Genomic DNA, 115,343 nt, shown 5'->3' with positions numbered 1-115,343 from the left:
CGGACGGATCGCGCCCCGAGCGCCGGGTAAGCGCGACCTGGCGGCTGGGCCTCGACGCGCGCGACGGAGAGCCCCGGTTGCAGGGACAATCGATGACGGCCACGCGCCTGCCGCCGCCGACCCGCTCGGTAGCGCCAGTGCGCCCGTCGGCGGACGCGCTTCGCTGGGCGTTGAGCGGTAGCCTGGCCGGCGCCGCTCGCTCTACCCACACGCCACGAAGCGCGGCCGCTGAGGGATCGGCGCACGGCGCGCCGTCGGTCGCCGGCTCTGGCCAGCCCTGGAGCTGCCGTGGCGCGAGCTGTCGTCGATGAGTCGGCTGCGGAGTGGCCACCCGGAGGCCCTGACGACCCCGGCTAGGGCGCGCTAGCGCACCATGCGCAGCGTCCTGGCGCTCCTGCTGGTCGTTCACGGCGCGACCCACCTACTGGGCGCCGCCAAGGGCTTCGGCATCGCGGAGCTCGCGGCGCTCAAGCTGCCGATCGGCCCCACCGGCGGCGTCTGCTGGCTCCTCGCGGCCCTTGGGTTCTTGACCTCTGCCGTGATGCTCCAGGCAACGCCCTCACGCTGGTGGATGCTCGCGCTGCCGACGCTGCTGCTCTCGCAGGGCCTGATCGTCCTCGCCTGGTCGGACGCCAAGTTCGGGACCCTCGCCAACGTCATCGTGGCCGTCCCGCTAGCCTTCGCGATCCTCGAGGCCGCGCCGCGCAGCTTCGGCTCACTCTACGCGCTCGCGAGCGCCCGCCACCTCGCGCAGCTTCCCACCTCCGCGGCCCTCGTGAGCGAGGCCGAGCTCGAGGCGCTGCCGCCCCTGCTCCAGACCTATCTGCGACGCGCGCGCGTGCTGGGCAAGCCCCGCGTCTTGGGCTTCCGTGCGCGCTTCCATGGACGCTTCCGTCAGGGCCTCGACGGTCGCTGGATGGCCTTCACCTCCGAGCAGCGCAACTTCATCGCCCCCTCCGCGCGCCTCTTTGTCATGCGGGCCTCCCTCTTCGGCGTTCCCGTCGACGCCTACCACGAGTTCGTCGGCGCCGAGGCCCGCTTCCGCGTGCGCGTGTTCTCGCTCGTCGACGTCGTCGACGGTCGTGGCCCCGCAATGAACCAGAGCGAGACGGTCACGATCTTCAACGAGCTATGCATGCTGGCGCCGGCAGCGCTGGTCGAGGTCCCCGCGCGCTGGACCACGATCGATGCGCACTCGGTCCGGGGCCGCTTCGACCGCGGCGACCAGGCGGTCGCGGCGGTCCTGACCTTTGACGAGCAAGGCGATTTGATTAACTTCGTCTCCGAGGATCGGTTCTACTCCGCGGACGGCAAGAGCTTCAGCAGGCTCCCGTGGTCCACCCCGCTGCGCGACCACCGCGACTTCGCCGGCGTCCGGATCCCCGCGCGAGGCGACGCGGTCTGGAAGACCCCCGCGGGCGATTTCGTCTACGGGGAGTTCCACCTCGACGAGCTCGAGTACTTCTCAGCAGCCCAAGGCTTGAGGGCCTCCCCTGGCGGGTGAGACGCTCAGGCGCGCCCCACGCGGGCCAGGCTCGCTGGCCCTCGACCAGCGCAAGCAGCCAGCCATGCTGTCATGCGCCGCGACTGGAACGGGCGCCGCGCCTTGCCTGGTGGCGAGAGCGATCGACCGGCGGCCGCTAACGCTCGCGGGCTCTCGGCTTTCTTGGATGGATGACGGCACTGGAACACCTCGGGCGGCAAGCGCCCGCCTTCCGGCGCGCTTGCGCGCCCACCTTCCGATCAGGGGAAAATCCTCTAGCCATGGCGCCTGAGCGGCTCGAAGCGAACGCCACCGCTGCCCTCGTCAGCCGCGCGCAGAGCGGCGATCGCGAGGCCTTCGCCCGGCTGGCCCGCGCGTACCTGCGTGCGGCCTACGCGGTGGCCCTCGCCGTGGTCGGGCGACCTGCAGACGCGGAGGATATCGCGCAGGACGCGCTGCTCTCGGCCTTCACCAAGCTGGACACCTGTCGGGAGCCGGCGAAGTTTCGCGCTTGGCTCCTCGGCGTGGTGCGACACCGGGCGCTCAACTGGCTCGACAGTCGGCGCTTGCGAGACGTGCCGCGACACGAGGTCGTAGCGATACCCGGCGCCGTCGACCCTCCCGCCACGGATCCGGGCATGCGCGAGCGGGTGGCGGCTGCGCTCACCCTGCTGACGCCAACCCGGCGCGAGGTTGTGCTGCTACACGATCTCGACGACTGGACGCACGCCGAGATCGGCGCCGCCCTGGGCATGTCGGAGGTCATGTCGCGCCAGCATCTGTTCCAGGCACGGCGTCAACTTCGGGCAGAGCTGCGCGCCGATGCCTTGTTGGAGGAGCGCTCATGACCGACCCACGCTTCGACTTCTCCTCGATCGACCCCTCGCGCGATCGCACGCGGTGGGAGCAGCGGATTGCCGAGCTCGCGACCCAGGCGGCAGCCGCGGCGCAGGCACGTCGGACAGTCTCGGCCCAGCTGGCCACCTGGCTGAAACCAGCGCTGGCGCTCGCGGCTGGGATCGCGCTCGCGCTCTGGCTGGCGGCGCCTCCGTCGCTCACCTCGCGACCGAGCCGCGAGCTCGCGCAGGGGCAAGACCCGGCCTTTGCCCTCCAGTATTGGGCGCTCGGCGACAACAACCACACGGCCTGGAAACAACTCGAGGCGCTGGGAGTAGACCATGAGCAATGGTGATCCATCGATGAGGGGCATACGCGCCAGGACAGCCGTTTTGCTGCTCGCTGTGTTTGCCGCTGGCGGCCTTTCCGGAGCGGCCGTCGATCGCTGGCTGGGCCATTGCCCGAGGCCACCCGCGGGTCCCGCGCCCTTCGGCCCCGCCGGCCCGCGCGGGCTCAACCTCTCGCCGGAGCAGGGGGAGAAGGCCCGGGCGATTGGCGACCGTCATCGGCCGGAGCTCGAGGCCATTCGCCAGGAGGTGATGCCTCGGGTGCTCGACATTCATGACCGCATGCAGCGTGAGCTGCGCGCGATCCTGACGCCCTCGCAACGCAACGTCCTCGACCGCGCGGTCAAGAGGCGGGGCCATCAGCCGCCTCCCGATATCCTCGGCCACGGGCGACCGGGCGGGCCCCCACCCCCCGAGGCCGTGCAAGCCTGCGCGGGCTCGAAGACCAGCGCGCGCTGCCGCATCGACCACCGCGGCGGTGCGCTGACTGGGATTTGTCGAGCAGGGCCCGGAGGCAGCGGCCCGCTCGCCTGCGTTCCGCTGGAAGGTTCGCGGCCCCTGAACGTGCCCCCGCGCTCGCCTGCGACGGGCCGATGATTCGACTAACGCCGCCGGCCGCTCCGCTTTCTAGGCACTGCAGACGAGGGAACGCCGGCGCCATCGTTTCCCGTCGCAGGAGCGGCCGCAAACCGACCGCCACGGCAAACCGGAGGCCCGTCCTCAACCCGGGATGCTTGCTGCGGCGGCTAGCGCAGCCGCTCGCAGGAAGGAGAGCCCATGGATCATCCTGAACGCAAAAGACGCTTCGGCCGCTCCGCCACGAGCGGCGCTGCGGCTCTGCTCGCGCTCTGTAGCTGCGGGGGAAGCACTCGACCCGAGGGCTGGACCAGCGCAACGCACGGCAAGGATACGCCGCCAAACTACGCGCTGCTCTTTTCGACCAGCGAGGTGCATGCGATCGAGATCGTCATCAAGGACTCGGACTTCCGGGCGATGCAGGACGATCTCGCCGGCCTCTTCGGCGACCGCGGCGGCGTCCCGCCCGGCGGCAGAGAGCCTCCTCCTCAGGCTCCTCAGGCTCCTCAGGCTCCTCAGGCTCCTCAGGCTCCTCAGGCGCTCGAAGCGTGCGCCGGGCTGGCCGAGGATCAGGCCTGCGCGGTGACGGTGCCGCAGGCGCTGCAGGGGACCTGCCGGCGGCTCAACGCCGATCTGCTCTGTCTGCCCGCGGGCGACCTCCCCGGCGCGGGGGAAAGACCAGCGGGTGGCGCCCTGAGCTTGACGTCACAGGACCCGATCTATGTGCCCGTCGAGGTGCGTCATGGCGGCCACCAATGGTCCTCCGTCGGCATGCGCTACAAGGGCAACTCCTCCCTGGCGTCGAGTTATGCGCAAGGCAACGGCAAGCTCCCCTTTCGCCTACACTTCGACAAGTACGCCTCCGAGCACCCCGAGCTCGAGGATCAGCGTTTCTACGGTTTCAAGGAGCTGACCTTTGCCTCGAACTATGCCGACGACGCCCAGCTTCGTGAGGCCTTCGCCAGCGAGCTGCTCCGCGACCGTGGCCTGCCGGCGGCGCGCTGCGCCTTCTATCGGATCTCGGTCGATGTCGGCGCGGGTCCGGAGTACTGGGGCTTGTACACCGCGATCGAGGACCCCTCAGACCGAGCGATGCTCGATTCGCAGCTGGGGAGCCACGACGGCAACCTCTACAAGCCGGACGGGTCCGGCGCCGACTGGACTCGCTTCGATCAGGCAGGCTTCGTGAAGAAGAACCACGAAGCCAGCGAAGACTGGTCGGATGTAGAGGCCGCGGTGTCCGCGCTACTCGCCGATCAGCGCGACGCTCCGGCCTGGCGCGCGGCGCTCGAGGCGACCTTCGACGTCGACGCCTTCCTGCGCTGGCTCGCCGTCAACACCGCGATGCAGAACTGGGACAGCTATGGCCAGATGGCGCATAACTACTATCTCTACGGCGATCCCGCCAAGAGCGGCGCGCTGCGCTGGATTCCCTGGGATCACAACGAGGCGCTGAGGGTCAGGGGCAACGCCATCGCTGACGGCGGCGCGGGCGCTGCCGGCCCCTTGCCACCAACGGCCGAGACGAACGCCTATGCCGAGATGTTTCACACCAGCGCGGGATCGAGCTGGCCACTGATCAGCCGCACCTTGGCCGATCCAACCTACCTGCAGCGCTACCGTGACCTGCTGCTCGAGGCGCTTGGTGGGCTCTTCGAGCCCGAGAGCGCCGTCGCGCGCCTGCGCGAGCTTCACAGTCTGATTGAGCCCCATGTCGTCGGCGACCAGGGAGAGCAGGCCAGCCATTCGACCATCGCCTCCGCGCGAGCCTTCCGGCAGTCGATCGACGGCGAGCAGGGTCTGGTAGCCCACCTCGCGACGCGCCGTGCCCGCGTGAGCGAGGCGCTAGCGGCGCCCCAGCCAGCGCCATGACGACGCCTCGCTCGCCCAACGACGCGCTTCACAGCCTGCGGCCTGAGCTGCTGCCCGCGCCACCCCTGCAGCAGCGACCCGAGCTCGCCCTGCTCCTTGGCTACGCCCGGGTCGGCGCGGAGCTGGCGGCCTCGCGCGCGCTGCAACGACGCGTGGATACCAAGTTCCTCTTCGGGCGCCGCAAGCTGCACGCGGTGCTGAGCGATCTCTCGTCCTCCTTCGAGTTGCTCGCGCCGCCTCGGGCCCCCTGGGGCGCCTACGCGTCGCTCTACTTCGACACGCGCGACCTGATGCTCTTTCACGACCACCGTCGCGGGCGGCGCCGCCGCTTCAAGGTTCGTCTGCGTCACTACCACGATCGCGCGCTCACCTTCCTCGAGGTGAAGCGGACGCAACGGCCCGGCCATACCGACAAGCTGCGCCGCCAGGTCGACTACGGTACGGCGCAGATCGACGGCGCCGCTCGGCGCTTCGTCGACGAGGCCATCGCGCCTTCGCGGGTCGCGCTCGAGCCCACACTCCTGGTCGAGTACCGGCGCATCACCTTGATCGGCCGCGCGGCAGTGGAGCGCGTGACCTTCGACCTCGACCTGAGGGTCTGCTGGCAGGGAGAGGTCTGCTCCTTCGGCGAGGCCGTGATCGCGGAGGTGAAGCAGCCGCGCTTCTGCACGAGCTCGTTGGCCATGCAGGCCCTGCGCGCCCGTGGCGCCGGCCAGGCGCGCGCGAGCAAGTACTGCCTGGGCATCATGGCGCTGAATCACGGCGTACGTGCCCATCGCCTCAAACCGCGACTGCGCGCCCTGCAGGAGGTCATCGATGGCTGAGCTCTTCGGCATGGAACACATCTTCGACGCGACGGACTTCAGCAGGCTCGTCGTCCGGATGGCGTTCAACCTCTTCTTCGTTTGGCTCGTGATCAGGCTCGTGTACCTTCGCTTGCACGCCCGGCGAGACTTCGCGTTCTCGTGCGTCATGCTCAACATCATCACCTTCGCGATCTGCGTGCTGCTGCGCAAGGTCCCCGTCGATCTGGGGTTCGCCCTCGGCTTGTTCGCCGTCTTCGGGGTGCTGCGCTACCGCACCGAAGCGATCGCCGTGCGCGACCTGACCTACCTCTTCATCGTGCTCGGCCTCGCGATTCTCAACGCGGTCGCCAACAAGAAGGTCAGCGTCGCCGAGCTGGCGTTCATCAACAGCGCTATCGTCGGCCTGACAGCCGTCCTCGAGTACCTGCCCTTCTCGACCAAGGCGGACAGCCGGCTCGTCGTCTTCGACAAGCTCGAGCTGCTGCAACCGGGCCGCGAGGACGAGCTTCGCGCGGATCTGCGCGATCGTCTCGGCATCGACCTGCTCGACTACCGCGTCAACAGCATCGACCTGCTTCGCGATACCGCCGAGCTCCTGGTCACCGGGGGTTGCCACGAGCGGCGTAGAGCAGGCTCCAGCCGCCCCGGAGGCCAATCAGCAGCCACGCGTGACGCAGGAAGGGCCAAGCCCTGATGGAAGCGAGGTCATGCCGGCGCTGCTGGCTCGCCGCAGGGCTGCTCGCCCTGCTCAGCCCGGGCCTCGCCGCCGCTGAGACGACGCACTCCGTCGAAAGCTGGTTAGAGGCCGGCCTCGGTCACGCGCTGCCTGGCCGCTTCAGTCTCGCGCTCTCGACCCAGCTCAGACTGGACGAGCACCTGAGCCGCGCGAAGAGCCTGCTGCCGCAGGTGGAGCTCGGCCACCGCCCGGCCGACTGGCTGAGCTTCTCCGGTGGTTATCGCTTCATCTACGAACGCGACAAGCGTGGCGCCTTCGAGTTCGGCCACCGGCTCTTCGTCGACGGCCAGCTATCGGCGAAGGCGGCCAAGCTCCGCCTCAAGTACCGCCTGCGCTTCCAAGACGAGTGGGAGTGGAATCGCGACGGCGAGCTGCAGAACCGGCCCACCCTCCGCAACCTGGTGGGTGCGAAGTATAGGCTCACCAAGCGCCTTCGGCCGACGCTCTCGGCAGAGCACTTCCTCGCCTTGAACCTGCTCGCCAGCACGCCGACCCGAAAGTGGCGCCTCACCCTCGGGCCGCAGCTCGAGGTCTGGAAGATCGAGCTCGAGCTCTATTACCGGCTCGAAGTCGAGTCGGAAGCGGCCACGACCAAGCTGACGCATATCATCGGTCTTGGCGGCTTCCTCACGCCCTGGAGCGATTGAGCGCCACCGCAGGGTGGCAACCCCTCGCGCTAAGGAGCCGACCCTGAGCCGGCCGGAAACACCTTGACACAGCGTAGGCTCTCACTCCCACTTGGTCCGGCGGTTGCCATGAAGCGAATGATCCGAGCGAGCTAGGCCGGACTGGAGCGACTCGATATGCCCCGACACGCGGATGGGCCGAAGGGGGCGAATCAGCCGAAGGGGCAGTTGGCAGCCTCAAGGCAATCCGCGCCCGAGGCAAGGCCGCCCGAGCCGGCGACGGGCGCCAGCGCTCTCTCTGCAGTGGAACCAGCCGCAGTGGAAGCAGGCGCAGCCGAGCTGCGGAGGCCCGTCTCGAGGCCCAGCGCCGGGATCCCCATCGTCGGTATCGGCGCCTCGGCGGGAGGCCTGGCGGCCTTCGAGTCCTTCTTTTCCGCCATACCCACCAACGCCGAACCGGGGATGGCCTTCGTGCTGGTGCAGCACCTCGCCCCCGACCACAAGAGCATTCTCACCGAGATCATTCGGCGTTACACCCGCATGCAGGTCTTCGAGGTCGAGGACGGCATGGCCGTGCGGCCGAACTGCGCCTATATCATCCCGCCAGGCCGCGACATGGCATTTCTGAACGGCACGCTGCAGCTGCTGGCGCCCACCGCGCCGCGCGGCCAGCGCATGCCCATCGACTTCTTCTTTCGGTCGCTCGCGCGGGACCAGCGCGAGCGAGCCATCGGCGTGGTGCTCTCGGGCACGGGCAGCGACGGCACGCTGGGGGTGCGTGCGATCAAGGGCGAAGGCGGCATGGTGATGGCCCAGGCGCCCGCCTCCACCGATCACGATGGCATGCCGCGCAGCGCCATCGCCACCGGCCTCGTCGATTACGAGCTGCCACCGGGCGCGATGCCCGCTCAGCTCATCGCCTACACGACCCATGCCTTCGGCAAGCTGCCGCGGACCGAGCTTCGACCGGCTGGGAGCGAGAGCGCGCAGAAGAAGGTCCTCGGGTTGCTTCGCGCGCGGACCGGCCACGACTTCTCGCAGTACAAGCCCTCCACCGTCCACCGCCGCATCGAACGGCGGATGGCCGTGCACCAGATCGAGACCATGCAGGCCTACGTCCAGTTCGTGCAGCAGACGCCCCAGGAACTGGACGCGCTATTTCGTGACCTGCTGATCGGCGTAACGAGCTTCTTCCGTGACCCCGAGGCGTTCAAGGCCCTCGAAGAACAGGTCATCCCCAGGCTCTTCGCCAGAAAGAGCGCCGACGCCGCGATCCGGATCTGGGTGCCGGGCTGCTCCACCGGCGAGGAGGCCTATTCGCTGGCGATCCTGCTGGCCGAACGCCAAGAGACGCTGCGACAGCGCTTCAAGGTGCAGGTCTTTGCCACCGACATCGACAGCCAGGCGATCGCGGCGGCCCGGGCGGGAAGCTACCCCGCCTCCATCGCTGCCGACCTCAGCCCCGAGCGCCTGGCCCGCTTCTTCACGATCGACGCCGGCGAGAGCAGCTGCCGTATTCACAAGAGCATCCGCGACATGCTGGTCTTCTCCGAGCAGAACGTGATCAGGGACCCGCCCTTCTCCAAGCTCGATCTCATCAGTTGTCGCAACCTGCTCATCTACCTGGACGGCGACTTGCAGAAGAAGCTCATCCCGCTCTTCCACTACGCCTTGCTCCCGGGCGGCTTTCTCTTGCTGGGGACCTCGGAGACGGTGGGCGACTTCCCGGAGCTCTTCGCGGCGCTGGACCGCAAGCAGAAGCTCTACCAACGCAAGGAGGACCGTCTGGGCGGCCAACGCGCCGCGCTCGGCCGCTTCCTGCCACCCGTGGCGGCGAGCGACACGGCCCTCGCGAGGGTGCGAGAGAAGGCGAGCTCCGGCAGGATGCCGCCCTTGCGCGAACTGGCCGAGCAGGCGCTCTTGCTCCAGCTCGTCCAGGCCGCGGCCCTCGTCACCGCCCAGGGCGACATTCTCTACCTCCACGGGCGCACGGGCATGTACCTGGAACCCGCACCGGGCGAGAGCGGCCCCAACAACATCCTGACGATGGCCCGCCAGGGGCTGCGCCGCGCCCTGACCAACGCCCTGCACCGCGCCGCCGCCACCGCTGAAGCCGTCCGCTGCCCAGCACTGCGCGTCAAGACCAACGGCGACTTCACCGCGGTCAACCTCAGCGTTCGTCCGCTCGCGGTCGGCCCTGCCTCCTCGCCCGAGTCGCCGCTCTATCTCGTCATCCTCGAGCAGACCGCGCTCGTGGAGCTGGCCAACGCTGCAGCCCCAGCGACCCCTGAGGATCGGCCAGCCTCCACTGCGCAGGCGGACGCCCACATCGCGGCGCTCAAGCAGGAGCTGCGGGCCAAGGAAGAGTATCTCCAGACGACCAACGAAGAGCTCGAGACCTCCAACGAGGAACTCAAGTCGTCCAACGAGGAGCTACAGTCGGTGAACGAGGAGCTGCAGTCCACCAACGAGGAGCTCGAGACCTCCAAGGAGGAGCTGCAATCGATCAATGAGGAGCTCGTCACGGTCAACGCCGAGCTGCAAATGAAAGTGGCTGACCTGTCGCGCGCCAATAACGACATGAACAACCTACTTGCCGGCACCGGCATCGCGACCATCTTCGTCGACCACCAGCTGCGTATCCTGCGCTTCACCCCCACTGCCACCCGGATCGTCAACCTGATCCAAGGCGATCTCGGCAGGCCCCTGGCCCACCTTGTCTCCAACCTGCCGGGCTACCGCAGCCTGACGGCCGACACCCAGTCGGTGCTCGACACCCTGATCCCCAGGGAGGCGGAGGTCGCGACGGCCGAGGGCCGCTGGTACAGCATGCGCATCCAGCCCTATCGCACCCTGGATAACGTGATCGAGGGCGCGGTGGTCACCTTTGTTGACATCACGGCGGCCCGCGAGCTGAGCGCGGCGCTGCGGGCGAGCGAGCAGCGCCTGCGGGTCGCGCTGGGCACTGCGTCGGTGGCGCTCTCCAACCAGGACTCGGATCTGCGCTACACTTGGAGCTTCAATCCCATCGACGGCGGCGACCCTGACGAGCTCCTCGGCAAGACCGACGCGGAGCTCAGGCCAGCGCGGGAGGCCGCCGTTCTGGTCGCCATCAAGCGGCGGGTGCTGGAGAGCGGAAGAGGTGAGCGGCATCAGGTCTGGTCCAGTATTGCCGGCAGCGCCTGCCTGCAGGACCTGACGGTAGAGCCGCTGCGCGATGGTGCTGGGGTCGTGGTCGGCATCACCTGCGCATCGCTGGACCTCGCCGGACACGCGGTACCGGGGCGCCGTGCTGAAGGCGCGACCGGCGCGGAAGCGTCCGCGTCTGAGGGGGAAGATCATGACCACCGGCGATGAGCGACCCCAAGACGCGGGGGAGCTGCGGCAGCGGGCCGAAGCCCTGGCCCGGGAGCGGGCGGCCCGGCTCGCGGGAGCCCCCGACGCGCTCTCGCCCGAGGAGCTCCAGCGAACGCTCCACGAGCTGAGGGTCCACCAGATCGAGCTCGAGCTGCAGAACGAGGAGCTGCGCCGGGCTCAAGCGGAGCTCGAGGCTGCGCGCGCCCGCTACTTCGACCTCTACGATCTCGCCCCGGTGGGCTACTGCACGGTCAGCGCGACTGGCTTGATGCTCGAGTCCAACCTCGCCACGGCCGAGCTGCTGGGCGTCTGCCGGAGCGAGCTGCTGCGGCAACCCCTCACCCGCTTTATCGTCAAGGAGGATCAGGACAGCTACTACCTGCACCGCAAGAACCTCTTCGAGACCGGCGCTCCGCAGAGCTGCGAGCTGCGGCTGAAGAAGCCCGACGGCGCCGAGGTCTGGGTGCGGATGGAGGCGAGCGCGGCGCAGGAGGCCGAGGGCGCGCTCGCTTCCCGCGTGGTGATCAGCGATCTCACCGCGAGCAAGCAGGTCGAGCGCGAGCTGCAGGAGTCCAAGCACCTGATCGCGTCGGTCGTGGAAAACCTCCCGCTGATGCTCTTCCTCAAGGAAACGAGCGAGCTGAAGTTCGTCGTCCTCAACCGGGCCGGTGAGGAGCTGCTCGGCTACGACCGCCAGGACTTGCTGGGCAAGAACGACCGCGACCTCTTCCCCCCCGAGCAGGCCGACTTCTTCATGGCCAAGGACAGAGAGGTCCTGGCCAATGACCTCCTGGTCGACATCCCGGAGGAACCGATCCAGACGGCTACCAAGGGCGAGCGGATCCTCCACACCAGGAAGGTCTGCCTGCGCGGGGCCGATGGCGTGACGAAGTACTTGCTCGGCATCTCAGAGGACATCACCGAGCGCAAGCAGGCCGAGCAAGAGAGCGCGCAGCTGCGCGCCAGCCTGGCTCAATCCGACCGGCTCGCCAGCATGGGCACGCTCGCGGCCGGCGTCGCGCACGAGATCAACAACCCACTCTCCTTCGTGCTCTATAACGTCGAGAGCGCGGTCGCGGACCTGCCCGAGGTTATCGAATGGGTGCGTCGCAGTCATGACGCTCTCGCGCACCACCTCGGCCATGATGCGGCGGTTCAAGCGCTCGGCGCCAACGAAGCGCTCGGCGCCCCCGCCGCGCTGGAAGACATCCTCCTCCGACTGCGCGAGGCGGCCGGCGGCGCGCTGCGGATCAAGGTGATCGCGCGAGGCCTGGGCACCTTCTCGCGGGTCGACCGCGATGAGGTCGGGCGCGTAGCGCTGCCGCCGGTGATCGAGCAGGCGCTCTCGATGGCCTTCAACCAGATCAAATACCGAGCGCGCGTGGTCAAGGACTTCTCCTCAGTCCCCCCAGTCCTGGCCTCCGACGGCAAGCTCGCGCAGGTGTTTCTCAACCTCTTCATCAACGCGGCCCACGCCATCGAGGAGGGACACGTCGAGGACAACGAGATTCGCGTGCGCACCTGGGTTGAGGGCGACTCGGTCCTCGCCGAGGTGAGTGACACGGGCAAGGGTATCCCGCCCGAGCATCGGGGCCGCGTCTTCGAGCCCTTCTTCACCACCAAGGAAGTCCGCATGGGCTCCGGTCTTGGGCTTTCCATCACCAAGAACATCGTCACGGCTTTCGGCGGTTCGATCGCCTTCACCAGCGAAGTGGGCAAGGGGACCAGCTTCGTCGTCCGCCTGCCGCGTCTGCCGGCGGATTGGCGGTCCGGCCAGCAATCCGTCCCCACCGTGGCCGCGGTCGCTCCGACCACGCGCGGACGGATCCTCGTGGTCGACGACGAGCGGGGCGTCCGCGCCGCGCTGGCCCAGCTCCTCGGTCGCGATCACGAGGTGGTCACGGCCGGCTCAGGCGAGGAAGGCAAGCAGCTGCTCGCGAAGGACCGCGCCTTCGACGTCATCTACTGCGACCTGATGATGCCCCGGATCTCTGGCATGGAGCTGCACGCTTGGCTCGCCGAGCGGGATGCCGAGCTCGCAGCCAAGGTGGTGTTCATCACCGGCGGGGCGTTCACGCCCGGCGCCTCAGACTACCTAGCCAAGGTGGGCAACCTGCGCATCGAGAAGCCTTTCGACTCCGTCGCCTTCAAGCGGACGACCCAGGAGCTGGTCCTCGCCGCGAGGACGAAGAGGGAGGACTGAACCCTCCCTCCGTGGGGGGGCACGCCTGCGAAGTGCCGCCGCCCCTATTGCAGCTCGAGCTTGTCGGCCTGCGCCGGATCCAACTTGAGCAGACAGATCCGGCTGAGGGTGTTGATCGCCCAGATACGTGACTGGTCGTCGCGCACCAGGCCCAAGCTGACGTCGTAGATACCCTGATGCAGTTCCTCTGGAGGGTGCACGCAGGCCCAGACCTGCCCCTTCTGCCACTGGCTGGCGAACATCAGCAGGCGATCCCGCTTGCGGTTGTAGCCAGCGACCTGGCGATCCGCGCCGCTCGCTCGGTGCGAACTGCTGACGCCCTTGACCCTCCGCTCCTTGAAGGTTTGGCTGGCGTGATCGAGCTGCCAGAGGGCCCGATAGCCCGAGAGGATCATGCCGCCCGGCACAGCCACCAGCGTGTCCGTGGAGTAGCTGCTGCCGGGCACCTCGGTGCGGGGCGCGATCTTATCCCAGTCGCGGGCGGCAGGATCGTAGTAGTAGGTGTGGCCCAGCTTGAAGAGGACGACCTTGTTGATCACCTGATCGAAGGCGGAGGCTTCGCGCTCGGGCCGGCACTGACCAACGCAGCCGAAGTAGCCCTCGTCACAGACGAAGCTGCAGACCGTGCCGTCGCAGCTGGGCTGACCGTGTGCGAGGTCGCTCGTCGCAGGCCATCAGGCCCAGCAGCGCCAGCGCGATCAGGATCGCTGACGAAGGCAGCCGGCGTTCAGGCATGGGTGTCACGGGAGCGATAGCTGGACAGGTTGCTAGGGACCGGGTCTTCTTGCCGCGACCTTGACGCTCGCCACCTTGCCCTGCAGCCAGGGCGCCCAACGCTTGGCGAGCTCCCCCTGCGTGTCGGCACCACAGCCCTCGCTGCCGGGGTCCTGCAGCTCGGAGCCGATGAAGGCCTCGATCTGCGCGCTGTCGTAGACGACACGGTCCTTGACCTCGAGCTCGGCAAGGCCGGCCTGGCGCAGTGCGTCCAGGTAGGCCGTCTCCCCGATCGCACCCGCGAGGCAAGAGGAGTAGAGGCGGCGGTTGCCGGCGATCTCCGTGGGCAGGTCCTCGGCGACGATGTCCGAGACCAGCATCCGCCCGCCCGGCCTGAGCACGCGGGCGATCTCGGCAAAGACCTTCGGCTTCTCGGGCGAGAGGTTGATCACGCAGTTCGAGATCACCCAGTCGACGCTGCTCGCCTCGACCGGCAGCGCCTCGATGAGGTTCTTGCGCACCTCGACGTTGGTCAGACCCGCCGCGGCGATGTTTTCTCGGGCCTTGTCGATCATGGCGTCGGTCATGTCCACGCCGATGGCCCTTCCCGCTGCTCCGACCTTCTTCGCGGCGAGCAGCAGGTCGATGCCCGCACCCGAGCCGAGGTCGAGCACGACGTCGCCAGGTTGGACCTCGGAGAAGGCGAGCGGGTTACCACAGCCGAAGGAATTGACGACGGCCTCGGCCGGCAGCGCCGCGACCTCCTCCGCGGTGTAGCCCGCGAGCTTCGCCACGACGCCCTTGGGCACCCTGGGGGCCTTGGGCAGCGGCGAAGCGCAACAGCACGACCCGGGGCTCTGAACCGCCCGTGCGTAGTCTTCGGCGACGGTCTTGCGCTGGGCATCGTGCTCGGTACTGGGCTTGGTCATCGGCGCCCTCCTTCAATTGCTCTTGCGTGCAATTGCTCTTGCGGGTAACCGCCTACCCGCATATCTGCAAGCGAGGAAGTCCTTCGCCCCTTGCGCACGCTTGCCACCCACTTCAAGGCCCTCTCGGACGAGACCCGCCTCGCCATGCTGTGCCTCCTACGCGCCGAGGGCGAGCTCTGCGTCTGCGACTTTGTCGAGGTGCTCGGGATCACGCAGTCAAAAGCCTCGCGCCACCTGCGCTGCCTCGTCAATGTGGGGCTCCTGCAGGATCGCCGCGAGGCCGTCTGGGTCTACTTCCGCATCGCGGCGGATCCCGGACCGCTCGAGGCCGCCGTCCTCTCCGGTGTACGCGCGCTGCTGCCCGCTCGGCTGCCAGCCCCCCTGGGCGACGCGCTGAGGTCCTGGCGCAGACGCAAGGCCGGCGCGAGACCATCATGCAAGCCGCCACGTAAGGCGCCAGCGGCGCGCGAGCGCAGGCCGTGAGTGCCCAGCCGGCCCCGACCACCGAGGAGCGACGCGTGAGCAGCGGCGGCAAGCTCCCCCGGACCGTGGTCGGTCTCGGCTTCGTGAGCCTCTTCACGGACGTCTCCAGCGAAGCGATCTTCCCCCTGCTTCCCGGGTTTCTGACGATGCTCGGGGCGTCGAATGCCCTGATCGGCTTGATCGAAGGGGTCGCTGACCTCGTCGCTAGCCTGCTCAAGTACCTGGCGGGATGGCTCGCCGATCGCCGCGCCCGGCTGAAGCCGCTGATCCTGCTCGGCTATGGGATCTCCACCGTGGTTCGACCGCTGGTCGCCTTCGCGCTCGTTCCCTGGCACGTGCTGGCGGTGCGGATCGGCGATCGCGTCGGCAAGGGCGTACGCACAAGCCCGCGCGATGCGCTGATCGCCGCCGCCGCCGAGCCGCCGATGCGCGCGCGCGCCTACGGGTTCCACCGCGCCATGGACCACGGCGGGGCGGCCATCGGCACGCTGCTCGGCGCCGGCCTGCTCTGGCGACTGGGCGCGACGAGCGCTGAAGCGGCCACGGCCGACCAGCTCCGGACGGTGTTTCTCTGGGCGGCCGTGCCGGGCGTATTTGCGATGATCGCCCTGGCCCTCACCCGCGAGGCGCCGAGGCCGGCTCCGCTGGGCGCGGCGATCGGACCGACGCCGGCGCTGCCTCCCGCGCTCAAGCGGGCGCTGCTGCCAGTGGCGCTCTTCGCCTTCGCCAACGCCACCGACGCCTTCATCCTCGTCAAGGCTGCGCGCCTCGGCGCCTCACCCATCGCGGCGCCGCTGCTCTGGCTGGCGCTCCACGTCGTCAAGGCGAGCACGGCCACCGCGGGAGGCCGTCTCGCCGATCGCCACGGGCGGCGCAATGCGCTGGCCTTCGGCTGGGCCGTCTACGCCCTCACCTGGTCCGCGGTCGGCCTCGCTGAGAGCCTCCCCCTGATCCTCCTGCTCGCGGCGATCTACGGCAGCTCCCACGGGCTCGTGGAGGGCGCCGAGAAGGCCCTGATCGCGGAGCTCGCTGGCGGCGCGGGAAAGGGCAAGGCCTTCGGCGTCTACAACCTGCTGATCGGCCTCGCCGCGCTCGCCGCGAGCACGACCTTCGGCCTCGTCTGGGATCGCTTTGGCAGCGCAGTGGCCTTCGTCGGCTCGGGGCTCATGGCGCTCTTGGCCGCCGCGCTCTTGCTCGTGGTCGTCGCCGATGCCCCATCGCGATGAGCGCGACCCATCACGAAGCGGCGCGCGATCCGGCGCCCGCGAGCACCATCGGCGAGGCTGGCGAGCAACGAGCCATGGAGGCTACGCGGCCGTTGCGGGTCTTGTACGAGGATGCGTCGCTGGTCGCGATCGCCAAGCCCGCGGGCGCGGTCGTGCACAGGACGCGCGGCGCCGCGGAGGCGCCGATCCTGATCAGCATGCTCAGCGACCAGCTCGGCGCGCGCGTCTTTCCGCTGCACCGCCTCGACCGACAGACCTCGGGCGTGATGGTCTTTGCCAGGTCGTCGACGGACGCCGCGCGGCTGGCCGAGGACCTGCGCGCGCACCGCTGGCGTAAGACCTATCTCGCGCTATGCCGCGGGCCGCTGCGCTCGGCGATCGAGGTCGACCATCCGGTGCCAGAGGGGGAGAAACGCCGGCCGGCCCGCACCTGCTTCGAGCCGCTCGAGACCTTCTGCGGCCGTTTCACGCTGGCCCGCGCGACGCCGCTGACGGGGCGCCGCCACCAGGTGCGCTACCACTGCAAGCACCTGCGTCACCCGATCGTGGGTGACACCAACTACGGCCAGGGGCCAATCAACCGGTTCTTTCGCGAGACCTTCTCGCTTCATCGGCTCTTTCTGCACGCCGAGAGCCTGGAACTGACACATCCGCGTCGCCTCGCCACGATCGCGATCACCTGTCCACTCGACCAGGCCCTGCAGGACGTGCTGAGCGCGCTGCGCGCCCACTCGGGCCCAGTCCCCTGACTGCGGCGCATCCCTCGACAGGCTGGCGCAAGCCCTCCTCACCTCGCCGAGCCGCCCCGCCGGCGCGCGCGCGGTGGCCTTCGAGGCCATGTGCTATGAATGCGGACTGGTTTGGTTCTGATTCTGGCTGTCACCAGCGAGGCTTCGCCTGACGACGGCCCCAGCGAAGGGAGAAGGCCATGGGACATTTGAAGAACAAGGTTGCCCTGATCACCGGCGGCAGCCGCGGTATCGGCGCGGCGATCGCCCGACGCTTTGCCAAGGAGGGCGCTGATGTCGTGATCACCTACGTCGATGGTGCGGCACGGGCGCAGCAGGTGGTCGCTGACGTCAAGGCTGCTGGCGTGCGCGGCCTGGCGATCCGGGCCGACGCCGTGGACGCGGCGGCCGTTCAGGCGGCCATCGCGCAGACCCGTCGCGACTTCGATCGGCTCGACATCCTCGTCAACAACGCCGGCATCTACACGACGGCGCCGCTGACCGAGACCAGCGACGAGGCCTTCGATCGGATGGTGGCGGTGAACGTACGGGCACCCTTCGTCGCCGCGCGCGAGGCGGCCCGCCTGATGGGCCAGGGTGGACGGATCATCAACATCGGCAGCTTGCTCGGCGAGAGCGTGCCCTTTCCCGGGCTGACCGCCTACAGCATGAGCAAGTTCGCGCTGGCCGGGATGACCCGCGCCTGGGCTCGCGACCTCGGACCGCGCGGCATCACGGTCAACATCATCCAGCCCGGGCCGGTCGACACCGAGCTCAACCCAGCCAACGGCCCCTCCTCCGAGGCGCAGAAAGGATTCACCGTCCTCGGGCGCTTCGGAACCGCTGAGGAGGTCGCAGCCGCTGCCGCCTACCTGGCGAGCGCGGAGGCCGCCTTCGTTACCGGTGCGACGATCAACGTGACCGGCGGTCTCGGCGTCTGACAGTCCGACGACGGGAGCGTTGATCGGCCGCATTCGGCGGGGCGCGCCGCGGCGAAAGGCAGGGCTGGCATTGCTCATGCTTGATAAGTCGAGGTTGGTTGATCGATAACCGATAATCGATGGTCGCCGCCGGGGAGCACGCTTGAAGCGCCTCAGCCTCAGCCTCGCCACCGCCACCGCCACCGCCCTCGCCCTCGTCCTCGGGGGCCGCGCTGACGGCCGTCAGCGTCTGGCCACCAGCGAAGCCCGGGCAGCCCACCAAGGACAACCTCCAGTGCTGCGGCTCGAGCGCGGGCCACGAGCTCGCCCGACGAAGGTGACGGTAGCGGGCGGCATCTTGTTCCGTCGCCTCCCGACCTCCGCAGGCAACGCTTCGGGGCGCGAGCCGCGCGCGGTACTGCTGGTGCTTTCGACGAAAGGGAGGTGGGGATTTCCCAAGGGTCATGTCGATCCCGGCGAGAAGCCCAGATCGGCCGCAGGGCGCGAGCTGCGCGAGGAGACCGGGCTGGGCGCAACAGCAGGAGGCAGGGTCGGAGGTTACCGTTTGGGGCACGACGGAAAGCGCCGATTCTACTTGATGCGCCCGCTCGACGACGGCCTATTGGGCAACGAGGACAGCTTTCAGCCCCCTGCGGCCGCCCGCCAGGAGATCCGCACCTGCGCCTGGGTGGACACCCTGACGGCCCAAGACCGCCTGGGGCGGCGCGACAGGCGGATGCTGGAGAAGGCGCTGGCGCGCGACTCCGAAAGTCGGACTCCTTGGGGCGTGGCGCGCGAGACGACCCACCAACCGTGGATCGAGATCCGGGCTGGGAAAGCGCCACCAGCTGGGCCGCTGAAGCAACTCTCGCGCACGCTCCACTGAGCGACCAGACCGAGGGGCGCAAGACGCAGGGGCCGGGCCTGCGAGCGGCCGCCTGCGCAGCGTGGTTGCCTGCACGTCGTGGCCGCCTGCGCGTCGTGGCTGCCCCTCGGGTGTGCCGGGCACCTGAAGCACGGGCACCTGAAGCGCGGGCCGGACAGGGATCCCAACTGCTGGAAACGACCGCTAAGACCCTCGACATGCCCTCTCCCACCGACCACACCGCGTTGCAGCCCCTCGCGGCCGCCGCGACCAGCACGCGCCACCGTGGGCCCCGCCGGCTCGCGCTCGTCGGCCTCGCCCTGGTCTGCCTCACCGGCGCCACGACGACAGCGGCATCCCCACCCCCTATGGCAGCGTCCGGGCGTCCCTTCGGCTTGGTGCGGATCACCGACGACCACTACAGCCGCGACTACAGCGACGCGGCTCTGCGCGGGTTTCTAGAGGGGCAGGGTTTCGCGCCGCGCACGCTGACGCTCGCTGGCCGCTACGGCGGACGGGCCTACGCTCGCAGCTTCGTCGGTGCGGCGTTGCGACCTCTGCACCACTTCGTCCGTGGTCTGGTGTCCGCCGGTGGCGCTGATCCGCTGCGCGTCGCCATCGTCGGGGGCCTCTCGCGCGACTGCGTGTTCAAGACCGTCGTCGCCCTCACCTCCGCGGCCCTGGTCCGCGGCGTACCCGTCCACGTGACCATGGGCGCGCGCTGGCTCACAGACCTCGACTTCGTGCCCGATCTGCGACGCTTCCTCGCCAGCCTGCCCGCCAAGACCCGGCTCGATAGGCTGGTCGATCAGCTGGCAAACCCTGCCACCGCCGACCCCGTCGCTGGCGCGCTCGCCGCCGCCGAGGCGCCAAACGCCGTCCTGATCTCGCTCCACCCCGAGGCCGAGGATCGCTTGCGGCCCACCGGAGGCGCCTTCCCAAACGCCTTCACCGCCTCCCTTGCACAGCCGCTGGCAGTGGCGAGGTCCGGCCTGCGCGGCTCCGAGGCCGCGGCACGCGCAGCGATCGATCGTCGCGCGCTGCGCGCCGCACGCGACGGTGACCTGATGGAGTTCTGGCCGCGCTTCTGGCTCTATCGCAGCATGCTGAGCCACGGCGCCTCGCCAGGCTCGCCCCCGGACGGCGCCGCCCTGACAAAGGCGCTCAAGCAAAGTGCGCAGGTCCTGGCTGAGCGCCGCGATGCCCTCGGTCGCGTCTTTGAGACGCAGAGCATCATCGGCATCACTCGGATCATCCAGGCCACGCCCTCGCTCCACCGCACCACCGAGGAGGTCGCGGCGTCGATCGCGACCCTCGCTCGCCTCCGCTGGGCCTTGCACCCCACCTACGGGCCCCTACCCCACGAGGCGATCGCCGCGACCGCAGACGACCTCGCCGCCCGCAGCCCGGCGTTTCCCAGCCGCAACGACCTGCTGGACACCCTGCGCCGGACCATGGAGCCGTAGCTACGGGTGAGTCATGCCTGCGCCCCGCCCCCCGGACAGGCGCGCGTCGCGCGCCAGCGAGCAACGCGCGGCGCCTATTGGACGGGTCGCTGGGTGGTCACCAGAGAAGACGGGCGATAGAGCGTCGAGGAGGTCGCGGAAGGGCTCCGGCCCGCGCGTAGCCCTGTCCGAGGTAAGCGCGGACGATCCCGAGCGACACCGGCACGGGCGGCAGTTGGGCCTCTCCGATCTGAAAGACGACCTGTCGCGCGGCTACGCGGGCGCGGATGGTCTTCCAGCCGTCCGTATAGGCGAGTTCACGGAAGGATCGCGTGGAGCGCGTGGCGCCCTCCGCGGTCTCCAGGGTGGCCGTAAAGGTGGGGACAATCGCCTCGCTGCCCGGGCCCTTCACGCGACCCTGGACCTCGAGGCGGACCACGCTCTGCCCGTGACCCAGCGCAAGGACCGCCGCCCAAAAATACTCATCGATGCTCGCGGCGGGCGAGCTTCTCCGCTGCACCTCGAGATCGAGGCGTGGTCGTCCAGAAAGGTCGTCGGGAGCTCGATTCCCGCCCCGCCCTGCGCCCGCGCCCTGTACGGCCCGGGGTACTCGCCAAGCGTGAACGCGCCAGAATAGGCAGCCACGTCCTCGGGGAACACCGTCGAAATGAAGCGAGGGTAGACGTAGTGCCGGCCGGCCTCGGGCAGTCGAAACGAGAGCCCGTGAATGCTCATGCGGTGGTTTCCCGGAGCGAAGGTCTTGCGGTCCTCCGTCAGCGTATAGACGATGAAGAGCGAGTCGCCGTTCACCGCGAGCATCGGGCACACCACCCAACTCTGATCGGTCTCGACGCTGCCGGTCAGGCTCGATCCCGCGATCCAGTCCAGGTGTCCCGTCTGTGAAGCGAAATGGCTGAGGTTCATGCGTCGATTCGGGAGGTGCTCGATGCGCAGCCCGCATCGACCCGAGGCCTGCCGCGTAGCCTGCTTTGTATCTACGGCCCGATCCGGAGTCGCTTGATTTCAGCTACTTGCGCGTTGGGGTGGTCAAGATGGGATTATGCGGAGCGCTCTGTGTCGAGCGCCCTCCGCAACGGCACGAAAACGCCCGAACAACCGCGCGTCGCGATGGTCGGATTCCGCATATCTCCGCGCTCCGCATAGGTCTTGTTATGCGGTGCTCTGCATAACAAGACCTACCTCTTCAAGCGCATCGCCGACCGGATGCAGGAGCAGCGCTATGGCGGCCTCTCGCCGAGGGCCAAGGCCCGCGCCGCCGAGTTCGCGGACAAGGCGCCCGTGCGACGACGTCCGCCGCGGAACGTGGCGAGCGTGAGCATCGTCGAGGCGACCGCTCGCGACCCGCGCCTGCCGCCCGTGGGCACGGTGCTGCGCCGCGAGTTCCGCGGCGCGGTCCACGAGGTGCGGGTGCTGACCGAGGGCTTCGAGTACCGCGGCGAGCGCTTCGCGAGCCTCTCGACGCTCGCTACCAAGATCGCCGGCTCGCGCTGGAACGGCTTCTTGTTCTTCAAGGTCGGCGCGAAGGGGGCGGCATGAGCTCGGCGCTCGTGAAGGAGCCGAAGGTCGTCCGGTGCGCCATCTACACCCGCAAGTCGACGACCGAGGGGCTGGACTCCGACTTCAACACGCTCGACGCCCAGCGCGAGGCGGCCGAGCACTTCATCAAGCGCCAGGCCGCCCAGGGCTGGAAGGCGCTGCCCACGCGCTACGACGACGGCGGCTTCACGGGCGGAAACCTCGAGCGCCCGGCGCTGACGCGGCTCATGGACGACATCGAGCGCGGCGAGATCGACACGGTCGTGGTCTACAAGGTCGACCGACTCAGCCGCTCGCTGCTCGACTTCGCGCGGCTCGTCGGGCGCTTCGAGAAGCGCCGGGTCGCCTTCGTCAGCATCACGCAGCACTTCGACACCTCGACGTCGATGGGCCGGCTCGTGCTCCACATCCTGCTCTCGTTCGTGCAGTTCGAGCGAGAGCTGATCAGCGAGCGCACCCGCGACAAGATCGCGGCCGCCAAGCGCCGGGGGAAGTGGACCGGCGGCCCATTGGTGCTCGGCTACCGCGTCGACCGCCAGCGCCGCGCGCTCGAGGTCGTGCCCGAGGAGGCCGCCGTCGTGAAGCTCGCCTTCGAGCTCTGCGAGCGCACCCTGTCGATGGCGCTCACGGCGCGCAGCGGCTCAACGCACGCGGGCTCACGCTGCGGACGCGCGTGGCCGAGGACGGCACCACGCGAGGGCGCCCCTTCAACAAGAACGCCGTCCACCGGCTGCTCCGCAACCCGCTCTATGTGGGCAAGGTCCGCCACAACGACGACCTCTTCCTCGGCGAGCACGAGCCCATCGTCGCCCCCGACGTGTTCGAGCGCGTGCAGCGCACCCTAGACCTGCGCGCGGCCGGAGCCGGCACGCGTCGCCCGCGAGGGAGCGAGTCGCTGCTGACGGGGCTGCTCCGCTGTCTGCCCTGCGACGCGGCGATGAGCACGAGCCACGCCTACAACCACAAGAAGCAGCGCTACCGCTACTACCGCTGCCGCGCGTCGCAGGAGGGCCTGCGCTGCCCCACGGGTCTGCTCAACGCGAACGACGTCGAGGCCGCTGTCGTCGCGCAGGTGAAGGCGCTGGCGAAGAGCGGCGCGCTGCGCGATCGGATCCTCGCGACGCTCGCCGAGGGCGACGAGGGCGAGGCCGAGCTGGTCGCGACCAAGGACAGGCTCGAGGCGCGGATCAGCGAGCTCGGCGCCGAGGCGAAGCGCCTGCTCGGTGCCTTCAGCAGCGTCGATGCCGGAGGGCGCCTCCTCGCCGAGCGGCTCGGCGAGCTCGAACGTGAGACCGACAAGCACCGCGCCGGTGTCGCCGACCTCGAGCGGCGTCTGCGCGCCTGCGCCGCGCTCCGCACCGAGGGCGAGCACGTGGCCAAGCTGCTCGATGCCTTCGACGAGGTCTGGGAGGCGCTCGTGCCCGAGGAGCGCCGGGAGGCGCTGCGCGCCCTCATCGCTCGCGTCGGCGTCGACCCCGAGAGCGGCACGCTGCGCGTCACGTTCCACGAGCCCGCGCCGCCGACCGGTCCGCAGCCCACGACGGAGGCCACGGCGTGACCGAGGTCGTGATCGCCTTTAAGGGCGGGCGCGCCTGGCGCCAGCACCAGCAGGCCGCGAAGCGAGCCCCGACGCGCCGCTACCCCGCGCGCATCGCCCACCAGCTCGCCCTGGCGCACGCCCTGCGCCGCCGGCTCGAGCGCGGGGCGTTCGCCGACTTCGCCGACATGGCTCGGCAGCTCGGCTTCACGCGCGCCCGCGTCACCCAGCTCATGGACCTGCTCCTCCTCGCACCCGAGGTGCAGGAGGAGATCCTCTTCCTCGAGCTGCCCCCGGGCGCGCAGCGGGTGAGCGAGCGCGGCCTGCGCGAGGCGGTGCTCGGGACGATCGACTGGCAGGAGCAGCGGCGGCGGTGGGAGGGGCTGAAGCGGGAAATCAGCACCGGGACCTGAGCAGGCGTTGAGCCGGCCAAGGCCGTGGCATAGAATGGCGTTCCTTGGAGTCTGATGCCGCCGCTAGCCCTACGCGCCACCCAATCTGGAGCCCGGATGCCTGACGAGGTCCTGACGATCAAGGAGCTCGCCGCGCTGCTCAAGCTCGCGGAGAAGACCGTCTACGCCATGGCCCAGGCCGGCGAGATTCCGGCTTTCAAGATTCGGGGCCAGTGGCGCATCAAGCGTACCGAGCTCGACCAGTGGATCGACGCGCAGCCGCGCGGTGGGGAGGGGGGTGGTCGTGGCGAGTAACGAAGCGCTCGCTGTTGTGGCGAGTACGGGCGACCCACAGGCGGTGGAATGGCTCCGGTGTGCGCTCGGCCTCGATGCAGCGCAAGCGCCGTTCCCATGGCAGGTCGAGCTGCTTCGACGCTTCCGCCAAGGCGAAGTCGTCTCGTCTCTCGATATCCCGACCGGTCTCGGAAAGACCGCCGTCATGGCCGTGTGGCTCGTCGCCCGAGTGCTCGGAGCCTCGCTGCCTCGACGACTCGTATACGTCGTCGATCGTCGCGCCGTTGTCGATCAAGCGACCGAGGTCGCCGAAGCACTCTGCGCGTGGGTGGCGAAAGAGCGAGGTGTCGCACACGCCCTCGGTCTTCATGAGCGCCCTCTGCCTATCTCGACGTTGCGTGGCCAGCACGTCGACAACCGCGCGTGGCTTGAGGATCCATCGTCGCCCGCGATCGTCGTCGGCACTGTCGACATGGTGGGCTCGCGGCTCCTCTTCTCGGGCTACGGCGTCTCCTCGAAGATGCGTCCCTACCATGCAGGGCTCCTCGGCGCGGACACGCTCCTCGTTCTCGACGAGGCCCACTCGGTCCCTGCGTTCGAGGATCTCCTCAGACAGGTCGAGAACGGAGCTGATTCTTTCGGCCCCACGGACGCTGCCCTTCGCGCGCTGGTGCCTCCGTTCAAGCTGCTATCGCTGTCAGCAACGGGACGCCAAACGACCACTGCCGCCCCACCGCTCACGCTTACCGATGAAGATAGGCGGTACGAAGTCGTCGCCAGGCGACTTAACGCGAAGAAGACGCTGAACATCGTGGAGCTTGCTGCCCCGGTGGACGCTCCTTCCGCCGAAGACAGCAAGGCGGCGGACGACGCGAGCGAGAACGACGACGCGAGCAAGAAGGACAAGGGACCCAAGCTCGCTGCCGTTCTCGCCCACAAGGCGTGGGAGCTGACGGCGCGAGGTTCGGAGAAGGTCCGGTGCCTTGTGTTCTGCAACAAGCGCGAGGACGCGACGGCGGTTGCCGCCGAGCTGCGCGATCTAGCGAAGACGGCGACGGCGACGATCGAACTTTTGGTGGGCGCGCGTCGCGTGTTCGAGCGCACCAAGGTGGCCGTGTGGTTGGTCGAACACGGCTTCGTAGAGCGAACTGACGGTACACGTGCCGTCTCCCAGGGGCCGACGTTTCTCGTCGCGACTAGCGCAGGTGAGGTCGGCGTGGACATGGACGCCGACCACATGGTCTGCGACCTCGTCGCGTGGGAGCGGATGGTGCAACGCCTCGGTCGAGTGAACCGGCGTGGTGGTGACGATCGCGATGCGAAAGTTGTCGTTGTCGTCGAAGGCGAGCCCGCACCGCCGACCGCGAAGGCAAGAGAGGCGCTCGCTGAAAAACTGGCGAAGCGCGATGCGGCAACGCAAGCCTTCAAGGAACGCCCCGCGCTTCGAGCAAAGCTTGAGCAGCTAGAGAAGGCCGACCAGCCTGCAGCCGAGGCTGTCCGCGCACTGCGCGAGCAAGTGAACGAGCTCGAAGCCAACCTCGCTCAGGTCAAGAACTCGAAGAAAGCAATTCCAAAGGGGAAAATGGGTGCGTCCCAAAGAGACGCGCACAAGTCGGAAGAAGAGCGCCTCGGCAAGGCCAAGAAGGAGGCCAAGGAGAATCTGAAGAAGGCCAGGGAAGAGAAGGAACGGCTCAAAGGGGCGATGGCGAACTCCCTTGAGCCATTGAAGAACGCCCTCAAGAAGTGCGACGACCAGATCAAAGCCTTCAAGGACTCCGACGCGAAGATCGTGGCCCGGCATGAAGCGGAGGTAGCGAAGTACCGCGCCCTACGGAAGTTGCTCGATGCTGTGCTCGCGGACAGCGGCAGCCTGAGCCCCGACGCCCTGATGAAATTGCGCGCGCGCCAGGACCTCGCCGATTTCCTCCGTGACGCGACCACTATCGAGTCCCTTCGGCCCGAGTTGACGCGCCCACTGGTCGATGCTTGGTCGATGACCTCGCTCGAAGAGCATCCGGGGCGCCCCGACGTCGACCCGTGGCTGCGAGGCTTTCGGCCGAACGATCCGCCACAGACGACGATACTCTGGCGACGACATCTCCCCGTGCGCGCGGATGAACCCTTCAATGCAAAGGCTGCGAAGCGCTTCTTCGAGGCTGCCCCACCTCACACGAGCGAGCAGCTCGAAACCGAAACGCACCTCGTGATCGATTGGCTCATCGAGCGCGCAGATGCGCTGCGCGGGGCGAATGATGAAGAGGCCGTACTGAACTCGAAGCACGTCGTCGCAATCGCGCTCGGAGCGCGCGGTGAGGTGAGAGGATGGCGAACCCTTGAGCAACTGGCTGCCGCAAAGAGCAAGGGTAGGAAAGAGAGCAAGGAGGCCAAGAAGGACCGCGAGCAAGCCTCGAAGCAGCTCGAGGCATTGTTGGTAGGGACAACACTCATCGTCGACTCGCGTCTCGGCGGTCTCACCGATGGACTCTTGGACGACAAGGCGAAGTTGGCGGATGCCGCAGACGCGGTCTCCACCTGGCTTGCTCGCCCGGACGCTCCAGACGTTCCCGTGACGGGCTTTCGCATCCGTGCCGTGGGCGCCAGCGAAGCGGACGACGCAGCGTGGCGTTCAACGCCCGGCACCGGTTGGGTGCGGCGCCATCTGCTCGTGACGAGCGCGATGAACGGCGAGCCCGCTACCGCACTGGTGGTCGATGGTTGGGCAGGCGATGCCGCGACAGAAGAGGAGCGCGGCGAAGCAGACCGTCCACAGCAGCTCGACGAACACCAGTCCTGGGCAGCAGACTGCGCAAACACGATCGGACGACGGCTGGGCATCGAACAAGCGTGCGTGGACCTCCTCGCCTTGGCCGCTCGTCTTCATGATGAAGGGAAGCGTGCTTCGCAATGGCAGAACGCATTCAAGGCGCCACCCGATGGACGCCCGTATGCAAAGACCAAGGGACCTATCGACTTCGATCTCCTCGACGAGTATCGGCACGAGTTCGGCTCGTTGCCCTACGTGGAAGCGCACGAGAACTTCAAGCAGCTTTCCACGGATGACAGGGACTTTGTTCTTCATCTTGTCGCAGCTCATCATGGCTATGCGCGACCTGTGATTGGTACTCGCGGACGCGACCTTCCCCCACCGGCAATCACTGACGAGTGGGCGCGCGCGGTCGCGCTTCGTTTCTCGCGGCTCTCGCGGCGTTGGGGGCCGTGGGGTCTCGCGTGGTGGGAGGCGCTGCTCCGCTCGGCAGACCAGACCGCGTCGCGTCGCAACCAGCAGGCAGCGACAGCGCAAAAGGAGCAGCCGTGATGACGCACAAGACTCCATCCATCCCCGTCGACCTCAAGAGCCCAGGCCAGGTGCTTGCCTGCATGGGCTTCCTCGAGGCGGCAGAGGTTCTGCTCGGCGGCGTCGAGGCTCACTTCGACTGGAGCGAAGCACAACCGACGTTCGTGCTCCGCGCTGACGGCGACAAGAACCCGTTCTTGGTCGTCTTTGATTTCTTGTCGAAGGCGAAGATTAGCGAACTGACGCCCATAGGCTACGTCGAAGGTGGTGCAGCCGATGGTGACGACAGTGGAGAGGAAGACTCCACGCCCAGCGAACCTGAGGACGGTGATGAGTCCGACGACGACGATCCGGGCCAGGTGCAGGGGCGCGTCATGACGCCAGCGTTCCCTTCGGGTGAAGGCGACCGCAACGCTCTTCCCATCCAGCTCGTGGACGACGGACGTCGGCTCACCGTCAGTCATTGGGCCGACGGCTCGTCGAGGGATTACTTCAAGCTCTACTCGGGCAACCGCTCGGCCAACCGTATTGCGACGCAGATGCTTCAAGGTGTGCGCGCCAAGCCGAAGAAGAACCAGTCGATCGGCGACCTCAAGAATCGAGGGTTGCAGCAGCTTTGGCAGGAGAACCGAGCGGCGCTCCTGAAGGCACCGTTCGACGTGGTCACGCCGATGGGCGGTAGCTTCAACTTCGATCCGCGCGGCGCCTGGACCGCGATCGACGCGGGCTACTCACCAAACACGCAGAAAGATCGCATCGCGGCCTCGCCGGTCGTCGAGATCCTGGCAGCGATCGGGCTCGAACACTCGCGCCCTGACCAATACGAGACCCGCAAGGTTCGCTACGCAGTCTGGGGACAGCCGTTGCCGCCGATGCTGGCGCGCGCCGCGCTCGCCAGCGCCGACCTGAAGCTGCCGATGCGCCGGTTCGAGTTCGAGCTCGATCTGTCCGGCAAGAACAAAGTCACGACGTTCGCACAAGAGGAGACCCGACCATGACATCGAAGGCCGCAGAAAATACCGCTCCGTCGCTGAGCGAGGAGACCACCAAGCTCTTCGATTCGTGGCTCGCCGCCGATGGGCCGGTCGCCCTCCGTCTGCGCCAGAAGCTCCTCCCCGTCGAGGCCGATGAGAGCGGTCGGGGCGTCATCTTCCCGCCGACCTATGCCGACATTGGCTACAACATCGATGCGCTCGCCGACGGCACGCGCGTCGCGACGATCGACACGGTCGGGTCCCAGGCGAACCGACTGGAGCCGATCTTCAAGTCGACTGGCAAAGACGCGGAGGGCAACGATCTGAACCCGCTCGCGAGCCTCGTCCCGCAGGTCGAGATCGTCCTGCACAAGGCTGGTGGCAAGAAGACGAAGGAGGCCGACACCGACGGCGCCGCGCACATCGAGAAGCGTTCGCTCCTCGATCTCGCGCACCGCAGCGCGGACGCCGTCGTGCTCGCGAGCCCGACGCTCGCCCCGGAGATCGCCAAGGCATTCGAGGCTCTGCGAAACAAGGGTAACGCGGCTCCGCTCGCAGCCATCGCGCCGACCTCGCTGGTTTTTGGTGTGTGGGATTCGCGTGGCGGTACCGGCGAAAAACGACCTCGCTTGGTTCGCTCGATCATCCGTGCCTGGGACGTCGAGGTCCTTCACAGCGCCGCGCAGTTCAACTCGGTGTGGAAGGCCCTGAGTGAGGAGCAGCAGAAGGAACTCGCTGACGAGGAGAAGAAGAAGGGGAAGCGGGAGCTGTCGGCGGTCGGCCTGAAGGACGCTCCATCCACCTTTCGAAAGACCGACAAGATCCCGCAGTTCGTCGCGGGGGCCCCGAACCCAGAGGCGCGCGTTCTCGGTGGTGTCCTCGCGAAGGGGGCTATCGAACGCGACGTCACGATCAACCTCGTCGCGCTCCGTGGCATCCGTGGCAAGGACGCCGCCGAGATGACCGAGGTTCAGAAGTACCTGTTGGGTCTCGCCCTTCTAGCGGCCACCGTCGACCTTGAGTTGTTCCTCCGCGAGGGATGCCTGCTCCGTTACGCGGACAAGGCGGACAAGTGGACGGCGGTACCCCGCCGCGGTGAGCCTGGTGAGGCAGACAAGGTGACGCTCCCGAAGGACCTCGTCGCCTATGCGACGGCGGCAGCCGCACCGTTCAAGGCGAAGTGGCCTGATGGGCTGAAGAAGGACGGCGCCCCCGTCCTCGAGCATGAGTTCGACATCAAGAAAGCAAAGGAGCTGCTCGCGAAGAGGAAGGACGACGAGACTCCGGCGACCCCTTCGGCATGACGCACTACCTGACCATTAATGTGCGCGCCCATGAGGGGCGGTACCACGGAGCCGGCGACGAGCTGCCGTCGCCCTTTCGCTTGTTTCAGTCGCTCATAGCGGGCGCCGGGATCAGCGGACCGCTCGACGATCACACGAAGAGGGCGCTCGTCTGGCTCGAAAGGCTCCCGGATGCCCCGCTCGTCGCGTCACCGCGTCTCGCGCGAGGTCAGGCGGTCACGATGTTCATGCCGAACAACGACCTCGACAAGTTCGGCGGCGACGTTCGGAACATCGCGAAGACACGTGGTGCGCAGAAGGTCTGGAGGCCGCGCCATTTCGACGCGTCGGTGCCATGGATCTACGCGTGGCCCTTCGCCAACGTTGACGAGGGAGACACGCACGCCAAGGCAATCTGCGCGCTCGCCGACAAGCTCTACCAACTTGGGCGGGGTGTCGACATGGCCTGGGCCTGGGGTGACCTTCTCGACGAAGCCGCGCTCGAAGCGCGGCTCGCAGAGTATAACGGCGTCGCTTGGCGGCCGAGCGTGGGCGATGGCCTTAAGCTCGCATGTCCGAGCGAAGGTTCGTTCGACAGCCTAGAGCGCCGCTATCAGGCACCACGATTCCGCACCGAGAACGGCCAGCGAGTTTTCGTTCAACAACCCAAGCCCAGCTATCGGCAAGTTTCCTACGAAGCGCGCCTGGCTCGCCAGGTCTTCGAGCTGCGCTCTTCGGCGGACTCCGAGCGTCGCGTGGCGTGGCCCCTGGAAGGGGCGTCGTCGCTCGTCGTCTTGGTTCGCGAAGCTGCACGCGCTCGCCTGAGCACCGCGATGCCGAGTCGGACCGTCGAGATCGACCAGTATCTCGTGGGTCGTACGCGAGATGGTTCGAACGCTGTGCCCGCCGAGAGGCGCGTGCGGATCATCGCCATCCCGTCCATCGGCATGCACTACGCCGACCGCGCGATCCGACGCGTCCTCATCGAGGTTCCTGCCTCGTGCCCGCTTCGAAGCGAGGATGTTCGGTGGGCGTTCTCGGGAGCAGAGCTGTTCGACCCACAAACGGGCGAGGTGAAAGACGTCCTGCTGTCTCCGTCAGCCGACGACGACATGCTCCGGCACTACGGAGTTGGCGCGAGGGCCCGAGTGTTCCGGTCTGTCACGCCATTGGTTCTCCCCGAGGAGGGCAAGCGTCGGCGCATCGAGCCAACTCGAAAGCTCACGGAAGCCAAGAGCGGTCTCGAGCGCGTCCTGGAAATGTCGGGTGCGAGAGCGGCAGTCGTTCAAGCGCTCCGTCACGCGGGCGTGAGCGCTCCAGCGGAGAGCATTCGTTTGCAGCGTGAGCCTTTCGACGGAGCCGGCTCACGCGTCGAGCCGTTCGCCGAGGGAACACGCTTCGAGAAGGAGCGTCTGTGGCACGTCGAGATTGCGTTCGGCGTACCGATCGAGGGCCCGCTGTTGCTCGGTGATGGGCGCTATCTCGGGCTTGGCCTCATGGCGCCAGCGAGAGATGTCGTTCCGGGGGCATATGCCTTCGCGATCACCGACGGCCTCGCTGGCGAGCCCGAGCCGCTTGATGTTGCACGGGCGCTCCGCCGTGCGGTCATGGCGAGAGTGCAGACTACCCTCGGCACGGGCGAGCGGCTCGCACCGTTCTTCAGCGGTCACGCGGAGGACGGCGCTCCTGTTCGGCGCTCTCGGTCTTCGCACCTCTCGTTCGCCTTCGAGCCGGACTTGCGAAGGTTGCTCATCCTCGCTCCCCACATTGTCGAGCGTCGCGCGCCGACCCCTCAGGAACTCGATCACCTCCGCCCCCTTGATGCTGCGCTCGAAGGGTTCTGCGAGCTGCGCGCGGGGCACGCTGGGGTCTTCTCACTTTTCCCTGCTGCCATCGGAGAAGTCGATGACTCGCTCCTGGGGCGTTCGCGTGTGTGGAAGACCATCACGCCATACGTCGTTACGCGCCATGGAAAGGGCGGCGCGGCGACGGAGGCACTCGCAGCTGACGTCGGTGCAGAGTGCCGTCGCCTCGGGCTGCCCGCGCCCAGGGTGGAATCGAGTAACGTTCGGGGCGCGCCCGGGATTGGGCTCAGGGGGCACGTGACGCTGCTTTTCGAGCGGCGCGTTGCCGGGCCGCTCCTGCTCGGACGAACTCGCTATCTCGGTGGTGGGCTCTTCCGCCCCGTCGAGGAGCCAGACCAGCCATGACCACCCGCGCCGCCCTTCAGACGCTCATTGCCCAAGGCGAGTCCGAGACGCTCGAGCTCAACCGCTCGACCGCCGAGCTGAAGCGCGCCGGCGAGACGCTCTGCGCCTTCCTGAACGGCGAGGGCGGCAAGGTACTTATCGGCGTCGCGCCCGACGGCAAGCTCGTGGGCCAGGACGTCGCCGACATCACCCTCCGTGACATCGCGGCGATGCTCGGTCGCTTCGAGCCGCCGGCACGTGTCGAGATGAGCCGGGTGGACGTCGAGAACGGTCGGCAAGTGATCGTGCTCGAGGCCGTACCGTCGCGGCAGTTCGCGCCGTTCGTCTTCGAGTCGAAGCCCTACAAGCGCGTGGGCTCGACGACCACGGTGATGTCGCAGGAGGAGTACGGACGCCTGCTCCTCGATCGCAACCACAGCCGGCATCGCTGGGAGAACCAGCCCGCCCTGGGCGTGCGCCTCGAAGACCTCGACCGCGAGGAGATCCTGCGCACGCGCGCGACGGCCATCGAGCAGCGGCGCCTCTCGGCCGGTACGAGCATGGACGTCAGCGACATCCTCGACCGGCTCGGCCTGCGCATCGACGGGCAGGTCACGCAGGCCGCGCAGATGCTCTACGGGACGAAGTTCCTGCCCGACTACCCGCAGGCACTGCTCAAGCTCGGGCGCTTTCGGGGCACGAAGATCACCGGCGACATCCTCGACAACCAGCAGCTCCATCTGCACGCCTTCGCGATGGTGCGCGAGGCGATCGCGTGGCTCGATCGCACGCTGCCGCTCGCGGCACGCTTTCCCAAAGGCAGCATCTTCCGGGAGGACCGCCAGCCGGTGCCGGCCGAAGCGCTGCGTGAGACGATCATCAACGCCGTCATCCACCGCGACGTCAGCAACCCGAGCTCGTACGTCGCCATCGCCGTCTTCGACGATCGCATCGAGATCCACAGCATCGGCGACTTCCCGACCGGCATTCGCGCCGAGCTGCTCACGCAGGAGCACCGCTCGATCCCGCGGAACCCCCTCATCGCGGGCGCTTTCCATCGCACGGGCGCCATCGAGGTCTGGGGCCGTGGCACCAACCGCGTCATCGAGGCGTGCCGCGCCTGGGGCATCGAGGCGCCGACGTTCAAGGTCGAGATGGGCGTCATGACTGTCACCTTCCGCGCCGAGATCCGGCCGGGAGGTGAGGCAGAGCGAGCTGGGGCGAAGACGTCCCAAGGCACCGACCTAGTCGGCGACTCAGTGACCGACTCAGTCGGCGACCCAGTCGATCGCCTCCTCGGCGCCCTCGAAAGCGGCCCGCTCGCTACAGCTCAACTTCAGAAGGCGTTGGGGCTGAAGCACCGACCGACGTTCAAGGAGAACTATCTCAAACCTGCGCTTGCCGAGCGGCTCATCGAGATGACCGTCCCCGACAAGCCGAGCAGCCGCTTGCAGAAGTACCGACTGACCGACGCGGGTAGGGCCCGGCTTTCGACCAAACGCGGAGGCGCGCCGTGAGGTCACTCGATGGGCATGTGACGGCGAGGGGCTCACTCGATGCGCAGGGGTTGGAAGCGGATCGACCGGGGTCCGAGCCCGATCGACCGGAGCTGACCGCGGATCGACCGGAGCTCCCGCCCGACCTCGCGGCCTCTGTGATGGTTGCCGAGGGGCGCCTGCGCCGCCTGTTCCCCGACGAACCGACCCACCCGAACCAAGCCTACGCGGCGCCGCTCGCCAACGACGAGAAGAGCCCGACATGAAGACGCCGCCGAAGAAGGCCTCCAAGCCGAAGGCCAAGCTCGGCCACGCAGCGGGTGACACGCGTCGCGCGGAAGGCAGCTCCCTCGCGGAAGGAGTCGCCGGGCGTGGCGCGAAGGACGATGTGGCTGGCCTCGGAGACTTCGAAACACAGGGCCGCGTAGACATTCGGCTGCCTGCCGATGCCCACGTGATCGGCGAGTCCGTCAGGGTGACTGCTCTCCGCAACCCTGGCCTGCCGCACGTAGGGCTCTTGGTCACGTGTCAGCGAGGCGAGAACACCTACGAATTCGGCTTGGCGGACGTGACGTTCGCGTCGGGTAGCCCTGCCGCGCAGCTCGTGTCGAGGTACCGCGCCTGGCTTGGCCTTCCAGCGGCGAGCCCGCAGACGGGTGCCGCCCCGCGCCCACACAAGGTCGCGAGCGAGGACATCGTCGTCGGAAAGTCCGTGGACCTCGTCGTGCTCGCCTGCAAGTCGAACGCGATCCGCTGTCGCCTGCTCGGCACCGCGCGTGAAGTGACGCTGCGCACGGCCGTCCGCGACGAGGTGCCCGGGTCGATCATCACCGTCACGCCGACGAAGGAGTGGACGCACGCCCGACATCCCTACATCTCGGGCTCCATCAGCGCGACTCGTGTCGATGTGTCCGTGCTCGGTCTGACGCCGCTCGCCCTCCACAAACAAGGCGACTGGGACCCAGACGACGAGTACTGGGGCGAGGTAGAGGAGCCGGTCGACGACTGGGCCAAGCCGATCATCGCGCGCGGCAAACGGCCGATGTTCGAGTTCGAGCAGGTCATGCCCGGCGCTGATCCAGAGGACTTCGATTCCGACCCGATTCTCGAAGCCGCTGAGCGGCGCTCGGCAGGCGATGAGAGGGGCGCGTACGACCTGCTGATGAACCTGCTCGCGAAGGATCTTCGCTGCCTCGACGCGCACGCCCACCTCGGCAACCTCGAATTCGAGCGCAACCCCAAGCAGGCGCTTCGACACTACGAGATGGGCACCACCATCGGGAGCGTCTCGCTCGGGAAGGACTTCGACGGCGTGCTTGCGTGGGGCCTCCTCGACAACCGCCCGTTCCTGCGGTGTCTGCACGGCGTCGGCCTCTGCGCCTGGCGTCTCGGTGACCTGCGCGTGGCCAAGGCGGTCTTCACGAAGATGCTTTGGCTCAACCCGAGCGACAATCAGGGCGCGCGCTTCAACCTCGCCGCCGTCGAGGCCGGCAAGACGTGGGAAGAGATGGAGGGTGAGGAAGCATGACGCGCGGCTACGCCAACTCGTGGACGAGCGTCCGCCTCCCCGAAGCTGACCTCGCGGACGTCGTGCTCGAGGTCGCCGCGCCGCTGCTCAGCGACCTTGGATCCGGGGCACCCCTCGAGCAGGCGCGAGAGGCGCTCGCGCTGGTGGTGTCCTTCTGGAACGCCAGCGTGCGCGCGTCGAAGCGCTGGGAACGACGCCGGTGAAGGAGCTGAACGAGCTGAAGAAGCAACTCCAGGGGCGGAAATGCCACGGCTCCGCGACGTTCGACGTCCTCGCCGAGCGCTTCAACCCGCACTGGCTCGATCCGCGACTCGTAGAGGACTGGTCCTACGACGAGGACTCGACGGGCGCGCGGCGGATGACCTGCACCGTGGGCTTGCCCGACGGCGTTCGCGCGGAGGTGCCGCCGCCCATCGACAAGCGAATCGCGATCGGTGGTGTCTTCCTCGATGAGGTGAGGATTCGCCTCGACAGAACCTCGTCTCTCAGCTTCCCCTACGCCCGCCACAGAGGGGCAGTCGCGGAAGACGGCACGGCGACGGTGCATGCCATGATGCCTGCCGCGCTCCAGCTCTTCGCGGAGGGCCACCTGCAGCCGGTGGGTGGTCCCGCAGTCGAGGTCAACGTCGGTGGTCGAGCGCTCGGGCCGATGGTTCTCGTCGAGGTCCGAAGCGCGGGCGAGCGCCACGATGTGGCAACGCTCGTCTTCAAGCCGAGAACGAGTCCGGGAGGCACGGCGTGACCCGCAAAAAGCAACCGCCCGAGGTCTCCATCGTGCGCTCCTCGGCGGCCGAGTACCTGACCTTCGTCGCCGCCACCGGCTCGCAGCAGCAGGCCGTCGAGATGCGCTACGAGGACGAGAACATCTGGCTGTCCCAGAAGATGATGGCGTCGCTCTACGACGTCACCGTCCCGGCCATCAACCAGCACCTCAAGCGCATCTTCGCCGACCGAGAGCTGGTCGAGGGGGCAGTTGTTAAGCAGTACTTAACAACTGCCGCCGACGGAAAGACCTACAACGTCAAGCACTACAACCTGCAGGCCATCATCGCCGTCGGCTTCAAGATCGAGAACGAGCGCGCGGTTCAGTTTCGCAAGTGGGCCACGCAGGTGGTGAAGGACTACACCATCCAAGGCTGGGTGATGGACGTGGAGCGCCTGAAGTCGGGCGGCAGCGTGCTCACCCAGGAGTTCTTCGATCGGCAGCTCGAGAAGGTCCGAGAGATCCGCCTCTCGGAGCGCAAGTTCTACCAGAAAGTCACCGACATCTACGCGACCTCGGTGGACTACGACGCGACGGCCGCAGCGACGCAGCGTTTCTTCGCTGCCGTGCAGAACAAGTTGCACTTCGCGGTGCATGGGCAGACCGCCGCCGAGGTCATCGTCGAGCGCGCCGACGCCGAGCAGCCCCACATGGGTCTGACGACCTGGGAGGGCGCGCCGCAGGGGAAGATCCACCGCTACGACGTGGTGATCGCCAAGAACTACCTCTCGGAGACCGAGATGGACCAGATGCAGCGCATCGTCTCGGCCTACCTCGACATGGCTGAGATGCAGGCGACGCGGCGCATCCCGATGACGATGGCCGACTGGGAGGAACGTCTCCAAGGCTTCCTGCGCCTGTGGGACCGCGAGCTCTTGCAGGACGCCGGCAAGGTGAGCGCCGAATTGGCGAAGCAGCACGCGCTCAGCGAGTTCGAGAAGTACCGCATCGTGCAAGACCGGCTCTTCGAGAGCGACTTCGATAGGGTCATCGCCGAGACGAAGCGGCTCGCGGGCGGCGAGCCCTCGGCGTCGACCCCCAAGCCGCGCAAGGCGCGAGGGAAGAGGTCCTCCGATGAGTGAGGCGTCGAAGACCTCCAAGCCGCGCACCCTCGACCTCCTCGGCCGCATCAGGGGCGCGGCTTCGCTCACGCTGCGTGCCGTCGAGTTCGGCTTCTACCACCTGCTCCTCACAGCGGTGGACCGCGTGTCGCGCCTGCCGCGCAACACGACGATGCCCGAGGCTGCACGCCTCTACCGCGAGAACATCGCGCTCAAGGCCCAGCTCGACGCGCTCGAGGCCGAGCTCGCTCAGCGCACCGAGCCAGCTCCGATGCCGATGGCCACGCGCGCCGCGCAGGTCTTCGCGTACCTCCTCACGCGCGGCGACGAGCCCTTCCAGCGCTACTTCCTCTCGGCGTCGCTGCGCACCATCAGGCGCTGGGCGACCCGCTTCCGCTCGCTGCGAGGGCGCCCGGACACGGGCGGGCGGCCGCCGCTCGACAAGAAGGTCGTCGAACTCATCATGACACTGAAGCGCGAGAACCGAGCGTGGGGCCATCGGCGCATACGCGAGGAGCTGCGGCGCATGGGCATCCGCGCGAGCGAGCCGACCATCGCCCGCATCCTGAAGGAGAACGGGTTCTCGCCACGCCCAGGCAGGAAGCTCGACTTCGAGCGCGCGAGGTCCACCGCCAAGGACGCGCTCTGGGCGCTCGACTTCTTCGCGGTGCAGACGGCGAAGGGCGTGTGGCTCCAGGCGCCACTCATCATCGATGTGCACACCCGGGAGCTGCTCGACCTCCGCGTCCACGACGGCTGGGACGTCGACTCGGTGTGGACCATCCGCACGTTCAACGAGGTCTGCGCTCGCGAGAAGCGCGCGCCCAAGGCCGTCGTTCACGACCACGGCGCGCACTTCGCCGGGCAGTTCGCGCGCCAGCTCCGCGTGCTCGAGATCGAGGAGGAGGTCACGCCGACCGGGCTGCCGTCGATGAACTGCTACGCGGAGCGCGCCATCGGATCCGTCCGCCGAGAGCTGCTCCGGCACATCCGCGTGGCCGACGCGAAGGAGCTGCAGTTCTACCTCGACGAGTACCGGCGCTACGCGAACACCGAGCGACCTCACCAGGGCATCGACGGGCGCATGCCGGAGGAGTTCGCAGCCAGCAAGCCCGAGGCCGAGGTCATCGACCTCACCGACGTCCGGAGGCGCCGCCTCGAGCGACGGCCGTACGCCAACGGCATTCTCCAGGGCTACGCCCTCGTGGCCGACGCCCCGCCCGCGAAGGCTGCCTGACCATGACACCCGCGGACTTCACCCTCGCGCCCCTGCTCCGCGGACGGCGCGCACGGTGCCCTTTGTCCGCGCGCCGCGCCAGGCGTCCCAGGTGCGCGTCGGGCGCGCCACGAGCCAGCGTGGGCGGCCTGGTGGCGGCTGTCGAATGGTGCGCGCGTCGTCGAGGACGCCGCCGAAGAGGTTTCTTGGGATCTGGTTGGACGCTGCTCGACACCTGTTGACCACGCGGGGCGGCCCCCGGTTCTCGGGTCCCTCTCCGAACGCCGATCGGCGAGCGCGACGCCGACCCACGCGACGAACATCCCGCCGAGGCCCGCGTTCAACTCCGCGCACCGCGATCCTCCGTAACCGTTCAGCAGGGCCCGCCTGGTGTTGAGGACCGGGGTGATGAAGGCTGTGTCCCGGCGTAGACCGGGAGGCGGCAGCGATGCAGGAGCGGCGAAGTCGGGCTGAATGGATCGACCTCTGTGGGGCCTACGAATCCAGCGGCGAGGGGGCACGAGCGTTCGCACGACGGCAAGGGGTGCACCCGACAACGCTTTGCTGGTGGCGGACGAAGCTGCGCCGGGAAGGCGCGTTGGGCGGTGCAGCGAAGGGCTTCGTCGAGGTGGTCTACAGTGTTCCCCACTCCGAGGTTGACACTCGGCGCGTCTGAAATTAGCGGATCGGGCAGACTCTGTGCAAGGCCTCTGACGAGGCGTTCTACAACACGTCGAAGTTCAGCCTTCGCGATCTCAAGTCACGCGGGAGCCAGCAGCAGCTCAAGGCCGACTTCGAGGACTACCTCGACGGGTTCTCGCAGAACCTGCAACCGGAAGGCTCGCTTTCGCTCGAAAGCGCCACGTCCCCCGATCGCTCTCCCCGCACCGCGCCCTTGCCCCTGCGCTTCGACCGTGGCAGAGGACGCGCTCGCGGCCTGCGCTGCTGATGACCAAACCAGCACGGACAAGCGTCGCCGACGCGGCAAGTCAGCACGACCTCGGCGTGAAGGTGCTGGAGACCAACGATGGCCGAGTCGCGGCCCTCGAGCGCGTCGACTGCGGCGCCCTAACGGCGGCTGCCGCGGTCAGCCTGGTGAGCACCACCGTCGCGCGGCCGCGGAACGCCCACCCCGCGCTTGCCGGTTGCGTCTGGAGCCCGCTCGGGCGAGAAACGGGCACTGTCGAGGGAGACGCAGACCATGGCCCAACTGGATAACACGCCGATCGCCACCTGCTCGCAATGCCAACAGCAGCTCAGCCTGCGCGAGCTCGTCGAAGATCCCCAGTACCTGCCCCAGGGCATGCGCTTCGCGGGACAGGCGACCGAGCGCAACGAGATCTACTTCGAGCATCGCAGCCCGAGTTGCGGGGCGACCTTCACGGTACCCGCGCTCTACTTTGCGCCGCTGATCGACGAGCACCTGACGCCGGCCGTTCCGCTCGAGACCGAGGAATGCGGACGGCACTGCTTCGCGGTCGACGACCTTTCCGCCTGCGAGCACAGCTGCCTCTACGCGCCCTTCCGCCGCCTGTTGCTGCGCCTGCGCGAAGGCAAAGCGGCCGGCTGAGCGCGCCGCGCGCCAGGATCACTGCGCGTCAGCCGTCACTGCGCGTCAGCCGTCACTCCGCGTCAGCCGTCACTCTGGGCGTCAGCCGTCACTCTGCGCGTCGAGCTCGACAACGCGGAAGGATCGCCGCAGGTCCACCGTGGCGAAGGCGACGCCGAGCAGCACCACCAGCATGCCGCAGAGGAAGACCGTCGTCGCGAGGATGCGCAGCAGGCCCGAGTCAGTGGCGAGCTGCGCCCCGATGCCGACGGAGGTCAGCACGAACATCCCGACCGCGAGGTACATGCAGAACACCGCGTTGCGCAGCGAGCGCATGCGCACCAGCAGCGCTCGTGTCTGACGGAGCACGCTCTCGAGGCGGAGCTGCTCGATCTCGCCGGGCGGGTCTTGCTTGGCCTGCACCGCGCGCAGGCGGCGCCGCTCGTCGCTGAGCAGACGAATCCGGTTGATCGCCGCCGAGTAGCGGTTGCTCAGGGTCAGCAAGAGCAGCCCGACGGCCGAAATGGCGACCGCCGGCGTGAGCATGGCCTGGACAGTACTGACAGTGGGTGCTGGCATTGTGGCTCCTTCGGCGACCATGCGGGTCGCACGCGGCGCCGGACACTGCCACATCACCGCGGGCCGCGCTAGCGCACCTGCGCGCCCGCAGAGGGCTCGGTCAATCGCGCGTCGCGCGCCGCATCAGAGCCCCGGCGCGCGCCGCGCGAAGAACGCGGCCGCGAATGCCGCGTAGCGACCCTCGAGGATCGCAGCGCGAGCCTGGCGCACGAGCTCGACGACGAAGTGAACGTTATGCAGGGTGGCCAGGCGGCTGTAGAGCAGCTCGCGCGCGACATAGAGGTGACGGAGGTAGGCGCGACTATAGCGCTGGCAGACCCTGCAGGCGCAGCTCGCGTCAATCGGCAGATCCTCGAGCCGATGACGCGCGTTGGAGATCACGACCCGCCCCTCGGCCGTGAAGAGCTGGCCGTTGCGCGCATGCCGCGTCGGCATCACGCAGTCGAACATATCGATGCCGGCGCCGATCGCGCGGATCAGATCCTCCGGTCGCCCCACGCCCATCAGGTAACGCGGCGCGCCTTCGGGCAGCCGCGGGGCGGCGTCGGCGACGACCTCGTGCATGCGCTCGTTGGCCTCGCCGACCGAGAGCCCACCGAGCGCGAAGCCCTCGAAGGGCAGCGCGGTGATCGCCTCGAGATGCCGCCTTCGCAGGCCGAGATCGGCCCCGCCCTGCACGATGCCGAAGCGCACCTGATGCGGCGGAGGGGCCACCGCGAGGCAGCGTCGCGCCCAGCGGGTCGTCCGCTCCATCGCCGCCTCGATCGCCAGCGGCGTCGCGTTCGCTGGCGGGCAGTGGTCGAAGGCCATCGCGATATCCGCGCCGATCGCGGCCTGCTCGGCCATCGAACGCTCGGGATCGATGAAGCGCGCCGAGCCGTCGATATGGGAGCGGTAGGCCACCCCGTCGTCGTCGATTCGCATCAGGGCGCGCAGGCTGAAGACCTGGAAGCCACCTGAGTCCGTGAGCAGCAGGTGCGGCCAGCCCATGAAGCGGTGCAGCCCACCGCAGTGCTCCACCACCTCCGTGCCGGGGCGCAGCGCCAGATGGTAGGCGTTGCTCAGCACCAGCCGCACGCCGAGCTGCTCGAGCTCGCCGACCTCCAGCGCCTTGACGGTCGCCAACGTGCCCACGGGCATGAAGACGGGCGTCTCGAAGGTGCCGCGCGGTAACGTCACGCGGGCCGCGCGCGCGGCCCCGTCACGCGCCTCGAGTTCAAGCTTGAGTCGGCTCATCGGCGCGCAGGCTACAGCGATCTTTGCGCCGTCTCCAGCGCCGTCTCCAGCGCCGTCTCCAGGGATGCTCCGACGGCCCGCCTGCGGTGCCTTGGGCCGGCGGGAGCAGCGGGCCCCCTGGGGTCCGCCAACCGCGCGCCGGCCTCAGACGATCAGCATCGCATCGCCGTAGCTGTAGAAGCGATAGTCGGCGGCGACAGCCATGCGGTAGGCCTCTAGAATCCGCTCGCGACCCGCCAAGGCGCTGACCAGCAGCAGCAGCGTCGAGCGCGGCAGATGAAAGTTGGTCAGCAGCGCATCGACGGCGACGAAGCGATGCCCCGGACGAATGACCAGCTCGGTGCGCCCCTGCCCCGCCGCCCCGCCGGTGGTCTCCAGCGCGCGTACCACCGTCGTGCCTACCGCCACCACGGCCCGCCCAGCGGCGCGCGCCGCCGCCACCGCCGCGGCCGTGGCCTCCGGAATACTGAAGCGCTCCCCTTCCACACGATGGGACGCGAGGTCGCCGTCGCGGATCGGCATGAAGGTGGCGGGACCGACGTGCAGGGTCACGGTCGCCAGGGTCGCGCCGGCAGCCTCCAAGCGCGCCACGAGCTCGGGCGTGAAATGCAGCCCAGCCGTCGGCGCGGCGATCGCCCCTTCTTTCGTGGCAAAGATCGTCTGGTAGCGCAGCAGGTCGCTGGGCTCGGCGGCGCGCGCCAGGTAGGGCGGCAAGGGGATCGCGCCGCACCGCGCGATCATCGACTCGTCCTCGAACTCGACCTCGCAGCGCCCCTCGCGCGGGGGCGTCGCGATTAGCACGCGGCCCACCAGCGGCGGCAGCGCGCCAGCCGTTGCGGCAGCGCCCGCGGCCGGCGCGGTGATCGTCAACCACTCGCCGGCTCGCAGGCGTTTGGCGTCGCGCAGCATGCACCACCAGCGAGCTTGCGCCCGTCGCTCGAGCAGGAGCAGCTCGACCCGCCCGCCCGTCGCGCGCTGGGCCAACAAACGGGCAGGAATCACGCGCGTGTCATTGACGACGAGCAGCGGCCGCGGCGGCAGGAGGTCGGGCAGCTCGAGGATCGCGTGGTGGGTCGAGGCGTCGCTCGCACGCTCGAGCCGCAGCAATCGCCCGCCGTCGCGCCGCGCGGGTGGATAGCGCGCGATCGCCCCGGCTGGCAGCTCGAAGTCGAAGTCATCGAGGGAGATCACGCGCGACTCCGGAGGCGCTCAGCCGCGCAGCGGGCCCAGGCTCGCTGGCTGCCTCACGGCACCCGCCAGCGGTGCTCGGCGCCGAAGCCCGCGATCGAGTCCTTGCCCGCAGCGAGCACGGGGACGAGCACGGCCACCGTGACGGCCGCGACGCCGCCCGCCGCCCCGGCCCAGACATACCAACGCTCGTACCACCTGACACGCGGGGCCAGCGGCCGGTAGGGCGTCGAGCCCGCAGGCAGCAGCTCGAGCCCGACGTCGAGCGTCGTCCGCTGACCCGCCACGGCCTTGCGCGCGACGATGACATCGCGATAGCCCGCCTTGGTCACCCGAATCGCGCGCGGGCCGACATCGAGCTCGACCTCGAGCGGCGCGAAGCCGACGAAGCGCCCGTCAACGAAGACCCGGGCGTCAGCGACATTGGCCTTGACGTCGAGCACGCCCGCGACCGGCAAGAGGTCGACGGCCACCTGCACCGTCGCACCGGGCGCGACCTCCACCACGTCGAGATACTGCGTGTAACCGTCCTTCGTCAGCTTGACCGTATGCTGCCCGACGGGCAGCGCCAAGGGCTTGGCCAGGGGAAGCTTGCCCACTGGCAGGCCATCGACGAAGAGCTGGGCCCCTGTCGTCCTGGAAGCGACGTCCAGCGCGCCGGTCACCGCCGCGGCACGCGGGCGGCTCTGCACGCGACCCACGCGCCGCCGAGCTCGGCACTCCGCGCGGCCCTCCGTGCGGCCCTCCAAGAGCGGCGGTCCCGCCACGACCAGCAGCGGGAGCAGCAAGGCGAAGGTGAGCCGCTTCCTCGTCGCGCGCCGCGATGCCCAGGTTCTCATCGCGCCCAGTATAGCCACGGCACCCCCCACCCACCAACCCCGCGCTCAGCCCTGTAGCGGGTCCCCGTCGACGCGCAAGCACCCGCACGCGATCCGCAGCGCGGCAGGCGGCCGGCCCAGCAGCCCCTGGGGCGCAGCAGCGGCTTGTGGCCTCCTGGGCACCGCGCTTCCCATGGGGGCCTCATCACACTAGAGTCCCGGTCGCGGCCCGCTCGGGCCGGGAGCCGATTTGCTCGTGCTACGCTGCTCGCCCTTCGCGCTTTGTGCCCTGACGGGGCTGGTCCTCGCCTGCACGAACGATCCCTATCCGCGATCCGACGCCCACAGCAGCGTCTTCTACTCGGCCTTCACCGAGGCTCCCAAGTCGCTCGACCCGGCGGTCGCCTATAACGTCAGCGACCACGCGATCATCGGCAATATCTTCGATACGCTGCTCGAGTATCACTACCTGGCCCGACCTTACACGCTGATCCCCGGGCTCGCCGTCGCCGTGCCCGAGGCGCAGCCGCAGGCCGACGGCCGCGTGCGCTATCACTTCGAGCTCCGTGACGATCTGCTCTTCCAGGACGACCCCTGCTTCGCGCTCGGCCAGCCCAAGCGCAGCACGCGTCAGCTCGTCGCCGCCGATGTGGCCTTCGCGCTGGCGCGGATCGCTGACCCGGCCGTCAATAGCCCGGTGACCGAGCCCTTCTCTCACATCGTCGGGCTGCGGCAGTTCGGCGAGCGGCTCGAGCACGCCCGTCGCACCGACGCGCGCTTCGCGCGGCTGCCGGTCCACCAGCAGTACGCCCGGGTCGGCCCGATCGAGGGCCTCCGGCCGCGCAACGCGCTCGAGCTGGAGGTCGTGCTGACGGAGGCCTATCCGCAGCTCCTCTACTGGTTCGCCATGCCCTTCTCCACGCCGATCCCCTGGGAGGCGACCGCGTACTACGACGGTCGCAAGGGCAGGCCCACGCTGGCCGACCATCCCGTCGGCTCGGGCCCCTATCGCCTGACGCGCTACGACAAGCAGGCGCGCATCGTGCTGGATCGCAACGAGCAGTGGTACGGCCTGCGCCATCCGGAGTGGCGGGCGCCCGGGGCCACCTACCCCGCGCAGGGCGAGGCGCAGGATCGCGCGGCCGGACTGCTCGATCCGCGGGTCGTCGGCCAGCCGCTGGCGTCGATCAAGCGCATCGACTGGCGGCGCGAGAAGGAGCCCATCCCGCTCTTCAACAAGTTCCTCCAGGGTTACTACGACGCCGCGGGGATCATTCGTGAGAGCTTCGACAAGGTGATCCGCGAGGAGCGCCTCTCCCCGGAGATGCGCGCGCTCGGCGTCCGACTGAACAAGTCGGTGATTCCGGCTGTCTATTACATCGGCTTCAACATGGACGATGCGGTGGTCGGCGTGCGCGGGGGCGAACGCAGCCGCCTGCTGCGCCAGGCGATGAGCCTGGCGATCGATGCCCGCGAGTATCTGCGCCTCTTCAGCAACGGTCGCGGGATCAGCGCGCAGTCGCCGCTGCCGCCGGGGATCTACGGCTACGAGGCGGGCTACCGCAACCCCTTCCGCCAGCTCGATGTGGCGCGCGCCACCGCGCTGCTGCGCCAAGCGGGCTACCCCGGCGGTATTGATCCGCGCACCCGTCAACCGCTGCGGCTGACCTTCGACTCGTCAGACACGACCGCGCAGGGCCTCCTGCGCTATCGCTTCTTCGTCGACGCCTGGCGCCGCCTCGGCCTCGATGTCCGGGTCGCCGCAACCACCTACAACCAATTCCAACAGAAGGTGCGCGACGGCGCTTATCAGCTCTTCCTCTGGGGCTGGGTCGCGGACTATCCCGATCCGGAGAACTTCCTCTTCCTGCTTTCGTCGGAGATGGCGCGCTCGCGGAGCGGCGGGCCCAATACAGCGAACTTCGCCGATGCGCGCTTCGACCGGCTCTTCCTCGCGATGAAGACGCGCAGCAACGACGCCGAGCGGCTGGCGCTGATCCGCCAGCTGCGCGCGGTGCTCGAGCACGAGCGCCCCTGGATCGAGCTCTTTCACCCGGAGGACTACACCCTCTTTCACGGCTGGCTCGGGCAGGTCAAACCGACGGGAATGGCCTACCCCACCGTCAAGTACCGGACCATCGACCTGGCCCAGCGTGCGGCGCAGCGCCAGCGTTGGAACCGCCCCGTGCTGTGGCCGCTCTACCTGCTCCTCGGTCTGGCGCTCGCCATCGGCGTCCCTGCAGTGATCACCTTTTTCCGCGAGCAACAATGATGCTGGCCTACGTGATGCGTCGCTTGCTGCATGGGTGTCTCGTCGTGCTCGGCGTGCTGCTCTTCCTCTTTCTCCTCTTCTTCACGCTGACCGATCCCGACGACATCGCCCGCCGCGCGCTGGGCGAGAAGGCGGTCCCGGCGGTGATCGCGCAGTGGAAGACGAACCATGGCTACGATCGCCCGCTCTGGCCGTGGCGCGGTGGGCGCGAGAGCATGCTGGTCGAGCACTACCGGCGGATGCTGACCTTCGACTTCGGCCGCAGCGACAGCGACGATGCGCCGATCGTCGAGCGCCTGCGGCGCGGCGTCGGCCCTAGCCTCGCGCTGACCGTGCCGATGTTCGTGATCGGGCTGCTGCTCAGCATCGTGCTCGCGCTCTTCGTCGCCTTCTTCCGCGAGACCTATATCGACCGCATGGGCGTGTTATTGGCAGTGCTGGCGATGAGCCTTTCCGTGCTGCTCTACATCATCGGCGCGCAGTACGTGATCGGGAAGCTGTTGCGCTGGTTTCCGATCTCTGGCTTCGACCCTGATCCGCGCGTGGCCTGGCGTTTCCTCGCGCTGCCGGTGCTGGTCGGCGTCGCGGCGGCGCTCGGCGGCGACGTGCGCTTCTACCGCACGGTCTTCGTCGAGGAGACGGGGCGCGACTACGTGCGCACGGCCCGCGCCAAGGGCTGCGCCGAGGGGCGCATCATGTGGGTCCACGTCTTGCGCAACGCGATGATCCCGATCCTCACCCACGTGGTGCTCGCAGTGCCCTTTCTCTTCACCGGATCGCTGCTGCTCGAGTCGTTCTTCGGCATCCCGGGGCTCGGCTCCCTCACCGTCGACGCGATCAACGGCAATGACTTCTCCACCCTGCGCACGATGGTCTATCTCGGCTCGCTGCTCTTCGTCGGCGGACAGATTCTCACCGACATCAGCTATGCGCTGGTTGACCCGCGCGTGCGGCTGAGCTGAGTGACAAGGCCCAATGCAGCTCCTTAGCCTCTCCAACCTCGTCGTCGCCCTGCTGCTGCTCGCGGGCCTGAGCCTGCTGCTGGTCGGTCGCCGCCATCGGCTGTGGCGGGAGGTCTTCGTCCAGCTCCGGCGCCGTCGCCCACTCGCGCTGCTGATCATCGCCGGCTACGTCACCGTAGCCCTGCTCGACTCCCTGCGTTGGGTCGGCGGCGTCGACACCGGCGGCGACGTCGTCGCGCAACACGAAGCGCGCAGCGTGATCGATCGCCTCTTCGCCAATCGGCGAGAGCGCAGCTATTCGGCGCCGCTGGCCAAGGTCGAGTTCTACGGCCAGGCGCCGCTGCGCCATCCCGGCGGGCATCTGCTCGGCACGGACATCGTCGGCCGCGATGTGCTGCTGCTGACGATCAAGGGCGCCCGCGTCGCGCTGCTGATCGGCGGCCTGACCAGCCTGATCGCGATCCCGCTCGCGCTGCTCTTTGGGGTCAGCGCCGGCTACTGGGGCCGCAGGATCGACGACGGCGTGTTCTTCGTCATGTCGACCCTCGCGTCGATGCCGACGCTGCTGCTGCTGATCGCCCTGGTGATGGTGCTCGGCCGCAGCACCGTCGCCGTCTGTCTCGCGCTGGCGGTGACGAGCTGGGTCGGCTTCTGTCGCCTGGCGCGCGGCGAGACCTTCAAGTTGCGCGAGATGGATTACGTTCAGGCCGCGCGCGCGCTCGGCGTCGCCGATCTGCGCATCTTGCTGCGCCACATCGTGCCCAACTTGATGCACCTGGTGGTGATCACCTTCGTGCTGATGTTCTCCGGGCTCGTGCTCTCAGAGGCGATCCTCTCCTGGCTCGGCCTGGGGATCGAGGGTAGCTGGGGCCAGATGATCGATCAGGCGCGCGACGAGCTGTCCCGCGACCCCGTGATCTGGTGGAACCTCGCCGCGGCCGGCGCAGCGCTCTTCACCTTGCTCCTCGCGGTCAACTTCGTCGGTGACGCGGTCCGCGACATCCTCGATCCGCGCACCCGCCGGGAGCCGACATGAGCGGCGCGCCAATGCTGCAGATCGACGCCCTGACGACGACCTTCCCCGGCGAGCGCGGACCCGTGCCAGTCGTCGACGATCTCTCGCTGACGCTGACCCGCGGCGAGGTGCTCGCGCTGGTCGGCGAATCGGGCTGCGGCAAGTCCCTGACCGCCCTCTCGATCCTGCGCCTGGTGCCGCGCCCGGGCCGCATCGAGCGCGGACGCGTGCGCTTCGATGGACGCGATCTGCTCCAGCTTCCGGTGGCACAGATGCGCGCGGTTCGGGGCGCCGAGATCGCGATGATCTTCCAGGAGCCGATGACCAGCCTCAACCCGGTGCTGACGATCGGCGCTCAGGTCGTGGAGGCGATCGCGCTGCACCAGCCGCTCACCCGGCGGGCGGCCTGGCAGCACGCCCAGCAGCTGCTGGCCTTGACCGGCATTCCCGACCCGGTCGGCCGGATGCACAGCTATCCGCATCAGCTCTCGGGCGGGATGAAGCAGCGGGTGATGATCGCGATGGCGATCGCGACGCGGCCCGCCTTGCTGATCGCCGACGAGCCGACGACGGCGCTCGACGTCACGATTCAGGCGCAGATCCTCGAGCTCCTGCGCGAGCTGCGCCAACAGCTCGGCACCACGGTGCTGCTGATTACCCACGACCTCGGTGTGGTCAACGAGCTCGCCGACCGGGTCGCGGTGATGTACGCCGGTCGCGTGGTCGAGCTGGGTACGCGCGAAGAGGTCCTGGGGGAGCCGCGGCACCCCTACACCCAGGGCTTGCTGCGCGCGATTCCAGCCCGGGCGCGTCGAGGTCAGCGGCTGACGGAGATTCCCGGCGTGGTGCCGGCGCCGCAGCACTGGCCGGCGGGCTGTCGCTTCGCCACCCGCTGCCCCCTGGCGCAGGCCCTCTGCCATGAGGTGCGCCCTGCCGCCACGGCGCTGTCGACGACCCACGAGGTATCCTGCCACGCGGTCGCGCGCGCCGACTGGCCAGCCGCCCGCCCGGCCCTGCAAGGGCGCTTGAGCCAGGGTTTTGCCGTCAGCGCGGGGCCCCCCGGCCGGCCCGATCAGAGCGCGGCGACGAAGGGCGCAGCACCGTCCCTGCCCGCGCCGGGCGCGGCGCTGCGCGATGCGCCCAGTCGCGATAGCGGGGCGAGCCTGCTGCGCGTCGAAGCGCTGCGCACCTGGTTTCCCATCCGCGCCGGCCTACTGCAGCGGACGGTCGGCTGGGTCAAGGCCGTCGACGGCGTGGATTTGATCTGCGCGGCCGGCCGCACGGTCGCCTTGGTCGGGGAATCGGGCTGCGGCAAGACGACCGTGGGCCGATCGATCCTCGGACTCGAACGTGCCCGTGCCGGGCGGGTGTATTTCGACGGCGTCGACCTCCTCGCGCTCTCACCGCGCCAGCTGCTGCCCTATCGGCGCGCGCTGCAGATCGTCTTCCAGGATCCGATGGCCTCGCTCGACCCGCGCATGCGCGCGCGCGACATCGTCGCCGAGGGGATGATTTCGTTTCGCATCGGCGCCAACGAGCGTGAGCGGACGGAGCGCGTGGCCGAGCTGATGCGGCGCGTGCAGCTCGATCCGGATCAAATGGGGCGCTACCCGCACGAGTTCTCCGGCGGACAACGCCAGCGCCTTTGCATCGCCCGCGCGCTGGCCGTCAATCCCCGCCTGCTGATCTGCGATGAGGCAACCTCCGCGCTGGATGTTTCGATTCAGGCGCAGATCCTCAACCTCCTGCGGCAGCTGCAGGAGGAGCTCCAGCTCTCCTACCTCTTCATCACCCATGATCTGGGGGTCGTGCGCTACCTCGCCGATCGCATCGCCGTGATGTATCTGGGCCAGGTGGTGGAAGAAGGCAGCACCGAACGCATCTTCGAGGCGCCGCAGCACCCCTACACCCGCGCGTTGCTCGCCGCCATCCCCGCGGTCGATGCGCGGAAGCGTCATGCCCGCCCGCGCGTGCGCGGCGATGTGCCCTCGCCGGCGCGGCCGCCACCTGGTTGCCGCTTCCATCCGCGCTGCAGCGAGGTCCACGGCCGCTGCTCGATCGAGGAGCCGCCGGTTTCTCCCTGGGCCGACGGAAGCAGCCGCTGCTTCCTCGCAGCGCACCCGCCGAAGGACGGCGTCGCGGCGCCCGGCGCGACCGCAGCGACAGGGCTACCACCGCAATCGCTACCACCGCAGGCGTAGCCGTCCGCTGCCCAGGCGCCGCGCGCGCTAGCAGCCCTCGGCGCCTGCGTCGAGCGCCGCGCGCGCCTCCTCGATCTCGACCCATCCCGGACGCTCCTCGAGGGCGCGCGTGTAGAGCGCGCGCCCCTGGGCCGTCTCGCCAAGCGCGACGTGCGCGCGGCCGAGCTGCGCCAGGACGTCGGCGCGCGCGACGTCCTGCTTGCCCGACGCGAGCTGGAGCAGGAGCGCGCGCAGCACGCGCCGCGCCGCCTCCCACTCCTCATCCGCCAGGAGCAAGCGGGCGAGGGCCGCCAAGGCCGGGGCATAGCCGCTATCGCCGCGCTGGGCCTCTTCGTAGCGGGCGCGCGCGGCGGCATGGTCACCGCGGCGCTCCGCGAGCTGGCCGGCGAGGTGAGCGCAGCGAGCGGTCAGCAGACCGCGTTGCCCCGCCAACGCCGCGGCAGCGCGCTCCAGCAGCGGCGCGGCGGCGTCAAAGGGGTCGCCGTCGAGGCAGGCTGCCGCCAGCTCGAGCATGACCTCGACGCCGCCCGCCCCGCCCGCTACCGCTTCGTCCACCGCGCGACGCAGCAGCGCGAGCCGCGCAGCGTGATCGCCCAGGGGCTGGTAGGACACGGCCGCGGCGCGCCGCAAGCACGCCACCTTCGCCTCACCCTCCAGCGCCGCCGCGCAGCGCTCGAGGATAGCCACGGCGTGACGGGCCCGCGCCTCCCCTGCTCCAGCAGCCAACGCCACGAGGGTCGCGGCGGCCGCCTCATGGCCAGGATCGACCTCCAGCGCGGCCTCGCAGGCCGAGAGCTGCAGCTCAGGCGGCGCGCCCGTCGCCGCCTGAGCCCGGGCGCGCGTGAACTGCAGCGCCGCGCGCGTCGCGCGGTCACCAGGCGCGGTCTCCGCTTGCTCGATCAGCGCGAGGCACGACCTCGCCTCACCGCAGAGCAAGGCCGCGCGCGCCAGCTCGAGCAAGACACGGGCGTCCCCGGCGGCGACCGGTCCGACCCCTTCGAGACTGCGGCGGGCCCGCTCCGGCTGAGCCAGCTCCTCCAAGCTCAAGCGCGCCAGCTCCAGCCGCAGCTCAAGCGCTTGCTCGCCGTCGCCGAGCGCCGCCAGCCGCGCCTCTTGCAGCTCCGCCAGGTCCGACCACCTTCGTTGTTGCCGCAGGAGGCGCGCGCGACCGTCGTAGGCGGGGCCGTCGGACGCGTCGAGCGCGAGCGCCTCGCGGAAGTAGCGCTCGGCCGCCACGCCGTCGACCAGTCGCTGCTCGGCGTGCTGCGCCAGCTCGAGGGTCAGCGCGCGCCGCTCGGCCGTCTCGGCGCTCAGCTCGCGCCGACGCAGCAGCAGCTCGCGCACGGCCGGCCAGTCGGCGCCGCGCTCGGCAACGCGTTGCAGGCCGAGCAGCCCGGCGGCGCAAAGCGGATCCCGCTGCAGCAGGTCACGGTAGCGCGCCGCCGCACCGTCCCGATCATCCAAGCGGGTCAGCAGCAGCTCTCCCGCGCGCAGCGCGAGACGCTGCCGGGCGCTGGGATCGTCGGTCGCCGCCGCGCGCCGATCGAGCGCGGCGACCAGCTCGCGCCACTGCCCTTCCTGCTCGCATAGCGTTTCCAGCGCGGCGAAGGCCGCCGCGTTTCCGGGCTCCTCGTTGAAGAGCATCCGCCAGGCGGTGATGGCCCCGCCCCGATCGCCGAGGCGTTCGGCGCTGAGCTGCGCCAGCTCGCCCAGCAGGCCGCGTCGCTCGCGCGCAGCGCTGATCAGCGCCAAGCGCTGCCAGAGCACCTCACGGAGGGCGCGCGCGTCCGACTGCGCCCGGTAGCGCCGCTCCAGCGCCAGCAGCGCCCGCTCCGCCCGCGGGTCGCGCTCGAGCACCCAGCGGTAGCGCGCCTCGGCGCGCCGACCGTCTCCGAGCTGATCCTCCTGCCAGGCTGCGCTGCGCAAGCCGAGCTCCCGCGCCTGCTCCGGCACCAGCGCAGGAGCGTCCAAGAGCTCGTCGAAGAGCGCCCCCAGCTCGAGCGTCCGATCGAGGGCCACCGCGAGGCGCTCCGCCTCCTCCCAGCGCGACGGAGCGGAGGCGTCGCAACGCAGCGCGCGGAGCAGCGTCGTGAGGGCTTGAGCGGGCTGGTCGAGCTGCTCCTCCTGCAGACGAGCGAGCGCATCGAGCACCGCCGCCTGGCGCATCGGATCGCTGAGCGTCGCCAGGCGCCACTCGCCGAGCGCGACCAGCTTGGCGTAGTCGCGCTCGCCCTCGTAGAGCGGCTCGAGCACGTCGATCACCGTCGGGGTCAGACTCGGCCGGTCGAGCAACTGCTCCAGACCGGCCCTGGCTGCTTGGTTGCCGGCGTCTTGGCTCAGCGCGATGCAATAGGCCGCCAACGCGCCCTCAGCATCGTCGGCGCGCCGCAGGAGCGTCCCGCCGATGCGCTGCTGCAAGGCCGCGCGCTGCTGGAGGTCGACCGTCAGTTCGCACTGACCCTCAAGCGCCTCGACCAGCTCCGGCACGCGCCCCTGGCGATCCAAGAGCGCCGCCAGCTTCGACCAGAGCGCGATCGATCCGCCCTGCCGGTCGATCGCCTGGCGCAGGTAGCGCTCCGCCGCCGCTTCGTCGTTGGCGGCCTCGGCTAGCGTCGCCAGCTTGACATGCAACCGCTCGCTCGCCTCCGCGTCGAAGACGAGCGCAGCCAGCCGCTCGAAGAGCGGCTGCAGCTCCTCGAGCGCCCCGAGTTGCAGCGCGAGCCGCTCCAGCGGCGCGTGCAACGTCTCGTCGGTCGGAGCTTCCGCCGCGGCGCGCGCATAGCTCGCGAAGGCGGCGCGCGGGTCTTGCAGCTGCTCCTCCTCGAGCAGGGCGACGCGCTCCAGCAGATCGCGACGCGCGCTACCCGCCGCGCCGGCAACGCAGAGCTCGAGCGCGCGCCGCACGCCAAGGTAGTCACCGCGCGCCAGACAGACTTGCTCGAGCAGCGCCGCCACACGCTCGCGCTGCCGCGGAGGATCGACGAGCCGCTCGAGCAAGGCCAGCGCGTCATCGTCGTGGGGATCCTCCGCCAGCAGCTGCTCCAGGCGCGTCAGGGCGGCGTCCTCGTCGCCGAGCCGCTCGAGCATGATCGCCGCGGCCTGGAGCCGCCGCTCGCGCCGCTGCGCGCCCGCACTCTCGCCGGGGGCGTGGCCTTCGAGCAGCGCCGCCAGCTCGCCCCACAGTCCGGCCGTCGCCAGCAGGCGCTCGAGCTGCGCCCGCGCCTCCGCGTCGTCGGGCTGCCGCGCGTACAGCGCGCGCAAGATCTGCAGGGCCTCGAAGACATCGCCCAAGCGCTCCTCGTAGGTCCGCGCGAGGGCCCAGGCGACGTCCTGCCAGCGCTCGGTCTGCTCACTCAGCGCCAGCTGCCGCTGATAGACCCAGACGAGGTCGATCCAGCGCTCGGCGCGCGCATAGATCAAGGCCAGGGCCTCGAGCGCCACCTCATCCTCGCCGCCCAACGCCAGCACCTGGCGCCAGGCCTCGACCGCCCGCTCTGGCCAGCCGATGCGCTGATCGAAGAGCTCGGCCATCCGCCGATAACAGCGCCGTTGCAGCACGAGGTCGCTGGTCAGCTCGGCCTGCCGCTGCAGCGCCTCGGCCAGCGGTTCCCAGCGCCCGAGCTGCTCGAGCAGCCGCAAGACGGCGGATAACGCCTCGGCATCACTCTCGCGCAGCGCCAAGAGCCGGCGCCAATCGGCCAACGCCGCGTCAGCGTCGCCGAGACGCTCCTCGGCCAGGCGCGCGGCCCGCGCCAACAGGAGCGCGTGGCGCGCGACGTCCGCGCCCACCTCGATGGCCTCGTGCAACCAAACCAGCACCTGCCGCCAGGCCCCGAGGCGCTCAGCGAGCGCCTCGATCTCCGCCAGCAGCGCGAGGTCCGCGCCCCGACCCTCGCGAAAGGCCTGTCCGAGCGCCTTGAGCGCGAGCTCGGGGATGCCACCGCGTTGCTCGTGGAGGGCCGCTATCTCCCGCAAGAGCGCGTCGCGTCGCGTCGGATCTTCGACGAAGTCGAGCTGAACATCGAGGATCACCACCAGCTTGGCCCACTCGTCCTGCGCGCGATAGACGGGTTCGAGGAGCTGCGCCACCCGAAGGCGCACGTCCCGGTCGATCACGATGCGCTCGAGGCCCGCCACCGCGGCAGGGTGCAACGGGTCGCTCTCCAGCACGCGCTGATAGCTCGCGATCGCGCCCGCGACATCGTCGAGGTGCTGCTCGCGAAGCATTCCGATGCGGCAGAGGAGGTCGTGCCGCAGCGCGGGAGCTTCGACGAACGGCACGCGCCGCTGCAGCAGCTCGCAGAGCGCCGGCCAGGCCTTGCGCTCGCTGTAGAGCCGATCGAGCGCCAGCAGCGCCGCCTCGTCGCCAGGAAACTGATCGAGCAACTCGCAATAGGCCCGGCGCGCCTGGTCGAAATCGCCGATCGCCTCCTCCCAGACCCGCGCCACCTTCAGCAGCAACTGCCGCCGCGAGCGACCGGCGCCCGCGTCGCCCGCCTCCGGCACCGGAACGGCTCGCGCGTAGACGGCCAGCAGCTCTTGCCAGCGCTCGTGGCGCATCAGCAGCCGCTCGAGCAGGCCGAAGGCCTCCTCGTCCCCGGCGTCGCGGCTGAGCACACGCTCGAAGCAGGCCGCCGCGGCCTGCCACTGGTAGAGTCGCTCGTCGTAGAGGCGACCCACCAAGAGCGCGAGCGCGCGCCCGGCGGCGGCGTCGACGCGCCCCTCGTCGAGTGGCTGGGTCAGCACCGCGACGGCCTCGGGCCAGCGGTCGAGCAGCGCGGCCAGCCGCAGCAACTCCTCCTGAGCCTCTTGGTGCTCCGGATCCTCCCAGTGCGCCTTGCCATACCAGGCGAAGGCGCTGCGGGGATCGTCCAGGCGATCCTCCCAGAGCCGGGCCAGGCGCAAGCAGAGCTCACGCCGACGCGCTGGCTGCCGCTCATGCGTCAGGAAGACCTCGCAGCTGCGGATCAGCCCGCGCCAATCGCCCGCAGCCTCGTGCAGCGGCGCCAGGATCTCCGCGGCGCGGAGCGACCACTGCGGCTGCTGGAGGTACTCGGCGACGGCGGCCCGCGCCGCCGCGTGACCCGAGCGCAAGCCGAGCAGGGCGCCATAGGCCTCGAGCGCGCCGGCCGCGTCGTCGAGTTGGGTCGCACGCAGCCGCGCGAGGCGAAACCAACCATCGGCTCGTCCTTCGGGCTCCTGCGTCGCCGCCACCGCGCGCCGCTCGAGCAACTGCTCCAGCTCGCGCCAACGCCCGAGCTGGGCATAGAGCCCCTCCAGGGCAGCGAGCGCCTGGCCAGCATCGGAGAGCTCGGCCAGGCGCTCCAGCGTCAGGACCAGCGCCGGCGCGTCCTCGCATTGCTCGCAGAGGCGCTGCAGCGCCAGCAACGTCGGTTGGTCGCGCGCGCCCTCCTGCAGCAGTGCGTCGTAGTGTCGCTTGGCGCGCTCGCGGTCAGCCAGCTCGCGCCAAGCCAACGCAGCGGTCCGCAGCCGGAGCGTGCAGCGCGACGCGCCCTGAGCGCAGCGCTCCAACGCGGTCTCGAACAGCTCGCAGCAGGCTGGCCAGGTCGACGAGGCCGCCGCCAGGCGCTCGAGGGCCTCGAGCGCCGACGCCAGCCCGACGCCTTCGGGCTCGGCGAGCAACGCCCGCGCATGGGCGGCAAAGGCCTGCTCGAGGTTCCTCGTGCCCTCCTCGTGGATCCGCCCGAGGGCGCGCAGCCGCTCCGCGCGCCGCGTCGCGTTGGTGGCGTGCCGAGCCTCCGCTTCGGCCAAGCGCAGCAGTGCCGGCCAATCCGATCGCGCGCGCGCGATCGGTTCGAGCAGGGCCGCCACGGCCGCGACGTGTTCGGGCTGATCGAGCAAGGGTGCCAAGGCGGCGTGGACCGCCTGCTCCAGCGCCGGCTCTTGCAGCAAGGGCTGATAGCGCGCCAGCGCCGCGGCGACGTCGCCACGTTGCTCGAGCTCGATCTCGGCCGCTTCCCGTTGCAGCACGACATGCTCGGTCGACCCGACCGCCGCCAGCGCCAGTCGCCGGTCGAGGAGCCGCAGCAGATCCTCCCAGCGTGCGGCGCCACGATAGAGCCGGGCGAGGTCCTCGAGGGCGCGCCGATCGCCGCCATCCTCCTCGAGGAGCGCGTTCAACGCGGCGCTCGCCTGCTCGAGGTCGCCGAGCGGCCCCTTCGCCACCTCCGCGATGCGACGCCAGAGCGCGGCGCGAAGCGCTGGTTCGGCAGCCAGGGCCACCTGCTGCCGCAACACCGCGATCAGCTCGGGCCAGGCCGCGGCGGCCCGGTAGAGGCGCTCGAGGGCCTCGAGGGCGGCCCGTGAATGCGCGGCGTCGCCCGCCAACTCGCGATAGCTCGCGATGGCCTGCTCGCTCTGACCGAGCTGCTCCTGCAGCGGCGCGACGAAGCCCAGCAGCGCCCGCCGCTCGGCCTCGTCGCTGATCACGTCACGCCGCGCCAGATAGAGCCGCGCCAGATCGCCCCAGCGCGCAAGCCGCTGGTAGTGCCGCTCCACTGCGCGGAAGGCCACCTGATCCGCAGGCGCCCCGCGCAACAGCTCCTCATAGGCCAGCAGGGCCGCGTCCGCGTCGCCGAGCACATCCTCGCTCAGCGCACAGATCTGGGTCAGCAAGCGCCGCCGCTCGGCAGCTTCCGTGCAAGGTCCGAGCTGCAGCTGCAAGAAGTCGCGCAACTCGCGCCACTGCCCTCCATCGCGCAGCAACTGCTCAAAGAGGGCCAACGCCGCATCGTTCTCCGGTGCCTCGCGCAGGAGCTCGACCAGCTGCGCCTGGGCGCCGACCGCGTCGCCAAGGTCACCGTGAAGCAGCAGCGCCAGCTGCCAGCGCAAGCCGACCGGCGCCCCTACCCCGACCTGGTCGGCGCCAACGAGGCCGCGGAGCAGCGCGGCGGCGCGCGCGCTCTGGCCCGCACGGCGGGCCAGCCGCAGGACGTCGTCGAGCGCGGCTTCGTCGCGTGGATCGAGCCGGAGCAGCGCCTCAGCGGCGTCCAGCGCCGGCCCGGGCTGATCGAGCCCGTGTTCGTAGAGCCGCTGCAACCGCCGCAGCGCCTCGCGCCGCACGAGCGGATCCTCCTCTGCCTCGACCACCAGCACCAGCGCCGCGGCCAGCGCGGCCGACCGACCGGCGCGCTCGTAGGGCTCGAGCAGCAGGCGCGCCGCCTGCGCGCGCTGCGGAGCGCTAGCGCGATCCAACCAATCCTCGAGGGCGGCCAGCGCCTGGGGATGGTCCGGGGCCACGACCAAGGCCTGGCCGAGCAGCTCAATCGCCCGCTCGGGCGCACCCTCCTGCTCGCCGACGACCAGCGCCAACCGGCAGAGCAACTCGCCGCGCTCCGGGTCGGCAGCGGCAAGCCCGTCGAGCTGCTCACGCAGCACGCCGGCCAGCTCCGACCAGGCGCCACAGACGCGATAAAGACGCTCCAAGGCCTGCAGCGCCGGCGTACGCTCCACCCCCAGCGCCAACAGCTCGCGATAGGGTGCAATCGCGGCGCTCGGGTCTCCGAGGCGCTCCTCCGCGACGGTGGCCGCCTCGAGCTGCAGCGCCGCGCGCTCGCTGAGCGGCAGCGGGAGTACGGCCTCCGCCTGGAGCGTCGCCAGCAGCTCGCGCCACCGCCCGCCGCGGCGAAGCACCTCCGCCAGCCCCGTCCAGGCGCGCCGATCATCGCCGCGCAGCCGCAGCCACTCACGGTAGTGCGTCTCGGCACGCACCCCATCGTCCAGCTCGTCGGCCCAGAGCTCGGCCAGCCGCGCCAGCACCAGCAGGCGCAGCTCGGCGTCGTCGCCGAGTCGCGTCAGCTGCGCCTCGAGCAGCTCAGCCAGCGGGCGCCACGCGCGCGCCGCCCGGGCGAGGCCCTCGATCGCCTGCAGCAGCTCGGCCTCTGCCGGCGCCAGCGCCCAGGCGCGGGCCGCCCAAACCATCGCCCGGGCGGGGTCGCGCAGCGGACCCGCACAAACCGCCTGCAGCTCGGCGATCAGCGCTCGACGCTCCGCATCGTCGGCCGCTGCCTCCAGCAAGCGCTCATCGGCGGCGATCAACCCCTCCCAGCGCGACGTCGCCCGGTACAAGGGGGCCAACGCCCGGGCCGCCTCGAGCTCGCCCGCGCGCAGGCCCCAGACCCGTTCGTAGGCGCGAATCGCTCGCTCCACCTGCTGCAGCTCCCCGCCGCAGATCCGACCGATCCGGAGATTCAGCTCGACACGCGTGTCTTCGTCGCGCTCCCGATCTGCGGCGCTCGTCAGCGTCTCGACCAGCTCGAGCAGCAGCCCGCGCGGCGTCAACAGCGCCTCGAGATCGTCCCAGCGGCGCGCCTGGGCCAAGAGCTCGCGCAGGAGCACAAGCGCCCGCGTGGTCGTCGGGCGCCGGGCCAACACCTCCTGCCAGGCCACAATCGCGCGTTCGGGGGTCCGCAGCTGGTTGCTATGCAGGTCCGCCAGCCGCTCCCATAGCTGCAGCGCGGTCGCGCTCTGCGCGTCGACCCGCTCGAGCTGCGCTTGCAGCACATCACCGAGCGCCACCCATTGGCCCTCGCGCCGGTAGTGCTGTTCGAGCGCCTCGAGCGCCCCGGCGTGATGCGCGTCGAGCTGAAGCACGTCGCGCCACAAGGCGGCGGCGCGCGGCGCGTCGCCCAACCGCTCGCCAGCGAGCTGAGCCAGCTCGCTGAGCAGGGCAGCTCGCGGCTGCCCGTCGCGCAGCGCCGCCTCGGTCGTCAGCAGCTCGAAGAGCGCGCGCCAATCCTGACGTCGGGTGTGGATCTCTCGCAGCCGAGCGCGCGCTCTCTCGTTGAGCGGATCGCGCTCAAGCACCTGCTCGAGGGGCGCGATGGCCTGCGCCTGGTTGCCGAGCTGCTCAAGCCACAGCGCGGCGATCTCATGCAGCAGCGCCACCTGCTCCTGCGGATCGCTGCTCAGCGTCGCGCGCCGCCCCAGCACCTCGGCCAGCTCGCTATAGCGCTGGAGCGCGAGGAAGCGCTCGCTGAGCGCCAAGAGCGCCTGAGGGTGGTCCGGCTGCAGCGCCAAGACAGCGCTATAGAGCGTGACGACCATCGCATCGACCTTGAGGTAGTCGCGATAGATCGCCGCCAGCTCGAGCTGCAGCTCAACCCGGCGCGACCTCGCGTCCGCCGGCAAGTGATCGAGCTCGGCCTTGAGGAGGTCGCGCAGCGCGTTCCAGCGCGGGGGCGTGACCCGACGATAGAGGCGCGCCAGCGCCTCGCGGGCGCGCTGGTGAAGGGTCGGTTCGTCCGACGACGCCGTGGCGGAAGCCGGCGCCGCGGGCAAGGCGAGGGGCGGCGCGAGCACGGTCCAGAGCTCGATGGCGCGCTCATAATCGCCGAGCCCGTCCTCGACCAGCTCGGCCAAACGCAGCGCGAGCTCCAGCCGGCGCTGCGGGTCGCGCTCGCGCAGCTGGGTCTGCTCGATCAGCGCAACGGCCTCCGCCGGCTCGCCCCGCTCGCGATGCAGTGCGCAGTAGAAGTCAACGGCCAGGGGATGATCCGGTTGCTGCCGGCGCACCAGGCGGAAGCACTCCTCGGCACGAGCAGGCTGATCGAGGCGCGTCGCGAGGACCTGGCCGAGCCGCGCCAAGAGCTCGACGTCGCGCTCACCGGGCGGTCCGTGCTGAAGCGCGGACTGAAAGACCTCGGCGATGCCAGCCCAATCGCGACGCCCCTCGAGCACGGGCACCAGCTGCGCCAGGGCGTGCGGCTGGCTGGGGTCGAGGACCAGCACCTGGCGCCAGCAAGCGACCGCATGGTCGGTCGCCGTCGGCGTGCGCGCGCCGCGCCGCCGGCCGGCCGCGCCCGCCTCGGCCGGCGTGCCCTCCGGCTGCTCCGCCCAGCAGTCGCCGAGTCTGAGCAGCGCCGCGACGCGCTCGACGGGATCGATCGCGACGCGCCGGCGTTGCTCGAGCAGCTCAAGCCTCTCGCTGATGCGCCCGCAGCGCGCCAGCAGGCGATCGAGCTGGGCGCTGGCGCGGGCGTTGCGCGGGTCGACCTCCAGGCTCGCGCGCAACAGGGTCTCGACGCGCGCCGACGCGGGGTCGTTTCGCGCCACGACTTCAGCCGCCGCGAGCAGCAGGCGCGTCTTCAGCTCACGGTCGACAGCGGCCGCGGCCTCCCTCGACGTATTTCTCGGCGACCCGCTCCCAGCTACCGCGCACGAGGCGAATGCGGGCGATCGTGCGGCCGAGACGGTCGTCGTCAGGGCGCAGCGCCGCTGCCTCTTCGAAGCAGGCCAGCGCCCGGACTTCGTCGAGCAGCTCGTCCTCGAGCACCTCGGCCGCGGCCAGCAGCACTTCGCCGCGACGGGACGCGTCGGGGGCACCAGCGAGCTCCGCGTCGCATAGCGCGACCACCAGCTCCCAATTTCCCGCGGTCGCGTGATGGGCCCGCGCGCGATCGAGCGCCAGACCGAGGCCCTCGCCCGCGCCCTCGCGCGCGGCGCAGGCCTGGCGCACCGCCGCCAGCGCGGCGGCCGACGCGGGCGTACGACGAAGCGCCAGGAGAGCAGCTTCAAGTGCCCGCGCCATCATCCTCGCAATCGCCCGGTCCCACCCGCGCAGGTCGAGCCACGCCGCAGCAGCACTGCCGGCCGACGCTACCGCTGCGGCCGCCAGCCCCGCTTGCCCGAGCCGGCCGATGGTATCAGCATGGCGGCCCGGCCTTCAACCACGTGCACGGCCGACGCGACGCGCCGACCTCGAAAGCACCGCGCGGACGCAGGGGCCCGAGCACCCGATGAGGCGTTAGCGCGCAACGGGATCGAGGTCTTCGTCGAGCCGCTGGTCAGCGCCCCTCATGCGCGCAAGCTCCACCCGCGGGGCTGCTGCGCGCGCCGCCCTGCGAGGCGCTGTGGATCAGCGGGCACTGCACGCGCGCCCCGCCGCGCATGGACCTGACCGTTCAGCGCGGGCGCACCGGAAAGCCCCACCGCGGCAGTGGGCCGCGCGTCGAGCGTAGCGCCCTCCCGCGCGTGCATCGCGCCGGCGCTTGTTCCGCCCGCCTTTCCCCGCTATCGTTCGCGCTCGCACTATGGAGCCCCTTCGTGCAAGTCGAGTTCTGGGCCGTCACTGATACCGGCAAGCAGCGCAGCCATAACGAGGACAACTACCTCATCGACAAGAACCTGCGCCTGTTCGTCGTCGCCGACGGCATGGGCGGGCACGCTGCCGGAGAGGTTGCCTCATCGCTGTGCGTGCGTCGCGTCCGCGACGCCGTCGGCGAGAACCGCGACATCATTGAGAGCTTCGAGTCCGGCAAAGGCGCCGACCGCAACGATGTCTTGCACGTGCTCGAGCACGCCGTGCAGGCCGCCTGCTCCGCGATCTACGAGCGGGCCCAGGAACAGCCGGACAAGCGAGGCATGGGGACCACCTGCAGCCTGCTGCTCTTGACGAAAGAACGCGGCTTCCTGGCCCACGTCGGTGACAGCCGAATCTACTTGATGCGCGAGCGCCAGGTTCACCAGCTCTCCGAGGATCATTCCCTGGTCAACGAGCTCGCGCGCCGGGGCAAGCTGCGCCCCGATCAAATCGACAGCTCCGTCTATCGCGACTTCAGGAACGCGGTCACCCGCGCCGTCGGTGTCTACGAATCGGTCGAGGTCGACACGCTCGACTTCGACGTCCTGCCCGGCGATCGCTTCGTGCTCTGCAGCGACGGTCTGCACTTCTATTTCACCGAGCTGGAGCAGATGGCCGCGGTGCTCGACCACGACGATGTGCGCGCGGCTACCCAGCGCCTCGTTGACGTCGCCAACGCCGGCGGTGGACACGACAACATCACCGCGGTCGTCGTCCGGGTGGCCGTCAGCGCCGGTGAGGAGGATCGCGTACGCGACGTCAGCCTCAAGCTCGAGGTCTTGAAGGGGATGCCGATCTTCTCCTACCTCGGCTACAAGGAGCTCGTGCGCGTGCTGAACAGCATGCAGGTCCGCGACTACGCCGATGGCGGGTCGATCATTCGCGAGGGGACGCCCGGTGATGAGCTCTTTCTGATCCTCGACGGCGAGGTGCGCCTCCAGAAGGGCGACACCTTCGTCGCGACGCTGCACCGCGGCGACCACTTCGGAGAGATGGCCCTGGTCGACAACGCGCCGCGCAGCGCCAGCGGCACGGCCAGCGCCGCCGCGCGCCTGCTGGTGCTGCGACGTGCCGACTTCTACGAGATCATCCGCAGCGAGAGCGCGCTGTCGGTCAAGCTGCTCTGGAGTCTGGTCCAGGTGCTGGTACGCCGACTGCGCAAGACCACCGCGGACTTGTCGGGCGCCCTCGCCGAGGCCGCCCTGCCCGATCTGACGAACGACGCCTTCGACGACACCACCAGCAGCCGCTGAGCGCGGGCGCGCGCCGAACCTCGGGCGCTACTTGACGACGCGCGAGAGCTGCGAGAACTCCTCCGTACCCGCCCGCTTGAGGAGGTCGAAGACAGCAGCCTCCGTGCTCGTCACCAGCGCGCCCGCCTCCTCGATCAGCCGCAGTCCCGTCTCCCAGTTGGCCATCGTGCGCGCGATCACCGCGTCGCGGGGCACGTGCACGACCTGACCCGAGGCGACCATCGCTCGCGCGGTCTGGTAGATCGAGACGTGCGCCTCCATCCCGATCACGATCCACTGGTTACGCCCCGTCGCCGTGATCCACTGACCGAAGGCGGGCACCGCGCCGCAGGAGAAGGTCAGCTTGTCGAAGAGCAGGACACGCTCGCGGGGCAGCCGCAGCACGGACTCGGCGACGACCGGGAGCGTGCGCCCAAGGCCCTTGGGGAACTGCTCGCTGACGACCGCAGGCATGCCCAGGACTCGGGCGGCCTCGATCCAATTGAGCCAGTTGCGCAGCGTGCCCTTGAGGACCTTCTCCGGCATCGACTCGGCCAGCTTCTGCTGAATGTCGACGACGCAGAGCCCGCAGGCGTGCGGAATGAGCTCAAGTGCTCCGGACATGCCGCAGCCGTCCGCTACTTCGCGCGCTGCGCGAGCACACGATCGAGCTGCTCGCGGATGATCGTCTCCGCCAGTTCCGGCACGATTTCCCAGGCGACGCGCTCGATGACCTCGCGACTGAGCTTGACGATGGCGGCATAGGCCGCGGGATCGAGATCCTGCCCGCCACCGGCGGTGGCGCCGGGCGCGGGTGCCGCGGCCACTCCGGGCAGCGCCGCACCGCGCGGCAAGGGCATCCCCGGCGGCGGGGTGGGCAGCCCCTCGCCCCAACCGGCCAGGGTCCGCGTCGGACGCGGCGGAGCTGCAGCGTCGCCCCCGCCGAGCTCGCGTGCAACGTTTCGTCCCAGCTCGGTCGTCAACGCAACGTCGAAGGACGGCAAGGGCTCCGCCAGCACGGGAGGCGGCAGCTCGGCCTCGATCGTAATTTCCAGCGCGGTTGGCTCGCTCGATAGGCCGGCAGCCGCCGCCAGCGGCGGCATGGGACGTGGGCGCGGCGCGGCCGGGACGGCGACGGGCGGTCGTGACGGCGCGGCTGCAGCCGCCGGCTGGCGCGGCAGGGCAACGGGCGGCCGCGGGACGGCAATGGGCGGCCGCGGGGCGGGAACCGCGGGGGGCGGCACGGCGCCAGCTCCGGTGCCAGGCGCCGTCGAAACAGCCCCCAGCGGGCGGGCCCCAGCCGCGGCGCGGGCGGCGGGCGGCGCACGGTGAACGCCGGCAGCCGCAGCACCGGCACCAGCGGGTGCCCGTGTCGCCGCGCTCAGCGGTTCGCCGAGGGGCTCGACCGGCCCCGGCATCGAGACCGCATCCGAGCCCTCCATCAAGCTCCAGAGCTTCTCGATCAGCGCCTGCGTCTCGAAGGGCTTGACGAGCTCGCCATCGGCTCCACTGCGCATCGCACGCGCCGAATCGAGCGGCACCGCGCTGCCATGCAGCAGCACCACGGGAATCGCTCCATCCTCCGCCTTGATCGCCGCCGCGAGGTCGTAACCGTTCTTGCCCTGAAGCGAGAGGTCCGCGATCACGAGGTCGGGTCGGCGCGAGCGCGCGCTCGCGAGCGCGTCGTCGACCGTCGCCGTGACGCTCAACGTGACGTCCTCGCCCGCGAGCGTCATCGCGACCACCTTCTGCATCGTAACGCTGTCTTCGGCGAGAAGGATATGCTTCGCCATCGGGGTCTCCGCGGGTCGTCGGGGCCAGGCCAGGCTAAGTCTGAGTTAGCCTCTGTGGGTAGCACGCAGCGGCGCTGACCGTCAATAAAAACGCTGGAAAATCACAGCAAAGGGCCGAGAAGCGCGCGTGACTTGGGCCCGCGCCGAGGGGCCGGCGACCGCCCGCCTGGGACCCGCGAGGGGGGGCGGCGCGGCAGGCGCCGGAGCGGCCACGCCACCTGCCGCGCTGGCGCCGAGGAAGTCAGCGACGCAGGCGCGCCCGCGGCTGCGTCCCACCCGGATAACGTGCTAGCGTGCCCGCGCCGATGCCTCCCAAGCCCCCCTCCCAAGCGCTCGACCCGACGGTGCTGATGGTTTCCAAGCCCGTCGGACCGCCGTGGACCGACAGCAGCAAGAATCTCGTCCGCGACCTGGCCCAGGCGGGACGAGCGCTGCGCTACCGGGTCTTGACGCCGCGCGGCTTCGCGCTGGAGGGGGCGCGCGTGGTCAGCGAGCCGATTTACCGCGACATCGGCAGCTACACCCCGCCACTGCTCCAGAACCTCAGTGCGCTGCGGCGCCTGCTGCGGCGCGACGACAGCGCGCTCGCGCACTTCTTCTTCGCCCCGAACCCAAGGAGCGCCGCGGCCGCACGACTTGGCTTGCGGCTGCACCACCGTCGCACCGTGCAGACCATTTGCTCGGTGCCGCGCAGCTTTGATCGCCTCGACAAGGTGCTCTTCGGCGAGCGCATCATCGCGCTTTCCCAGCATACGCGCCGGCGCCTGCTCGCGGGTGGCATCGCCCCCGAGCGCGTCACGCACATCCCACCGGCCATCGTCGTGCCCGCGACTCCGACGGCCGCAGAGCGCGCGGCGGCGCGCCGATCCCACGGCCTGCTCCCCGACGACTTCGTCGTCATCTACCCGGGCGACTACCAATTCAGTCAGGCCGCCAAGGTCGTCGCGGAGGCGGTCTCGCGCCTGCCCGGCGCTCAGGTTCGCTTCGTCTTCGCCTGCCGCATCAAGCAGGCGGCGTCACGCCTGGTCGAGCGCGAGATCGATGCCGACCTGCGCCGTGCAGGCGTGCGCGCCCGCGTCTCCCTGCTCAATGAGGTGCCGCGGATGCTCGAGCTGCTGGCGGCGAGCGACGTCTGCGTGCTCCCGGCGGAATCGCTCTACGCGAAGATGGACCTGCCCCTCGTGCTGCTCGAAGCGATGGCGCTCGAGCTGCCGATCGTCGTCGCGGCGGGCGGTCCGCTCGAGGAGCTCGGCTGCGGGCGCGAGGTCGGTGCGGTCATCCCGCCCAACGACGCCGCGGCGCTCGCCGGCGCGCTGGCCGCCCTGCACACCGACCACGCTCGCCGCCGCCAGGTCGGGACAACCGCCCGCGCGGTGGTCGAGGAACACTTCAGCATCGGCGCCGTGTCGCGCCAACACGAACAACTCTACCGCGAGCTACTGGCCACCCCATGAGCCGTTCACGCCACTACTACGACGCCTTCAGCGCGACCTACGAGGCGCAGCGCCACCGCGGCTACCATCGCCTGATCGACGACCTCGAGACGGACCTCGCCCTGAGCTACTGCCGCGGCGGGCGGGTCCTCGAGGCCGGCTGCGGCACGGGCCTGATCCTGCAGCGGCTCGCCCCCGCCGCGCGCCAGGCCATCGGCATCGACCTCTCGACGGGGATGCTAGCCGGGGCGCGCAGCCGGGCCCTCTCCGTCCTTCAGGGTTCCGTCGACGCGCTGCCCTTCCCAGCGGCCCACTTCGACGCCGTGGTCTCCTTCAAGGTGCTGGCCCACGTGCCGACGATCGAGCGCACGCTGGCGGAGCTTGCCCGCGTGACGCGCCCCGGCGGCCATCTCGTGCTCGAGTTCTACAACCGTTTCAGCCTGCGGCATCTGGTCAAACGGCTGAAGTTCCCGACTCGGATCGGGATCGCTGAGCGCTTCACCGACGCCGACGTCTTCACCCGCTACGACACCCTGGGCGACGTGCGGCGTTACCTGCCGCCCACGCTCGAGCTGCTGCGCGTGCGCGGCGTACGCGTGCTCACGCCCGCTGCCCAGCTCCACGACCTCCCGGGGCTGCGCGCGGTCTTCGGCTGGGCCGAGCGACGCGCCGCCGACCACCGGCTGTTGCGCCACCTCGGCGGCTTCCTGATCGTCGTGCTGCGGCGCCGCGACTGAGCAGGCCGCCGCCCCCTCGGGTCGCAGCGCCGCAGCGATCGCCATCCGCGCAATGGGCCAGCCGGCGCAGCGCGAGCGCGACTGCGCTATTCCTGCGGGCAGCCGCGCCGAATCGCGCCCGCGATCTGATCGAGGCTCGAGAGGAAGCGCGAGCGGTCCTTCTTCTCCATCGGTGCCGGCCCGCCGGTGCGGATCCCCATCTCTCGCAGCTGCTGTGCGAGCTCGCGTGATGCCAGTGCGTCGCCGATACCGTTCTCCGTGAACTCGCGACCCGTGACCCCCAGGACGCGCGCGCCCTGCGGCAGGCAGCGGGCGGCCAGCGGGATGTCGGCCGTCACCACGACGTCTCCGGCCCCGGCCTGCGCCGCGATCCAATCGTCCGCCTCGTCCAGGCCACTGCCGACGCGCACCGTCTGCACCGCGGGCGAAAAGGGCACGTTCACGTGATGGTTCGCCACGACCTTCACGGCAAAGCCGTAGCGCTTCGCCACGCGGTAGGTCTCATCCTTGACCGGACAACCGTCCGCATCGATGAACATCGTCAACATCCGCAGCTCACCTCCTCCGGACTCCCACCCCCGCGGCCACGCCAGAGGCGACGGCGGCACAACCACCCCGCACCCGCGGACCCCGCGGCGCCGGCGCATAGCGCCGCAACGTCCCCACCGGCAGCCCCGATCACCAGCCGATCACCAGCCGATCACCGCTGCTCGCCCGCCGTGCCGCCGGACCCGCAGCGCGGCACCGCTTGTCGCGACCGCCCCACGGTGGCAGAGTGCCGGCGTTTCGTCACCTCCAGCCAGGGGAAGAGCAGCATGCGTGAGCCGTCGTTGCAACAGACCGACCCGGAGCTGGCGCGCCTGCTGGCCGCCGAGGAAGCGCGCCAGGCAGAGAAGATCAGGCTGATCGCCTCCGAGAACTACGCCTCGCGCGCGGTGCTCGAGGCGAGCGGCAGCGTCCTCGCCAACAAGTACTCCGAGGGTTATCCCGGGCGGCGCTACTACGAAGGCCAGCAGCAGATCGACGCCATCGAGCAGCTTGCCATCGACCGGGCGCAAGCGCTCTTCGGCGCCGAGGCGGTCAATGTCCAGCCCTACTCGGGCACGCCGGCCAATCTCGCGGTCTACCTGGCCTTCTGCAAGCCAGGCGACACCGTGCTCGGGATGGGGCTGCCGCACGGCGGTCACCTCACCCATGGCTGGAGCGTCAGCATCACCGGGCGCTACTTCAACGCGATTCACTACGGCGTCCGCCGCGAGGACGGTCGCGTCGATCTCGACCAGGTGCGCGAGCTCGCGCGCCAACACCGGCCGCGGCTGCTCTGGGCGGGCTTCAGCAGCTACTCGCGCGTCCTCGACTGGGCCGCCTTCGCCGCGATCGCCCAGGAAGTCGACGCCATCTTCGTGGCCGACATGGCGCACGTCTCGGGGCTCGTGGCCGGTGGCGCCTACCCGAGCCCGGTGCCCCACGCCGACGTCGTGACGACGACCACGCACAAGACGCTGCGCGGCCCGCGCGGTGGAATGATTCTCTGCCGGGCGGCTCACCGCAAGGTGATCAACGCCGCCGTGTTCCCCGGGGTCCAGGGGGGCCCCCACAACCAGACGACTGGCGCGCTCGCCGTCGCGCTGAAGGAGGCGGCGGGCCCCGCCTTTCGCGCCTACGCCGAGCAAACCGTGGCGAATGCCCGCGCGCTGGCCGAGGCGCTGCTGGCCAAGGGCTACAGCGTCATCTCCGGCGGCACCGACAACCATCTGTTGGTGGTCGACGTGACGCACAATCGGCCGCTCTCGGGCAAGGGCGCCGCGCGCGCGCTCGACGCCGCGGGCATCGTCTGCAGCGCCAACACGATCCCCTTCGATCCACGCAAGCCCTTCGACCCGAGCGGAATTCGCCTCGGCACACCCGCCGTGGCGAGCCGCGGCATGCGCGAGCCTGAGATGCGTCAGATCGCCGACTGGATCGACCGCGTCCTGAACGATCCAGCGGACGAGGGGCTGCAGCATGGCGTGGCGGCCGAGGTCGCGGCGCTTTGTGCCAAGTTCCCGGCACCCGGCCTTTCGGCGGGATGAGCCGCGGACGCCCTCAGGGACATGGACGCCCTCAGGGAGCGGCCGGCGGCGACTTAGCATCGCCTGCGGGTGCCGAGTCGATCCGCACGAAGCGTTCGACGCCGAAGGCCTCGCTCACCAGACCGTAGGTCGCGACGAAGCGCGCCTTGATCCCGACCACGAGCGCGCCCGGCACGCGCGCGCCCGTCGCGGTCTCGGAAAGGCCGCGCTCACGCTCGACGGCATCGCTCAGCCGCGGCGCGCTGGCTGCGCTCAGAGGTTCAACGCTGGCCTCGATCCCGCTGGGATCCGCGCGCAGCGACGCTCGGTCGGCATCGCGCGCCAGCAAGGCCCGCACGTCGTCGGGCGTCAAAGGCGGCGGCAGCGCCAGCAAGGCGCTGCGCAGCCCGGCCAGCTCCCGCGCGAAGGCCTGCTGGCGGTCCGCGACGCGATAGCGACAGTAGCCGTAGTAGGCGGCCCCGAGGGCGCCGGCGACCAGCAGCACCCAGAGCACCGGGCCCACGAGCGACGGGCGGCGCATCAGCGCGCGCTTTCGCGTGCCCACGCGCGCCAGCGGCCGCCGCTCCTCGACGGGCGGGGAGATGCCCGCCGCCGGCGGCAAGTCGACCTCGACCTGACCGTCGAAATCGCCGAAGGCCGTACGCGCCCCGCCGCCATCATGTCGTCGACCCATGGGCGCAGGGTAACGACGGCCTCGCTGGCTGGCAAGAATCTGAGGATAGATCTGAGGATAGATCCGCGGGTAAGGCAGTAGCGCGGGCCTCGTCCCGCGAGCGCCGCGAGCGCCACGTGGCGTCGGCGTCCGCAGTAGATCGGCCGTGCGCCTGCGCACCAGGCTACAATCCGCCAATGCGCTTTTCGCTCGCCGCGCTGCTGCTGCTCTGCTTTGCAGCACCGGCTGACGCCGCGGCACCTCCCTATGAAGACGCGCTCGTCGCCCGAGCCCTGCGCCGAACGGGCCTGACGCCCGATCCCGCTCCGGCGGGCAAGCGGATCGGCCGGGTCGTGCTGCTGCGCTACGGCATCGTCGACCACGACGATCCCTGGCCCCGCTGGCTCAACCTCGTGCATGTCACCACGCGCGAGCGCGTGATCCGGCAGGAGCTGCTGCTGCACGCCGGGGAGCGCTATGACGCCGCGCTCGTCGCCGAGAGCGAGCGCAACCTGCGCGCCCTGCCGATCCTCGCCGTGGCCCGTCTCGTCCCTTGCCAGGGCGCCCAGGCGCGAGCCGTCGACCTGCTCGTCGTCGTCAAGGATCTCTGGAGCCTGCGGCTGAACATGGTCTTTGGCCAGACTGGATCGTTGCTCAGCACGCTCGACTTCATGCCGACCGAGGAGAACCTCCTCGGTCGCTACAAGCGGCTCAGCCTCCACGTCACGCTCTCCCAGCTCGAGCTCGCGCTGCCGCTGCCCTTTCCCCTCGTGCTCTTCAGCACTGGCCGCGTCCTACGCGATCGATTAGTGCTCGGCGAAGCGTACTTCGATCGGCGCCTGCTCGGATCACGCTTGCGCTTGCTGCAGCAGGTCGACTTGCGCATCGAAGGCCGCGTGCCCTGTGGCGGCAGCGTCGGCCAGGATCCCGCTGCGGACCCTCGGCTGTGGTGCCCCAGCCGCGCGACGGGCACGCTCTCCGGCGTGCTCGTGCGCCTAAGGCTCGACCAGCCGCTCTACTCGCTGGCGGCGCCCTGGGGCTTTCACGTCGACGCCTGGGTCGACGATCAAACGGTGCGCGCCTACCGCCAGCACGGGCCGACGGTCGATGCGCGACTGCCGCCCGGTGAACGACCGGGTCTCTCACTCGAAACGGTATCCTGGTCCGGGCACCCGGACGGGAGGCGTCGCAATGTCCCCTACGTCTACGAGCAGCGGCGGCTGGTCGCCTCGACCGGCGTGGTGCGCTCGTTCGGAAGGGGGCTGCGCCAAGACCTGGGCTGGGGGCTGCTGGCCTATCGCCTGGCCTACAGCCCCCCGGACGGCTTCCCCTTCGACGAGCGGACGCGCCGCTGGTTCGGCGCGGCGACGCTCCCGCGCAGCGAGTCGGCGGCCGCGTTCTACCTGCGTTACGGCACGCGGCCGACGCGCTTCGTGCGCCAGCGCAACGTGCGCGGCTTCGCCCTGACGGAGGACTTCGCGCTCGGTCCGGCCCTCGGCCTCGAGCTGCGGGCGGCGCAGAACCTCGTCGACGCGGCCCAAGCCTTTGGCGAGGGATTCGCCGACCTGCGCTGGCGCTGGCAGCTCAGCGATCAGCTGCTGACGCTGACGCTTGGCGCGACGGCGCGGCTGCAAGGGGCGCTCGCGCCGGCGGACGACGCCGCTGGCGACGCGCCCCTGCCCGCCACGTCGCCGCGCGCTGCCTGGGTCAATCAGCGTATGGAGGCGGGCGTCCACCACGTCGCAGGGCGCTGGGGCTGGGGTCGCCTCCACAGCTACGCCTCGTTGGTGCTGCGCCGCGACGACCTCGACCGCGGCGTCTCGCGCCTGGGCGGCGCCGGTGACAGCGTGCGTGCGCCCGACGGCAACCCGCCCGGCAGCGACCACGCGACGCTGCGCGGCTACCCGAGCTCGGCCTATGCGGGGCGCAACCTGCTGCGCCTCCACTCCGAATACCGCACCCTCCCCGCGGCGCTGTGGACAGTGCACCTTGGCGGCGTGCTCTTCTACGATGGTGGGTCGGCCTGGGGCAGCCCCAGTCCCGGTCGCCTGGCACCTGCCTTCCGCTGGCACCATAGCGCCGGGATCGGTCTGCGCGCGGTGCTGCCGCAGTTTGACCGCGACACCCTGCGCATCGACCTCGGCCTGCCGCTCGAGCGCGATGCGCCCGGCTCGGCCGAGACCTGGCTCAGCTTCTCCTACGGGCAGGCGTTCTAGGCCCGCGCCTCAGCGTCAGGCCGCGGGGAGCTCACGCTGACAGAAGCGACAGATCGTCGCCTGGGTCTTGATCGCCTCGGCGCAGAAGGGGCAGCTGCGGGTGTCCGCGCCCAGCGCGTCCTCCGCCGGCACGGCCGCGCGTGCGAAGTGCTGCGCCTGGAGGGCCGCGCCGCGCTCTTGCTGCAGATCCTGGGCTTGGGTGATCGCGTCCTTCAGGCGTCGCGGCGCCGCGACCCGCGCGTAGGTCGTAGCGCCCATCTCCGCCGCGGTTTGGATCTGCACGTCGCCGTAGCCGAGCAGGCGACCGAGCAACCCCTGCTGCAGAGAGACATTGTTGACCTTCGAGAGCGGGCTCTCCATCGCCGTCAGCGAGATCACACCCTCCTCATCGATCACGCGGCGGTCGGTCACGACCCAGATATCGTAGCGGCGGGCCAGCAGTCGCCAGCCGAGCCAGAGCGCGGGCACGACGAGCAGCAGGGCGCTCCAGGGTCCGATCACCAGCGCGCTGCCCTCGGCTTCCCCCGCTCCGAGCCGCGCCTCACCCCAGCAGATCAGCACGACGAGCGCCGCAACACCGACCAGCGCCAGGACCGGCCGCACGAGCTCGATCCAATGCTTACGGGTGACCAGCAGCACCTGCTCGTTTTCGCGCAGCGTCGTTCGCATTGGCCATCACTCGCACAGTCGACTCGGCGCGCACTCGGCTCGGCGCGCACGCTATTCAAAGAGGCAGACGCGGTCGCGTCCGGTGTCCTTGGCCTGATAGAGCGCCTGATCGGCCGCCCGTAGCAGGGCTTGGGCCTCGGCGATCCGCGTATCGGGCGCGCCTGCCACGCCCGCGCTGAAGCTGACCCGCAGCTCGGGCAGGTCTGGAACCGGCTGGAGCTCCCGGTACTGGCGCTGCAAGCGCGTGGCGACCTGCATCCCGCCCTCTGCCCCGATGCCGCGGCAAACGAGCACGAACTCCTCGCCGCCGTAGCGCGCGCCAAAATCGCCGCTGCGAATGCTCCCGCGCAAGAAATCACCGAAGTGACGTAGCACGGCGTCTCCGACCAGGTGGCCGTGCGTGTCGTTGACGAGCTTGAAGTGGTCGAGGTCGAACATCACCACCGCCAGCGAGGCACCGTGGCGCTGGACGAACTGGAACTCCGTCTGAAGCTGGGTCAGGAGGTGGCGCCGATTGAAGAGCCCCGTCAGCGCATCGCGCAGCGCCGCGTCGTACATCTGCTGCTGAAACGCTTCCTCGAGCCGATCGGCATAGGAGAAGCGCAGAATCGCGCGCGTGCCGATGTAGATCTTATCGCCGTCATGGAGCTCGGTCTCCTTGATGCGCTGCCCGTTGACGTAGGTGCCGTTGCGGCTCTCGGCATCGGTGAGGTGCACCGTGCCATCTGCCAGACGCGCGACGCGCAGATGGATGCGCGAGATCCCATCGTCCGGGATGCAGTAGTCGGCCTCGCTGCTGCGACCGATCGACAGCCCGGGCCCGATCGGCACCATTTCGCCCAGACGACCGCCGGCGAGCACGATCAGGCAGGCCTTGTCGCGGGAGGCGGGCGTCAGCGGGAGCGGCTCGGCCGAGATGGCCGTCGTGATGTCCTCCCAGCTCAGGTCGTGGTTGTCGTCGCCAGCCATCGGCGTGATTATCGCTCGGCGATCGCGTTGACGACAAATCCTTCGCAATCTTTGCTCGCCGCGCGGCGCGACCCGGGATCTGCGCCCGCTCAGTTGGGCCGCAGCCGCAGGGTCGAAAACTCCGGCCAGCGCCCATCGTCGCGCCACCCTTCCACCCGGCGACTGACGACGCTCAGCTCACGGGCGACGTAGAGCCCCACCCAGGGCGGGTCATCGGCCAGTAGCTGCAGCAAGCGCACCTGCCATGCGCTGCGGTCACTCTGCGGGGGCGCGGTCCTCAGCGCGTCCAGCAGGGCATCCGCGGCGGCATTCTCGTAATGCACGAAATTCAGCGCGCCATCACTCCGCAGATACATCGAAAGCTCGTCCCCCTCCGGGACCGTCAGTCCACTCAGCGCCAGGTCGAAGTTACCCCGCTGGAGCTGCACGCGAACGAAGCCGAAGTCCCCCAGCTCGACGCTCACGCCGACGCCAGCCTCACGCAGGCGTCGCGCTATTTGCTCCGCCTCGTGGCGGCCCGGCCCCTCGCGCGCGCAGAGCAAACGCAGCGCCAGGGTGCGCCCGTCGCGCTGCCGCCAACCGCCGCCCTTGCGCTGCCATCCGCTCCAGGTCAGCAGCGCGGCGCCGTCGGCCAGCGGCGCCCCGCCGCCGCCCGCCGCCCAGGCAGGTCGGGCGACGCCGGCAGCACGAGCCGCCCCCCCGACCGCCCCTTGGACCGCACCAAAAGACCCCCAGAGCACGCGACCCAGGGGTTGGACCTCGCCGCCGAGCGTGGCAGCCAGCGCGGCACCATCGGCGAGCCGGGCCAGCCCCTGCCGCACGCGGCGATCGTCCAGCACCCGCCGCCGCAGGTTGAACCACAGCACGCGCAGCTGATGGGGTCGCAGACGGCGTAGACGAAAGCGCCGATCGAAGCGTCGCCCGCTGACCTCGGCCGGGTAGTACCCGGGATGCAGAGCGGCCAAGACATCGATCTCGCCGTTGCGCAGCGCGCCAAGCGCGCGCGCCGGATCCGGCACGGCGCGCAGCTCGATGCGCGCGATCGGCGGAGGCGGGCCCCAGTAGCGGCCGAAGCGCCGCAGCACCAGCAGCTCGGGGGCCGGCGCCGGCGTGAGCAGGTAGGGCCCCGTGCCCGCGATGACCGGCCTCAAAGGCTGAGCGCCCGCCGCGGAGCGCTCGACGGGCCGCCAAGCGCGGACGATCGGCACGGCGGCCAGCGCGAGGGGGAGCTGGTAGTTGAGGCGCCGCAGCTTCAGCTCGACCACGTCCGGCGCCGGGGTCGTTACCTCCGCGATGTCCGCGAGCGCGAGGCGCAAGGCGGGGTTTACCGATCGCGGCCGCAGGACCTCCTCGAGCGCCGCAGCGACGTGCGCGCTGTTGAGGATCGGGCCGTCATGAAAGCGCACGCCTCGACGCAGGCCAAGGCGCAGGCGGCGGCCCTGGTCGGTCCACTCGACCGTCCGCGCCAGGCGCGGGAGGGCGCGACCATCAGCCCCGCGATCGACGAGGGCCTCGACGACGTTGCCGCGCATGATGCGCCACGCCCAGAGGTCGCCGCCGCCTTGCAGCGGATTGAGCTGCGCGGGGAGCTGCGGCAGGCCCAACGCCAGCAACTCCCCACTATCCGGCGCAACGCCTGCCACACTCCGACCGCGCGTCGTCGCGGCGCGCTCCCGCTTTGCAGCGCAGCCCACGGCCAACCCGGCGAACAACCCCGCCGCGGCCAACGCCATGGCCAGACGCGCGCCTGGTGCGGCGAAACGCACCCCGCCAGCCCGTTCCGGCAACTTGCGAGCCACCCTAGCGTATGTTACTCGCAGCTTTACGCTCTCGTCGCAGATCTGCTTACCGTTGAGGTGTTGTCGATGAAGGATCATTTGCGCTGTATCCGCGGACCTACCACGTCATCGGGGGGCACCGCATCTTTGAGCTTGGCGACATCCCCGGCGACGTCGACCACGGCGCGGCAAACCCGCGTGGCCAGCATCGGCTCCGGCGGCGACGCGCTGGGGACCCTCCTCAGCGGTCTGGTGACTACCCTGTTGGTGACGTTGCTGCTGACCGCGTGCACCCCGCGCGCCGAGGAAGGCGCGAGGCTGGGGGCCGAGGCGGTCGAAAGCGCCGAGCTGCCGCGCACGGAGGTGAGGCTGCCGCCCCCCCCGTCGTTTCAGAAGGATCACGCGCCCGCCCGCTACGCCGACGACACCTTGTCGATCGAGGGGCTGCGCGCCGAACTGGCGCGCCACCTCGACCAGACCGTCACCGTGCGCGGCGTCATCACGGAGCTCTATAGCTGCCCGGCATGCCCCAAGGGAACGCGCTGCCGTCCCTGCGACAAACCGTATTTCTGGCTCGCCGACAGCAAGGACAGCCCGCGCGATCGGTCGCTGATGGTGACCGACTACACGGATCAGCCCAAGGCGGCGGGCCGCCGCAACCCGCTCGCGAGCGGCCAGAGCTACCTGATCACCGGCCGTTTCGCCAAGGCGTCCCCGAGCGGCTCGCTCGCCGCCGATGGGCTGTTGATCTACCAGGGCCATCAGCCCCTGCCCGACGGCACGCCCTGAGTCCTCGCGGTCCCGCGCCAGCACCAGCCAGCCAGCCAGCCAGCGCTCAAAGCGCCAGCGCGCGGTACGACTCGAGGCGGTGGAAGTCAGGCTCCGAACCCTCCAGCGGAAAGAGCGCGAGGTGTTGTCGGAGCGGGTGGCCGACGATCGCGTAGGCATTGAAGCGGTGCGGGGCCGGCGGTAGCTCGGCCCAGGGCAGCGCTGCCTCGGCGTACCAGCGATCGCCGTCGATCCAGGCGCGGTGATGCGCCAGAGGCACTTCAGCGTCGACGATGACGCGCACCGAAGCGAGCCGCAGCGCCAGGTAGTGGCCGTGGGGGCCGAGCTCGAGCTCGAGGTACTGCTCCTCGGGGCCGGCAATGAAGAGCTCGAAGACCTCGTGCTCCCAGAGCCGCCAAAGCCGTCCGGCCGGCGCCCGTGGCGCGGGCACTCCCGAGAGCGGCGCGGCCACCCTCAAACAGAGCGCCCCGTCCACGCGGGCCAGGGTGAAGTCGATCGCGACACCGGCCGGCCCCCCGCTCCAAGCACGCTCGACGCGGTGGCTAACCTCGGAGGAGGCGCGAGCCTCGGGCCCTGCTGGCGCCGTCGACCACCTGTGCTCGCTCATGTGGCCTCGCGCGTCCGAAGCGCGGGCAGCGCGGCGCGCGCGTCTGCGGCCGGCGGACGAAAGGCGCAACCGTCGAGATGATCGTTGACCAGCCCCATCGCCTGCATGAAGGCGTAGACCGTCGTCGGACCAACGAAGCGCCAGCCGCGTCGCTTCAGCTCGCGCGCGAGCGCCTTGGACTCCTTCGAGCTGCTGATCGACCGCAGCAGGGGCCAGGTCAGGCGCTCCGGCCGCGCCGCCGGATCCGGCTCGAACGCCCAGATAAACGCCGCGAGCGAGCCGCGCTCATCAACCAGGTCGCAGGCGCGACGGGCATTGTTGATCGTCGCCTCGATCTTGCCGCGATGCCGCACGATCGCCGCATCCTGGAGCAGCGCCTCGACCTCCGTCGGGCCAAAGCGCGCGACGCGCGCGAAGTCGAAGTCGAGGAAGACCCGCCGGAAGGCCTCGCGCTTGCGCAGAATCGTCAGCCAGCTCAGCCCGGCCTGAAAGCCCTCCAGGCAGAGCTTCTCAAAGAGCCGCCGGTCGTCGCTGACGGCGTAGCCCCACTCTTGATCGTGATACGCCTGATAGTCGGCGGCGGAGGCGCACCAGCGGCAGCGCGCCCTCCCGTCGGCCCCGACACTCAGCCCCGCGTCCTCCATTGCGGCCGACTCCGCTTGCACCGCCCTCTCCTCCCCGCCGTCCGAGCTGCGGCGCGGGGGCCGGTCCTAGAAGTTGCAGAGGGCAACCCCACCGTCAGCGCCCGGAAGCCCGACCCGGCAGAGGCAGTTGAGGAGCGGCGCCTCATCGGCGCAGGTCCCCACGGTGGCCTGCGCACAGCCCGTAACCAAGCTGCCGAGGCACATCTCGTTGAGGCAGTCCGTCGACCGGCGGCAGGCACAGCTCTCCTGCCCCGTCGGGCAGACGCAGGTGAAGGTACTCGCCGCGCCCACGGCGGTCCAGCTGCCTCCCTCTTGCACGCAGCTCACCGCGTCGCCGGCCGCACGGCAGGCGGCGAAGCGCGCCAGCACCGCCGGATGACCGCAAGGCACGGAAGCGCCATCAGCCGCACCGGCATCAGGGCGCAGCCCGGCGTCGGCCACGGCCGCGCGCTGGTCGGCGGCCCCATCGCGGCGCGCTGCGGCAGCGCCATCGCGTCGCTCGCCGCCACCGTCGCCGAGCTGCAGCACGCGCAGATCGCGCTGCGCCAGGTCGACCGTTTGATCGCGCACGGATTGATCGCGCACCGAAGCCTCGCGCGCCGCCCCGCCCGCGGAGCTCTGGTCACAGGCCCCAAGGACAGGCAGGACCAGCAGGACAGGCAGGACCAGCAGCACTGAACTGACCACTATTGGACCGACCACTATGTTGCGCATACGCACCCTCCCCGACCCGCCAGCGGGTCTCGCATGGCCGCAAAGGCCCTGCGCCTGAGCGTGGCCCAGCCTATCACGTCACCCCTATCACCTGACCCGAACGGGGAACGACAGCGCCGAGGGGTCGTGGCCGACCGGGCGACAGCGCAGAGCGAAGACCGCGGGGCCGCGCGTCTCGAGCGCGAAGCGAACGATTCCTTCGCTATCGGTCTGCGCCAGTGGCTGCTGAAGCAGCGCGCCGCCGCCATCGCCGCTGATCCGGCAGCTAATCGCCGCCGCCGAAATCGGCAAGCCATCAGCCGTCGTGTAGCGCAGCGCGAAGGCGTAGCTCTGGAAATCGAGCAGGCCGAGCTCGCTGAAGCCGTAGGGTTCCAGCACGGCCCTGGAGCCCCCACAGCCCAACAAATCGACCATCAGCCCAACCATCAGCCCAACCATCAGCGCGCTCACGAGCACCGTACGTCGCCTCCCCGAAGGCCTTGACGGCCCGACCGCAGATAGATCATTGTCTAGCTCGCCCATGGGATTGCCGTGTTTCATCTGACCACCAAAACGCTTTATGGGCTCCCGGCGATCCTGGACCTCGTCCACCAGCAGGGCGGTGGCCTGGTCCAGGCGCGAGCGATCGCGGAGCGCCGAAACGTGCCCCTCAAGTACCTCGAGCAGATCTTCGCCGCGCTGGTCAAGGCCGGCGTCGTACGCTCCGTGCGGGGCCTCGGCGGCGGCTATGAGCTCGCGCGCCCGGCCTCCCAGACGACGGCCTGGGAGGTCATCGCTGCGCTCGAGGGCAGTCGGCGCGAGCTGCCCAAGCTCGCAGGGCGTGGCGTGCTGAGAGACCTCCTTTGGGAAGCCGACCGCCAGCTCGCCCGCGTCTTCAGCATCACGCTCGCCGATCTGGCCGAGCGCGAAGAGGTGGGCGATGGCGCGATGTACCATATTTAGCGCCCTTCACCCTCGAGCGCTCGCGCGAGAGCCAATGCCGCGGCGCGAGCGATAGACCAACGAGCCGCTGGCCCACGCCCCGAATATGGCGCCGGCCGCGGAGTGCGAGAGCAAGGACGATGGAACGTCTCGATCAATACCGCGCCGAGCTCGCGGGCAAGGACGCGGCCGCGACCCTCGCCTGGACCCTGAACACCTTCGGCGTCGATGGCTTCGCGCTGGCCACGAGCTTCGGGCCGGAGGACCAGGTGTTGACGGCGTTGCTGGCGTCGGCGACGCCGCGACCGCGCATCTTCACGCTCGACACCGGGCGCCTCTTCGAAGAGACCTACACGCTGATGCAGCAGACGCTTCGACACTACGCCCTGACGGTCGAGGTCCACGCGCCGGATGCCGGCGAGCTCGCCGCGCTCGTCGGCAAGCACGGCCCCAACCTCTTCTACGAGAGCGTCGAGAAGCGCCGCGCCTGCTGTGAGCTGCGCAAGGTGCGCCCGCTGCGCCGCGCGCTGAAGGGGCTCTCGGCCTGGGTGTGCGGGCTGCGCCGGGACCAGGGCCCGACCCGGGCGGCGACCACGGCGATCAGCTGGGATGCCGAACACGCGCTTTATAAGCTCGCGCCGCTGCACGATTGGAGCACGGCCGAGGTCTGGCGCTACCTCCACGACCAGGGCGTGCCCTTCAACGAGCTGCACGCGCGTGGCTTCATCAGCATCGGCTGCGCGCCCTGTACGCGCGCGGTGGCACCCGGCCAGGAGGAACGCGCTGGCCGTTGGTGGTGGGAGCAGCCGAACCAGCGCGAGTGCGGCCTCCATCGCCCCGGGCGCGACGGCGCCAGCAGGGCCGACGCGCCCAGCGACACGTCACCAACACCGCCGCGCGAACCCACTTGAGGACCTGAGATGGATCAGCTCGACCAACTCGAGGCCAAGAGCCTCTTCATCCTGCGCGAGGCCTACCGCGAGTTCCGCAGCCTCTGCATGCTGTGGTCGATCGGCAAGGACAGCACGGTGCTGCTTTGGCTGGCGCGGCGGGCCTTCTTCGGTCACGTGCCCTTCCCGCTGGTGCACATCGACACCCATTTCAAGATCCCGGAGATGATCACCTACCGCGACCGCCTCGCGCGCGAACTGCGACTCGACATGGTCTACGGCGAAAATGCCGCGGCGCTGGCGCAGCAGGAGACCTTCCCCGACGGCAAGGTCGATCGAATGACCTGCTGCCGTAGCCTCAAGCGCGACGCGCTCAGGCATACGCTCGCCGGCGATTGGCCGCGCTACCGCCTCGACCACGGCAGCGGCGAGTATCGCCTCGATCCGAGCCGCGAGCCCTACACCGGGGTGATCGTCGGTGCCCGCGCCGACGAGGAAGGCAGCCGGTCGAAGGAGCGCTACTTCTCCCCGCGCGATCAGTCCAGCGAGTGGGACGTCGGCGACCAGCCGCCGGAGCTTTGGAATCAGTTCAAGACCGACTTCGCCCCCGGCACCCACGTCCGCGTGCACCCGCTGCTGGACTGGACCGAGCTCAACGTCTGGGAGTACATCGAGCGCGAGGGGATCCCGGTGGTCTCGCTCTACTTCGACCAGGGCGAGGGACGGCGCTACCGCTCGCTCGGCTGCTGGCCCTGCACCCAGCCGGTGGCCTCCGAGGCGCGCAGCGTCGCCGACATCGTCAGCGAGCTGCGCAGCGGCAAGTTCGCCCGCGTCGCCGAGCGCGCCGGCCGGGCGCAGGATCAGGAGGACGGCGGAGGCCTCGAGACCCTGCGCCGCGAGGGCTATATGTGATGGCTAGCGATCTCGACCAGGCGCAGCGCGAGCAAATGAACGTCGTCGTGGTCGGCCACGTCGATCACGGCAAGAGCACAGTAATCGGCCGCCTGCTCGCCGACACGGGGGCCTTGCCCGACGGCAAGCTCGAGCAAATTCAAGCGTTCTGCCGCCGCAACGCGCGACCCTTCGAGTATGCCTTCCTGCTCGACGCCCTGAAGGACGAGCAGGCCCAGGGGATCACGATCGACAGCGCGCGCTGCTTCTTTCGCAGCCGCCAGCGCGACTACATCATCATCGACGCGCCGGGGCACATCGAGTTCCTCAAGAACATGGTCTCGGGTGCAGCGCGTGCCGAGGCCGCGCTGCTGGTGATCGATGCCCACGAGGGCATTCGCGAGAACTCGCGCCGTCACGGCACGATGCTCTCGATGCTCGGCGTGCAACAGGTCGTCGTGCTGGTCAATAAGATGGACCTCGTCGGCTACGATCTCGGGGTCTTCGCGGCGATCGAGCGCGAGTACACGGCCTTCCTCGATCGCGTCGGCCTGCGCCCCGCCGGCTTCGTGCCGATCTGCGCGCGTGACGGCATCAACATCGCGAGCCGTGCGCCGTGGTACGAGGGCCCCACGGTGCTCGAGCAGCTCGATGCCTTTCCCAAGGAGAGCAGCCGCGTCGCCCAGCCCTTCCGCCTGCCGGTGCAGGACATCTACAAGTTCACGGCGGGCGGCGACGATCGCCGCATCGTCGCCGGCACCGTCGAGACCGGATCGATCGCCGTCGACGACGCCGTGGTCTTCTACCCCTCCGGCAAGCGCAGCGCCGTGCGGACGATCGAGGCCTTCAATCGTCCGCCGCAGACGGAGGCCAGCGCCGGAGCGGCGACTGGGATCACGCTGCACGAGGAGCTCTACATCCGTCCGGGCGAGCTGATGTGCCGCGCGGCCGACCCCGCACCGGCCGTCACCACGCGCCTGCGCGTCAGTCTCTTCTGGATGGGCAAGGCGCCGCTGCGTCCGGGGCAGCGCTACAAGCTGAAGCTGGCCACGGCCCGCGTGCCGGTGCAGCTCGCCGAGGTGCGCGGCGTGATGGACGCGGCCGACCTGAGCAGCAGCCAGGGCAAGGTCCAGGTCGAGCGCCACGACGTCGCCGAATGCGTGCTCGAGACGGCCAAGCCCCTGGCCTTCGATCTCGCCAGCGAGATGGCGGCAACGGGGCGCTTCGTCATCGTCGACAACTATGAGATCGCCGGGGGAGGCATCGTGCTGCAGGCGCTCGCCGACGAGCGCGCGCTGCTGGCGGCGCATGTGCGTCAGCGCGAGGCCGGCTGGGAGACGGGGGCGGTCGCCCTCGCTGAACGCGAGGCGCGCAATCGCCACCGCGCCAAGCTGGTCGTCGCCGTCGGCGCCGACGAGGCAGCCCTGCGCGAGTTCGGCCGGGCCCTCGAGCGACGCCTCTTCGACGCCGGCCACGCCGCCTACTACCTCGCCCTATCGAACCTCGCGCGCGGCATCGAGGCGACCGCGACGGCCGACGCGCTGGTCCAGCGCGATGAGCGCGTGCGCCACCTCGGCGAGCTGGCGCGGATCCTGACGGCGAGCGGCCAGCTCGTCATCACCGCGCTGCCCGAGGCCGACCAGACCGACCTCGAGCTGCTACGGGCGCTCAACGCCCCGCAGGAGATCCTGACCGTGCAGCTCGCCGACGAGCGCCGCGCTGCGCTCGGCATCGCCACCGACCTGGTCCTCGATCCGGGGCAGCCGCTGGCCGCGCGGGTACAGAGCGCCTGGTCGCTGCTCGAGGAGCGCCAGATTCTCCCCGACTTTGTGATCTGACGATGACCCCACGTCCCAGCAAGGAGGGGCTGCGCTTCCTGCCGCTCTGCCTCAACACAGCAGGGCGCCACGTGCTCGTCGTCGGCAGCGGCCGCGAGGCGACCCTCAAGCACGAGATGCTGACCCACTACGGCGCCCGGGTCACGCTCTGCACGGACGGCGTCGCGCTGGCCGAGCCGAAGCCGCCGGAGCTGCGCGTGCTGGAGCAGCGCTATGACGATGCCCTGCTCGAGGGGGTCGAGCTGCTCTACGCCTGCACCAGCGACCGCGAGCTCAACCGCCGCCTTGGCCGCGCGGCCCGCGCGCGCGGGATCTTGACCAACGTCGTCGACGACCCGACGCATTGTGACTTCGTCACGCCGGCGATCTTTCGCCAGGGTGAGATGTCCGTCGCCGTGAGCTCGAACGGCCAGGACGTGGCCCGCAGCATTGCCTGGCGTAACGCGATCCGTGACCACTTCGACGCGCTCGCCGCGACGCCCGCCGCGACGCCCGCCGCGACGAGGGCGAGCGCTCCCAGCGCTCAGGGCGGCCTCGCCACCGCCAAGGTTTGGTTGGTCGGCTTTGGACCCGGCGATCCCGAGCTGCTGACCCGCAAGGCGCATCGCCTGCTCGGACAGGTCGACGTGCTCTTCTACGACGACCTCGTCGACCCCAGCGCCTTGGCGCCCTACCCCGGCCGCAAGCACTACGTCGGCAAGCGCGGCGGACATCGCGACTCGATCGCCCAGCAGACGATCAACGAGCTACTCTACCAGGCAGCCGCGCGCGGAGAACGCGTCGCTCGGGTCAAGGCCGGTGACCCCTCGGTCTTCAGCCGCGCCGGCGAAGAGCTGGCCTACCTGCGCGAGCGCGGCGTCGAGGTCGAGGTCGTGCCCGGCGTCAGCGCCGCCCACGCCGCGGCGGCGAGCAGCGGCTTCCCGCTGACGATGCGGGGGATGGCCCGGCGCGTCGAGCTGCGCACGGGACACTGCTGCGGCGAGCCCGACCTCGCGCCCCAGCGCGCCACCCTCGTCTACTACATGGCCGCCGCACGCCTGCCGCAGATCGCGAGCGAATTGGCCGCCGAGGGCTGGGCACCCAGCACCCCGGTCGCGCTCGTGGAGTGCGCGACGCGACCCGCGCAGCGCCGCCTGCGCACGACCCTCGCCGCGCTGCCGCAGACGCAGGCCGCGGCCCCACTGACCTTGATCGTCGGCGACGTCGTGGGCCTGGCGCCGCCGACGGCCTTCGACCAGGACACGCTGCGCGACGCGCGCCGCCCGAACCTCGGGGCCACCCCTTCGGCCCCGAAAGAGCCGATGAGGATCGTCGATGAAGCACACCTTTGAGCCCAAGCTCCGCACCGACCCTGCCGCGTACAACAAGGAGGAGCTGAACAAACGCCAGCATTCTGGGTTGATCGGCACGCTCGGCGAGGAGCTGCGCAGCGAAGCGCCGAACCTGAGCTGGGAGGCCGAGCAGCTCGCCAAGTCGCACGGGATCTACCTCGAGTTCAATCGCGCCAAGACCGGCAAGGAGAAGGATTGGATGTACATGCTCCGCCTCGCCAATCCCGGCGGCGGACCGATCGGCCGCGAGCAGTGGCGGCTACTGGACGAGCTCGCGGCGCGCTATACGCGCGACAGCGACGGCCATAGCTCCCTGCGCCTGACGACGCGCCAGACGATCCAGCTCCACTGGCTGAGCAAGGCTGGCGTGCTCGAGATCGTGCGCACGATGGGCGAGGCGGGGATCCGCAGCCTCAACGGCTGCGGCGACAACGTGCGCAACGTCCTCTCCTGCCCCCTCGCCCTCGGCTCCGACGTCTGCGACACGCACGCCTGGGCACGGCGCGCCGCCGACTACTTCCAGCTCCCCGTCGAGCCGCACCTCAAGGTCTTTGCGATCGACCCGCAGTACCTGCGCCAGCCTGGTGAGTCGTTTGAATACGGGCCGGGGCTGCTCAATCGAAAGTTCAAGATCGCGTTCTCGGCGCTGCATCGCGAGGGGACGAGCGGCGCCCTGCTCGCGGATAATTGCGTCGAGCTGCTGACGAATGACCTCGGCGTGGCGCCGATCGCGGCGGCGAACGGAACGGTGACGGCCTTCCAGCTCTATGTCGGCGGCGGCCAGGGCGAGCGCAACGGCAAACCGACCACGGCCACGCTCGCCCAGCCGCTGACAGTGGTGAGCGCCGGCGAGCTGCTGGCCACGCTCGACGCCGTGGTGCAGGTGCAGCAGGAGTGGGGCGACCGGCAGAACCGTCACTGGGCACGCCTCAAGTATGTCCTTCGCCAGCAGGGCATCGCCTGGTTCCGCGAGCAGGTCGGCGCGCGGCTCGGCCGCCAGCTCGTGCTCCCCGAGCCGAGCCAGGACCCCGGCGCACGCCAGTTGCACCACGGCTGGACCCGCTTGCCCGGCGATCGCGGCTGGGCCTTCGGCGCCTTCATCGAAAACGGCCGCCTGACCGACGCCAGCGCCAACGGCCGGCTGAAGACGATGGTGCGGCAGGTGATGGAGCGCTTTCCCGTCGAGCTGATGGTCACGCCCAATCAGGATCTGCTTTTTTGCGGGCTGCCCGATGGCGCACGCCCCGCGTTCGAGGCTGAGCTGCGCGCCCACGGCTATGGCGCGCGCGGCGGGCGCCCCTACTCGACCCTGCGGCGACACTCGGGCGCGTGCGTCGGCCGCGACACCTGCCGCTTGACCTACACCGACTCGGAGCGCCTGGAGCCCGAGCTGCTCGACGAGCTGGAGGCGCGCGGCTGGGGCGAGCTTGCGGAGTCGATCGGTATCACCGGCTGCGAACGGCAATGCTTCCGCCCCGCCACCAAGGCGATCGGCCTGGTGGGATCAGGCTTCAACCTCTACCAGCTCAAGCTCTTCGGCGACGAGAGCGGGCGCCATCAGGGCGGGCCGTTGATCAGCAGCGACGGCGAGCGGATGTACCTGCGCCAGATCCCGCGGACCCAGCTCGCGGACGTGATCGACGCCCTCTTCCGCCTGCACCGCGCGCAGGGCACCCCGTCCGAGGGCTTGGGGGCCTGCCTGCGACGCCACGGCCCCGACGCGATCATCGCCCAGCTGACGGCCGACCCGCTGACCGCGCCCCTGATGCAGAAGTCCTATCGCACCGACGACGTCCTGGCCTAATTGCGGGCGCGCAACAATCGCGGGCGCGCAACCTTGCGCGCGCTCAGGCGCTCGGCGTACGCTCGCGGCCCTCAGAATCCGCCCGTTCTGGCCCTCTGCCGGGAGCAACTGCGACCTCGTGGCAGCTCAAGGACAAACGTCGCTCTTCGGCGAGATCGCCATCGCAATGCGGCTGCTCACGCGAGAGCAGCTCGCGGAATGCGTCATCGCCCAGCTCCGCGGGCCAGAGCCGCGCCGACTGGGCGACATCTGCCTGGAGAAAGGGCTGCTCTCGCCGCCTCAGATCCAGCGCGTGCTGGCCTATCAGCAGCAATTGATGGCGCGCAACGCCAAGGCCGGTGCGGCAGGCGACACGGTCGCCATCGCGCCCGCGCCCGCGCCCGCGCTGGCACCCGCACCCGCGCTGGCACCCGCGCTGGCACCCGCGCCCGCACCCGCGCCGAGCGCCGAGGCACGTGCGCCTGCGGCGCCAGCGCGCCCCTCGGCCGCCGCCCCCAGCGCCAGCGCAACAGCAAGCAAGGGGCGCCCGCGATCCGCAGCGCCGGCGATCGCGCCCGTCCTGCCGGCCGAGACGCCCGACGACGCCCCCTCCCAAGGCGCAGCGGCGGCGACCGGCGCACCGGCACCACGCCCGCCCCGCCGGATCGATCAGCCGGCGCAGCTCGACCGCATGCTGCGGCGCATGGTCGAGGTCGGCGCCAGCGACCTGCACCTCGTCACGGGAATGCCGCCGCTCGGGCGAGTTCACGGCAAGATGCGTCGCCTGCTCGATCGCCCACCGCTGACCCACGCCGAGCTGCGCGAGCTGCTCTTCGAGGTGATCACGGATCGTGCCTACGAGCAGTTCTGCCGCACCAACGACACCGACTTCGCCTATGCGATCGAGGGCGTGGCGCGCTTTCGCGCCAACTACTTCGTCGACCGCAAGGGCATCGCCGCGGTCTTCCGCTTCATCCCCTTCGAGGTGCTACGCCCCGAGCAGATCGGGCTGCCGCGCAAGGCGGTCGACCTCTGCCAGCTCACCAAGGGCATGGTGCTCGTCACCGGTCCGACCGGCAGCGGCAAGTCGACGACCTTGGCCTCGTTGATCGACCAGATCAACCGCACGCGTGACGACCACATCATCACGATCGAGGATCCCGTCGAGTTCACCCACGAGAACAAGAAGTGCCTGGTCAGTCAGCGTGAGGTCGGGACGCATACCGAATCGTTTCGGAGCGCGCTGCGCGCCGCGCTGCGCGAGGACCCGGACATCGTCCTCGTCGGCGAGCTGCGCGACCTCGAGACCGTCTCGATCGCCCTCGAGACGGCAGAGACCGGTCACCTGGTGCTTGGCACGCTGCATACGACGACCGCGGCCAGCACGGTCGATCGCATCATCGATCAGTTTCCGCCGAGCCAGCAGGCGCAGATCCGCATCATGCTCGCCGGGTCATTGCGCGGCGTGATCGCCCAGGTGCTCTGCGCCAAGAGGGGCGGCGGCCGCGTCGCCGCCTACGAGGTGCTGCTCGGGACCCCGGCCATCGCCAACCTGATCCGCGAGGGCAAGACCGCGCAGATCGCGAGCATCATGCAGACCAGCCGCACGCTCGGCATGCAGTCGATGAACGACCAGCTCGTCGACCTGGTCAGGGCCCGGACGGTCGAACCCGAGGAGGCCTACCTCAAGACCTACGACCGCACGGGCCTGCTCCAGGCCTTCCAGTCGGCCGGCATCGTCTTCCAGCCCGATCAGGCATAGGGATCAGGCATAGGGAGGTCGGACCCGGCAGTGCGTCAAGCGCAGGCGGCGTCGGAGCGCTGAGCCCTCCGGGTCCGATCCACCGACTGGCGGGCTAGAAGGGGTAGCAGCTGCCGCAGTCGGAGGCACAGAGCTGGCAGCTCTCGGTCGCGTCGCATTTACCATCGCCGCAGGTGCCGGGCGTGCAGGTATTGCCCGCCACGCAGTCCGCCGGGCAGCTCGCGGCGTCCTCGATCACGCCGTCGCAGACGCAGTCGCCGCAGGTCGCCGCGCAGTCCGCGGCGCAGCCGCCGCTCTGCCGCTCGGGCAGCGAGCAGATCCCGTCGCCGCAGGGCGCCAAGGGCAGCGGCGTCGAGGACGTGGCGTCGATCGTCGCGTCGGTGCCGAGCTGCCCGCCAGTGTTCGAGCCCGAACAGAAGACGCTCCCGTCGACACGGCGAGCACAAGAGTGCAATGAGCCGAGGCCAACCTCGACCACGGAGGTGCCGAGCACGACGACCGGTACCGGCGTCGCGCTGTACGCCATCGTCGACGAATAGCCGCTCGATCCGTCGCCGAGTTGGCCGCTGCTATTGCGACCCCAACACCAGAGACTGCCGTCAGTGCGGCGCGCGCAGGCGCTTGGTCCATAGCCCGCCGCAAGCTTCGCGACCGAGCTACCCAGCGCGGTCACTTTTGTGGGGCCGAGGCGTTGGACCGTCGTGCCGTCGCCGAGCCGTCCGGACTCGTTCGAACCCCAGCACCAGGCAGTGCCGTCCGTGCGCCGAGCGCAGGTAAAGTTGAAGCCTGCGACGACCCCCGCCACCGAGGTCCCCAAGGCGGTCACCGCCATTGGGACGTATCGCGTGATCAGCGTGCCATCGCCCAGCGCGCCATTGCCGTTTGAACCCCAGCACCAGAGGCTGCCGTCCGTGCGCCGCGCGCAGGTATGACCTTCCCCAACGGCAACTTGAGCGACCGTCGTACCGAGCGCCGACACCAGGCGTACGCTCAAGGGGTCGGCACCCGGCTCCTCCGAGGCGTTTGCGCCCCAGCACCAGAGGCGACCATCCGTGCGCCGCGCACAATAACCGTCCTTCTCCACGGCAATGTCAGCCACCGTCGAACCGAGCGCGGTGATGGCTACGGGCGTGGCGCGCGTCAGTGACGTCCCATCGCCGACTTGGACTACGCCTCCACCGCTCGAGACCCCGCGGCCCCAGCACCAAAGGGTGCCATTCGCGCGCCGCGCACAACCCCGGGTGGCGCTCTCCACCAGCGCCACTGCGCCCGTGCCAAAGGCGGTCACCCGCACGGGACTCGTGCGTGACGGTGGCACCAGGTCGTCACCGAGGTAACCGGTACCCCAGCACCAGAGGCTGCCGTCCGTCCGGTTGGCGCAGGCATGCATATAGCCGACCGACAGACCGCTGTGGATGGGGAGCGCGGCGCAATCCTTCGAGCAGGTCGAGGGCGTCTCGGCCGCCGTGCACTTGCCGTCCCCGCAGCTCTCCTGTCGACAGTCCACAGGGCAGGTCGCCCTGGTCTCACTGCGACTGCAGACCCCATCGCCGCACTCACACTGCAGGCCGAGCGCGGCGTGGGGCGTGCTCGAGCCGAGGTAGAGGCCATCGCCAAGTTGCCCCGCGTTGTTGCTGCCCCAGCACCAGAGCTTGCCGTCGGTGCGGCGCGCGCAGGTCGCGTACGCCCCCGCGGCGAGCGCCGCCGTCGTGGTCTCCAGATCTGTGACCTGCACGGGAAGCGCGCCCCCGAAGTTTCTGCCCCAGCACCAGACGGTGCCGTCCGCTTTGCGAGCGCAGGCATGATTCACCCCCGCCACCACGTCGATGACGCTCGTGCCGAGCGCGGTGACGAGCACGGGATTGGATCCCCCAGAGCCCGAACCGATGCCCAGCGCGCCCATGAAGTGGGACCCGGACGCCCAGAGCGTCCCGTCCTTACGCCGCACGAAAGTCCCAAAGTACCCCAAGGCCATCCCGGCAGCAGTCGTGCCGTGGGCCGTGATCTGGGTCGGCAGCAGACGCCGGACGGTCGTCCCGTCGCCGAGCCGGCCGTAGTAGTTATTGCCCCAGCACCATAGGGTGCCGTCCGCCAGCCGCGCGCAGGTACCAGCACTGCCGGCAATGAGCTCGACCGCCGCCGTCCCCAGAGCCTGCACGCGCTTGGCGACCGAGGACCTGCTGGTCGAACCGTCGCCAAGCTGACCGTTGCTATTAGCGCCCCAACAGTAGACTGCGCCGTCCGTGCGGCGCACACAACCGTGGTAGGAGCCGACCACGAGTTCCTCAACAGCGGACCCGTCAAGGCCAACGACGCGGACGGGGCTAAAGCGGAAGCTCAGCGATCCGTCGCCGAGCTCGCCATTGGCTCCTGCGCCCCAACACCAAACGCTACCGTCGCTGCGGCGGGCGCAGGAATGAAAGTGACCGAGGGCGACGTCGATGGCGCCGGTCAACGAGGCTCCGCCCGGGCCCACCAGGACAGGGCTTGCGACCGGAGCGCTAGGGGCCACGTCGCCCCGGCCCAGCTGTCCGTTTGAATTGTCGCCCCAGCACCAGACGGTAGAGTCCGTACGGGTCGCGCAGGAATGCGCCCAGCCCAGCGAGAACTTGCCGATGCAGCAGCTCTGGCCGGGCTCGCAGGTGGCGAAGCTGGGGCAGCGGCGCGGGGTGGTGTCGCCGATGTTGAGGCCGAGCAGGGCCTGGTTGCTGGCACTGCCGATCGGGAAGACCGAGGCGCCGGCGACCGACTGCGGCGTCAGCTCGGGCCGGCCCCAGTCCGAGGCCCATTTGCAGTTCTGCGTGTACCAGGGGAGACCTTGAGGTCGATGGCGATGCCGTTGAGGGGTGCCCTTCGAGGCCAGGTCGGGATAGGTCCGGTAGCCCGTCTCGCCCTGGTTCAGCTCATTGGCGCTGAAGCTCTGGCCGCCCGTCAGGTTGGCGCGGTTGTAGGGGCTGACGGCCACGCCGCTGCGGCTCGTCGCCGTCTTCAGCGCCACGGCGGCCAGGTAGTCGGCCTCCTTCTTGGTCGAGGTGCCCGCGTGGACATCGCGCGGGTTGAGGTTCCAGGCGTAGTCGAGCGCGTAGCCCGAAACCGGCACCGTGCCCTGCTTGCTCTCGACGATCGAGGCCAGGTGCGCGTTGAGGAACTGGAAGTGCTTATCCCAGACGTTGCCGCCCCAGGTCAGGCTCGACAGGTAGACCGGTCGCGGGAGTTGGTGCCCGCCTTCACCGCGTAGCCGCTGATGCCATCGGCCACCCGGCCCTTGCCGCAGCGGTAGACGGCCTTGTGCTGCGTCTCATCCCAGCTCTGGATGCACATATAGCGGAAGTAGGTCGTGAAGGTCGGGATCTTGCCCGCCGCGTCCAGCGCCTGCACCTCGGGGCCGCTGACCGGATGGAGCAGGAAGGGCCGGTAGGCCTTGTCCGCGCACGCCAGCGCGATGGCGCTGAAGACCTCGTAGGTCACCGTCTGGTCCACGCCCCCCGCCGGGTTGAAGCTGCCGTTGGCGTCCAGGTCCTCGTCGATCGCCACCGTCAGCGGCGCGCAGCTCGTGCCGCAGGGCGGGCTCGCGCAGCAGCCTCGCGCACGCGCTCGAACTGGCTCTTGAGGCACCAACCAGCGCGGCAGCACCACGTTGGCGCTCTGCCCCGCCACCGTCAGCGGCCCCAGCCGCGTCGCCGGGCAGAGCACCTCGGCCTGGTTGAAGGTGTACTTCGAGAGGTCCGTCAGCGTCGTCGAGGGGATGCGCAGGTCGCCGACGTTGAGCGCGTTCATCGCGTTCATCGCGTTCATCGCGTTCATCGCGTTCATCGCGTTGAGCGCGTTCATCGCGTTCATCGCGTTGAGCGCGTTCATCGAATTCATCGAATTCATCGCGTTCATCGCGTTCATCGCGTTCATCGCGTTCATCGCGTTCATCGCGTTCATCGCGTTCATCGCGTTCATCGCGTTCATCGCGTTCATCGCGTTCATCGCGTTCATCGCGTTGCTGCTCGCCGCCTGCGACCGCACCGCCGGCGGCGGCGTCAGGCTGCTGTCATCCGCCAGCGTCTCGCAGCCCGCCAGCCCCACCAACCCCACCAACGCACCCAGCACCCCAAATGCCCCCAGCCGCCCCACCTTCAGCTCCCGTGTCCATCCACCAACCGAGCCGAAGTGACGCGCTGACATGAGGCACCCCCTGCGTTATAGGCCGTGCCTTAGGTGTACTTTGTCTTTCTCATTCCTGCAAGGCAGAAAACCAGCACCTGTTCTCCACTTCGACAAACGCCTGTCTTTACATACTTCTCAGCGCGCACTTTGCCCTGCCGAGCTGCCGCCGCCCCCAGGCGCATGCGAGCAAGGGTTGACGCGGCGCGGGGGGCGGCTGCCGGAAAGGCCTTCGATCTTGTCGATTGACCTGCCGGGCTCCGCGCACGATGGTGCGCGCATGAGTTACGAAGGCGAGCTCGAAGAGCATCCACTGGCGGGCCACTTCAACCGCTTGACGCCCGACCAGGTCAGCCACGCTGTCGAGGTCGGGGGCGCGCGCTGCACCGGGCGCTTTTTCGCGCTCAACAGCTACGAGAACCGCGTCTATCAGATCGAGCTCGAGGACGAGAGCAGCGTCGTCGCGAAGTTCTACCGCCCCGGGCGCTGGAGCCGCGCCGCCATCGCCGACGAGCACCGCTTTCTCGCCGAGCTGGCCGAGCTGGAGATCCCGGTCGTCTCCCCGCTGCCGCTCGGCGACGGGCAAACGATTGGCGAGGTCGACGGCATTCTCTATGCGATCTATCCGCGCCTGCGCGGTCGCGCCCCGCAAGAGCTCGACGACGAGCAGCTCGCGATCCTGGGTCGGCTGCTCGGCCGCCTGCACAACGCGGGGGCCGCGGGCACCGCGAGCGCGCGCCGGCCGCTCAATCCGCAGACCTACGGTAGAGAGAACCTCGCGCTGCTGCTCGAGCGCGACCTCATCGATCCCGAGGCGCGCGCCGTCTATGCCGCCACCGTCGAGGCGCTGCTGACCCGCATCGAGCCGCTCTTCGCCGGTGTGCCGACGCACCGCCTCCACGGCGACTGCCATCTCGGCAATCTGCTCTGGGCGCCGAGCGGGCCGACCTTCCTCGATTTCGATGATCTCTGCCTCGGTCCGGCCGCCCAGGATGTCTGGCTCCTGGTCCCGAGCTTCGACGACGACGGTGTGCGCCAACGCGAGCTCTTGCTCGAGGGCTATCGCCAGTTTCGCCCCTTCGACCGCCAGTGGCTGCGCCTGGTCGAACCGCTGCGCGCCCTGCGCTTCATCCACTACAGCACCTGGATCGCCCGCCGCTGGCAGGATCCGACCTTCCAGCGCACCTTCAGCCATTTCGGCACGGTCCAGTACTGGCAGCGCGAAATCCAGGACCTCCGCGAGCAGATCGCCCGCATCGACAGCACCGCCGGCTGGGGCTGAACGTTTCTCTAGGCGGAAGACGGCGCTGAAGGTCGGCGCCGCGGAGCCAGCACGAGCGGCAGTGGCTCATAGCGCTCGGGCTGCGCCTGGTCGCCGACGAGCACGCGCTCGCCGTCCACGACCCAGGCGTGGGCCGCCAGGCCGGCGCGCGAGCCATCGCGCGCCACGCCGATACGAAGCTCGGCGGCGACGCCGGCGCGCCGCAGCAGGCGCTGGGCCACGAGCGCGCGCGCCAGGCAACTCGACGCGCCCGGCAGCGCGCGCGCCGCGCGGTCGACCGCCCGCACGATCGCCGCCACCCGATCGCCACCGACCGAGGCCGACGCCAAGGGCCCGGCCCGACGACCTGCCGCGGCGCGTCCGAAGCGCAGCACGACGCCCAGCGGCGCCCCCTCGCAGCAGCAGGCGAACGAGCCCCAAGAGCAGCATCGCACGTAGCAGGGAGGCGCGGTCGGCGGCGCTCAGCGTCAGCCAGCGCCGCAGCCGCCGCCCGTACATCGCGTTGCGCGCCCGATGGCGATGACCCGACGACGATAGGGTGTTCATCGACCAGCAAGGTACCAGAGTGACCGCCACCTGCGAATCGCCCGCCCTGCCCCCGCCCGAGCGATGGTAGGCTGCGGCGCATGTCGCCCTTCGTCCTGCTGGCGATCGCGATTGGCCTGGCGATGGACGCCTTCGCGGTCGCCCTCGCCGTCGGTCTCAGCCTCGAGCGCGTGACCCCCGGTCATACCTTTCGCCTCGCCTGGCACTTCGGCCTGTTTCAGTTCCTGATGCCCATCGTCGGCTGGCTGGTCGGCCTGACCGTGCAGCGCTCCTGGGCCGCCTTCGATCATTGGGTCGTCTTTGGCCTGCTCTCCGCGCTGGGCGGCAAGATGATCGTCGAAGCCCTGCGCACGCGCGACGCGAGCAGCCGCCGGGCCGACCCCACGCGCGGCTGGTCGCTGGTCGGCCTCTCGCTCGCGACCAGCCTCGACGCGCTGGCCGTCGGGCTCTCGCTGGCCCTCCTCGGAACGCGGATCTGGTATCCGGCGCTCGTGATCGGCCTCACCGCGGGCGCGCTCACGGCGCTCGGCCTGCAGCTTGGCCGGCCGCTCGGCGCGCTCTTCGGTCGCCGCGTCGAGGTCCTGGGCGGCGCCGTGCTGGTCGCCATCGGCGTCAAGACGCTCCTCGATCATCTGGGGCGTTAGAGCGCCGACCTTGGGGCCGCGCCCCACGCGCCGACACGCTGAGCCAGCCGCCCCAGCGCTGGCTGAGCTTCAGCAGCTCGAACCATAGGACGCAGGTCAGACCGCCCCCCAGCGCCAGCGCGAGGTCGGGCAGGTGGATCGGCGCGAAGTGAAAGAGCCGACGCGCGCCCGGCAGCAGCAGCACCACCGCTAGCAGGACCGTCGTGCCGCCGACGACCCACCACAGCGCGGCGTTGGGCTGCCGCAGCGTCGCCGCGATCGTCCGCGACCACGAGCGATTGGTGAGGATGATCATCAAGGAGGCGACGACGAGGCTGGCGAAGGTCAGCGCGCGCGCCGCGTCGGTGGAGTGGTGGCGCCTGGCCCAGACGAAGACCGCCAGACAGACCACCAGGACGCTCAGGCCTTGTAGCACGCTGACGCCAATGGTCCGCCAGGAGAAGAGGCGCTCGCGCGGACTGCGCGGCGGACGCCGCATCACGTCGGGCTCGGCCTCCTCGGCCTCGTAGACCAAGGAGCACGAGGGATCGATCACCAGCTCGAGGAAGACGATGTGCACCGGCAGCAACAAGAGCGGCCAGTCGCCCAACAGCACGGGAATCATCGAGAGGCCGGCAATCGGCACATGGACGGCGAGGATGAAGGCCACCGCCTTCCGAATGTTGTCGAAGATCCGCCGGCCGAGGCGCACGGCGGCCACGATCGAGGAGAAGTCGTCGTCGAGCAACACGAGCGCCGCGGCCTCGCGCGCGACGTCCGTGCCGCGCGCCCCCATCGCGATGCCGATATGGGCGGCCTTGAGCGCGGGCGCATCGTTGACGCCATCCCCCGTCATCGCCACCACCTCGCCCGCGGCCTTGAGCGCGTTGACGATGCGCAGCTTCTGCGCCGGCACCACCCGGGCAAAGACCTCCACCTGGCCCACCCTCCGCGCCAGGTCCTCGTCGCTGAGGGCATCGAGCGCCTCGCCGGTCATGACCCTCGCGGCGTCGCCGAGGCCCGCCTGGCGCGCGATACTGAGCGCCGTGACGGGATAGTCGCCGGTGATCATCACGACGCGGATCCCCGCGGCGTGGCACTCGCTGACCGCGGCAGGCACTGTCGACCGCAGGGGATCGGCGAAGCCGAGCAGCCCGACCAGCGTCAGGCCGAGCTGCTCAGGCTGCTCGGGCAGCGCCCGCGTCGGCGCCGCACCACAGGCGACCGCCAGCACCCGCAACCCCTCCCCGGCGAGGCGCGCGACCTCCTGCTCGAACGCGACGCGCCGCTCCGGCGTCAGCGCACACATCGCCGCCACCGTCTCCGGCGCACCCTTGACCGCGATCGCAGCCTCCGCCCCAGCGAGCGGATCCCAGGCGTGCGTGACCGCCAAGCGCTCCGCCGTCAGCGGGAACTCGCGCAAGAGCCGCCACTCCGGATGCAGGTGCTCCGTGTTGCGCAGCAGCCGCTCTCCGGCGCCTTGCAGCGCGCGCTCCATCGGATCGAAGGGATCGCGTTTGCTGGCGAGGATCGCGCTCTCGAGCAGAGCGTGCAGCGCCTCAGGCAGGGCCGTCTCGCTGCCGTCGAGGGTCAGGGCGCAGCCCTCGGCGCTCAGGGTTCGCAGCGCCATCTGATTGACCGTCAGCGTCCCGGTCTTGTCGACGCAGAGCACCGTCGCAGCGCCCAGCGTCTCGACCGCCGGCATGCGGCGCGTCAGCACCTGGCTGCGCGAAATGCGCCAGGCGCCGAGCGCCAGGAAGACTGTCAGGACGACCGGGAACTCCTCGGGCAGGGTCGCCATCGCCATCGCGATGCCCGCCAGCAGCCCCTCCTTCCAGGCCAGCGCCGCGCCGCCGCGGGTCAGCGCGTAAACCACGACCACCAGCGCACAGAGCGACAGCCCGACGAGGGCCAGCGTGCGGACCAGGCGCGCCGTCTCGCGCTGCAAGCGCGTCGGCGCGACCTGCACCTGCTGCAGCGCCCGACCGATTTTCCCCAGCTCGGTACCACCCGCCGTCGTCAGGACCTCGGCGAGCGCCTGCCCGCTGGTGACCAGCGTGCCCGAGTAGACGGAGGGCAAATCGTCGCCGCCGGGGCGGTCGAGCGCAATCGCCGCCGCGGCCGCGACCTTTCGCACCGGCAGCGACTCGCCGGTTAGGAGGGACTCGTCGACGGCCAAGTGGAGCGCGCTGCGCAGGATCGCATCGGCGGGCACGCGGTCGCCTTCGGCCAGCAAGATCACATCGCCGGGCACCACCTCGCGACCGGGAATCCGCCGCTGTAGCCCACCGCGGATGACCAATGCGCGCGGGCTCGAGAGATCGCGCAGCGCCTCGAGCGCGCGCTCCGTGCGCCGCTCCTGAACGATCGTGATGCTCATGACGACGATCACGAAGCTGAGGAGCATCAGCGCGTCCGCCGGCTCGCCCATCACCAAATAGAGCACCCCCGCGGCCACGAGCATCAGGAACATCGGCTCGCGCACGACCTCGAAGGCGAGAGCCCAGAGCCCGCGCCGATGCTGCACTGGCAGCTCATTGGCGCCGACCTCGATCAGGCGGCGTGCGGCCTCCTCCTCGCTCAGGCCGGGCCAGGCCCGATCCTCCCCCGATGCCCTCGGACCCTTCGCCAATGGCGCTGCAGCCCCTGTCGCCCTGGTCATAGGTCCCCCTCCTCAGGCGCCGCGTCGCTCTGCCGCGCCTGCCATCCTAGCGCAGCCGGCTAAGGGCGGAATAGCCAGGGGCGCCGCGGCGCCCCCGCAACGGCGCCCCCTGCCGACCGTCAACCCGCGCGGTATGACGCGAGGCCAGAAGCGGAGGCAGCAGACGGGGGCTTCCTTCTGCGTCGCCGCAGGAGTAGCTTCCGCCTCCGTAGGAGTGCTCCATCAGTCAGCCCGGCCCCAATCCAGCAGGTCCAGCAGGTCCAGCAGGTCCAGCAGGTCCAGCGGCCCCGGCAGTCGCCCGGGAGTCGGCCTGGGCCTTGCGTCTGACGGCGCTCGGCATCGTCTATGGGGACATCGGCACCAGTCCGCTCTACGCGGTCCGTGAGTGCTTCAGCTCAGCGCCTGGGCTCGCCGTCGGCCGCGAGAGTGTGCTCGGCGTGTTGTCGCTAATTGCTTGGGCATTGATCCTCGTGGTCTCCATCAAGTACGTCGGCTACCTGATGCGCGCGGACAATCGCGGCGAGGGCGGCGTCCTTGCCTTGATGGGGCTGGCATCGGTAGCGACGCCACGCAAGGCCGCGGTGGCCACCTTCATCGGCCTCGCCGGCGCCGCCCTGCTCTTTGGCGACGGCATGATTACACCCGCGATCTCGGTGCTCAGCGCCGTCGAAGGGCTGCGAATCGCCGCGCCAAAGCTCGGACATCTCGTAGTTCCCTTGACGATCGCGCTGCTGGTCGGCCTCTTCGCCCTGCAGCGGCGCGGTACGAGTCGGGTCGGCGCGCTCTTTGGGCCCGTGGTCCTGCTTTGGTTCACCGTCCTCGGCGGCCTCGGCCTCCGGGCCCTATGGGCCAACCCCGGCGTGCTGCGCGCCCTGAGCCCAAGCTTCGCGGTCATCCTGCTAATCCATCAACCGGGCCACGCGCTGACGGTCCTGGGAGCGGTCTTTCTTTCGGTCACCGGCGCCGAGGCGCTCTACGCCGACATGGGACACGTGGGACGCCGCCCGATTCAACAGACCTGGTACTTCTTCGTGCTGCCAGCCCTGCTGCTCAACTACTTCGGCCAGGGGGCTGCGGTGCTCGCCCACCCGGAGTACGCCGCCAACCCGTTCTTTCTGCTGGCGCCGACCTGGGCGCTGGTCCCCCTCGTGCTGCTCGCCACCGCGGCGACGATTATCGCCTCACAGGCGCTGATCTCAGGCGCGTTCTCCCTGGCGCGCCAGGCGGTGATGCTCGGCTTCTGGCCCCGAATGGCGGTGCGCCACACCTCCGCCACACACGTCGGCCAAATCTACATCCCCTCCGTGAACTGGCTGCTGATGCTCGGCGCCATCGTGCTCGTCCTCGGCTTCGGCTCCTCGAGCGCCCTCGCCGCCGCCTACGGCCTCGCCGTGGTGGCCGCGATGATCGCGACCACCTTGCTGGCCCACGTCGTCGCGCGACGCGTCTGGAGATGGTCGAAGCCCGTCGCCATCAGCGTGACCTTGATCCTCCTGGCCCTGGACAGCGGCTTCCTCGTCGCCAACCTGGCCAAGCTCGCGCGGGGCGGTTGGTTCCCGCTCCTGATCGCCGGCACCTTCGTCACCCTGATGACGACCTGGAACCGCGGGCGGCAGCTGCTGCGGCAGCACATCGCGAAGGAGAGCCTGGACCTCGACGATTTCTTCGAGCTGATGCGAGTGGAACGGGCCGCACGGGTTCCGGGCACCGCCGTGTTCATGACGGGGACCGCCTCCGGCACGCCCGCCGCGCTCCTGCATAACTTCACCCACAACCGCGTCGTCCACGAGCACGTCGTGCTGCTACAGGTCGTCACCGCCGACGAGCCGCGGGTCCCGCCCGAGCGCCGGCTGCAGCTCGAGCCGCTCGCGGAGGGCTTCGTGCGCGCGGTCGCGCGCTACGGTTTCATGGAGCAGCCCAACATCGCCGACCTGCTGGCGCACGCCGACCTCCCGGGCTACACGCCGGACTACACGGCCTTCTTCTTCGGTCGCGAGATGATTCTGCGTGGCCGACAGGGCGGCCTCGCCAACTGGCGCTGGCGCCTCTTCGGCCAGCTCTCGCGCCTGGCTCAGTCCGCCGTCGACTTCTTCCACATCCCGCCCGAGCACGTGATCGAGGTCGGGCGTCACATCCGGGTTTGAGGCCCAGGCTGCGGCGCCCGCGCCATCGAGCCCCGTCCCGCCCTGCGCCGCGTCACCGCCTCGGCAACGCGCGCAGCGTCAGCGAAGCGTGCACATCACGCGGATGAAGGTGAGCGTCGCCGCGCGCACCGGATACGCCTGATCCGAGGGCAGCTGCGCCGTGCAGCCGGGCGCATCGATCGTCAGCTTGACCGTGCCTGGAGCGACGTTGAGGAAGCCGATCGTGCCTTCGTCCGAACCCTGCACGAGCGTGCTGGCGGCGACGGCGTCGCCCTCTGCGTCGAAGACGAAGGCCCCGCCAGAGGCGGCGCTCAGGCTCGCCTGCTCGGTGCCGGCAGCCGTCCAGTCGCTGGCGCTGACGTCAAACTCGACAATGACGTGGCCCTTGGTCGCATCGCGGGCCGGCAGCGCGCTCAACGAGCTCGTGATGAAATCGAGGGCGTTGCCCGGAACAAGCCCAGTCTCCACCCCCTCAGCCCCGACTCCGGAACCTCGAAGCCAAAGATCGAAGCGAGCTGGCCGGCCTTCTCCACCTGCACGAAGCCCACGCCCACCGGAACCTGCAGGCTGAAGGCGCCCGCCGCATCACTCGTCGCCCTCAGCGATGGATCCGCGAGGGCCGCAAGCATCACGTCGGCGAGCGGTACGTCGTCGTCCATGGCGTATTGCACCACCGTACCCGCGAGCTCCGCGCGCTGACCCACCGCGCTATCGCCGCTCCCCGCATCGCGGGCCGTACCGCTCCGGCCATCGCTCGTAACGGCACCGCTATCCGCATCGCTGCAACCCACCAGCGACCCCGTCGCCATGGCGAGCGCACCGGCCCCCAGCACAGCCACCGTCGCTGCGCAGCGGCCCCAGGCCTCGACTCGAAGGAGTACTGACATCTACACACCTCTCAGGAAAAGAGCCGCAGCATAGTGCAGCTGAGCGCGGCGCTACAAGCGCGCCCCCGCGGCTGTCGATCGGTGTTTGCGCCCTGAGCGGCTCCTGCACTACATTGCCCGCGTTTCCTCCGGCATCGCAGGTTTGAGACAGGTTCGAGGCTCGGTTGGTTCGAGGCTCGGTTGGTTCGAGGCTCGGTTGGTTCGAGGCTCGGTTGGGGCGCGCGGCCGCGCGGGAGGTGCTCGTAAGGTGAAGACCGATCTCTGGACGATGCTCGTCATCTTCATGCTCGCCACGTTCGTCGGCTTTCAGGTGATTCAGAACGTCTCGCGGCTGTTGCACACCCCGCTGATGTCGCTGACCAATGCCATCTCGGCGATCGCCGTGGTCGGCTCGATCATCATCGCTGGTGAGCAAAAGTCGCTCTTCAGCGCCGTGCTCGGCGCCGTGGCCGTCGGGGCCTCGATGACGAACATCGTCAGCGGGTTCCTGATCACCGACCGCATGCTGAAGATGTTCAAGCAGCGGAGGAAGGCGTCGTGACCGCCGAGAATTTCACCCAGCTGACCTACCTGCTGGCCGCCGGCCTCTTCGTCTTCTCGCTGCGCTGGCTCAGTCACCCGAAGACGGCGCGCCGCGGGGTGCTGGCTGGCGTCGCCGGCATGACGGCGGCGATCGTCGGCACGCTCCTGCACCCCGAGATCGTCAACTACACCTGGATTATCGTCGCGCTGGTGATCGGCACGATGATCGGCGTGCCGCTCTCCTGGGTGCCGCTGACCGCAGTGCCGCAGCGGACGGCGCTCTCGCACGCCTTCGGTGGGCTGGCGGCCGGCCTGGTCGGCACGGCCAAGTACGTCCTGTGGCACGGCGAGGGAGCGCTGACGCACTACCGCGCTGCGGTGATCATCATCGAGGTCATCCTCGGCTACCTGACCTTCACCGGCAGCCTGATGGCCGCCGGCAAGCTGCAGGAGGTGATCCCGACCCGACCGATGACCTACCGCAATCAGAACGTGATCAACCTGGCGCTCTTCGCGCTTGCGCTCGGCATCGGCGGCTACCTGGTCGCGGTGCCGGAGCAATGGCAGCTCTTCCCGCCGGTGATCGTGCTTTCGCTGGCCTTCGGCGTGCTGCTGATCCTTCCGATCGGCGGCGCCGACATGCCGACCGTGATCTCGCTGCTCAACTCCTACGCCGGGCTCTCGGCCGTGGCGATGGGCTTTCTGCTCGATAACAAGCTGCTCGTGATCGCCGGCGCGCTCGACGGATCCTCCGGTCTGATCCTCTCGGTCATCATGTGCAAGGCGATGAATCGCTCGTTCAGCAACGTGCTCTTCGGCGCCTTCGGTCAGGTCCAAAGCAGCGCCGCCGCCGGCGCCCAGCAAACGGTGAAGAGCGGCACGCCCCAGGACGCCGCTGACCTGCTCGAGAGCAGCAGCCGCGTGGTGATCATCCCCGGCTACGGGATGGCCGTCGCGCAGGCCCAGCACCGCGTGCGCGAGATCTACGACCAGCTGACCAAGCGCGGGATCGATGTCCGCTTCGCGATTCATCCGGTCGCCGGCCGCATGCCGGGGCACATGAACGTGCTGCTGGCGGAGGCCGAGCTGCCCTACGAATCGCTGCTCGAGATGGATGAAGTCAACCCCGACATGCCGCAGGCCGACGTCGCCGTCGTGGTCGGCGCCAACGATGTGGTCAACCCGGCAGCGCGCCATGACACCTCCAGCCCGATCTACGGGATGCCGATCATCGACGCCGACCGCGCCAGGAGCGTGATCGCCATCAAGCGCTCGATGAACCCGGGCTTCGCCGGCATCGATAACGAGCTCTATGCGGGGGAGAACACCCTGATGGTCTTCGGCGACGCGAAGGCCGTCCTCGGCGACATCGCGAAGGCGTTGAGCGGCCAGGGCGGCATCCATTGAGCGCAGCGCCGGAGGGGGCGACGCCCGCCACGGCGCTGCTGTGGCTAGAGGCGGCCGGCGAGGCTGCCCGCGCGGCGGGGGCGCTGGTGCGCGAGGCCTTCGGCAAGGTCTCTCACTACACCGCGAAGGGGCGATCGGTCGATCTCGTGACCGAGGTCGACCGCGCAGCCGAGGCCTGCATTGCGCGCTACCTCGAGCGACGCTTCCCCGACCACGGCCTCCTGGCCGAGGAGGGCACCCGTCGCCCCAGCGCCCCCGGCCAGCCGCTCTGGGTCGTCGACCCGCTCGACGGGACGACCAACTTCGCCCACGCCCTGCCGGCGGTGGCGGTCTCGATTGGCATCGTGCAGGACGACCGCGTCGTCGCCGGCGCGATCTACGACCCGCTGCGCGACGAGCTCTTCTCGGCCGCGCGCGGCCTCGGCGCCCGCCTCAACGACCGACCGCTGACCGTCTCCACCACCCCCACGCTGGAGCGCTCGCTCGTCGCCAGCGGCTTCCCCTACGACCGGCGCGAGCGCGCTGCCTATTACCTCGCCTTCTGGCAGGCGGTGTTGCCGCGCGTCCAGGGGCTGCGCCGCTTGGGTGCGGCGGCGATCGACCTGGCCTGGGTCGCGGCCGGACGCTTCGACGCCTACTGGGAGCTCAACCTCAAACCCTGGGATCTGGCGGCCGGTACGCTGATCGTCGCCGAGGCCGGCGGACGCGTCACGGATCACACCGGCGCCGCGGTCGTGCTCGACGCGGGCAACATCGTCGCCTCGAACGGCCTCGTCCACGAGGAGCTGCTCGCCGCGCTCCGCAGCGTACGGGAGTAGCCGGCCAGCGCCGGCGGGGCTAGAAGGCGCTGCGCAGCGCGAACGAGAAGTTGTGGTCGAAGCCCACCGGCGCGAAGCCGAAGGCGTAGTAGAGGTCGAGCGTGAACTGCTCGAAGAGCAGGAAGTGCAGGCTTGGACCGAAGGCATCGGCGAGGCTCGCTGGCCGCCAGTCGCGCGTCCGGTCGAGGAAAAGCGCAGCGTCATGGAAGACGCCGAGCTGCAGTCGCGCTGAGGTATTCCAGCGCCCCGCGAGGCCAAGCTGCGCCGCCTCGCGCACCCAGTAGCGGTTGTCGAAGAAGGTGCGGAGGTACTCCCCGCCGAGCGGCTCCTCATCCCAGAAGCGCACGCTCCCCCCGAGATAGAGCAGCCGACTGCGCAGCCGCAGCTCGGCGCGCCCGCGGCGCAGCACATACTGGGCAGTCAGCTTCGTGCTGACCATCGGCCGCTGGTTTCTGACCAGGCCGAGGGCGGCGCTGAGACCGAGGCGGGTGCGCTGGTCGCGGCGCAAGAGCGCCTCGCCGCCGAGGCCCACCTCGCCGCTCCCGCGCACGACGTAACGCAGCAGCTGGCGATCCCCCAGCGCCTCGGTGCTGACGACCTCGAAGGCCCTCGTAAAGGCCACGCCGGCGCCGAAACCGAGCGTCAACCAGCGGGCTGGCAGCAGCCGCAAGCTGCCGAAGAGCTCGCCACGGTAGGCGAAGTAGCTCGCGATCAGCCCGTCGGAGCGGGCGAAGCGCGAGAGCTCGGTCATGCCCTCGAGACCCGGGGCGATCGGCGCGCCGAAGAGCCGAGGCAGGCGATACGAGGCCTCGAGGCGCCCGTGGACCCACTGGAAGCTCGGCGACTCCTCGACGATGAAGCGCCGGTGAGGGATGGCGACCCGCAGCCGCGTGCTGGCGCGATCGTCGCGCAGGAGGGCGTCGCGCACGCGGACGCCGCCGCGTGGGACGACGCCCCAGAGCGGGTCGAGCGTCAGGCCCAGGTCCCAACCAAAGCGCTCACGCGTCAGCACAAAGATCCGCAGTCTCCGCTGCGGCACGGCCGCGCCGAGGCGGTTCTCCTCAAAGGGCCGCCCCTCGCTGACGCGGTAGTACGCCGTCAAGAGATCGTACTTGCGTTTGAGCTCGTCGAGCGCGCGATCGATCGTCTCGCGGTGGAAGACGCCGCCGGGCAGATAGACGTCAATCTGATAGAGCATCGCCCGCAGGCCGCTGGCGCCGACGAAGGCCAGCCCCATCTTGCCCTCGTCGAGGTCGATCGCCAGCTGGCCCTGACCGTCGCAACGCCACCAGGCGCGGGCGTAGCTGTAGCCACGGCGGTGGTAGAGCGCCACGAGGCGCCGCACGGCCCGCGGGGCCCAGGCCCGGCGCCCGACCCTCGTCCGCGGCACCTTGCCGAGCAGGGCGCGCAGCTCGCTCAGGGGAAGCTGCTCCGCACCGCGCAGCGTCAACTCGGGCGGCGCGGCATCGGCCAACCCCAGGCGTGGCAGCAGCGCCACGCTCGCCACGAGCGCGCAGGTCGCGCTCGCTCGACCGAGCGCCGATCGCCCGATCATCGCCGCCGCTGCCAGGGCGCGGCGCCAAAACCCCAGAGCGCGTGCGTCACGGCCGCAGCCTACGCGATCACCGCGGGATCCTGTAGGCCGGCCTCGCCTGTCGCGGCCGGCCAGCCGAAGTTCAGGGCAGCGTCAGAAGAGCGTCAGAAGAGCGTCAGGCCGCGACGTAGGCCGGCATAGCGGGGCTCGGCGAGCGCTCGGCGGAAGGCCTGGCGATAGGCCACGCGGCGCGGGTGCCGCGTCGTCAGCAGGACGATGTTCCGCCGCGCGGGGGCGAAGTCCGGCCGCTCGAGCAAGGCCTCGAGCAGATGCACTACCGTCCGATCGAGCTCGCGGTTCATCAGCGTCAGCGCCGCAAGATTATTGAACTCGGCCGGCAAGACGCGCTGCGCGACGCCATTGAGCGCGACGCGCTCGGCCGCCCGCGGCGCGTCGGTCAGCAGGTAGGCCAGCCCCAGATTGAGCCAGTAGTTGGCATTGTCGGGATCACGCGCGACGGCCTGCCTCAACACTCGGCGCGCCTCGTGGTAACGGCCCTGGCGGCCAAAGGCCACGCCGAGACCGCCCCAGCCATGCGAGGTCTCGGGGCTCTCCTCGACGATGGCGCGATGGAAGCTCTCCCAGCTGCGGTATTCCCGCACCGTGACACTGAAGAGCACGAGCAGCAGCGCGCCGTAGGCCAGCGCCCCGGCGCCGAGGAAGCGCCGAAGGCGCGGGCGCAGCGGCAACGCCCGCGCGGCGGCCAGCGCGCGGTCGGCAAGAGCTAGAGCGAGCACGCTGAAGGGCAAATAGAGATAGCGCCCGAAGCCGGGCCAGTCGACGAGACTGGCCGGCGCCAGCGTGCACGCGTACCAAACGAGCCCGAAGCCCAAGAGCGGCGCCCGACGCCGCGCCCGCCAACCCAGTCCGAGCAGCAGCAGCAAGGCAGCCCAGGCCGCGAAGAATACGAAACTCGGCAGCGCCGCATACTCCTCGCTCAGCAGGCGCATCGTCGTGCGCGTCGGCAGCAGCAGCTGCCGCAGACCATCGCCGAGCAGGTAGGGCAGGTGCAGCAGGGCGGAGCGCAACCGGTCCTCGCCCCCGCCCTGGAGACCCGAGAGCGCACGCACACGCCAAACCAGGTAGACCGCCGCGGCCAAGAACAGCGGGCTCAGCCGCGCCGTCGCGCGCCAGAAGGCCCGCCGATCGACCGCGCCGTGAAAGACGCCCGCCTCCCAGAGCAGCAGGGCCGGGAGCACGAAGAGCAAGACCTCCTTGCAGAGCAGCCCGCCGAGAAAGAGCAGTCCCGTCGCGAGCTGCACCAGAGCGCGCCGCGGCCGCGGGCCAGCCCGCGCCAGCTCGGACGACCACAGCAGCACGGCGGCCAGACCCAGCAGCGCAGCGAGCGGATCCGAGCGGCCGTTGATCCAGATATGCGCCTCCGCCAGCGTCGGATGCAGCCCGAACCACGCGGCTGCCCACGGCGCCACCAGGCGTCGCTCGGGCGCCAACCAGCGCCGGCCGAGCAGCCAGACCAGCACCACCACGGCCAGGTGCGCCAGCAGGTTGGTCAAGTGATAGGCCCAGGGCGCGCGGCCCGAGAGCCGCGCGTCGAGAAAGAAGGTCATCAGCGTCAGCGGCCGGAAGGTCGCCAGCTCCGGCGCCTGGGCCGCCTGCCGCGGATCGGCGGCATACATCGCATGGTGGAAGAAAAGCTCACCGACGCGGCGCGGCTGATGGATCAACGTACCGTCGACGATGAGATCCCAATCATCGATCACGAAGCCATTGAGGAAGACGGGGAGCGAGACGACCGTCACCAGCAGGAGCACGCCCGCCAGCTCCAAGCGCGCGGATCGCTCGGCGGTTCTGTTCATCAAGCCCCTCGCTTCGGGCTGAAGGCCCAGCGCCCCCCGCACGGCCAGCGAGGCGGTGCAGCAGGGCCAGCGCAGCCTACCCGCGCAGCCCGCCGAACCGCAATTGTCGAGCCCGCGGCCTCGCCAGCCGGCAGGCATGGCCGGCCCCGGCCGAGCACAAGCTTGCTCCCGCGCGCTCGAAGCGCGTAGTTTTAGGCTCGTAACTGTCGCGCGAGGTTTCCACATGAGTTCTGCCCCAAGCAACGACGAGCCCAGCGGCAGCGGCGGCGACGCGACTGCGCCGCGCGGCAAAGAGCGACCCCTCGCGTTCATCGTGTCGCTGGCCTTGGGCGCCGGCGCCGGTCATTTGCTCCGCGGCCGACCCCGGCGGGGCGCCGGCTGGTTGGCGGTCGTGCTGCTCAGCCTGCTCTTGCTGCCTGCGCTCGGCGTCCGCGCCCTGCTGCTGACCGGGGCCCTCTATCTCGCTGCCGCCCTCGACGCGGCCCTGGTCACCGCGCCGGCGCGAGCGCCGCGCGGCTGGGGACGCATGCTCCGCTCCTGGGCTGCCTTCGCGGCGGTCGCGCTGCTGGTCGGCTTCGGCCTGCAGTCCTTCGTCGTCGACACCTTCCGCGTGCCCGGCCCGTCGATGGAGCCCACGCTTTCGATCGGCGATGTGTTTATCGTCAACAAGCTTGCCCGCACGTTCCAACCGGGAGACGTGGTCGTCTACCGCGCGTCGGGCCAGGGCGCGTCGGCCAAGCAGCGGCACCTCTTCGTCCACCGCGTGATCGCCGCCGGTGGCGCCACCGTGCAGCTCGAGGGCAACGTGGTCTACGTCGACAAGGCGCCCTTGCCGAAGCGCCCGATTCCGGGGCCATGCAGCTACCTCGACAGGCAGCGGGCGTCCAATGGCGTCGTGCGCTGGCAGGAGCTGCCCTGCCAGACCTACGAAGAAACAGCCCAGGGGCGTAGCTTTCGGCTGATCCATGGCCAGGCACCCGGTCAACTCGCCGACATGGCCGCGCTCAAGGTGCCCACGAACGCCTATTACGTGCTCGGCGACAACCGCGACACGAGCAACGACTCACGCGCCTGGGGGCCGGTGCCTGCCCGCGACATCGTCGGCCGCGTCGTCTCGTTGGCCTGGTCGCGCGGCCGCGACGGCCTGCGCGCGGAGCGCATCGGTCGCGCGGTGCGGTAAGGACCCGGCAGGCCCCCGCCAGGGCGCGCCCGCCTCGGGAGCGAGCCGGCGCACGCAGAGCCAGCGCTTCCGCTTTGCTGCCGATGCGGTAGAGTCCGCGCCATGTCGCGTATTCCTTCGTCCACCCGAGTCGTCACCCGCGTCGTCCTCCTGCTTGCGCTCGCAACCCCTCTCCGGGACGCCGCTGGCGCACCGGGTCCCAAGCGCGACGAGCGCGACGTGCTGCGCGAGGCCAGCAGCGTGGCCTCCGCGGTGATGAGCCCCTTCTGCCCAGGCCGCACGCTCTCGGCCTGCCCCAGCCCTCGAGCGGGGGAATGGCGCGTCGATATCCGCAACTGGGTGGCCGCGGGCGTGCCGCGCGAGCAGATCGTGCAGCGCTTGCAGGCTCGCACCCCGGAGATCAACCTGACCAGCGACCGCAATCCGCTCTACGGCTGGATCGCCCCGGCGCTGGCGCTGCTGGCGATGAGCGGCCTAGTCCTCGGCGTCGGCCGCCGCCTGCTGCGCCACGGGCGCCGCGCCGGATCGGCCACACCGATCGACCGCCTCCCCGACCTCGCCACAGGCACGACCTCGGTCTTGGACCCAACCGGCGCCGACGCGACGCGCGCAGCCTATGCCGAGCTCCTCGACGACGAGCTCCGTCGCGAGTAATCAGCAGCCCTTTGACCGAGCCCTGCTGGCCAACCCCGCGCCCAGCGCTAGACGGCCGCCAACGCCTGCTCGAGGTCGGCCAGCAGGTCCTCGGGGTGCTCGACGCCGACCGAGAGCCGGACGAGGGCGGGGTCGATGCCGAGCGCGCGCTGCTGCTCGGGTGCAACATCCGCGTGGGTCATCGTCGCCGGATGCTCAGCGAGCGATTCGGTGCCACCGAGGCTGACCGCGAGCTTGATCAGCTTGAGCGCATTGAGCAGCCGAAAGGCCTCGGCCTCGCCACCGGCGAGCTCGAAGGCGATCACCGAGCCCGGCCCCAGACATTGCTTGCGGTAGATCGCGGTCTGCGGATCCCCCTCGCGCAGATGCCCGAGGTAGAAGAGCCGCCGCACCTTGGGATGGTCGCCGAGGAAGTCCGCGACGCGGCGCGCGTTCTTCATCTGGCAGGTCATCCGCAGCTTGAGCGTCTCGAGGCTGCGCATCAGCAGCCAGCCGGTCCAGGGGCCCGCCATCGTGCCGAGGAAGGTGCGCAGCGTGCGCACGCGCTCCACCAGCACGTGCGACCCGAGGCAAGCGCCGGCGATCAGGTCGCTGTGTCCGCCGATGAACTTGGTCGCCGAGTAGATCACCAGATCCGCCCCATGCTGCAGCGGATGCTGCCAGAGCGGACCAAGAAAGGTGTTGTCGACGATCACGGGGACGGCGCCGCCGTCGCCCGACTGCGCGTCGGCCAAGGCGCGACAGGCGGCGATGTCGACCAAGGCGTTGGTGGGATTGGCTGGCGTCTCGATAAAGATCGCGCCTAGACGGCCGAGCGAGGCGACGCGGGCCAGCGCTTCCTGCAGCGCGTCGACCCCTCCATCGGCGCGGAAACCGACGTGCTGGATGCCAAAGCGCGGCAAAATGTGGCCCAGCAGATACTCGGTGCCGCCGTAGAGTGGCTCGCTGGTCAGCACCACGTCGCCGGGTCGCAGCAGCTCCAGCAGGGTCGTCGCGATCGCGGCCATGCCGCTCTCGAAGACGGCACAGGCCTCGGCCTGATCCCAGAGCGCGAGGCGATCCTCGAGGATCTCGAGATCCGGGTTGTTGAGGCGGCTGTAGATCAAGCCCAGGGCCTCACTCGGGCCCTTCTCACGCAAACCGTAGGCTACCTCGAAGAAGGCCTTCCCCTCCTCCGCCGTCTTGAAGACGAAGGTCGAGGTCTGAAAGATCGGCGACTTCAGCGCACCCTCCGAGCGGTGCGGATCGTAGCCGTAGCTCATCATCAGCGACTCGGGATGCGGCCGCCGCGCCAGCCCGGCGCCAGCTGCCCGCCCGCGCTGCGCCTCGTCCTGCCCATCGCTGCCATCGCGCTCGTGCTCGCTCACGGTCCACCACCTTGCTCTTGGTCGCCACACTATGCCCGCCCACGGGCGCCTCGCGCCAGCGGGCAGCCCCCTGAACCTCAACGCCCCGACACCACCCGCGCGAGCACGAACTTGAGATAATGCCCCTCGGCGAAGCCCGGACGCGTCGGATGGTCCACGCCCGCGCCAAAGACACCGGCGATGGTCAGCGCGCGTCCGGCCGCCGCCGCCGCCTCGGCGATCAGCGCGAGGAAGTCGACCTCGCGCAGGTGACTCGAACAGCTCGCCGTGGCCAACCAACCGCCGTCAGGGAGCGCGCCCAGCGCCAGCGTGTTCAGGCGCAGATAGGCCGCCTTGGCCTTGGCGAGCGCCTTCTGGTTGGGCGCGAAGGAGGGCGGATCGACGATGATCAGGTCATGCTGGGGCTCGCCGGCAGCGAGCGCCTCGAGGTACGCGAAGGCGTCGGCGACCGCGAATCCATGGCCCGCCGGGTCGATCCCATTGAGGCGGAAGTTCTCCCGCGCCGCCTCGACGGCCGGCGTGGCGAGGTCGACCGAGACCACCTGGCGCGCGCCCCCGAGGGCCGCCGCGACGGAAAAGCCGCCCGTGTAGCAGAAGAGATTGAGCACCCGGCGCCCCTGGCCCAGGCTCCCGACGCGATCGCGATTCTCCCGCTGGTCGAGGAAGGCCCCGGTCTTCTGCCCGCGCAGCACGTCTACCGCCAGGCGCCGCCCCCCTTCGCGAATCACGACGGGCCCCGCGAGCTGCCCCGCCACCAGGCTGGCGGCGCCACCCTCGCGCTGCGGGTTACGCACGACGATCGCGCGCGGGCGCAGCAGGTGCGCGATCGCCGAGACGAAGCGCTCCTGCCAGGCCAGGCCGATCGCCCCATCCGTGCGCAACGACGCCACGTCCTCGTAGACGTCACACTGCAGGGCCGGGACCCCGTCGTTCTCCCCGTGGCAGAGCCGATACCCGGTAACCTCGGGTGAGAGGAGCTCGCGGCGCAAGGCCACCGCCGCTCGCAGGCGCTCCCTCAGCAGCGCCGCATCCACCGCGCGGGTCGGGTCGAGCGTCCAGACGCGGAAGGCGATCGGTGAGGTCGGTTCGGCGACCCCACGCGCGACGAAGCGCCCCTGGCCATCCGCCACATCGATCACATCGCCGGCGGCGAGCCCCGCGGGCAGCCGCAGCGCCTCGCGCCAGATAAAGGGGTGGCCACGCCGCACATGCGCCGCGACCGGCCTGATCAAGGTGGCGCGAGGGTAACGCATCGTCTGCGAGCTATACCGCTGCCCCGCTGCCCGGCCAAGGGCAGGGCGCCGCGCGCGCCGAACACTGCGGCCGTCGGTGGCCTGCGCGCCGCCAACCGCGGATCAGCGCCGTGGCTGGCGATGGGAGCGAGCGACCAAGCGATCGCCGGGCCCTTCGTTCGGCGCAGCGGCGCAGGAACCCGCGCGAGTTGCCCAGCGCGAGTTGCCCAGCGCGAGTTGCCCAGCGCGAGCGGTCCGGTGGTGAGCGGTCCTTGGCGCATTGTCCTTGCCGAATTGTCCTTGGCCCCACCACCCACGGGACGCTACTTTGCCGCCGCCGCCGCTGCGGCCCTCGGGAGCCACGCGATGCAACGCCGCCTCTTCCTGATCGCAACAGTGCTGCTGATCGTCGCGGCCACCCTTGCGGCACTATCGCACTTTGGGATTCTGCCCTTGCCGGCGCTGCTGCTGCGCAGCGCGCGCTGGACAGCCATCGGCGCGCTCGTGGCGTACGCGGCGAAACGCCGCTCGCTGACCGCCGCGATTCTCGTCAGCATGGTGATCGGCGCGACGATCGGGATCGATTGGCCGCTGGCCGCCGTGCGGCTCGACGTGCTCAGTGACCTCTTCCTGCGCCTGATCAAGACCATCATCGCCCCCTTGCTCTTCGCCACGCTCGTCGTCGGCATCGCGGGTCACCACGACATCAAGCAGGTCGGCCGGATGGGGATCAAGGCCCTGATCTACTTCGAGGGCGTGACCACCCTCGCGCTCGTCGTCGGCCTGACCGCGATCAATGTCACGCGCGCCGGCGTCGGCATCGACTCCACCGGCGTCTCGCAGGTCGCGGCCGCCAAAGCGGTCACCCGCAGCGCTGGTGACACCCTGCTGCATATCTTCCCCGAGAACATCGCCAAGTCGATTGCCGAGGGCGAGGTGCTGCAGATCGTCGTCTTCTGCATCGTCTTCGGCATCGCGCTGGCGATGCTGCCCAGCGCCCGCCGGCGACCGCTGCTCGACTTCTGCGAGAGCCTGGCGGAGACGATGTTCAAGTTCACCAACCTGGTGATGTTGCTGGCCCCGCTCGGCGTCGGTGCGGCGATGGCGCATACGGTCGGCCGCATGGGGACGGGCGTGCTCTTCAACCTGGCCCAGCTGATGCTCACCCTCTACGGCGCGCTGGTGGTCTTCTTGCTCGGCGTGCTGCTGCCGATCGCTCGCCTGACCAAGGTGCCGATACGGGACTTCATACGGGCGATTGCGGAGCCGGTTTCGATCGCCTTCGCCACCACGAGTTCCGAGGCTGCGCTGCCGCGCGCGATGGAGGGGATGGAGGCGATCGGCGTGCCGCGGCAGATCGTCGCCTTCGTGATGCCCACCGGCTACAGCTTCAACCTCGACGGGACCTCGCTCTACCTCTCGATGGCCTCGGTCTTCGTCGCGCAAGCCGCCGGCGTGGAGATGTCGCTAGGCCAACAGCTGCTGATGGTGCTGACCCTGATGTTGACGAGCAAGGGGGTAGCCGGCGTCCCACGCGCCTCGCTGCTGATCCTCCTCGGCACTGCCGCCTCCTTTCAGCTACCCGTCTGGCCGATCAACCTGATTTTGGGAATCGACGGCTTGATGGACATGGCGCGGACCTCCGTCAACGTCATCGGCAACTGTCTCGCGACCGTCGTCATCGCCCGCTGGGAGGGCGAGTTCCGCCAGCAGCAGCCTTCCCTGGTAGTCGCCGAGGCCCTCGAGGACGAGTCCGAAGCGATCGACGCCGAGGACTAAGGGCGCTCCGACGCCGTCGCGGCTGGGCGCGAGCTTGTGACGCTCCAAGGACGAAGGGGCGTCGGGGCTGGGCGCCGCAGGCCAGGTTACTAGGGGCGCGCCGCCAGCTCGGCGAAGAGCAGCGCGACCGTGCGCGTGCCGCGCTCGAACATCGACAGGTCGAGCTTCTCGTTCGGTGCGTGCAGGTTGTCATCGGGCAGCCCGAAGCCCAGCAGCAGGGTTGGACATTTCAGCGTACGGCTGAACGCGGCGACGATCGGCACCGAGCCGCCCTCGAGCGCCAGCAGCGGCTCGCGACCGAAGACCCGGCGGACGGCGCGGCGCGCCGCGTCGAGCTCGGGGAAATCTTGATCCAGGCGCACCGCGGGGGCGCTATTCTCCAGCGGTCGGACGCTGACCCGCGCATGCGCCGGGGCGCAGGCCACGAGATGTCGGCGGAGCGCCGCGAGCACCGCTGCCGGCCGTTGCTCCGGAACCAGGCGCATCGACACCTTGGCGCGCGCCTCGCAGGGCAGCACGGTCTTGATCCCCTCGCCCGCGTAACCGCCGATCACGCCGTTGATCTCGAAGGTGGGTCGCGCCCCGATGCGCGCCAGCGTGCCATAGCCGCACTCGCCAAAGAAGGCGGGGACGCCCAAGCTGCGCGCCAGCGCCGCCTCGTCGTGTGGCGTCTCGGCCAGCGCCCGCCGCCAACGGGCTGGCAGCGGTTTGACGTCGGCATAGAAGTCGGCGATGCGCACCTTGCCGCTGCGCGGATCCTTGCAGGCCACCAGCAGCTCGGCGAGCACCTGCAGCGGATTGGCCACGGCACCACCCCAGTTGCCGCTATGGAGATCGGCCTTCGCGGTGCGCACGACGATCTCGCAGCAGCAGATCCCGCGCAGCCCAGCCGTGATGCTGGGCGTGCGCGGCCCCAGCATATGCGTGTCGCTGACCAGGACGACATCACAGGCCAGGGCGCTCGCGCGTGCGCGCAGCAGCGCGGGCAGGTGCGGGCTGCCGATCTCCTCCTCGCCCTCGAAGAGCACCTTGACGTTGACCGGGCAGCCACCGCCTGCGCGCTGCCAGGCCTCGAGCACCGCGAGGTGGATGAAGAGCTGACCTTTGTCGTCCGCGGCACCGCGGGCGTAGAGCCGGCCGCGCCGCACCGTCGGCTCGAAGGGCGGCGTCGTCCAGAGCGCGAGCGGCTCGGGCGGCTGGACATCGTAATGGCCGTAGATCAGCACCGTCGGCCGGCCCGGCCGCTGCGCCGTCTGCCCGAAGACGACCGGATGGCCCGCCGTCGGCTGAACGGCCACGCGCTCGAGCCCGATCCAACGTAGGCGCTCGGCGACCCACTCAGCCGCGCGCGCGACGTCGGCGACATGCTCGCGCTGGGCGCTGATGCTCGGTATCCGCAGCAACTCAAAGAGCGCCTCGCGCTGCGGCGCCTGCTGGGCCCGCAGGTAGCGCCACACCTCCTTGACCATTCGCCACCTCCGCTCTCGCGTCGGGCCTGATGCTCGCGTCCGGCCGCTCTTCGGTCAAGAGCGCGCCGCGGCGCGGCAGGTTAGCGCCCCCGTGCTATGGTGCCGCGGCTGCTTTTTGAGGCCCTCCGCGATGAGCCCGATGTTGCGCCGCTTGTTCTTCTCGACGCTGATTGGCGTCGCGATGCTCTGGCTGGCCTCGCGCCAGATCTCGTTCTCGGCGCTCCTGCCGGCCCTCGGCCGCGCCCAGTGGTGGGTGCTCCTGCCCTACTTCGCCGTGATGGCCCTGCAGCACGGCCTGCGCGTCTGGCGCTGGGGCCTGCTGCTGGCGCCGATCCACCCGGTGGGCTTCCGCCGCCTGCTGCCGATCTCGTCGGTCGGCTTCTTCGCCATTTTTGCCCTGCCGCTGCGGATGGGCGAGTTCGTTCGACCCTATCTCGTCGCCGATCCCCCTCGCCTGCGCTTCACCCAGGCCTTGGGCACGCTGGTGGTCGAACGCGTCTTCGACGGGCTGGTCGTGGCCCTGCTCGCCTTCAGCGCGGTCGCGCTTGCGCGGCTCGACGGGGTCGTGGTCCCTGCCTGGCTCACAGCCGCCGGGGTGCTCGCGCTCGGCCTCTTCTGCGCAGCCGCCGTCGTGCTCGTGATCGTGCTTTGGCAGCGTGAGCGCGCTGTCACCCTCTGCCGGCGCGTCGTCGCGCTGATCGCACCACGCCTCGCCGACCGCGCGGCGGCGATCGCCGCGGGCATCGTCGATGGCTTTCGCCTGCTGCCGGATGCCCGGCGCCTGCTGCCCTTCCTGCTGGCCACGACGGGCTATTGGGTGCTCAACGCGGCGGCGCTCTGGGTGCTTGCGCAGGGCTTCGCGCTCGGGCTGACCCCCTGGCAGGCGACAGCGTTGGTCGCCCTCATCGGCGTCGGCATCATGATTCCGGCGGGACCGGGCTTCATCGGCAACTTCGAGCTCTTCGCCAACGGCGCCCTGGCGCTCTACGTGCCAGCCGGCCTGCTGCACCAACGAGGCGCCGCCTTCATCGTCACCTCCCACCTGGCCAACGCGGCCTGGTACCTCGGGGTTGGCGCGATGGCGATGCTCTCGACGCATGTCGGGCTGCGGCGCCTGGTCGGCGACTCGGCTCGTGCTGCAGCCGCCGCTCAGGCGCCGAACGCTCCGGCAGGCGACGAAGTGGACAGCGGCTCCGCGGCAGAGGAAGCTGCCGAGGGGGCCTGTCGTGGGCCCGGGGGGGCCAAAGCGTGACCGAGGGCATCGCGCAGCGCGGCCGTGGTGGCGAGGGCGGAGGGCAGACCGGCCCTCGGTCCTGCTCGGCCAAGCCAGCCGCCGCAGCGCTCTGCCTCGTCCTAGCGCCGCTCCTCGCGACGCCCGCGTGGGCTCAGACCACCCGCGTGGTCGGCTACCGCTACACCAACGTCTGGTCGTCCACCGTCCGCCTGCTGCGCGTCGACAGCCGCTACAAGGTGACCGACAAGGACCGAGACAACGGCTACATCACCTTCGTCTACCCGGGCAGCGGCGCCGTCAAGGAATGCGCGGCCTCACTCGAGCTGATTCGCGTCGACAGCCCGAGCGGCGACGCCTCGGCGCCGGCGGTCAAGCTGCAGCTCGACATCGAGCACCAACCCTCCTATGTCGAGCTGCAGTTGCTCGACCGGCTCGAGCGCAAGCTCGAGGCCGACTACGGCCCGCCGCGCGCGCCCACCGATGCGCCCCCTGGCGTGAAGCCGCCACCCAAGCGGCGTGGCGACAGTGGCGGTGGCGACAGTGGCGGTGGCGACAGTGGCGGTGGCGACAGTGGCGGTGGCGACAGTGGCGGTGGCGACAGTGGCGGTGGCGATAGTGGCGGTGGCGACAGTGGCGGTGGCGACAAGCAGGACCCGCCTGCCGAATCCTGAGCCTGCCACGCGGCGGCCTCCAGACCGCCGATAGCCCGGATCCGCCCCGAGAATACAGATAATCAACGATTTCGCCGCGCGATCGACGCGCTGGCGGGCAACGCCGGACGACGCCCAAGAGCCACTGCGGGGGGCTCGACGAGCGCCTGGCGAGAGGCTATTTTGCGCCCGCAATCGTGGGCGGTCGCCGAGGCTGCGCGGGCGGGCCAAGGTGCGAGTGGGTTGCAGGCCGCCGGGTTGCAAGGAAAGAAGCATGAACACACCGACAGGCACACCGACAGCCACACCGACAGCCACACCGACCGGCAAACCGACACGCTGGGGCATGTACGACCCCGAGACCGAGCACGATGCCTGCGGCGTCGGCTTCGTCGCCCACATCAAAGGTGAGAAGTCGCGCGCCATCGTCGAGCAGGGACTCGAGGTCCTGAGCCGCCTCAGCCACCGTGGCGCTTGCGGCTGCGACCCCGACAGCGGCGACGGCGCCGGGATCTTGATGCAGATCCCCGAGCGCTTCTTCAAGCGCGAGGGCCTGCGGCTCGGCTTCGGTGAGCTGCGGCGCCGGCGCTACGGCGTCGCACAGGTCTTTCTCCCCCCGGACCGGCGCGCGCGCGCCACCTGTCAGGAGCTGGTCGAGCGCGTCGTCCAGGAAGAGGGCCAAGAGGTGATCGGCTGGCGTGAGGTGCCGATCGATACGTCGCAGATCGGACCCCTGGCGCGCCAGGTCATGCCCGCCTTCCGTCAGCTCTTTATCCGACTGCGCCGGCTCCCACCGAGCGCCTTCGAGCGCAAGCTCTACATCATCCGCAAGCTGGCCGAGAACCGCGTCGCCGACGCCGGCGCCGATCCCGACGGCCGCTTCCACATCGCCAGCCTCTCCTCGGAGACCCTGGTCTACAAGGGGCTGCTGCTGCCGGAGCGGC

Annotated in this window: 94 protein-coding genes (1 of these 94 running past the window's edge); 62 read left to right on the top strand and 32 right to left on the bottom strand. The window is 69.9% G+C overall.

The window, feature by feature from the left end; translation table 11 throughout:
- The 11 genes from IPL40_14800 to IPL40_14750 form a co-directional block, all read left to right on the top strand.
- On the top strand, positions 1-311 hold the end of the coding sequence (locus tag IPL40_14800; GenBank protein ID MBK8482411.1) for a hypothetical protein. Its footprint begins 880 nt before the window's first position; the window shows 311 of its 1,191 coding nt (coding positions 881-1,191); its start codon lies off the left edge, out of view; the stop codon is at positions 309-311.
- Positions 312-373: 62 nt separating this feature from the next.
- A complete protein-coding gene (locus IPL40_14795) occupies positions 374-1,504 on the top strand; it encodes a hypothetical protein (GenBank protein ID MBK8482410.1) in 1,131 nt (376 codons plus the stop codon).
- 260 nt (positions 1,505-1,764) lie between these two features.
- Positions 1,765-2,331: an RNA polymerase sigma factor gene (locus IPL40_14790; protein MBK8482409.1), complete on the top strand. Its 567-nt coding sequence runs from the start codon at positions 1,765-1,767 to the stop codon at positions 2,329-2,331.
- A complete protein-coding gene (locus IPL40_14785; GenBank protein ID MBK8482408.1) occupies positions 2,328-2,675 on the top strand; it encodes a hypothetical protein in 348 nt (115 codons plus the stop codon). Before IPL40_14790 ends, IPL40_14785 begins: the two co-directional genes overlap by 4 nt.
- Positions 2,676-2,682: 7 nt before the next feature.
- Positions 2,683-3,264 (top strand): periplasmic heavy metal sensor, encoded by a 582-nt coding sequence (locus IPL40_14780; GenBank protein MBK8482407.1) that lies wholly within the window; start codon positions 2,683-2,685, stop codon positions 3,262-3,264.
- A 180-nt stretch (positions 3,265-3,444) separates the two neighbouring features.
- On the top strand, positions 3,445-5,115 hold the full coding sequence (locus tag IPL40_14775; protein ID MBK8482406.1) for a CotH kinase family protein: 1,671 nt from the start codon (positions 3,445-3,447) through the stop codon (positions 5,113-5,115).
- The gene (locus IPL40_14770; protein MBK8482405.1) at positions 5,112-5,939 is read left to right on the top strand and encodes a VTC domain-containing protein; all 828 of its coding nucleotides are present in this window, start codon (positions 5,112-5,114) and stop codon (positions 5,937-5,939) included. The genes IPL40_14775 and IPL40_14770 overlap by 4 nt, the downstream gene beginning before the upstream one ends.
- On the top strand, positions 5,932-6,615 hold the full coding sequence (locus IPL40_14765) for a DUF4956 domain-containing protein (protein ID MBK8482404.1): 684 nt from the start codon (positions 5,932-5,934) through the stop codon (positions 6,613-6,615). The genes IPL40_14770 and IPL40_14765 overlap by 8 nt, the downstream gene beginning before the upstream one ends.
- Positions 6,615-7,304, top strand: coding sequence for a DUF2490 domain-containing protein (locus IPL40_14760; protein ID MBK8482403.1), 690 nt, complete (start codon positions 6,615-6,617; stop codon positions 7,302-7,304). Before IPL40_14765 ends, IPL40_14760 begins: the two co-directional genes overlap by 1 nt.
- A 156-nt stretch (positions 7,305-7,460) precedes the next feature.
- Positions 7,461-10,640, top strand: coding sequence for a PAS domain-containing protein (locus IPL40_14755; GenBank protein ID MBK8482402.1), 3,180 nt, complete (start codon positions 7,461-7,463; stop codon positions 10,638-10,640).
- A complete protein-coding gene (locus IPL40_14750) occupies positions 10,624-12,843 on the top strand; it encodes a PAS domain S-box protein (GenBank protein MBK8482401.1) in 2,220 nt (739 codons plus the stop codon). The genes IPL40_14755 and IPL40_14750 overlap by 17 nt, the downstream gene beginning before the upstream one ends.
- Before the next feature lie 44 nt (positions 12,844-12,887).
- On the opposite strand, the gene IPL40_14745 is transcribed toward IPL40_14750, so the two are convergent.
- Both IPL40_14745 and arsM read right to left on the bottom strand, forming a co-directional pair.
- A complete protein-coding gene (locus IPL40_14745; GenBank protein MBK8482400.1) occupies positions 12,888-13,382 on the bottom strand; it encodes a hypothetical protein in 495 nt (164 codons plus the stop codon).
- Positions 13,383-13,610: 228 nt separating this feature from the next.
- On the bottom strand, positions 13,611-14,486 hold the full coding sequence (gene arsM, locus IPL40_14740) for an arsenite methyltransferase (protein MBK8482399.1): 876 nt from the start codon (positions 14,484-14,486) through the stop codon (positions 13,611-13,613).
- Between the two features lie 144 nt (positions 14,487-14,630).
- On the opposite strand from arsM, the gene IPL40_14735 reads away from it, so the two are divergent.
- From IPL40_14735 to IPL40_14710, 6 genes are all read left to right on the top strand, one after another.
- Positions 14,631-14,969, top strand: coding sequence for a helix-turn-helix transcriptional regulator (locus IPL40_14735; protein ID MBK8482398.1), 339 nt, complete (start codon positions 14,631-14,633; stop codon positions 14,967-14,969).
- 35 nt (positions 14,970-15,004) lie between these two features.
- Positions 15,005-16,195: an MFS transporter gene (locus IPL40_14730; protein ID MBK8482397.1), complete on the top strand. Its 1,191-nt coding sequence runs from the start codon at positions 15,005-15,007 to the stop codon at positions 16,193-16,195.
- Positions 16,192-16,944, top strand: coding sequence for a pseudouridylate synthase (locus IPL40_14725; protein ID MBK8482396.1), 753 nt, complete (start codon positions 16,192-16,194; stop codon positions 16,942-16,944). Before IPL40_14730 ends, IPL40_14725 begins: the two co-directional genes overlap by 4 nt.
- Positions 16,945-17,123: 179 nt before the next feature.
- Complete coding sequence (locus IPL40_14720) at positions 17,124-17,864, top strand: SDR family oxidoreductase (protein MBK8482395.1); 741 nt, start codon at positions 17,124-17,126, stop codon at positions 17,862-17,864.
- Between the two features lie 142 nt (positions 17,865-18,006).
- Positions 18,007-18,729, top strand: coding sequence for an NUDIX domain-containing protein (locus IPL40_14715; GenBank protein ID MBK8482394.1), 723 nt, complete (start codon positions 18,007-18,009; stop codon positions 18,727-18,729).
- A gap of 197 nt (positions 18,730-18,926) precedes the next feature.
- Positions 18,927-20,174, top strand: a complete 1,248-nt coding sequence (locus IPL40_14710) for a hypothetical protein (protein ID MBK8482393.1) — start codon at positions 18,927-18,929, stop codon at positions 20,172-20,174.
- A gap of 97 nt (positions 20,175-20,271) precedes the next feature.
- Here the strand turns inward: IPL40_14710 and IPL40_14705 are convergent, their stop codons facing one another.
- Together IPL40_14705 and IPL40_14700 are read right to left on the bottom strand one after the other, a co-directional pair.
- The gene (locus tag IPL40_14705) at positions 20,272-20,565 is read right to left on the bottom strand and encodes a hypothetical protein (GenBank protein MBK8482392.1); all 294 of its coding nucleotides are present in this window, start codon (positions 20,563-20,565) and stop codon (positions 20,272-20,274) included.
- Positions 20,562-21,077, bottom strand: coding sequence for a hypothetical protein (locus tag IPL40_14700; GenBank protein MBK8482391.1), 516 nt, complete (start codon positions 21,075-21,077; stop codon positions 20,562-20,564). Before IPL40_14700 ends, IPL40_14705 begins: the two co-directional genes overlap by 4 nt.
- Positions 21,078-21,320: 243 nt before the next feature.
- Here IPL40_14700 and IPL40_14695 point away from each other — a divergent pair, with 243 nt between their 5' ends.
- From IPL40_14695 to IPL40_14620, 16 genes are all read left to right on the top strand, one after another.
- Entirely contained in the window at positions 21,321-21,710 is a 390-nt protein-coding gene (locus IPL40_14695) for a DUF2924 domain-containing protein (protein MBK8482390.1), read from the top strand.
- Between the two features lie 493 nt (positions 21,711-22,203).
- Positions 22,204-23,268: a recombinase zinc beta ribbon domain-containing protein gene (locus tag IPL40_14690; protein MBK8482389.1), complete on the top strand. Its 1,065-nt coding sequence runs from the start codon at positions 22,204-22,206 to the stop codon at positions 23,266-23,268.
- Entirely contained in the window at positions 23,265-23,660 is a 396-nt protein-coding gene (locus tag IPL40_14685; GenBank protein MBK8482388.1) for a hypothetical protein, read from the top strand. The genes IPL40_14690 and IPL40_14685 overlap by 4 nt, the downstream gene beginning before the upstream one ends.
- A 96-nt stretch (positions 23,661-23,756) precedes the next feature.
- Positions 23,757-23,954 carry a helix-turn-helix domain-containing protein gene (locus tag IPL40_14680; GenBank protein ID MBK8482387.1) on the top strand — a complete coding sequence of 66 codons (198 nt, stop codon included), beginning with the start codon at positions 23,757-23,759 and terminating at the stop codon, positions 23,952-23,954.
- On the top strand, positions 23,944-27,249 hold the full coding sequence (gene cas3u, locus IPL40_14675; GenBank protein MBK8482386.1) for a type I-U CRISPR-associated helicase/endonuclease Cas3: 3,306 nt from the start codon (positions 23,944-23,946) through the stop codon (positions 27,247-27,249). The genes IPL40_14680 and cas3u overlap by 11 nt, the downstream gene beginning before the upstream one ends.
- Positions 27,249-28,226: a hypothetical protein gene (locus IPL40_14670; protein MBK8482385.1), complete on the top strand. Its 978-nt coding sequence runs from the start codon at positions 27,249-27,251 to the stop codon at positions 28,224-28,226. The genes cas3u and IPL40_14670 overlap by 1 nt, the downstream gene beginning before the upstream one ends.
- The gene (gene cas7u / locus IPL40_14665) at positions 28,223-29,506 is read left to right on the top strand and encodes a type I-U CRISPR-associated protein Cas7 (GenBank protein ID MBK8482384.1); all 1,284 of its coding nucleotides are present in this window, start codon (positions 28,223-28,225) and stop codon (positions 29,504-29,506) included. The genes IPL40_14670 and cas7u overlap by 4 nt, the downstream gene beginning before the upstream one ends.
- Positions 29,503-31,695, top strand: a complete 2,193-nt coding sequence (gene cas5u6u / locus IPL40_14660; GenBank protein MBK8482383.1) for a type I-U CRISPR-associated protein Cas5/Cas6 — start codon at positions 29,503-29,505, stop codon at positions 31,693-31,695. Before cas7u ends, cas5u6u begins: the two co-directional genes overlap by 4 nt.
- Entirely contained in the window at positions 31,692-33,191 is a 1,500-nt protein-coding gene (locus IPL40_14655; GenBank protein ID MBK8482382.1) for a putative DNA binding domain-containing protein, read from the top strand. The genes cas5u6u and IPL40_14655 overlap by 4 nt, the downstream gene beginning before the upstream one ends.
- Positions 33,188-33,436: a hypothetical protein gene (locus IPL40_14650; GenBank protein ID MBK8482381.1), complete on the top strand. Its 249-nt coding sequence runs from the start codon at positions 33,188-33,190 to the stop codon at positions 33,434-33,436. Before IPL40_14655 ends, IPL40_14650 begins: the two co-directional genes overlap by 4 nt.
- Positions 33,433-34,698 (top strand): cytoplasmic protein, encoded by a 1,266-nt coding sequence (locus IPL40_14645; GenBank protein ID MBK8482380.1) that lies wholly within the window; start codon positions 33,433-33,435, stop codon positions 34,696-34,698. Before IPL40_14650 ends, IPL40_14645 begins: the two co-directional genes overlap by 4 nt.
- On the top strand, positions 34,695-34,901 hold the full coding sequence (locus IPL40_14640) for a hypothetical protein (GenBank protein ID MBK8482379.1): 207 nt from the start codon (positions 34,695-34,697) through the stop codon (positions 34,899-34,901). Before IPL40_14645 ends, IPL40_14640 begins: the two co-directional genes overlap by 4 nt.
- Positions 34,898-35,440, top strand: a complete 543-nt coding sequence (locus tag IPL40_14635) for a hypothetical protein (protein MBK8482378.1) — start codon at positions 34,898-34,900, stop codon at positions 35,438-35,440. The genes IPL40_14640 and IPL40_14635 overlap by 4 nt, the downstream gene beginning before the upstream one ends.
- Positions 35,437-36,543, top strand: coding sequence for a virulence RhuM family protein (locus IPL40_14630; GenBank protein ID MBK8482377.1), 1,107 nt, complete (start codon positions 35,437-35,439; stop codon positions 36,541-36,543). Before IPL40_14635 ends, IPL40_14630 begins: the two co-directional genes overlap by 4 nt.
- The gene (locus IPL40_14625) at positions 36,536-37,759 is read left to right on the top strand and encodes a transposase (GenBank protein ID MBK8482376.1); all 1,224 of its coding nucleotides are present in this window, start codon (positions 36,536-36,538) and stop codon (positions 37,757-37,759) included. The genes IPL40_14630 and IPL40_14625 overlap by 8 nt, the downstream gene beginning before the upstream one ends.
- Before the next feature lie 1,180 nt (positions 37,760-38,939).
- Positions 38,940-39,308 (top strand): hypothetical protein, encoded by a 369-nt coding sequence (locus IPL40_14620; GenBank protein ID MBK8482375.1) that lies wholly within the window; start codon positions 38,940-38,942, stop codon positions 39,306-39,308.
- Between the two features lie 81 nt (positions 39,309-39,389).
- Here the strand turns inward: IPL40_14620 and IPL40_14615 are convergent, their stop codons facing one another.
- The 4 genes from IPL40_14615 to IPL40_14600 all read right to left on the bottom strand — a co-directional run bounded on the left by IPL40_14615 (position 39,390) and on the right by IPL40_14600 (position 43,129).
- The gene (locus IPL40_14615; protein MBK8482374.1) at positions 39,390-39,866 is read right to left on the bottom strand and encodes a DUF2721 domain-containing protein; all 477 of its coding nucleotides are present in this window, start codon (positions 39,864-39,866) and stop codon (positions 39,390-39,392) included.
- Between the two features lie 123 nt (positions 39,867-39,989).
- Positions 39,990-41,102 carry a tRNA guanosine(34) transglycosylase Tgt gene (gene tgt / locus IPL40_14610; GenBank protein MBK8482373.1) on the bottom strand — a complete coding sequence of 371 codons (1,113 nt, stop codon included), beginning with the start codon at positions 41,100-41,102 and terminating at the stop codon, positions 39,990-39,992.
- A gap of 144 nt (positions 41,103-41,246) precedes the next feature.
- On the bottom strand, positions 41,247-42,290 hold the full coding sequence (gene queA, locus IPL40_14605; GenBank protein ID MBK8482372.1) for a tRNA preQ1(34) S-adenosylmethionine ribosyltransferase-isomerase QueA: 1,044 nt from the start codon (positions 42,288-42,290) through the stop codon (positions 41,247-41,249).
- 56 nt (positions 42,291-42,346) lie between these two features.
- Complete coding sequence (locus IPL40_14600; GenBank protein ID MBK8482371.1) at positions 42,347-43,129, bottom strand: PEGA domain-containing protein; 783 nt, start codon at positions 43,127-43,129, stop codon at positions 42,347-42,349.
- A gap of 229 nt (positions 43,130-43,358) precedes the next feature.
- Between IPL40_14600 and IPL40_14595 the strand changes: the two genes are divergently transcribed.
- The 4 genes from IPL40_14595 to IPL40_14580 are packed head-to-tail and all read left to right on the top strand — an operon-like array spanning position 43,359 to position 49,558.
- Positions 43,359-45,380, top strand: coding sequence for a peptide ABC transporter substrate-binding protein (locus IPL40_14595; protein ID MBK8482370.1), 2,022 nt, complete (start codon positions 43,359-43,361; stop codon positions 45,378-45,380).
- Positions 45,380-46,342, top strand: a complete 963-nt coding sequence (locus IPL40_14590) for an ABC transporter permease (GenBank protein MBK8482369.1) — start codon at positions 45,380-45,382, stop codon at positions 46,340-46,342. Before IPL40_14595 ends, IPL40_14590 begins: the two co-directional genes overlap by 1 nt.
- A gap of 13 nt (positions 46,343-46,355) precedes the next feature.
- Positions 46,356-47,378 carry an ABC transporter permease gene (locus IPL40_14585; protein MBK8482368.1) on the top strand — a complete coding sequence of 341 codons (1,023 nt, stop codon included), beginning with the start codon at positions 46,356-46,358 and terminating at the stop codon, positions 47,376-47,378.
- The gene (locus IPL40_14580; protein ID MBK8482367.1) at positions 47,375-49,558 is read left to right on the top strand and encodes an ABC transporter ATP-binding protein; all 2,184 of its coding nucleotides are present in this window, start codon (positions 47,375-47,377) and stop codon (positions 49,556-49,558) included. Before IPL40_14585 ends, IPL40_14580 begins: the two co-directional genes overlap by 4 nt.
- Positions 49,559-49,585: 27 nt before the next feature.
- On the opposite strand, the gene IPL40_14575 is transcribed toward IPL40_14580, so the two are convergent.
- Both IPL40_14575 and IPL40_14570 read right to left on the bottom strand, forming a co-directional pair.
- Positions 49,586-59,632: a hypothetical protein gene (locus IPL40_14575; protein MBK8482366.1), complete on the bottom strand. Its 10,047-nt coding sequence runs from the start codon at positions 59,630-59,632 to the stop codon at positions 49,586-49,588.
- Between the two features lie 37 nt (positions 59,633-59,669).
- On the bottom strand, positions 59,670-60,107 hold the full coding sequence (locus IPL40_14570) for a hypothetical protein (GenBank protein ID MBK8482365.1): 438 nt from the start codon (positions 60,105-60,107) through the stop codon (positions 59,670-59,672).
- Between the two features lie 515 nt (positions 60,108-60,622).
- Between IPL40_14570 and IPL40_14565 the strand changes: the two genes are divergently transcribed.
- Complete coding sequence (locus tag IPL40_14565) at positions 60,623-61,912, top strand: cyclic nucleotide-binding domain-containing protein (protein MBK8482364.1); 1,290 nt, start codon at positions 60,623-60,625, stop codon at positions 61,910-61,912.
- A 27-nt stretch (positions 61,913-61,939) separates the two neighbouring features.
- Here the strand turns inward: IPL40_14565 and IPL40_14560 are convergent, their stop codons facing one another.
- Together IPL40_14560 and IPL40_14555 are read right to left on the bottom strand one after the other, a co-directional pair.
- Entirely contained in the window at positions 61,940-62,515 is a 576-nt protein-coding gene (locus tag IPL40_14560) for an isochorismatase family protein (GenBank protein MBK8482363.1), read from the bottom strand.
- 14 nt (positions 62,516-62,529) lie between these two features.
- The gene (locus tag IPL40_14555) at positions 62,530-63,684 is read right to left on the bottom strand and encodes a response regulator (GenBank protein ID MBK8482362.1); all 1,155 of its coding nucleotides are present in this window, start codon (positions 63,682-63,684) and stop codon (positions 62,530-62,532) included.
- Positions 63,685-63,989: 305 nt separating this feature from the next.
- Between IPL40_14555 and IPL40_14550 the strand changes: the two genes are divergently transcribed.
- A complete protein-coding gene (locus tag IPL40_14550) occupies positions 63,990-65,138 on the top strand; it encodes a glycosyltransferase family 4 protein (GenBank protein ID MBK8482361.1) in 1,149 nt (382 codons plus the stop codon).
- Positions 65,135-65,854 carry a methyltransferase domain-containing protein gene (locus IPL40_14545; GenBank protein ID MBK8482360.1) on the top strand — a complete coding sequence of 240 codons (720 nt, stop codon included), beginning with the start codon at positions 65,135-65,137 and terminating at the stop codon, positions 65,852-65,854. The genes IPL40_14550 and IPL40_14545 overlap by 4 nt, the downstream gene beginning before the upstream one ends.
- Positions 65,855-65,940: 86 nt before the next feature.
- On the opposite strand, the gene IPL40_14540 is transcribed toward IPL40_14545, so the two are convergent.
- The gene (locus tag IPL40_14540) at positions 65,941-66,402 is read right to left on the bottom strand and encodes a YaiI/YqxD family protein (GenBank protein ID MBK8482359.1); all 462 of its coding nucleotides are present in this window, start codon (positions 66,400-66,402) and stop codon (positions 65,941-65,943) included.
- Positions 66,403-66,669: 267 nt separating this feature from the next.
- Between IPL40_14540 and IPL40_14535 the strand changes: the two genes are divergently transcribed.
- Complete coding sequence (locus IPL40_14535; GenBank protein MBK8482358.1) at positions 66,670-67,926, top strand: serine hydroxymethyltransferase; 1,257 nt, start codon at positions 66,670-66,672, stop codon at positions 67,924-67,926.
- 31 nt (positions 67,927-67,957) lie between these two features.
- Here IPL40_14535 and IPL40_14530 read toward each other — a convergent pair whose 3' ends face one another.
- Positions 67,958-68,599: a hypothetical protein gene (locus IPL40_14530; protein MBK8482357.1), complete on the bottom strand. Its 642-nt coding sequence runs from the start codon at positions 68,597-68,599 to the stop codon at positions 67,958-67,960.
- A gap of 176 nt (positions 68,600-68,775) precedes the next feature.
- Here IPL40_14530 and IPL40_14525 point away from each other — a divergent pair, with 176 nt between their 5' ends.
- Entirely contained in the window at positions 68,776-70,794 is a 2,019-nt protein-coding gene (locus IPL40_14525; protein MBK8482356.1) for a BamA/TamA family outer membrane protein, read from the top strand.
- Between the two features lie 15 nt (positions 70,795-70,809).
- On the opposite strand, the gene IPL40_14520 is transcribed toward IPL40_14525, so the two are convergent.
- From IPL40_14520 to IPL40_14510, 3 genes are all read right to left on the bottom strand, one after another.
- Positions 70,810-71,463, bottom strand: a complete 654-nt coding sequence (locus IPL40_14520; protein ID MBK8482355.1) for a PH domain-containing protein — start codon at positions 71,461-71,463, stop codon at positions 70,810-70,812.
- Positions 71,464-71,514: 51 nt separating this feature from the next.
- Positions 71,515-72,432: a GGDEF domain-containing protein gene (locus tag IPL40_14515; GenBank protein ID MBK8482354.1), complete on the bottom strand. Its 918-nt coding sequence runs from the start codon at positions 72,430-72,432 to the stop codon at positions 71,515-71,517.
- 89 nt (positions 72,433-72,521) lie between these two features.
- Positions 72,522-74,219, bottom strand: coding sequence for a hypothetical protein (locus IPL40_14510; protein ID MBK8482353.1), 1,698 nt, complete (start codon positions 74,217-74,219; stop codon positions 72,522-72,524).
- A gap of 189 nt (positions 74,220-74,408) precedes the next feature.
- Between IPL40_14510 and IPL40_14505 the strand changes: the two genes are divergently transcribed.
- Positions 74,409-74,999, top strand: coding sequence for a hypothetical protein (locus IPL40_14505; protein MBK8482352.1), 591 nt, complete (start codon positions 74,409-74,411; stop codon positions 74,997-74,999).
- Positions 75,000-75,045: 46 nt separating this feature from the next.
- Here the strand turns inward: IPL40_14505 and IPL40_14500 are convergent, their stop codons facing one another.
- The 4 genes from IPL40_14500 to IPL40_14485 form a co-directional block, all read right to left on the bottom strand.
- Complete coding sequence (locus IPL40_14500; GenBank protein MBK8482351.1) at positions 75,046-75,606, bottom strand: hypothetical protein; 561 nt, start codon at positions 75,604-75,606, stop codon at positions 75,046-75,048.
- The gene (locus tag IPL40_14495) at positions 75,603-76,250 is read right to left on the bottom strand and encodes a DNA-3-methyladenine glycosylase I (protein ID MBK8482350.1); all 648 of its coding nucleotides are present in this window, start codon (positions 76,248-76,250) and stop codon (positions 75,603-75,605) included. The genes IPL40_14500 and IPL40_14495 overlap by 4 nt, the downstream gene beginning before the upstream one ends.
- Positions 76,251-76,316: 66 nt before the next feature.
- On the bottom strand, positions 76,317-76,964 hold the full coding sequence (locus tag IPL40_14490; GenBank protein ID MBK8482349.1) for a hypothetical protein: 648 nt from the start codon (positions 76,962-76,964) through the stop codon (positions 76,317-76,319).
- 87 nt (positions 76,965-77,051) lie between these two features.
- Positions 77,052-77,420 carry a hypothetical protein gene (locus IPL40_14485; protein MBK8482348.1) on the bottom strand — a complete coding sequence of 123 codons (369 nt, stop codon included), beginning with the start codon at positions 77,418-77,420 and terminating at the stop codon, positions 77,052-77,054.
- A gap of 75 nt (positions 77,421-77,495) precedes the next feature.
- Between IPL40_14485 and IPL40_14480 the strand changes: the two genes are divergently transcribed.
- The 7 genes from IPL40_14480 to IPL40_14450 all read left to right on the top strand — a co-directional run bounded on the left by IPL40_14480 (position 77,496) and on the right by IPL40_14450 (position 86,380).
- On the top strand, positions 77,496-77,906 hold the full coding sequence (locus IPL40_14480; GenBank protein MBK8482347.1) for an Rrf2 family transcriptional regulator: 411 nt from the start codon (positions 77,496-77,498) through the stop codon (positions 77,904-77,906).
- Positions 77,907-78,025: 119 nt separating this feature from the next.
- Positions 78,026-78,796, top strand: a complete 771-nt coding sequence (locus IPL40_14475) for a phosphoadenylyl-sulfate reductase (GenBank protein ID MBK8482346.1) — start codon at positions 78,026-78,028, stop codon at positions 78,794-78,796.
- Positions 78,797-78,805: 9 nt separating this feature from the next.
- On the top strand, positions 78,806-79,687 hold the full coding sequence (locus IPL40_14470; protein MBK8482345.1) for a sulfate adenylyltransferase subunit 2: 882 nt from the start codon (positions 78,806-78,808) through the stop codon (positions 79,685-79,687).
- The gene (locus IPL40_14465) at positions 79,687-81,504 is read left to right on the top strand and encodes a 50S ribosome-binding GTPase (protein ID MBK8482344.1); all 1,818 of its coding nucleotides are present in this window, start codon (positions 79,687-79,689) and stop codon (positions 81,502-81,504) included. The genes IPL40_14470 and IPL40_14465 overlap by 1 nt, the downstream gene beginning before the upstream one ends.
- Before the next feature lie 2 nt (positions 81,505-81,506).
- Entirely contained in the window at positions 81,507-82,835 is a 1,329-nt protein-coding gene (gene cobA / locus IPL40_14460; protein MBK8482343.1) for a uroporphyrinogen-III C-methyltransferase, read from the top strand.
- Positions 82,819-84,639, top strand: coding sequence for a nitrite/sulfite reductase (locus tag IPL40_14455; GenBank protein ID MBK8482342.1), 1,821 nt, complete (start codon positions 82,819-82,821; stop codon positions 84,637-84,639). The genes cobA and IPL40_14455 overlap by 17 nt, the downstream gene beginning before the upstream one ends.
- 670 nt (positions 84,640-85,309) lie before the next feature.
- Positions 85,310-86,380 carry a type IV pilus twitching motility protein PilT gene (locus tag IPL40_14450; GenBank protein ID MBK8482341.1) on the top strand — a complete coding sequence of 357 codons (1,071 nt, stop codon included), beginning with the start codon at positions 85,310-85,312 and terminating at the stop codon, positions 86,378-86,380.
- Positions 86,381-86,474: 94 nt separating this feature from the next.
- Here the strand turns inward: IPL40_14450 and IPL40_14445 are convergent, their stop codons facing one another.
- The gene (locus tag IPL40_14445) at positions 86,475-89,480 is read right to left on the bottom strand and encodes a hypothetical protein (protein ID MBK8482340.1); all 3,006 of its coding nucleotides are present in this window, start codon (positions 89,478-89,480) and stop codon (positions 86,475-86,477) included.
- 83 nt (positions 89,481-89,563) lie between these two features.
- Complete coding sequence (locus IPL40_14440) at positions 89,564-90,553, bottom strand: hypothetical protein (protein MBK8482339.1); 990 nt, start codon at positions 90,551-90,553, stop codon at positions 89,564-89,566.
- Between the two features lie 259 nt (positions 90,554-90,812).
- Here IPL40_14440 and IPL40_14435 point away from each other — a divergent pair, with 259 nt between their 5' ends.
- Positions 90,813-91,814, top strand: a complete 1,002-nt coding sequence (locus tag IPL40_14435; GenBank protein MBK8482338.1) for a serine/threonine protein kinase — start codon at positions 90,813-90,815, stop codon at positions 91,812-91,814.
- 8 nt (positions 91,815-91,822) lie between these two features.
- On the opposite strand, the gene IPL40_14430 is transcribed toward IPL40_14435, so the two are convergent.
- Complete coding sequence (locus IPL40_14430; protein MBK8482337.1) at positions 91,823-92,248, bottom strand: lasso peptide biosynthesis B2 protein; 426 nt, start codon at positions 92,246-92,248, stop codon at positions 91,823-91,825.
- Between the two features lie 192 nt (positions 92,249-92,440).
- On the opposite strand from IPL40_14430, the gene IPL40_14425 reads away from it, so the two are divergent.
- Positions 92,441-93,004, top strand: a complete 564-nt coding sequence (locus IPL40_14425) for a manganese efflux pump (protein MBK8482336.1) — start codon at positions 92,441-92,443, stop codon at positions 93,002-93,004.
- On the opposite strand, the gene IPL40_14420 is transcribed toward IPL40_14425, so the two are convergent.
- Entirely contained in the window at positions 92,973-95,645 is a 2,673-nt protein-coding gene (locus IPL40_14420) for a cation-translocating P-type ATPase (GenBank protein ID MBK8482335.1), read from the bottom strand. The two genes, IPL40_14425 and IPL40_14420, sit on opposite strands and share 32 nt — an antisense overlap.
- A 221-nt stretch (positions 95,646-95,866) precedes the next feature.
- Here IPL40_14420 and IPL40_14415 point away from each other — a divergent pair, with 221 nt between their 5' ends.
- Entirely contained in the window at positions 95,867-97,789 is a 1,923-nt protein-coding gene (locus IPL40_14415; GenBank protein MBK8482334.1) for a potassium transporter Kup, read from the top strand.
- 78 nt (positions 97,790-97,867) lie between these two features.
- On the opposite strand, the gene IPL40_14410 is transcribed toward IPL40_14415, so the two are convergent.
- Both IPL40_14410 and IPL40_14405 read right to left on the bottom strand, forming a co-directional pair.
- Positions 97,868-98,206, bottom strand: coding sequence for a hypothetical protein (locus IPL40_14410; protein ID MBK8482333.1), 339 nt, complete (start codon positions 98,204-98,206; stop codon positions 97,868-97,870).
- Positions 98,203-98,676, bottom strand: coding sequence for a hypothetical protein (locus tag IPL40_14405; GenBank protein ID MBK8482332.1), 474 nt, complete (start codon positions 98,674-98,676; stop codon positions 98,203-98,205). Before IPL40_14405 ends, IPL40_14410 begins: the two co-directional genes overlap by 4 nt.
- A gap of 268 nt (positions 98,677-98,944) precedes the next feature.
- Here IPL40_14405 and IPL40_14400 point away from each other — a divergent pair, with 268 nt between their 5' ends.
- The 3 genes from IPL40_14400 to IPL40_14390 are packed head-to-tail and all read left to right on the top strand — an operon-like array spanning position 98,945 to position 101,423.
- A complete protein-coding gene (locus tag IPL40_14400; GenBank protein MBK8482331.1) occupies positions 98,945-99,217 on the top strand; it encodes an NAD(P) transhydrogenase subunit alpha in 273 nt (90 codons plus the stop codon).
- Entirely contained in the window at positions 99,214-100,605 is a 1,392-nt protein-coding gene (locus IPL40_14395) for an NAD(P)(+) transhydrogenase (Re/Si-specific) subunit beta (protein MBK8482330.1), read from the top strand. Before IPL40_14400 ends, IPL40_14395 begins: the two co-directional genes overlap by 4 nt.
- 35 nt (positions 100,606-100,640) lie before the next feature.
- Positions 100,641-101,423 (top strand): inositol monophosphatase, encoded by a 783-nt coding sequence (locus tag IPL40_14390; protein MBK8482329.1) that lies wholly within the window; start codon positions 100,641-100,643, stop codon positions 101,421-101,423.
- Between the two features lie 19 nt (positions 101,424-101,442).
- On the opposite strand, the gene IPL40_14385 is transcribed toward IPL40_14390, so the two are convergent.
- Both IPL40_14385 and IPL40_14380 read right to left on the bottom strand, forming a co-directional pair.
- Positions 101,443-102,978: a hypothetical protein gene (locus IPL40_14385; protein ID MBK8482328.1), complete on the bottom strand. Its 1,536-nt coding sequence runs from the start codon at positions 102,976-102,978 to the stop codon at positions 101,443-101,445.
- A gap of 143 nt (positions 102,979-103,121) precedes the next feature.
- Entirely contained in the window at positions 103,122-104,834 is a 1,713-nt protein-coding gene (locus IPL40_14380; GenBank protein ID MBK8482327.1) for a tetratricopeptide repeat protein, read from the bottom strand.
- A gap of 223 nt (positions 104,835-105,057) precedes the next feature.
- On the opposite strand from IPL40_14380, the gene lepB reads away from it, so the two are divergent.
- Both lepB and IPL40_14370 read left to right on the top strand, forming a co-directional pair.
- The gene (gene lepB, locus IPL40_14375; protein ID MBK8482326.1) at positions 105,058-106,014 is read left to right on the top strand and encodes a signal peptidase I; all 957 of its coding nucleotides are present in this window, start codon (positions 105,058-105,060) and stop codon (positions 106,012-106,014) included.
- Between the two features lie 102 nt (positions 106,015-106,116).
- Positions 106,117-106,668, top strand: coding sequence for a hypothetical protein (locus IPL40_14370; protein MBK8482325.1), 552 nt, complete (start codon positions 106,117-106,119; stop codon positions 106,666-106,668).
- Positions 106,669-106,715: 47 nt separating this feature from the next.
- On the opposite strand, the gene IPL40_14365 is transcribed toward IPL40_14370, so the two are convergent.
- Together IPL40_14365 and IPL40_14360 are read right to left on the bottom strand one after the other, a co-directional pair.
- Positions 106,716-107,963, bottom strand: a complete 1,248-nt coding sequence (locus tag IPL40_14365) for a cystathionine gamma-synthase family protein (protein ID MBK8482324.1) — start codon at positions 107,961-107,963, stop codon at positions 106,716-106,718.
- A gap of 149 nt (positions 107,964-108,112) precedes the next feature.
- Positions 108,113-109,288 (bottom strand): class I SAM-dependent rRNA methyltransferase, encoded by a 1,176-nt coding sequence (locus tag IPL40_14360; GenBank protein MBK8482323.1) that lies wholly within the window; start codon positions 109,286-109,288, stop codon positions 108,113-108,115.
- A 345-nt stretch (positions 109,289-109,633) separates the two neighbouring features.
- Between IPL40_14360 and IPL40_14355 the strand changes: the two genes are divergently transcribed.
- The gene (locus tag IPL40_14355) at positions 109,634-111,046 is read left to right on the top strand and encodes a cation:dicarboxylase symporter family transporter (GenBank protein MBK8482322.1); all 1,413 of its coding nucleotides are present in this window, start codon (positions 109,634-109,636) and stop codon (positions 111,044-111,046) included.
- An 89-nt stretch (positions 111,047-111,135) separates the two neighbouring features.
- Here the strand turns inward: IPL40_14355 and IPL40_14350 are convergent, their stop codons facing one another.
- Positions 111,136-112,515 carry a dipeptidase gene (locus tag IPL40_14350; protein MBK8482321.1) on the bottom strand — a complete coding sequence of 460 codons (1,380 nt, stop codon included), beginning with the start codon at positions 112,513-112,515 and terminating at the stop codon, positions 111,136-111,138.
- Positions 112,516-112,645: 130 nt separating this feature from the next.
- Here IPL40_14350 and IPL40_14345 point away from each other — a divergent pair, with 130 nt between their 5' ends.
- The 3 genes from IPL40_14345 to IPL40_14335 all read left to right on the top strand — a co-directional run.
- On the top strand, positions 112,646-113,767 hold the full coding sequence (locus IPL40_14345; GenBank protein MBK8482320.1) for a flippase-like domain-containing protein: 1,122 nt from the start codon (positions 112,646-112,648) through the stop codon (positions 113,765-113,767).
- Positions 113,764-114,420: a hypothetical protein gene (locus IPL40_14340; GenBank protein ID MBK8482319.1), complete on the top strand. Its 657-nt coding sequence runs from the start codon at positions 113,764-113,766 to the stop codon at positions 114,418-114,420. Before IPL40_14345 ends, IPL40_14340 begins: the two co-directional genes overlap by 4 nt.
- A gap of 253 nt (positions 114,421-114,673) precedes the next feature.
- A partial coding sequence (locus IPL40_14335) for a glutamate synthase subunit alpha (GenBank protein MBK8482318.1) occupies positions 114,674-115,343 on the top strand: 670 nt, incomplete at its 3' end.

This window comes from Pseudomonadota bacterium, from assembly GCA_016711215.1.
Classification (GTDB): domain Bacteria; phylum Myxococcota_A; class Polyangia.
This window is presented reverse-complemented; position numbering and strand designations above follow the sequence as displayed.

Bases quoted from the DNA above. Each gene is read 5' to 3' on its own strand.
- IPL40_14795 (MBK8482410.1), top strand. From the start codon at position 374: ATGCGCAGCGTCCTGGCGCTCCTGCTGGTCGTTCACGGCGCGACCCAC.
- IPL40_14790 (MBK8482409.1), top strand. From the start codon at position 1,765: ATGGCGCCTGAGCGGCTCGAAGCGAACGCCACCGCTGCCCTCGTCAGC.
- IPL40_14785 (MBK8482408.1), top strand. From the start codon at position 2,328: ATGACCGACCCACGCTTCGACTTCTCCTCGATCGACCCCTCGCGCGAT.
- IPL40_14780 (MBK8482407.1), top strand. From the start codon at position 2,683: ATGAGGGGCATACGCGCCAGGACAGCCGTTTTGCTGCTCGCTGTGTTT.
- IPL40_14775 (MBK8482406.1), top strand. From the start codon at position 3,445: ATGGATCATCCTGAACGCAAAAGACGCTTCGGCCGCTCCGCCACGAGC.
- IPL40_14770 (MBK8482405.1), top strand. From the start codon at position 5,112: ATGACGACGCCTCGCTCGCCCAACGACGCGCTTCACAGCCTGCGGCCT.
- IPL40_14765 (MBK8482404.1), top strand. From the start codon at position 5,932: ATGGCTGAGCTCTTCGGCATGGAACACATCTTCGACGCGACGGACTTC.
- IPL40_14760 (MBK8482403.1), top strand. From the start codon at position 6,615: ATGGAAGCGAGGTCATGCCGGCGCTGCTGGCTCGCCGCAGGGCTGCTC.
- IPL40_14755 (MBK8482402.1), top strand. From the start codon at position 7,461: ATGCCCCGACACGCGGATGGGCCGAAGGGGGCGAATCAGCCGAAGGGG.
- IPL40_14750 (MBK8482401.1), top strand. From the start codon at position 10,624: ATGACCACCGGCGATGAGCGACCCCAAGACGCGGGGGAGCTGCGGCAG.
- arsM (MBK8482399.1), bottom strand. From the start codon at position 14,486: ATGACCAAGCCCAGTACCGAGCACGATGCCCAGCGCAAGACCGTCGCC.
- IPL40_14735 (MBK8482398.1), top strand. From the start codon at position 14,631: ATGCTGTGCCTCCTACGCGCCGAGGGCGAGCTCTGCGTCTGCGACTTT.
- IPL40_14725 (MBK8482396.1), top strand. From the start codon at position 16,192: ATGAGCGCGACCCATCACGAAGCGGCGCGCGATCCGGCGCCCGCGAGC.
- IPL40_14720 (MBK8482395.1), top strand. From the start codon at position 17,124: ATGGGACATTTGAAGAACAAGGTTGCCCTGATCACCGGCGGCAGCCGC.
- IPL40_14710 (MBK8482393.1), top strand. From the start codon at position 18,927: ATGCCCTCTCCCACCGACCACACCGCGTTGCAGCCCCTCGCGGCCGCC.
- IPL40_14700 (MBK8482391.1), bottom strand. From the start codon at position 21,077: ATGAACCTCAGCCATTTCGCTTCACAGACGGGACACCTGGACTGGATC.
- IPL40_14680 (MBK8482387.1), top strand. From the start codon at position 23,757: ATGCCTGACGAGGTCCTGACGATCAAGGAGCTCGCCGCGCTGCTCAAG.
- IPL40_14670 (MBK8482385.1), top strand. From the start codon at position 27,249: ATGACGCACAAGACTCCATCCATCCCCGTCGACCTCAAGAGCCCAGGC.
- cas7u (MBK8482384.1), top strand. From the start codon at position 28,223: ATGACATCGAAGGCCGCAGAAAATACCGCTCCGTCGCTGAGCGAGGAG.
- cas5u6u (MBK8482383.1), top strand. From the start codon at position 29,503: ATGACGCACTACCTGACCATTAATGTGCGCGCCCATGAGGGGCGGTAC.
- IPL40_14655 (MBK8482382.1), top strand. From the start codon at position 31,692: ATGACCACCCGCGCCGCCCTTCAGACGCTCATTGCCCAAGGCGAGTCC.
- IPL40_14645 (MBK8482380.1), top strand. From the start codon at position 33,433: ATGAAGACGCCGCCGAAGAAGGCCTCCAAGCCGAAGGCCAAGCTCGGC.
- IPL40_14640 (MBK8482379.1), top strand. From the start codon at position 34,695: ATGACGCGCGGCTACGCCAACTCGTGGACGAGCGTCCGCCTCCCCGAA.
- IPL40_14625 (MBK8482376.1), top strand. From the start codon at position 36,536: ATGAGTGAGGCGTCGAAGACCTCCAAGCCGCGCACCCTCGACCTCCTC.
- IPL40_14620 (MBK8482375.1), top strand. From the start codon at position 38,940: ATGGCCCAACTGGATAACACGCCGATCGCCACCTGCTCGCAATGCCAA.
- IPL40_14615 (MBK8482374.1), bottom strand. From the start codon at position 39,866: ATGCCAGCACCCACTGTCAGTACTGTCCAGGCCATGCTCACGCCGGCG.
- tgt (MBK8482373.1), bottom strand. From the start codon at position 41,102: ATGAGCCGACTCAAGCTTGAACTCGAGGCGCGTGACGGGGCCGCGCGC.
- IPL40_14600 (MBK8482371.1), bottom strand. From the start codon at position 43,129: ATGAGAACCTGGGCATCGCGGCGCGCGACGAGGAAGCGGCTCACCTTC.
- IPL40_14590 (MBK8482369.1), top strand. From the start codon at position 45,380: ATGCTGGCCTACGTGATGCGTCGCTTGCTGCATGGGTGTCTCGTCGTG.
- IPL40_14585 (MBK8482368.1), top strand. From the start codon at position 46,356: ATGCAGCTCCTTAGCCTCTCCAACCTCGTCGTCGCCCTGCTGCTGCTC.
- IPL40_14580 (MBK8482367.1), top strand. From the start codon at position 47,375: ATGAGCGGCGCGCCAATGCTGCAGATCGACGCCCTGACGACGACCTTC.
- IPL40_14570 (MBK8482365.1), bottom strand. From the start codon at position 60,107: ATGGCGCGGGCACTTGAAGCTGCTCTCCTGGCGCTTCGTCGTACGCCC.
- IPL40_14560 (MBK8482363.1), bottom strand. From the start codon at position 62,515: ATGTCCGGAGCACTTGAGCTCATTCCGCACGCCTGCGGGCTCTGCGTC.
- IPL40_14555 (MBK8482362.1), bottom strand. From the start codon at position 63,684: ATGGCGAAGCATATCCTTCTCGCCGAAGACAGCGTTACGATGCAGAAG.
- IPL40_14550 (MBK8482361.1), top strand. From the start codon at position 63,990: ATGCCTCCCAAGCCCCCCTCCCAAGCGCTCGACCCGACGGTGCTGATG.
- IPL40_14545 (MBK8482360.1), top strand. From the start codon at position 65,135: ATGAGCCGTTCACGCCACTACTACGACGCCTTCAGCGCGACCTACGAG.
- IPL40_14540 (MBK8482359.1), bottom strand. From the start codon at position 66,402: ATGTTGACGATGTTCATCGATGCGGACGGTTGTCCGGTCAAGGATGAG.
- IPL40_14535 (MBK8482358.1), top strand. From the start codon at position 66,670: ATGCGTGAGCCGTCGTTGCAACAGACCGACCCGGAGCTGGCGCGCCTG.
- IPL40_14530 (MBK8482357.1), bottom strand. From the start codon at position 68,599: ATGGGTCGACGACATGATGGCGGCGGGGCGCGTACGGCCTTCGGCGAT.
- IPL40_14525 (MBK8482356.1), top strand. From the start codon at position 68,776: ATGCGCTTTTCGCTCGCCGCGCTGCTGCTGCTCTGCTTTGCAGCACCG.
- IPL40_14520 (MBK8482355.1), bottom strand. From the start codon at position 71,463: ATGCGAACGACGCTGCGCGAAAACGAGCAGGTGCTGCTGGTCACCCGT.
- IPL40_14515 (MBK8482354.1), bottom strand. From the start codon at position 72,432: ATGGCTGGCGACGACAACCACGACCTGAGCTGGGAGGACATCACGACG.
- IPL40_14500 (MBK8482351.1), bottom strand. From the start codon at position 75,606: ATGAGCGAGCACAGGTGGTCGACGGCGCCAGCAGGGCCCGAGGCTCGC.
- IPL40_14495 (MBK8482350.1), bottom strand. From the start codon at position 76,250: ATGGAGGACGCGGGGCTGAGTGTCGGGGCCGACGGGAGGGCGCGCTGC.
- IPL40_14490 (MBK8482349.1), bottom strand. From the start codon at position 76,964: ATGCGCAACATAGTGGTCGGTCCAATAGTGGTCAGTTCAGTGCTGCTG.
- IPL40_14475 (MBK8482346.1), top strand. From the start codon at position 78,026: ATGGAACGTCTCGATCAATACCGCGCCGAGCTCGCGGGCAAGGACGCG.
- IPL40_14470 (MBK8482345.1), top strand. From the start codon at position 78,806: ATGGATCAGCTCGACCAACTCGAGGCCAAGAGCCTCTTCATCCTGCGC.
- IPL40_14465 (MBK8482344.1), top strand. From the start codon at position 79,687: ATGGCTAGCGATCTCGACCAGGCGCAGCGCGAGCAAATGAACGTCGTC.
- cobA (MBK8482343.1), top strand. From the start codon at position 81,507: ATGACCCCACGTCCCAGCAAGGAGGGGCTGCGCTTCCTGCCGCTCTGC.
- IPL40_14455 (MBK8482342.1), top strand. From the start codon at position 82,819: ATGAAGCACACCTTTGAGCCCAAGCTCCGCACCGACCCTGCCGCGTAC.
- IPL40_14450 (MBK8482341.1), top strand. From the start codon at position 85,310: ATGCTGCGGCGCATGGTCGAGGTCGGCGCCAGCGACCTGCACCTCGTC.
- IPL40_14440 (MBK8482339.1), bottom strand. From the start codon at position 90,553: ATGTCAGCGCGTCACTTCGGCTCGGTTGGTGGATGGACACGGGAGCTG.
- IPL40_14435 (MBK8482338.1), top strand. From the start codon at position 90,813: ATGAGTTACGAAGGCGAGCTCGAAGAGCATCCACTGGCGGGCCACTTC.
- IPL40_14425 (MBK8482336.1), top strand. From the start codon at position 92,441: ATGTCGCCCTTCGTCCTGCTGGCGATCGCGATTGGCCTGGCGATGGAC.
- IPL40_14420 (MBK8482335.1), bottom strand. From the start codon at position 95,645: ATGACCAGGGCGACAGGGGCTGCAGCGCCATTGGCGAAGGGTCCGAGG.
- IPL40_14405 (MBK8482332.1), bottom strand. From the start codon at position 98,676: ATGTCAGTACTCCTTCGAGTCGAGGCCTGGGGCCGCTGCGCAGCGACG.
- IPL40_14400 (MBK8482331.1), top strand. From the start codon at position 98,945: ATGCTCGTCATCTTCATGCTCGCCACGTTCGTCGGCTTTCAGGTGATT.
- IPL40_14385 (MBK8482328.1), bottom strand. From the start codon at position 102,978: ATGATCGGGCGATCGGCGCTCGGTCGAGCGAGCGCGACCTGCGCGCTC.
- IPL40_14380 (MBK8482327.1), bottom strand. From the start codon at position 104,834: ATGAACAGAACCGCCGAGCGATCCGCGCGCTTGGAGCTGGCGGGCGTG.
- lepB (MBK8482326.1), top strand. From the start codon at position 105,058: ATGAGTTCTGCCCCAAGCAACGACGAGCCCAGCGGCAGCGGCGGCGAC.
- IPL40_14370 (MBK8482325.1), top strand. From the start codon at position 106,117: ATGTCGCGTATTCCTTCGTCCACCCGAGTCGTCACCCGCGTCGTCCTC.
- IPL40_14360 (MBK8482323.1), bottom strand. From the start codon at position 109,288: ATGCGTTACCCTCGCGCCACCTTGATCAGGCCGGTCGCGGCGCATGTG.
- IPL40_14355 (MBK8482322.1), top strand. From the start codon at position 109,634: ATGCAACGCCGCCTCTTCCTGATCGCAACAGTGCTGCTGATCGTCGCG.
- IPL40_14350 (MBK8482321.1), bottom strand. From the start codon at position 112,515: ATGGTCAAGGAGGTGTGGCGCTACCTGCGGGCCCAGCAGGCGCCGCAG.
- IPL40_14345 (MBK8482320.1), top strand. From the start codon at position 112,646: ATGAGCCCGATGTTGCGCCGCTTGTTCTTCTCGACGCTGATTGGCGTC.